105 protein-coding genes, 3 tRNA genes and 5 pseudogenes (1 of these 113 running past the window's edge) are annotated in these 115,343 nt (G+C 60.2%); 75 read left to right on the top strand and 38 right to left on the bottom strand.

The features are described from left to right. The 3 genes from pglX to E5K03_RS02410 form a co-directional block, all read right to left on the bottom strand. Positions 1 to 1,415 carry the 5' portion of a BREX-5 system adenine-specific DNA-methyltransferase PglX gene (gene pglX, locus E5K03_RS02420; RefSeq protein WP_240729918.1) on the bottom strand. It extends 2,773 nt beyond the left edge of the window, so 1,415 of the gene's 4,188 nt are visible here — the first part of the coding sequence; its start codon is at positions 1,413 to 1,415; the stop codon falls past the left edge of the window. 33 nt (positions 1,416 to 1,448) lie between these two features. After that, positions 1,449 to 2,510 carry a zinc-dependent alcohol dehydrogenase family protein gene (locus E5K03_RS02415; protein WP_138004777.1) on the bottom strand — a complete coding sequence of 354 codons (1,062 nt, stop codon included), beginning with the start codon at positions 2,508 to 2,510 and terminating at the stop codon, positions 1,449 to 1,451. Between the two features lie 79 nt (positions 2,511 to 2,589). Further along, the gene (locus E5K03_RS02410) at positions 2,590 to 3,189 is read right to left on the bottom strand and encodes a metal-dependent hydrolase (RefSeq protein WP_138004776.1); all 600 of its coding nucleotides are present in this window, start codon (positions 3,187 to 3,189) and stop codon (positions 2,590 to 2,592) included. 111 nt (positions 3,190 to 3,300) lie between these two features. Here E5K03_RS02410 and E5K03_RS02405 point away from each other — a divergent pair, with 111 nt between their 5' ends. The 3 genes from E5K03_RS02405 (at position 3,301) to E5K03_RS17065 (ending at position 4,837) form a co-directional block, all read left to right on the top strand. Then, positions 3,301 to 3,942, top strand: coding sequence for a hypothetical protein (locus tag E5K03_RS02405; protein ID WP_138004775.1), 642 nt, complete (start codon positions 3,301 to 3,303; stop codon positions 3,940 to 3,942). Next, positions 3,939 to 4,568, top strand: a complete 630-nt coding sequence (locus E5K03_RS02400; RefSeq protein ID WP_171006577.1) for a hypothetical protein — start codon at positions 3,939 to 3,941, stop codon at positions 4,566 to 4,568. Before E5K03_RS02405 ends, E5K03_RS02400 begins: the two co-directional genes overlap by 4 nt. Positions 4,569 to 4,672: 104 nt before the next feature. After that, positions 4,673 to 4,837 carry a hypothetical protein gene (locus tag E5K03_RS17065; RefSeq protein ID WP_171006576.1) on the top strand — a complete coding sequence of 55 codons (165 nt, stop codon included), beginning with the start codon at positions 4,673 to 4,675 and terminating at the stop codon, positions 4,835 to 4,837. Positions 4,838 to 4,906: 69 nt separating this feature from the next. Here E5K03_RS17065 and E5K03_RS02395 read toward each other — a convergent pair whose 3' ends face one another. Next, the gene (locus E5K03_RS02395) at positions 4,907 to 5,875 is read right to left on the bottom strand and encodes a nucleoside hydrolase (protein WP_138004774.1); all 969 of its coding nucleotides are present in this window, start codon (positions 5,873 to 5,875) and stop codon (positions 4,907 to 4,909) included. Positions 5,876 to 6,002: 127 nt separating this feature from the next. On the opposite strand from E5K03_RS02395, the gene E5K03_RS02390 reads away from it, so the two are divergent. Continuing rightward, entirely contained in the window at positions 6,003 to 6,401 is a 399-nt protein-coding gene (locus E5K03_RS02390; protein ID WP_138004773.1) for a hypothetical protein, read from the top strand. Between the two features lie 11 nt (positions 6,402 to 6,412). Here the strand turns inward: E5K03_RS02390 and E5K03_RS02385 are convergent, their stop codons facing one another. After that, positions 6,413 to 7,339: an NAD(P)H-binding protein gene (locus E5K03_RS02385; protein WP_138004772.1), complete on the bottom strand. Its 927-nt coding sequence runs from the start codon at positions 7,337 to 7,339 to the stop codon at positions 6,413 to 6,415. A gap of 176 nt (positions 7,340 to 7,515) precedes the next feature. Between E5K03_RS02385 and E5K03_RS02380 the strand changes: the two genes are divergently transcribed. From E5K03_RS02380 to E5K03_RS02370, 3 genes are all read left to right on the top strand, one after another. After that, positions 7,516 to 9,099, top strand: coding sequence for a succinic semialdehyde dehydrogenase (locus tag E5K03_RS02380; protein WP_138004771.1), 1,584 nt, complete (start codon positions 7,516 to 7,518; stop codon positions 9,097 to 9,099). Positions 9,100 to 9,188: 89 nt separating this feature from the next. After that, on the top strand, positions 9,189 to 9,806 hold the full coding sequence (locus tag E5K03_RS02375) for a GNAT family N-acetyltransferase (protein WP_138004770.1): 618 nt from the start codon (positions 9,189 to 9,191) through the stop codon (positions 9,804 to 9,806). Between the two features lie 69 nt (positions 9,807 to 9,875). After that, positions 9,876 to 11,153 carry an MFS transporter gene (locus E5K03_RS02370; protein WP_138004769.1) on the top strand — a complete coding sequence of 426 codons (1,278 nt, stop codon included), beginning with the start codon at positions 9,876 to 9,878 and terminating at the stop codon, positions 11,151 to 11,153. 46 nt (positions 11,154 to 11,199) lie between these two features. On the opposite strand, the gene E5K03_RS02365 is transcribed toward E5K03_RS02370, so the two are convergent. Further along, positions 11,200 to 11,667, bottom strand: a complete 468-nt coding sequence (locus E5K03_RS02365; RefSeq protein ID WP_138004768.1) for a DUF4112 domain-containing protein — start codon at positions 11,665 to 11,667, stop codon at positions 11,200 to 11,202. Between the two features lie 215 nt (positions 11,668 to 11,882). On the opposite strand from E5K03_RS02365, the gene E5K03_RS02360 reads away from it, so the two are divergent. The 5 genes from E5K03_RS02360 to E5K03_RS02345 all read left to right on the top strand — a co-directional run bounded on the left by E5K03_RS02360 (position 11,883) and on the right by E5K03_RS02345 (position 17,652). After that, positions 11,883 to 12,167 (top strand): hypothetical protein, encoded by a 285-nt coding sequence (locus E5K03_RS02360; protein ID WP_138004767.1) that lies wholly within the window; start codon positions 11,883 to 11,885, stop codon positions 12,165 to 12,167. A gap of 249 nt (positions 12,168 to 12,416) precedes the next feature. Further along, on the top strand, positions 12,417 to 13,664 hold the full coding sequence (locus tag E5K03_RS02355) for an RNA-guided endonuclease InsQ/TnpB family protein (RefSeq protein ID WP_138004766.1): 1,248 nt from the start codon (positions 12,417 to 12,419) through the stop codon (positions 13,662 to 13,664). 303 nt (positions 13,665 to 13,967) lie between these two features. Further along, positions 13,968 to 15,626: an APC family permease gene (locus tag E5K03_RS02350; protein WP_205742938.1), complete on the top strand. Its 1,659-nt coding sequence runs from the start codon at positions 13,968 to 13,970 to the stop codon at positions 15,624 to 15,626. Further along, positions 15,574 to 16,242: a universal stress protein gene (locus E5K03_RS17355; protein WP_205742937.1), complete on the top strand. Its 669-nt coding sequence runs from the start codon at positions 15,574 to 15,576 to the stop codon at positions 16,240 to 16,242. Before E5K03_RS02350 ends, E5K03_RS17355 begins: the two co-directional genes overlap by 53 nt. A gap of 465 nt (positions 16,243 to 16,707) precedes the next feature. Continuing rightward, complete coding sequence (locus E5K03_RS02345) at positions 16,708 to 17,652, top strand: hypothetical protein (protein WP_138004765.1); 945 nt, start codon at positions 16,708 to 16,710, stop codon at positions 17,650 to 17,652. A 36-nt stretch (positions 17,653 to 17,688) separates the two neighbouring features. On the opposite strand, the gene E5K03_RS17060 is transcribed toward E5K03_RS02345, so the two are convergent. Continuing rightward, the gene (locus E5K03_RS17060; protein WP_171006575.1) at positions 17,689 to 17,853 is read right to left on the bottom strand and encodes a DUF7838 family putative zinc beta-ribbon protein; all 165 of its coding nucleotides are present in this window, start codon (positions 17,851 to 17,853) and stop codon (positions 17,689 to 17,691) included. Between the two features lie 388 nt (positions 17,854 to 18,241). On the opposite strand from E5K03_RS17060, the gene E5K03_RS02340 reads away from it, so the two are divergent. The 4 genes from E5K03_RS02340 to fer all read left to right on the top strand — a co-directional run bounded on the left by E5K03_RS02340 (position 18,242) and on the right by fer (position 22,743). Beyond that, positions 18,242 to 19,123: a ZIP family metal transporter gene (locus E5K03_RS02340; RefSeq protein WP_240729917.1), complete on the top strand. Its 882-nt coding sequence runs from the start codon at positions 18,242 to 18,244 to the stop codon at positions 19,121 to 19,123. A gap of 226 nt (positions 19,124 to 19,349) precedes the next feature. Further along, positions 19,350 to 20,366 carry an arsenic resistance protein gene (locus E5K03_RS02335; RefSeq protein ID WP_138004764.1) on the top strand — a complete coding sequence of 339 codons (1,017 nt, stop codon included), beginning with the start codon at positions 19,350 to 19,352 and terminating at the stop codon, positions 20,364 to 20,366. A 238-nt stretch (positions 20,367 to 20,604) separates the two neighbouring features. Further along, the gene (locus E5K03_RS02330; RefSeq protein ID WP_138004763.1) at positions 20,605 to 21,969 is read left to right on the top strand and encodes an FAD-dependent oxidoreductase; all 1,365 of its coding nucleotides are present in this window, start codon (positions 20,605 to 20,607) and stop codon (positions 21,967 to 21,969) included. 123 nt (positions 21,970 to 22,092) lie between these two features. After that, complete coding sequence (gene fer / locus E5K03_RS02325; RefSeq protein WP_138004762.1) at positions 22,093 to 22,743, top strand: ferredoxin Fer; 651 nt, start codon at positions 22,093 to 22,095, stop codon at positions 22,741 to 22,743. 21 nt (positions 22,744 to 22,764) lie between these two features. Here fer and E5K03_RS02320 read toward each other — a convergent pair whose 3' ends face one another. Then, on the bottom strand, positions 22,765 to 23,388 hold the full coding sequence (locus E5K03_RS02320; protein WP_138004761.1) for a dienelactone hydrolase family protein: 624 nt from the start codon (positions 23,386 to 23,388) through the stop codon (positions 22,765 to 22,767). Between the two features lie 53 nt (positions 23,389 to 23,441). Here E5K03_RS02320 and E5K03_RS02315 point away from each other — a divergent pair, with 53 nt between their 5' ends. Further along, positions 23,442 to 24,305, top strand: coding sequence for a PspA/IM30 family protein (locus E5K03_RS02315; protein ID WP_138004760.1), 864 nt, complete (start codon positions 23,442 to 23,444; stop codon positions 24,303 to 24,305). A 4-nt stretch (positions 24,306 to 24,309) separates the two neighbouring features. Here the strand turns inward: E5K03_RS02315 and E5K03_RS02310 are convergent, their stop codons facing one another. The 3 genes from E5K03_RS02310 to E5K03_RS02300 form a co-directional block, all read right to left on the bottom strand. After that, entirely contained in the window at positions 24,310 to 25,350 is a 1,041-nt protein-coding gene (locus E5K03_RS02310) for a dipeptide epimerase (protein ID WP_138004759.1), read from the bottom strand. Next, complete coding sequence (locus E5K03_RS02305; protein ID WP_138004758.1) at positions 25,347 to 26,390, bottom strand: DUF1611 domain-containing protein; 1,044 nt, start codon at positions 26,388 to 26,390, stop codon at positions 25,347 to 25,349. Before E5K03_RS02305 ends, E5K03_RS02310 begins: the two co-directional genes overlap by 4 nt. A 98-nt stretch (positions 26,391 to 26,488) precedes the next feature. Further along, positions 26,489 to 26,740, bottom strand: coding sequence for a DUF7542 family protein (locus tag E5K03_RS02300; protein WP_138004757.1), 252 nt, complete (start codon positions 26,738 to 26,740; stop codon positions 26,489 to 26,491). Between the two features lie 117 nt (positions 26,741 to 26,857). Here E5K03_RS02300 and E5K03_RS02295 point away from each other — a divergent pair, with 117 nt between their 5' ends. After that, positions 26,858 to 27,271, top strand: coding sequence for a universal stress protein (locus E5K03_RS02295; protein WP_138004756.1), 414 nt, complete (start codon positions 26,858 to 26,860; stop codon positions 27,269 to 27,271). A 40-nt stretch (positions 27,272 to 27,311) separates the two neighbouring features. Here the strand turns inward: E5K03_RS02295 and E5K03_RS02290 are convergent, their stop codons facing one another. The 3 genes from E5K03_RS02290 to E5K03_RS02280 form a co-directional block, all read right to left on the bottom strand. Then, entirely contained in the window at positions 27,312 to 28,214 is a 903-nt protein-coding gene (locus tag E5K03_RS02290) for a Vms1/Ankzf1 family peptidyl-tRNA hydrolase (protein WP_138004755.1), read from the bottom strand. 57 nt (positions 28,215 to 28,271) lie between these two features. Further along, a complete protein-coding gene (locus E5K03_RS02285) occupies positions 28,272 to 28,616 on the bottom strand; it encodes a DUF5802 family protein (RefSeq protein ID WP_138004754.1) in 345 nt (114 codons plus the stop codon). A gap of 132 nt (positions 28,617 to 28,748) precedes the next feature. Further along, a complete protein-coding gene (locus tag E5K03_RS02280; protein ID WP_138004753.1) occupies positions 28,749 to 29,267 on the bottom strand; it encodes a peptidylprolyl isomerase in 519 nt (172 codons plus the stop codon). A gap of 142 nt (positions 29,268 to 29,409) precedes the next feature. Here E5K03_RS02280 and E5K03_RS02275 point away from each other — a divergent pair, with 142 nt between their 5' ends. From E5K03_RS02275 to E5K03_RS02260, 4 genes are all read left to right on the top strand, one after another. Next, a complete protein-coding gene (locus E5K03_RS02275) occupies positions 29,410 to 29,604 on the top strand; it encodes a XapX domain-containing protein (RefSeq protein WP_138004752.1) in 195 nt (64 codons plus the stop codon). 80 nt (positions 29,605 to 29,684) lie between these two features. Continuing rightward, complete coding sequence (locus E5K03_RS02270; RefSeq protein ID WP_138004751.1) at positions 29,685 to 30,998, top strand: 5'-deoxyadenosine deaminase; 1,314 nt, start codon at positions 29,685 to 29,687, stop codon at positions 30,996 to 30,998. A 51-nt stretch (positions 30,999 to 31,049) separates the two neighbouring features. Continuing rightward, positions 31,050 to 32,021 carry a succinylglutamate desuccinylase/aspartoacylase family protein gene (locus tag E5K03_RS02265; RefSeq protein WP_138004750.1) on the top strand — a complete coding sequence of 324 codons (972 nt, stop codon included), beginning with the start codon at positions 31,050 to 31,052 and terminating at the stop codon, positions 32,019 to 32,021. 76 nt (positions 32,022 to 32,097) lie between these two features. Next, entirely contained in the window at positions 32,098 to 32,403 is a 306-nt protein-coding gene (locus E5K03_RS02260; protein ID WP_138004749.1) for a UPF0175 family protein, read from the top strand. 69 nt (positions 32,404 to 32,472) lie between these two features. Here E5K03_RS02260 and E5K03_RS02255 read toward each other — a convergent pair whose 3' ends face one another. Beyond that, a complete protein-coding gene (locus E5K03_RS02255; protein WP_138004748.1) occupies positions 32,473 to 33,540 on the bottom strand; it encodes an anthranilate phosphoribosyltransferase in 1,068 nt (355 codons plus the stop codon). 145 nt (positions 33,541 to 33,685) lie between these two features. On the opposite strand from E5K03_RS02255, the gene ahbB reads away from it, so the two are divergent. The 8 genes from ahbB (at position 33,686) to sod (ending at position 39,634) form a co-directional block, all read left to right on the top strand. After that, the gene (gene ahbB, locus E5K03_RS02250) at positions 33,686 to 34,741 is read left to right on the top strand and encodes a siroheme decarboxylase subunit beta (RefSeq protein ID WP_138004747.1); all 1,056 of its coding nucleotides are present in this window, start codon (positions 33,686 to 33,688) and stop codon (positions 34,739 to 34,741) included. 2 nt (positions 34,742 to 34,743) lie between these two features. Beyond that, positions 34,744 to 35,232, top strand: a complete 489-nt coding sequence (locus tag E5K03_RS02245; RefSeq protein WP_138004746.1) for a GNAT family N-acetyltransferase — start codon at positions 34,744 to 34,746, stop codon at positions 35,230 to 35,232. Between the two features lie 82 nt (positions 35,233 to 35,314). Beyond that, the gene (locus tag E5K03_RS02240; protein WP_137196517.1) at positions 35,315 to 35,653 is read left to right on the top strand and encodes a ferredoxin; all 339 of its coding nucleotides are present in this window, start codon (positions 35,315 to 35,317) and stop codon (positions 35,651 to 35,653) included. A 74-nt stretch (positions 35,654 to 35,727) separates the two neighbouring features. After that, positions 35,728 to 35,812 (top strand) — tRNA-Leu (locus E5K03_RS02235). A gap of 227 nt (positions 35,813 to 36,039) precedes the next feature. After that, complete coding sequence (locus E5K03_RS02230; protein WP_138004745.1) at positions 36,040 to 36,597, top strand: DUF7344 domain-containing protein; 558 nt, start codon at positions 36,040 to 36,042, stop codon at positions 36,595 to 36,597. Between the two features lie 64 nt (positions 36,598 to 36,661). After that, positions 36,662 to 38,083 (top strand): cryptochrome/photolyase family protein, encoded by a 1,422-nt coding sequence (locus tag E5K03_RS02225; protein WP_138004744.1) that lies wholly within the window; start codon positions 36,662 to 36,664, stop codon positions 38,081 to 38,083. A gap of 145 nt (positions 38,084 to 38,228) precedes the next feature. Continuing rightward, positions 38,229 to 38,846, top strand: a complete 618-nt coding sequence (locus tag E5K03_RS02220) for a DJ-1/PfpI family protein (protein WP_138004743.1) — start codon at positions 38,229 to 38,231, stop codon at positions 38,844 to 38,846. 188 nt (positions 38,847 to 39,034) lie between these two features. Next, entirely contained in the window at positions 39,035 to 39,634 is a 600-nt protein-coding gene (gene sod, locus E5K03_RS02215) for a superoxide dismutase (RefSeq protein ID WP_138004742.1), read from the top strand. 75 nt (positions 39,635 to 39,709) lie between these two features. Here the strand turns inward: sod and E5K03_RS02210 are convergent, their stop codons facing one another. Beyond that, entirely contained in the window at positions 39,710 to 40,654 is a 945-nt protein-coding gene (locus E5K03_RS02210; protein ID WP_138004741.1) for a DUF7260 family protein, read from the bottom strand. Positions 40,655 to 40,744: 90 nt separating this feature from the next. Continuing rightward, entirely contained in the window at positions 40,745 to 41,545 is an 801-nt protein-coding gene (locus E5K03_RS02205; RefSeq protein WP_138004740.1) for an aldo/keto reductase, read from the bottom strand. Positions 41,546 to 41,668: 123 nt separating this feature from the next. Here E5K03_RS02205 and E5K03_RS02200 point away from each other — a divergent pair, with 123 nt between their 5' ends. From E5K03_RS02200 to E5K03_RS02165, 8 genes are all read left to right on the top strand, one after another. Further along, on the top strand, positions 41,669 to 42,133 hold the full coding sequence (locus E5K03_RS02200; protein ID WP_138004739.1) for a DUF6653 family protein: 465 nt from the start codon (positions 41,669 to 41,671) through the stop codon (positions 42,131 to 42,133). A 39-nt stretch (positions 42,134 to 42,172) separates the two neighbouring features. Further along, a complete protein-coding gene (locus tag E5K03_RS02195) occupies positions 42,173 to 43,036 on the top strand; it encodes an aldo/keto reductase (RefSeq protein WP_138004738.1) in 864 nt (287 codons plus the stop codon). Between the two features lie 55 nt (positions 43,037 to 43,091). Continuing rightward, a complete protein-coding gene (locus tag E5K03_RS02190; protein WP_138004737.1) occupies positions 43,092 to 44,144 on the top strand; it encodes a saccharopine dehydrogenase family protein in 1,053 nt (350 codons plus the stop codon). Between the two features lie 173 nt (positions 44,145 to 44,317). Beyond that, positions 44,318 to 45,988, top strand: a complete 1,671-nt coding sequence (locus E5K03_RS02185; RefSeq protein WP_138004736.1) for a CTP synthase — start codon at positions 44,318 to 44,320, stop codon at positions 45,986 to 45,988. Between the two features lie 21 nt (positions 45,989 to 46,009). Beyond that, positions 46,010 to 46,927 carry a glutamine-hydrolyzing GMP synthase gene (gene guaA / locus E5K03_RS02180; protein WP_138004735.1) on the top strand — a complete coding sequence of 306 codons (918 nt, stop codon included), beginning with the start codon at positions 46,010 to 46,012 and terminating at the stop codon, positions 46,925 to 46,927. Next, positions 46,924 to 47,256: a DUF7126 family protein gene (locus E5K03_RS02175; RefSeq protein WP_138004734.1), complete on the top strand. Its 333-nt coding sequence runs from the start codon at positions 46,924 to 46,926 to the stop codon at positions 47,254 to 47,256. Before guaA ends, E5K03_RS02175 begins: the two co-directional genes overlap by 4 nt. 217 nt (positions 47,257 to 47,473) lie before the next feature. Continuing rightward, positions 47,474 to 48,304 carry a cadherin-like beta sandwich domain-containing protein gene (locus E5K03_RS02170; RefSeq protein ID WP_138004733.1) on the top strand — a complete coding sequence of 277 codons (831 nt, stop codon included), beginning with the start codon at positions 47,474 to 47,476 and terminating at the stop codon, positions 48,302 to 48,304. Positions 48,305 to 48,470: 166 nt separating this feature from the next. Further along, positions 48,471 to 48,812 carry a cupin domain-containing protein gene (locus tag E5K03_RS02165; protein WP_138004732.1) on the top strand — a complete coding sequence of 114 codons (342 nt, stop codon included), beginning with the start codon at positions 48,471 to 48,473 and terminating at the stop codon, positions 48,810 to 48,812. Positions 48,813 to 48,876: 64 nt separating this feature from the next. Here E5K03_RS02165 and ppc read toward each other — a convergent pair whose 3' ends face one another. Further along, on the bottom strand, positions 48,877 to 51,570 hold the full coding sequence (gene ppc / locus E5K03_RS02160) for a phosphoenolpyruvate carboxylase (protein WP_138004731.1): 2,694 nt from the start codon (positions 51,568 to 51,570) through the stop codon (positions 48,877 to 48,879). Positions 51,571 to 51,708: 138 nt separating this feature from the next. Here ppc and E5K03_RS02155 point away from each other — a divergent pair, with 138 nt between their 5' ends. Then, positions 51,709 to 52,545, top strand: a complete 837-nt coding sequence (locus E5K03_RS02155) for a QcrA and Rieske domain-containing protein (RefSeq protein ID WP_138004730.1) — start codon at positions 51,709 to 51,711, stop codon at positions 52,543 to 52,545. Positions 52,546 to 52,624: 79 nt separating this feature from the next. Next, entirely contained in the window at positions 52,625 to 52,936 is a 312-nt protein-coding gene (locus E5K03_RS02150; protein WP_138004729.1) for a hypothetical protein, read from the top strand. 14 nt (positions 52,937 to 52,950) lie between these two features. Here the strand turns inward: E5K03_RS02150 and E5K03_RS02145 are convergent, their stop codons facing one another. Together E5K03_RS02145 and E5K03_RS02140 are read right to left on the bottom strand one after the other, a co-directional pair. After that, entirely contained in the window at positions 52,951 to 54,852 is a 1,902-nt protein-coding gene (locus tag E5K03_RS02145) for a molybdopterin biosynthesis protein (RefSeq protein WP_138004728.1), read from the bottom strand. After that, positions 54,849 to 56,069 (bottom strand): molybdopterin molybdotransferase MoeA, encoded by a 1,221-nt coding sequence (locus tag E5K03_RS02140; protein WP_138004727.1) that lies wholly within the window; start codon positions 56,067 to 56,069, stop codon positions 54,849 to 54,851. The genes E5K03_RS02145 and E5K03_RS02140 overlap by 4 nt, the downstream gene beginning before the upstream one ends. A gap of 163 nt (positions 56,070 to 56,232) precedes the next feature. Here E5K03_RS02140 and E5K03_RS02135 point away from each other — a divergent pair, with 163 nt between their 5' ends. Further along, the gene (locus E5K03_RS02135; protein WP_138004726.1) at positions 56,233 to 56,586 is read left to right on the top strand and encodes an Hsp20/alpha crystallin family protein; all 354 of its coding nucleotides are present in this window, start codon (positions 56,233 to 56,235) and stop codon (positions 56,584 to 56,586) included. Positions 56,587 to 56,604: 18 nt separating this feature from the next. Next, positions 56,605 to 58,278: an ABC1 kinase family protein gene (locus tag E5K03_RS02130; protein WP_138004725.1), complete on the top strand. Its 1,674-nt coding sequence runs from the start codon at positions 56,605 to 56,607 to the stop codon at positions 58,276 to 58,278. Between the two features lie 17 nt (positions 58,279 to 58,295). Here E5K03_RS02130 and E5K03_RS02125 read toward each other — a convergent pair whose 3' ends face one another. Both E5K03_RS02125 and E5K03_RS02120 read right to left on the bottom strand, forming a co-directional pair. Further along, positions 58,296 to 58,961: a helix-turn-helix domain-containing protein gene (locus tag E5K03_RS02125; protein WP_138004724.1), complete on the bottom strand. Its 666-nt coding sequence runs from the start codon at positions 58,959 to 58,961 to the stop codon at positions 58,296 to 58,298. After that, entirely contained in the window at positions 58,958 to 59,974 is a 1,017-nt protein-coding gene (locus E5K03_RS02120) for a DMT family transporter (RefSeq protein WP_138004723.1), read from the bottom strand. Before E5K03_RS02120 ends, E5K03_RS02125 begins: the two co-directional genes overlap by 4 nt. Before the next feature lie 98 nt (positions 59,975 to 60,072). On the opposite strand from E5K03_RS02120, the gene E5K03_RS02115 reads away from it, so the two are divergent. After that, the gene (locus E5K03_RS02115; RefSeq protein WP_171006574.1) at positions 60,073 to 60,507 is read left to right on the top strand and encodes a universal stress protein; all 435 of its coding nucleotides are present in this window, start codon (positions 60,073 to 60,075) and stop codon (positions 60,505 to 60,507) included. A 58-nt stretch (positions 60,508 to 60,565) separates the two neighbouring features. On the opposite strand, the gene E5K03_RS02110 is transcribed toward E5K03_RS02115, so the two are convergent. From E5K03_RS02110 to E5K03_RS02100, 3 genes are all read right to left on the bottom strand, one after another. Next, positions 60,566 to 61,000, bottom strand: a complete 435-nt coding sequence (locus E5K03_RS02110; protein WP_138004721.1) for a DCC1-like thiol-disulfide oxidoreductase family protein — start codon at positions 60,998 to 61,000, stop codon at positions 60,566 to 60,568. A 191-nt stretch (positions 61,001 to 61,191) separates the two neighbouring features. Next, the gene (locus E5K03_RS02105; protein WP_138004720.1) at positions 61,192 to 61,692 is read right to left on the bottom strand and encodes a DoxX family protein; all 501 of its coding nucleotides are present in this window, start codon (positions 61,690 to 61,692) and stop codon (positions 61,192 to 61,194) included. A gap of 82 nt (positions 61,693 to 61,774) precedes the next feature. Continuing rightward, complete coding sequence (locus E5K03_RS02100; RefSeq protein ID WP_138004719.1) at positions 61,775 to 62,071, bottom strand: hypothetical protein; 297 nt, start codon at positions 62,069 to 62,071, stop codon at positions 61,775 to 61,777. Between the two features lie 126 nt (positions 62,072 to 62,197). Here E5K03_RS02100 and E5K03_RS02095 point away from each other — a divergent pair, with 126 nt between their 5' ends. Together E5K03_RS02095 and speB are read left to right on the top strand one after the other, a co-directional pair. Next, positions 62,198 to 62,572: a translation initiation factor IF-5A gene (locus E5K03_RS02095; RefSeq protein WP_137196489.1), complete on the top strand. Its 375-nt coding sequence runs from the start codon at positions 62,198 to 62,200 to the stop codon at positions 62,570 to 62,572. Further along, positions 62,573 to 63,406: an agmatinase gene (gene speB / locus E5K03_RS02090; protein ID WP_138004718.1), complete on the top strand. Its 834-nt coding sequence runs from the start codon at positions 62,573 to 62,575 to the stop codon at positions 63,404 to 63,406. A gap of 12 nt (positions 63,407 to 63,418) precedes the next feature. On the opposite strand, the gene E5K03_RS02085 is transcribed toward speB, so the two are convergent. Next, on the bottom strand, positions 63,419 to 64,417 hold the full coding sequence (locus E5K03_RS02085; RefSeq protein WP_138004717.1) for a phosphate signaling complex PhoU family protein: 999 nt from the start codon (positions 64,415 to 64,417) through the stop codon (positions 63,419 to 63,421). 327 nt (positions 64,418 to 64,744) lie between these two features. Here E5K03_RS02085 and E5K03_RS02080 point away from each other — a divergent pair, with 327 nt between their 5' ends. The 10 genes and pseudogenes from E5K03_RS02080 to E5K03_RS02035 all read left to right on the top strand — a co-directional run bounded on the left by E5K03_RS02080 (position 64,745) and on the right by E5K03_RS02035 (position 75,923). After that, positions 64,745 to 65,842 (top strand): substrate-binding domain-containing protein, encoded by a 1,098-nt coding sequence (locus E5K03_RS02080; protein WP_138004716.1) that lies wholly within the window; start codon positions 64,745 to 64,747, stop codon positions 65,840 to 65,842. A gap of 63 nt (positions 65,843 to 65,905) precedes the next feature. After that, positions 65,906 to 66,874 carry a phosphate ABC transporter permease subunit PstC gene (gene pstC, locus E5K03_RS02075; RefSeq protein ID WP_138004715.1) on the top strand — a complete coding sequence of 323 codons (969 nt, stop codon included), beginning with the start codon at positions 65,906 to 65,908 and terminating at the stop codon, positions 66,872 to 66,874. Continuing rightward, positions 66,875 to 68,470 carry a phosphate ABC transporter permease PstA gene (gene pstA / locus E5K03_RS02070; RefSeq protein ID WP_138004714.1) on the top strand — a complete coding sequence of 532 codons (1,596 nt, stop codon included), beginning with the start codon at positions 66,875 to 66,877 and terminating at the stop codon, positions 68,468 to 68,470. 5 nt (positions 68,471 to 68,475) lie between these two features. After that, positions 68,476 to 69,360 carry a phosphate ABC transporter ATP-binding protein PstB gene (gene pstB, locus E5K03_RS02065; protein WP_138004828.1) on the top strand — a complete coding sequence of 295 codons (885 nt, stop codon included), beginning with the start codon at positions 68,476 to 68,478 and terminating at the stop codon, positions 69,358 to 69,360. An 892-nt stretch (positions 69,361 to 70,252) separates the two neighbouring features. Next, positions 70,253 to 70,924, top strand: coding sequence for a phosphate signaling complex protein PhoU (phoU, locus tag E5K03_RS02060; protein ID WP_138004713.1), 672 nt, complete (start codon positions 70,253 to 70,255; stop codon positions 70,922 to 70,924). Between the two features lie 187 nt (positions 70,925 to 71,111). Further along, positions 71,112 to 71,726, top strand: a pseudogene (locus E5K03_RS02055) (PstC family ABC transporter permease); the annotation flags it as partial. Positions 71,727 to 71,762: 36 nt separating this feature from the next. Further along, complete coding sequence (gene pstA, locus E5K03_RS02050) at positions 71,763 to 73,451, top strand: phosphate ABC transporter permease PstA (protein ID WP_138004711.1); 1,689 nt, start codon at positions 71,763 to 71,765, stop codon at positions 73,449 to 73,451. Between the two features lie 2 nt (positions 73,452 to 73,453). Next, positions 73,454 to 74,329 carry a phosphate ABC transporter ATP-binding protein PstB gene (gene pstB, locus E5K03_RS02045; protein ID WP_138004710.1) on the top strand — a complete coding sequence of 292 codons (876 nt, stop codon included), beginning with the start codon at positions 73,454 to 73,456 and terminating at the stop codon, positions 74,327 to 74,329. A 96-nt stretch (positions 74,330 to 74,425) separates the two neighbouring features. Beyond that, on the top strand, positions 74,426 to 75,097 hold the full coding sequence (gene phoU / locus E5K03_RS02040; protein WP_138004709.1) for a phosphate signaling complex protein PhoU: 672 nt from the start codon (positions 74,426 to 74,428) through the stop codon (positions 75,095 to 75,097). 82 nt (positions 75,098 to 75,179) lie between these two features. Further along, positions 75,180 to 75,923, top strand: a complete 744-nt coding sequence (locus tag E5K03_RS02035) for a competence/damage-inducible protein A (protein WP_138004708.1) — start codon at positions 75,180 to 75,182, stop codon at positions 75,921 to 75,923. A gap of 15 nt (positions 75,924 to 75,938) precedes the next feature. Here the strand turns inward: E5K03_RS02035 and E5K03_RS02030 are convergent, their stop codons facing one another. Together E5K03_RS02030 and E5K03_RS02025 are read right to left on the bottom strand one after the other, a co-directional pair. After that, entirely contained in the window at positions 75,939 to 78,164 is a 2,226-nt protein-coding gene (locus E5K03_RS02030; RefSeq protein WP_138004707.1) for a CDC48 family AAA ATPase, read from the bottom strand. A gap of 354 nt (positions 78,165 to 78,518) precedes the next feature. After that, complete coding sequence (locus E5K03_RS02025) at positions 78,519 to 79,292, bottom strand: helix-turn-helix transcriptional regulator (protein WP_171006573.1); 774 nt, start codon at positions 79,290 to 79,292, stop codon at positions 78,519 to 78,521. 151 nt (positions 79,293 to 79,443) lie between these two features. Here E5K03_RS02025 and larC point away from each other — a divergent pair, with 151 nt between their 5' ends. Next, entirely contained in the window at positions 79,444 to 80,697 is a 1,254-nt protein-coding gene (gene larC / locus E5K03_RS02020; RefSeq protein ID WP_138004705.1) for a nickel pincer cofactor biosynthesis protein LarC, read from the top strand. A gap of 17 nt (positions 80,698 to 80,714) precedes the next feature. Here the strand turns inward: larC and E5K03_RS02015 are convergent, their stop codons facing one another. Further along, entirely contained in the window at positions 80,715 to 81,578 is an 864-nt protein-coding gene (locus tag E5K03_RS02015) for a hypothetical protein (RefSeq protein ID WP_138004704.1), read from the bottom strand. A 140-nt stretch (positions 81,579 to 81,718) separates the two neighbouring features. On the opposite strand from E5K03_RS02015, the gene radB reads away from it, so the two are divergent. Further along, entirely contained in the window at positions 81,719 to 82,444 is a 726-nt protein-coding gene (gene radB / locus E5K03_RS02010; RefSeq protein WP_394343957.1) for a DNA repair and recombination protein RadB, read from the top strand. Positions 82,445 to 82,516: 72 nt separating this feature from the next. On the opposite strand, the gene E5K03_RS02005 is transcribed toward radB, so the two are convergent. The 3 genes from E5K03_RS02005 to E5K03_RS01995 all read right to left on the bottom strand — a co-directional run bounded on the left by E5K03_RS02005 (position 82,517) and on the right by E5K03_RS01995 (position 85,419). After that, positions 82,517 to 83,656, bottom strand: a complete 1,140-nt coding sequence (locus tag E5K03_RS02005) for a CBS domain-containing protein (protein WP_137196477.1) — start codon at positions 83,654 to 83,656, stop codon at positions 82,517 to 82,519. 230 nt (positions 83,657 to 83,886) lie between these two features. Then, a tRNA-Val gene (locus E5K03_RS02000) sits at positions 83,887 to 83,961 on the bottom strand. A gap of 147 nt (positions 83,962 to 84,108) precedes the next feature. Beyond that, on the bottom strand, positions 84,109 to 85,419 hold the full coding sequence (locus E5K03_RS01995; protein ID WP_138004702.1) for an amidase: 1,311 nt from the start codon (positions 85,417 to 85,419) through the stop codon (positions 84,109 to 84,111). Positions 85,420 to 85,610: 191 nt separating this feature from the next. On the opposite strand from E5K03_RS01995, the gene trpD reads away from it, so the two are divergent. The 4 genes from trpD to trpG are packed head-to-tail and all read left to right on the top strand — an operon-like array spanning position 85,611 to position 89,579. After that, positions 85,611 to 86,618, top strand: coding sequence for an anthranilate phosphoribosyltransferase (gene trpD / locus E5K03_RS01990; RefSeq protein WP_138004701.1), 1,008 nt, complete (start codon positions 85,611 to 85,613; stop codon positions 86,616 to 86,618). Then, entirely contained in the window at positions 86,619 to 87,272 is a 654-nt protein-coding gene (locus E5K03_RS01985; protein WP_138004700.1) for a phosphoribosylanthranilate isomerase, read from the top strand. Further along, positions 87,265 to 88,977, top strand: coding sequence for an anthranilate synthase component I (gene trpE / locus E5K03_RS01980; RefSeq protein WP_138004699.1), 1,713 nt, complete (start codon positions 87,265 to 87,267; stop codon positions 88,975 to 88,977). Before E5K03_RS01985 ends, trpE begins: the two co-directional genes overlap by 8 nt. Then, positions 88,974 to 89,579 (top strand): anthranilate synthase component II, encoded by a 606-nt coding sequence (gene trpG / locus E5K03_RS01975; RefSeq protein WP_138004698.1) that lies wholly within the window; start codon positions 88,974 to 88,976, stop codon positions 89,577 to 89,579. Before trpE ends, trpG begins: the two co-directional genes overlap by 4 nt. Before the next feature lie 42 nt (positions 89,580 to 89,621). Here trpG and E5K03_RS01970 read toward each other — a convergent pair whose 3' ends face one another. Beyond that, positions 89,622 to 89,816: a hypothetical protein gene (locus E5K03_RS01970; RefSeq protein WP_394343954.1), complete on the bottom strand. Its 195-nt coding sequence runs from the start codon at positions 89,814 to 89,816 to the stop codon at positions 89,622 to 89,624. A 489-nt stretch (positions 89,817 to 90,305) separates the two neighbouring features. On the opposite strand from E5K03_RS01970, the pseudogene E5K03_RS17985 reads away from it, so the two are divergent. The 4 pseudogenes from E5K03_RS17985 to E5K03_RS17970 form a co-directional block, all read left to right on the top strand. Beyond that, positions 90,306 to 90,908: pseudogene (locus E5K03_RS17985) on the top strand (ribonucleotide reductase N-terminal alpha domain-containing protein); the annotation flags it as partial. Then, positions 90,882 to 94,751: pseudogene (locus E5K03_RS17980) on the top strand (LAGLIDADG family homing endonuclease); the annotation flags it as partial. The pseudogenes E5K03_RS17985 and E5K03_RS17980, both read left to right, overlap by 27 nt. Positions 94,752 to 95,033: 282 nt before the next feature. Next, a pseudogene (locus tag E5K03_RS17975) lies at positions 95,034 to 95,651 on the top strand (LAGLIDADG family homing endonuclease); the annotation flags it as partial. Between the two features lie 285 nt (positions 95,652 to 95,936). Beyond that, positions 95,937 to 97,241: pseudogene (locus tag E5K03_RS17970) on the top strand (TSCPD domain-containing protein); the annotation flags it as partial. 63 nt (positions 97,242 to 97,304) lie between these two features. Here the strand turns inward: E5K03_RS17970 and E5K03_RS01960 are convergent. From E5K03_RS01960 to E5K03_RS01945, 5 genes are all read right to left on the bottom strand, one after another. Then, positions 97,305 to 98,258, bottom strand: a complete 954-nt coding sequence (locus E5K03_RS01960) for a phytoene/squalene synthase family protein (RefSeq protein WP_138004696.1) — start codon at positions 98,256 to 98,258, stop codon at positions 97,305 to 97,307. 141 nt (positions 98,259 to 98,399) lie between these two features. Then, on the bottom strand, positions 98,400 to 98,552 hold the full coding sequence (locus E5K03_RS17795) for an HVO_2523 family zinc finger protein (protein WP_303645960.1): 153 nt from the start codon (positions 98,550 to 98,552) through the stop codon (positions 98,400 to 98,402). Between the two features lie 49 nt (positions 98,553 to 98,601). Continuing rightward, positions 98,602 to 99,516, bottom strand: a complete 915-nt coding sequence (gene cruF, locus E5K03_RS01955; protein ID WP_240729916.1) for a bisanhydrobacterioruberin hydratase — start codon at positions 99,514 to 99,516, stop codon at positions 98,602 to 98,604. Between the two features lie 37 nt (positions 99,517 to 99,553). Then, the gene (locus E5K03_RS01950) at positions 99,554 to 100,444 is read right to left on the bottom strand and encodes a prenyltransferase (protein WP_138004695.1); all 891 of its coding nucleotides are present in this window, start codon (positions 100,442 to 100,444) and stop codon (positions 99,554 to 99,556) included. Positions 100,445 to 100,450: 6 nt separating this feature from the next. Beyond that, the gene (locus E5K03_RS01945) at positions 100,451 to 101,974 is read right to left on the bottom strand and encodes a phytoene desaturase family protein (RefSeq protein WP_138004694.1); all 1,524 of its coding nucleotides are present in this window, start codon (positions 101,972 to 101,974) and stop codon (positions 100,451 to 100,453) included. Between the two features lie 132 nt (positions 101,975 to 102,106). On the opposite strand from E5K03_RS01945, the gene E5K03_RS01940 reads away from it, so the two are divergent. The 10 genes from E5K03_RS01940 to E5K03_RS01895 all read left to right on the top strand — a co-directional run bounded on the left by E5K03_RS01940 (position 102,107) and on the right by E5K03_RS01895 (position 114,802). After that, entirely contained in the window at positions 102,107 to 102,793 is a 687-nt protein-coding gene (locus tag E5K03_RS01940) for an SDR family NAD(P)-dependent oxidoreductase (protein ID WP_138004693.1), read from the top strand. A 184-nt stretch (positions 102,794 to 102,977) separates the two neighbouring features. Next, the gene (locus tag E5K03_RS01935) at positions 102,978 to 103,526 is read left to right on the top strand and encodes a diadenylate cyclase (RefSeq protein ID WP_138004692.1); all 549 of its coding nucleotides are present in this window, start codon (positions 102,978 to 102,980) and stop codon (positions 103,524 to 103,526) included. 116 nt (positions 103,527 to 103,642) lie between these two features. Then, entirely contained in the window at positions 103,643 to 104,056 is a 414-nt protein-coding gene (locus E5K03_RS01930) for an acyl-CoA thioesterase (RefSeq protein WP_138004691.1), read from the top strand. 73 nt (positions 104,057 to 104,129) lie between these two features. Beyond that, positions 104,130 to 104,369: a glutaredoxin family protein gene (locus E5K03_RS01925; RefSeq protein ID WP_137196461.1), complete on the top strand. Its 240-nt coding sequence runs from the start codon at positions 104,130 to 104,132 to the stop codon at positions 104,367 to 104,369. 9 nt (positions 104,370 to 104,378) lie between these two features. Continuing rightward, the gene (locus tag E5K03_RS01920; protein WP_137196460.1) at positions 104,379 to 104,912 is read left to right on the top strand and encodes a cob(I)yrinic acid a,c-diamide adenosyltransferase; all 534 of its coding nucleotides are present in this window, start codon (positions 104,379 to 104,381) and stop codon (positions 104,910 to 104,912) included. Between the two features lie 104 nt (positions 104,913 to 105,016). Continuing rightward, complete coding sequence (locus tag E5K03_RS01915) at positions 105,017 to 105,298, top strand: DUF7553 family protein (protein WP_138004690.1); 282 nt, start codon at positions 105,017 to 105,019, stop codon at positions 105,296 to 105,298. A 330-nt stretch (positions 105,299 to 105,628) separates the two neighbouring features. Then, positions 105,629 to 110,953 (top strand): PAS domain S-box protein, encoded by a 5,325-nt coding sequence (locus E5K03_RS01910; protein WP_138004689.1) that lies wholly within the window; start codon positions 105,629 to 105,631, stop codon positions 110,951 to 110,953. Further along, a complete protein-coding gene (locus tag E5K03_RS01905) occupies positions 110,950 to 113,721 on the top strand; it encodes a bacterio-opsin activator domain-containing protein (RefSeq protein WP_138004688.1) in 2,772 nt (923 codons plus the stop codon). Before E5K03_RS01910 ends, E5K03_RS01905 begins: the two co-directional genes overlap by 4 nt. Positions 113,722 to 113,833: 112 nt before the next feature. Next, positions 113,834 to 114,529 carry a DUF7504 family protein gene (locus E5K03_RS01900; protein WP_449267294.1) on the top strand — a complete coding sequence of 232 codons (696 nt, stop codon included), beginning with the start codon at positions 113,834 to 113,836 and terminating at the stop codon, positions 114,527 to 114,529. A 198-nt stretch (positions 114,530 to 114,727) separates the two neighbouring features. Next, positions 114,728 to 114,802 (top strand) — tRNA-Val (locus tag E5K03_RS01895). The last annotated feature ends 541 nt before the right edge of the window (positions 114,803 to 115,343 follow it).

The following is a 115,343-nucleotide window of genomic DNA, read 5'->3' as shown; positions in this document are numbered from 1 at the left end:
TTGAAAAACGAGTTCAGTGACTGATGCGTCCCATCACTCCAATCTGAGAGTCCCGTTTGCCCGCTTTCGAATACCCCCTCAAGTGTCCCGCTCACGTCAAGTAGGCTCCCGAGTGCGTTCGTTTGCTGGAAGGTATCGATGATCTCTGCGAGCGCCTCACGAAGGTCACTACCCTCACCGGTAATGTCATCTAACACTTTTGTAGCCTCTTCTATCTCCGCCACGCGGGCGTCCGCACAGACGATGTCAACGGTGGGCATCTCGAAGTGGCCGTCTTCGTTTTCAGTACGCGTTCGGGCTTTGAGATACAAATTGAACGCCGAGAGCTGACACGAACGCAGGTCAATATCGACGCCATAGAGGTTGTGTTCAAGCACCTTCGCTGGGATCTCGGCTCGATCGAGATCGGTTTCAGCCCACCAGATGCGCTCTAGCACGTCGAACGCGTACAGAAGGAAATGACCGCTCCCGCAAGCGGGGTCGATGACCCGTAGTTCAGACGGATGATCGAACGCTGGAGCGTCGCCAGGTTCCTCGTCCGGAATAAGATACGTACAGAGTGCAGAAACGGTCGGACTGTCTGCTGGCGTGACCACGCGATTTTTGCGGTCCTCGGGGGTGAGCGCCGCTGGTTCAGGGACCGTCGACTCCTGTCCGGTCGCCTCGAGATAGAGCTTCCCGAGGCTGTTGTCCGTGAGCATTCGAACCACCCAGTGGGGCGTGTAGAACTGATTAGCAGGACCAACATCCCCGGGGTTGAGCGTATTTTTTGCATCGAGTGACTCGACGACAGGGCGGTTGTAGTACTCGTAAATCCATCCCAACACGTCGTCTGCCCGCCAAACCTCATTCGGAACCGAATCGAGCATCCCACAGAGTTCTTCGAAGGTGTCGTCGTCAGGATCGATCAGGCTGTACGCGGATGATCGATCGAACAGAATTTCGATCTCTTCGGCCAGCCGATCACACGCGTCGTGGTACGCCTGCAAAATTGCTTCATCCGCTAACAGAAACTCCTCGTAGACGAGTGTCTCCGCAGCCGGTGTCAAGCCGTTCGCTTTGAAGACGGTGACCTCCTCCGCAACAAACCCCCGCACCTCCATACATCGAAGCGCGGCTAACCGGTTGACGATCGTGTAGCCCACACCCGTAATGTACTGTGCAAACGCGTCCGCCCACGGTTCGTCGTCGACGGCTTCGAGTTCGATCGCCTCAGCGAGCGACGATGTGTCCTCGTCTAGGGCGTCCGTGTCAGCGGGCTCGGTGTCGAGGCCATGCTGTGTGAGCTGGAATCGGACGTTATCTTCGACGCGATCTCGCAGCTGGGTGACGACATGTTCGAGATGTTCGCGTTCGGCGCTGTCTAATTGAGCGTTCAGCTGGTCAGGAGTGCCGCCGGCCATGTGATACATCATAAAAACGACCGCTGCACTTGGCTGTTTCCTCTCTCAAAAGGAGTCAATAACTGGAATACCGACGGTCCCGAAGTCCGTCATCGCCTCGAGTTCGTCATTTACGTCACCGAGATCGACAGTCTTCGAGACGACTGCACTCGGATTGAGTTTGTCCGTCGCGACCATTCGGAAAATCTCGTCGTATCGCGTCGGTGGCATCCCAAGCGAACCGATGAATTCGATCTCCTGCATCACCATCGCATCTGTCGGCAATCCGACAACGCCCTCTTCGTCCTGTGTTGTAAGACCGATTTGAACGTGCTGGCCCCGAGTACCGAGACTCAAAACGGAGTTCCGGCAGGTCTCAGCGATACCAAGCGCGTCGACGCTGATGTCTGCACCGCCGCCGATCGTCTGTTGGACCGCTCCCGGGACATCGTCGTATTCGGCGGCGTTGACTGTCTCAACCGCACCGAGCTCCTCAGCCTTTCGCAGCTTCTCGTCGGTCAAGTCCACGGCGACCACGTTTGCACCAAGTGCATCGCCAATGTGGACCGCAGAGAGCCCGACACCGCCACAGCCGTGGACAACGAGCCAGTCGCCAGCTTCGACGTCTGCGCGGTGGGCCAGCGCGTGGAACGAGGTCATGAACCGACAGCCCAGCCCTGCCATGTCGACCGATGAGACGCCGTCGGGAAGTTCGACCAGGTTGTGGTCTGCGGCTGGCACGTGGAGTTCTTCGGCGAACGCCCCCTGCACCGGTTCGACGAACCCGAGTGGCATGACGTTCTCGCAGGTGTTCGAGTGCCCTCGACGACACTGCGGGCACGTGCCGTCTCCGAGATTGAACGGCACCGCGACGTGGTCGCCCTCATCAATATTTTCGACGTTTTCCCCGACCGCAATTACCCGGCCGGCTGGTTCGTGACCCAGAATCTGCCCCGGTTGCGGTTGGATACCGAGCCAGTCCCAGTCACCTTGCCACCCGTGCCAGTCCGATCGACAAATGCCACACGCATCGACTGCAACAACAGCCCCGTCAGGGGTGACATCGGGCGCGTCAACGTCGGTTATCTTGAGCGGTTCCCCGTGGCTTTCGAGTACTGCTGCTCGCATACACCGCTACTTTTCAATGAGAGTGCAAAATACTATCTATTACAATCATTATATAGCTTAAACAACATAACTAGGCATATTACCGATAGCGCTCGGGCACGTACTGTTCGAAGCGAGCGGGAACGTATCCAAACACGATCGGGGCAATGGCGGCCAGTTGGCGCCGAAGTATTACATAGCTCCCCCCAACCACGAGCAGCGCGAGCACGATCCACCGAAACGGCGGGGAGAGTACCACTACCAGTGGGAGCCCGAGAAACAACGCGAGTCCGAGATCCTCTGGAGCGCCATCGTACCGGATCACCCGTCTGGGCCGCCGCCACCGTCGCTTTACGTGATCATACACCGCGCGATCCGAGCCGCCTTCCCACGGTCGGAGTTCAAGCCCGCCACCAAATCGATCCATTTGACAGTGAACTGCTGCGCCAATCATTGCAAATGCGATCGCGACCGTCACCGGTGTCGGACGCACAACTGTCAAGATGAGCGCCGCCAGCGCGAGCAGTGGGTATATTGTCGGATAGTGAAGTGTTCGACGGTGGCCCGCGTACAGGTCTAGATCGGGGAATATGCCCCCAATGAGCCCGCCAGCTAATGCTGCCGCGGTGAACTCGGGGGCAACGAACGCGACTGGTGTCGCTATAGCCAACCCCACGATCGCGTGGGTTGGAAGCATCATACCGGTCTCTGGGCTTGAGACCCATATAAGCCCGACGACTCAGCCGACCGAACAGATTGGTTCTTGGGGGAAGTCACGTACTTATATTCGTATCTCTTTTGGTGAGTGTACATGGGCAAAAACGGCGGGCGTCGAACCGGGAAGAGCCCGGACAGAGGAGAAGACGATCTCCTCGCCCGACTCTTTCGAAGCGGGCGAACCAATGCACTCGTCTCGTGGGTCCTCGTTGGTATTCTCCTTACTGTACTGGGCGAAAGCGTCATTGACTTCGATCGCCAATGGATCGTGTTCGTTACCGCCACCGGGGCGATTGTGCTCCTGCCCCCGATCGCATACCGTGACTGGCGCGTGATGCTCCCGTGGGAAGTGCTCGTAATCGCGTTGTTTCCGATCCTCGTTCGCGGGCTTTTCGCCGGTGATGTCGGCACCTTCGCCACGTATTTCGCTGTTGCAGGACTCGCTCTTCTGGTCACTGTCGAACTCCACATGTTCACCACCGTCCGGCTGACCCACTGGTTTGCGGTCGCATTCGTCGTGATGGCGACGATGGCCGTCGTGGCGGTGTGGACAATACTGCGGTGGAACATGGACAACTTCCTCGGAACGAACTTTTTGACGACAAACGAGGCACTCATGATCGAGTGGATGTACGTGACCCTCGCTGGGCTCTCTGCAGGGGTGTTGTTCGACTCGTACTTCCGCCACCGCGGTAGACAGCTCCGTCGAGCGATTCGTCGGGTGGTCGGCGGATGACGCTGCTTCCACGGCCAAGGATCCACAATCAGCGTCGGCTGACCCGGTTGATGCAGGTGATCCTCCTTGCGATCGTCGCATACGGCGTGGTTTTCAGCCAGCCGAAGGCGATCACAAACGGTGGGATTGCGCTGTTGATTACATTTGTGCCGGCAATTTTGGAGCGGAACTACAACCTCCCACTTGACCCGTGGCTTGCGCTGTGGATCACAGTTGCCGTATTTCTCCACACTATGGGGTCTGCAGGGTTGTACGCCCGTATCGGCTGGTGGGATCACCTTACGCACGCGATGTCTGCCTCGCTTATTGCGGGGGCAGGGTACACGGTTGCCCGGGCGATCGATCTCCACAGCGACGACATCAATATCCCGAATCGGTTTGCATTCGTCTACATTCTCATTGTGGTTCTCGCCTTCGGCGTCATCTGGGAGTTGTTCGAGTTCGGGCTGGACATTGTTGCAAACGAAACTGGAATCACGATGCCGCTTGCCCAGCACGGACTCGATGACACGGTCCGTGATGTGATGTTCAATTCGGTTGGTGCGATCCTGGTTGCGATCTTCGGACAAGTCCACCTCCTCAGTTTGGCAGAGATTGTAAACATTAGTCTGTTCGCGAACGAGTAAGCACATCTAAATGGTCGGCTCATCTCACGAGCGACGCGTCGATCGTCGATCGCGAGACACGCAGCCGACCGCGGGTTTTTATTTGGCGATCGCCTCTTACTTTCATGCTCGGGTTGCAATTCTTCACCTGCGATCGCTGTGGGCTCGTCCACGCTGACGTCGACAACCCACCTCGCTGTGGCCGTTGTGACCACACCCGACTCACTGACATCACCGCTTCGACAGCCGCAGAACCATACTTTACCGATGCGATCGCCGATCGCCGGTAGATCGACTGCCAACCCCTAATCGTGGATCGATCGCGTCGCCGTTCAACGAACCATCTCACCGGGAAACAATCACAGCGAGGCTTCGGGAGACTTCTCGAACAGCATATCGCGGAACAGTTGGGTAAACAACGCGTTGTCGAATGACTCGACTACGGTCGTCCGTGGGCGACCGTCGGTCACGCTATCCTCGTCGACCATGCTGTATCCACGGGTCATCCCTTCACGCTCGTCGACGTCAACGTGGTAGTGGCCGGTCGACTCGATCAGCTCCGGCTCGACGAGGGCGGCTGCGAGTGCTGAATCTGGCTGGGTTGTCTGGTCCGCGCCGAGCGTCTCGCGGTTGAACTCTCGAACTGACTGTGCAATCTCAACAAAGAAGTCCCGGAGTTCGGTCTTGGGGCCTGTCTCGAAGGAGGCGAGCGTTTCCGCGTCGAATCCGGTGTCTCGAACCGTTAGCCCCCAATCGAAGAGGGTGACGTCGAGTTCGTTCATCACCACCTTGGCCGCGTCCGGATCGACCCAGAAATTGTACTCCGCGGCCGGAGTCACGTTTCCAAGGCAGTTGACATTACCACCCATGACCCAGACCTCGTCGAGAAGTTCGTTGAGCTCCGGCTCCTGTCGGAGCGCGAGTGCGACATTTGTCAGTGGAGCAATACACACGAGTGTGATTTCGCCTGGGTGTTCTCGGGCGGTCTCGACGATGTACTCGACGGCGTGTCGATCGCCGGAGGGGATTCCTGTCTCAGGAAACAACTCGCCGCCGAGTCCGCCCTCACCGTGGACGTAGTCCGCGAACGTGTGTTCTTTGAGCAAGGGCTGACGCGCGCCCTCGTAGACGGTCGCGTCGCAGTCGGTCAACGAAAGCGTGTGCTTCGCGTTCTCGACCTGATAGTCGAATTCGACGTTGCCCGCACAGATCGTCACACCCTCGATGTCGATCCGATCGGCGGTCGCGAGCATCAACAGTGCCTGGGTGTCGTCGCCGGCGGTGTCGGTGTCGACGATCACGCGCCGGGGAGATGACTCCGTTACCATGCTCTTTTAATTCACGCGGACGCTGATAACGGCTGTTGTTGGACCGATATCGTGGCCACCCGGGGCCGGAGGCGGTCGATGCCACGAGGTCGAAAGGATCACGTCTGTGAAACACGTACCAGTTGGCGTGAGCACTCCCGCATCAGTCCTCGTGTACGACGGCCGCAAAGATGCGTTTCGGACCGTCGTCGATCTATTGACTCGTGATATGGGGGACCTCGTTGCGGCCCCCTGGGAATCCGCACGCATCCAGCGATTTTTGGAGGCGCAGTTTGGCGATCGGCCCTTCGTCTTCTTGCTTGTCGAAGAAAACTCCGTTCACGCAGGAGAGACAGCCGTCCGACGCGCACTTGATGCCCGCGGACTAGATCCGACGATCGCACGCACCTTCGAACGGCTCTATCCAAAAATTGCGGATCCGTTCGGCCGGGTGGTCCACGGCGAAGCGCCAGCGGATATCCACGGGACGTTCGAACTCACCCCTGCCGCACGCGAACACATCGACCCAATCCGGCGGCGACAATAAGTCCCCCTCAATCACGGCCTATCGTGCTCATCGGTCTCATCGGAGATAGTGACACCGAGTTCCAAGAGTGCAGTGCGAACCGACGTTTCGATCGGCGTTTGTTCGATCGGGACGACCGACTGGAGATCGGCGTCGGGATCGACTGTGACTGGTGTCCGCATACTCTCAGCTAGCACACGGGCGATTGCAAACGGCACCTCAGTCGTGAGTCGCAGCCAGTACGACGAGAGCCGCGGCGTTAGTACGGGTACCGGAAAGATCCGGATGTTTCGGCCCTTGACCGTAGCAGTTAGCCGTAGCAGTGATTCGTAGGTCCACGTCGAGGGGCCGCCGATGTCGTACGTGTTTCCACGAGTTTCTGGCACATCGAGCACGCCGACGAGGTACGCGATCGTGTCGGCGATCGCGATCGGCTGACACGGGGTTCGGACCCACTGTGGGACCATCATTATTGGAAGGCGATCGGTCAGATCGTGGAGAATTCGGAAGCTCGCACTCTCGGCTCCGATGATGACCGCCGCTCGGAGGACAGTCAGATCGTAGCTCCCTGACGCGAGGATCGACTCAACCTCTCGACGCGACTCAAGATGCGGGGAAAGCCCGCCACCGTCGCCGCTGATACCACTCAGATAGATCACGCGATCGACGCCCGCCTCGTCGGCGAGTTCGCGGAACCGTTCGGCGTAGGTCCGATCGCGCTCCGCGAAGTTCGACGCAGTCAGCGAGTGAATCAGATAATACGCCACGTCGACATCCGCACAGAGTCCCGCAAGCGAAGCAGGGTCGCCTAGATCGCCGTCAAACGCCTCAACGCCCGCAGGGAACGACGCCTCGCTTGCGCTCCGGGAGAACGCGACGACGTCGTGGCCGGCTTCCGCAAAATGATCAACCAGCCGCCGACCAACAAAGCCCGTCGCACCGACGATAAGAACACGCATGTCCGTCTATACGCACGCTGAACTGAATACTATTCTCCCTGAAATCGGCTTCACATATCGGTCCGGTTGGTCGCCCCTGTGTTGTCCACGTCTGCTGCTGTTTTCTATCCGCGCGTGCCTATTCGGCGAGCCGTTGGTTGCGATCCCGTTTTCACGTTCGTTCGCGTACACGTGGTATGTCATCTCCTGCAGGCGCTAGACGACGCGCTGGCGAACGCTGTGTCACGCTCGCGGATCGCGTCGACGCCGCCGCTGCCGAATCGATCGCCGTCCGATCGCCCCCGACAGACGAGGTGATCGCGCAGGTTCCAGACTGTTCGCGCGACGATGTCGAGACGATAGTCGATCGCGCCCGCGCTGCCCAGACTACGTGGACCGAGTGGCCAGTGGAAAAACGGGTTGCCGTTCTCGATCGGTTCTGTGATAGCCTCCTCGAACATCGCCGCGATCTCCTCGATTTGATCCAGCTTGAGACGGGTAAACCGCGACACAATGCCGTCGAAGAGCTATTAGATGCGGTTGGGACCTGTACGTACTATGTCGACACTGCCCCGAAACTCGTCGAATCCGAACGCCGATCGGGAGCGTTTCCAGCGATTACTGACGCGCGGGTTCACTACGAACCCGTCGGCGTCGTCGGTGTCATCTCGCCGTGGAACTATCCGTTTAACCTCTCGTTGACCGATGCGATCCCGGCGCTTGCTGCGGGTAACGCGGTCGTTTGCAAGCCAGACGAACGAACGCCGTTTGCGACGCTCTTTGCGGCGTCGCTGTTGGAGGCCGCAGGTGCGCCCCCAGGGCTGTTTGCAGTCGCGACCGGTCGGGGTGAAACGACCGGACCGGCGCTCGTCGACGCCGTCGATCATATCTCCTTTACTGGCGGCACTGAGACCGGGCGGGCAGTCGCCGAGCGAGCCGGTCAGAATCTCATTGACTGTTCGCTCGAACTCGGCGGGAAGAACCCATTTATTGTTCTCGACGACGCCAATATCTCCGCGGCGGTCCGGGGCGCAGTCGCCGGCGCGTTTGCCAACGCCGGTCAGCTCTGTTTGGCTCCCGAACGGATCTACGTCCACGAGTCAGTGTACGAACCGTTCCTCGCAGAACTGTGCTCGGCGACCGAATCGCTCTCGATCGGTTTCGAGTTTGGATACGGGCCCGACGTTGGATCCATGATCGACGGCGATCACGTCGATCGGGTCGACGGCTACGTTCAAGAAGCGATCGACGACGGGGCATCGTGTCACGTTGGCGGCCGTCGACGCCCTGACGTTGGACCGCATTTCTACGAACCGACGATTCTCACGGGTGTCGATCCCGACTCCCGGATCGCCTGTGAAGAGACCTTTGGCCCGGTGGTTTCGGTGACACCCGTCAAAGACGCCGCCACAGCGATCGATATGGCCACGAACACAACATACGGGCTGAACGGCAGCGTCTGGACGACAGATCTCGGCCGTGGCCGGCACGTCGCTACGTCGCTCGACTGCGGAACCGTTTGTATCAATGACCCGTATCTGGTCGGGTGGGCAGCGCTGGACGCGCCGATGGGCGGCGTGGGTGACTCCGGGCTCGGCCGACGGCACGGGCCAGAAGGGCTTCGGCGGTACCTCGAGTCACGGACGATCGCAACCTCCCGGATCGGACCATTCGTCTCGCCGTCGATCGTTCCGATGGGACTGTACGCCCGGGCACTCGTCGGATCAGCCCGCCTCCAACGAAGACTGACACGGCTGAAACGGCGGCTCTCACCCCGCTGATCAACCCGAATGTCGATCGCTCGAATGTGCTGTGAAAGACAGTGTCAGACTATGATCACAATTTTTATCCCTCGCGCCGATCACTCGGTATGTTCCCCGAAACGATTGAGACGGATCGCCTCCGGCTTGCACAGTTCTGTCAGGATCGTGTCTCTCCAAGTGAGTTCTACGCGGTCGCTGGACGCGGCCAGACGGAGACGATCGACGAGGAGACCCAATACGTCTCCTGGAGCCCCCACGAACACCCAAAAGAATCTGCTGACGTGCTCGCCTCCTTCGAGGAGGCGTGGGACGAGGGCGAGTCGGCAACGTATGCGATCTATCTGCGAGAAGGAGAGCCCGGTTCGGGCGAACTCGCCGGCAATACCGGCCTCAATCTGCACTGGGAGACCCAGCGTGCGGAACTGGGGATCTGGCTCCGAAAGCCGTTCTGGGGGCGTGGCTACTCCGGCGAGCGTGCAGCCGCGTTGCTGGAGGTAGCGTTCGATCGCCTCGATCTCGAGGTCGTTTCGGTTGCACACGTCCCCGAAAACGACAACTCTCAGCGGGCGATCGAGCGATACGTCGATCGGTTCGGCGGTCGCAGGGAGGGCCGCCTGCGCAACGAACTCCGCGACAGCGACGGACGGGTTCACGACGTCGTCAGGTACTCGATCTCGTGTGATGAGTGGGCAAGCGCACGGTCCGATTCCGGGCCCAGTCGGTGAATCGCGGCATCAGTTCTAGCAGCCCATCTCGTAACTCATAAATACTGCAGCCTAAGTTTTCAGCACACGATGGACCGTAATTCCCGATCAATTGTCGTATTTACCAGCGTCTCCCATGCGATGGTCCACACGTATGAACTGTCGATACCGATTCTCGTCGCCATCTGGCTCGTCGAATTTCCTGTCTCCACGGCGGTCCTCGGGGCTGTCGTTTCGATCGGCTACGCACTGTTCGGGATTGGTGCGCTGCCGGGCGGTATTCTCACCGATCGGTTCGGCTCCCGGACGCTCATCGTGGGCTGTCTGATCGGCATGGGACTGTCGTTTCTATTCTTGAGCTTCGCTACTGGCATTCTCACAATTGCGTTTGCGCTCGCGGTCTGGGGCATGGCTGCCAGCGTCTACCATCCCGCAGGCCTCTCGCTCATTTCAAAGGGCGTTGACAACCGCGGTTCGGCGTTTGCCTATCACGGCATGGCTGGCAACATCGGGATTGCCTTCGGCCCGCTGGTTACGGCCCTCTTGTTGCTCACCTTAGACTGGCGAATGGCCACACGACTGCTCGCGGTGCCGACCGCTATAGTGATCGGCTACGCACTGACCGTCGAGTTCGATGAAACCGCCGCAGTAAGCGTCGACGGCGGGACCGATCGGTCCGAATCGACGACAGACTCTGATACGATGTCACTGTTCCGGTTCATCACCGACAGCCGGGCACTGTTCACGACAGGGTTCGCGTTGGCGATGGTGATCGTGATGATGAACGGACTGTTCTACCGTGGCATGCTCACGTTCCTCCCTGACGTGCTGGATCAGTTCCTTCCACCAATCCAGGACTACATCCAACTGTTCGATCCTGACAGTCCCATCGCCGAGGAGTTCACCCTCTCTTCGTACGTCTATGTTGGCCTTCTGACGATCGGCATTAGTGGTCAGTACGTTGGGGGGAAGTTGTCTGATCGAATTTCATCGACGACCGGGTTAGCGATCGTCTTCGGCGCACTTGTCGTGGTGGCTATTGCGTTCGTTCCAGCGGCTCGGGGTGGATTGTCGACGCTTTTGATTGTGAGCGCCTTGCTCGGTTTCTTTTTATTTGCGCTCCAGCCGCTATACCAAGCGACGATCGCCGACCACAGCCCGCCAGGCGATCGTGGTCTATCCTACGGGTACACCTATCTCATGTCCTTTGGAATCGGGGCCGCTGGTGCCGCGATCGCGGGGCTCCTGTTGTCTGTGACCACGACTGACGGGACATTCCTCGCACTTGCGGTGTTCCCCGCATTGGGGAGCCTCTTTGCAATTACGCTCAGCCGACGAGATCGAACACGCAAGTCGAAGAGCACATAAACAAACCAGCGTGCAAACTGTTATTCCGGTTGGCTCTGCTGGTTCCTCAAGACTCGAGAGGAATGGATTCGAATCGGGTTCGCTCGTTTGCAGACCGAGGTCGGCGGTCGTACTCTATCGTGAGATCGGTCAGTGCCAGTTCAAGATTGCGCTTGTTGGCCTTCCAGGCGGCATCAAAGAGATCGCCCACGACAGGGACAATTCCACCAACCACATCTACGGAAATGTTCGCGATCATTTTGAGCAGCGTTGTGTAGGACACCCCGAGACGGGCCGCCTCAACCACGATGTACAGCGAGAGGCCGCCGGTGAGTACGTCCCCTGCCCCTGGCAGAATACCGAGGATCGGATCGATACCGATACGATAGTCTGTCCCCGGAACGCGCAGTCCCTCATCAAGAACGTACGCTACGAGTTGCATACGCTTGACCGCTGCTTGGTCAACTGACTCCGGGAGGTCCCCTAGCCGTTTGTCGAACTCGGTCAGGATCTCGCTTTCTTGTGCACCCGCCATAGGTTTTGTACGCGACCCGGTCGGATAACCGTGGTGACCGATGAGCGATCGGCTACTGACCCTATCCGTGATATTGCGGTACTGTCGTATGTATCACCTGTTACAACAGTTGTGTATGAAGTGTCTCCAGCCAGCAAGTCACTCATTCGGAGGACAACTGCGTACTGGCAGGGGCAGGCTCTACGTATTTTTGTTCGCACACAAAACTACAATGTATGACGATCGATCCGGACGACACTGTTCGTGTGTGGCTTGTTGAGCGGACATACTCCGACGATGAACAGAACCTGATTATCCTTACATACGCCACTACCGACGGGGAGCGGTACTTCCGCAAGGAACGGGCACTCACCTCATTTAGTGACGTTCGAGACACGACTGCGGCTGTCGACGCTGATCCAGCCAACCTCGGTACGGTGGACACCGCTGCTCTCCAGGACCAGTATGCCACAGAAGCCCGACGTATGGAGGAAAAGCACGATCCCGATGATGTTATCTAATTATAATGTCTGACCAATGTGCTTGGACTATCTAGTTCAGGGTGTTTGCAAAGCGAGCAGATCGTCGTGCGTGGTGCTTGCGCCACTCGCAGACCTGCTCAGCATTTTCGAGGTGGAGCCCCCGACCTCAAGGAGCGAACGGAGTGAGCGAGTAGGTCGGGGAGGAAACAGACATGGGAAGACACAACCGCCACACTGCGCCCGACCGACTCCCAAGCGTATAAATACCGTGGGGTACCCTCTGAAACTATGGGCGTGCGTCGAACCGCCGTCGTGAAACTCGCTGTTTCCGACGAGCAACGCGACGCACTCCACCGAACCGCCGAACAATACCTGTACTGCGCGAACCGAACCGCCGACTACTGTTGGTCCGACACCTCCTACACTGAGTGTAAGACCAACAAGCGAGAGGTTCGTGACGCGCTCTACGCCGAACTTCGAGAGGAGACAGGCCTACAGGCCCAACTTGTCCAAGCCGCTATCAAACGCGCTGTCGAAGCCGTCAAAGCATGTGTCGAACGGTGGAAAAAGGGACAGCACGTCTCTCAACCGACTTTCACCGCCGAAACGATGGACTACGACACGCGGAGCGCGACCTTCTACCGGAACAAGGTGTCACTGGCAACTGTTGAGGGCCGAGTCGAACCGTCGTTTGTTCTCCCGGCAGACAGTCCGACACCCTACGAGCGGTACGTACTCTCCGAGAACTACGAGTTCCGCGAGAGTGCGCTTCGGTACGACGCGACCACTGATGAGTTCTACCTCAACATTTCGACGCGGCGGACACACAGTGACGATAGGGTTTCGGAAGATACCGGGCACTCCGACCAAACGGTCCTCGGTATCGACCTCGGCGTCAACAGCCTTGCTGTGTCCTCAACCGGCACGTTTTGGCAAGGGGACGACTACGACCACTGGTGTCGTGAGTTCGAGAAGCGACGTGGCGAGATGCAACGGCGCGGCACGCAGGCCGCACACAAGGCCCTGCTTCGCCTCGGCAAGCGTGAAGAAGCGTGGCGAAAACAGTACATCCACACGACCGCCAACGAGCTCGTCTCGGAAGCCGTCGAACACGACTGCGACGTAATCGCGTTCGAGGACTTGAGCGACATTCGAGAGCGGCTTCCACACGCGAAGTGGCACCACGTCTGGGCGTTCCGACGCCTGTTTGAGTACGTCTCCTACAAAGCCCCTGAACAGGGAGTCTCCGTGAAGCAGGTTGAGCCGAACCACACATCCCAACGCTGTTCTCGAACAGACTGTGGGTTCACGCACGACGGCAACCGCCACGGCGAACACTTCGAGTGCCAGAAGTGTGGGTATGAAGTGAACGCGGATTACAACGCCGCAAAGAATATTGGCGTGCGGTACGCCCGGAAGCGACAACACAAACTCCGCTCCTCGCACAAGTCGGGGAGCGGAGACGCACAAGTAGACGTGCGTGTGAATGGTGGGACGTTGAACGGTGAGAGTCACCAGCCTATTGCTGGCGACTGATTGCCGGGAGTCCACATCAAAGCCCTAACCTCAACGAGCGAACCCCGTATGGGGTGAGCGAAGTAGGGTAGGGTAGTTTACAAGCGGTAGATGTCGATCGTGATGCGGTTTGGAAGAACGAGCGATCGACCGAACCAAGCGATAGATGGACGAACTCCTGCTGAGGAGGTGCTGAACTACACAGTACCCTGATAAAAAATCGATAGCCTAAGTAACATGTAGCACATAGAAAACTTATCGAATTACTCGATGTGATATTACGTGCCAACAGGACTCAAACGTGACTTAGGGCTGTTTTCAACAATGGCGATCGCCATCGGTGCGATGGTCGGAGCGGGTATATTCATTTTGCCGGGCGTGGCGTTCATGACTGTCGATGGACCGGCGGTCGTTTTGGCCTTCCTCATCGCCGGCATACTGATTCTTCCCGCTGCGTTCAGCGCCTCCGAGATGGCGACAGCCATGCCGGAGGACGGTGGTTCGTACGTGTACGTCGAGCGGGGAATGGGGCCGCTTCTGGGCACTATTGCCGGAGTTGGCAACTGGTTCATGCTCTCGTTCAAGGGCGCGCTGGCGCTCGTCGGTGGCGTTCCGTATCTCGTATTCGTCGCGCCGGGAATCGCCGAGTACATCCTTCCGCTCGCGGTGATGCTGGCGATTTTCTTCACCGTGATAAACATCGTGAGTGCCAAAAGCGCCGGTAGTCTCCAGTTCGTGATCGTCGGCGTAATGATTGCGGTGCTCGGTTACTTCATTGTGGGGGGTGTTCCCAGTATCGTTCCCGAACAGACCGCAGGGGCGCTGAACCTCGGAAGCGGTGGACTCCTCGCGGCAATCGCGCTCGTGTTTATCTCGTATGCTGGAGTGATCAAGATCGCAGCCGTCGCCGAGGAGGTGAAAGATCCTGGAAAGACGATCCCGCGGGCGATGATCGGGTCGCTTGTGCTCACAACCCTCCTGTACGTTGCAGTTGTGTACGTCGCGATCGGCATCGTCGATATTCCGGCTGCGATCGAGGCGGGGCAGCTCCAGTCGGACGGCGAGGGTCCGATTATGGGGCTCGCCGCCGAACAGGCGCTTGGTCCGATCGGCACAGCTGCTGTCGTCGCCGCGGCACTGTTGGCGCTCGCTTCGACCGCCAATGCCGGCTTGTTGTCCGCTTCGCGATTTCCGTTCGCGATGGCACGTGATGGACTCGCGCCGTCGGCCTTCGAGCGAGTCAGCGACCGGTTCAATACGCCTGTCCTCGCCGTTTCGCTGTCGGGCGGGATCATCATCCTATTGATCATCTTTCTCCCGATCGACCAGGTGGCGAAGTTTGGGAGTGCGTTTCAGATTATCGTCTTCATTCTGGTGAACGTTGCACTCATCGGATTCCGCGAGGGTGCAGTCGAAGATTACGATCCCGTGTTCACTTCCCCGCTGTACCCGTGGATGCAGATATTCGGGATCGCAAGTGGGCTCATCGTCCTCACGCAAGTGGGATTCGTCCCATTCGCAGGCGCGGTCTTCATCACCGCGGTGTCGATTGTGTACTTCTACCTCTACGTTCGGCCGAAGACGGACCGTGAAGGTGCGGCCCGCACGGGCGTCCGCAAAAACGTTGGTGAGGCCGCACTCAAACAGACGAAAGACCTGTTCGCCGAACAACGGCAGTACGACACGCTGGTTGTGGTGACCGACGACACCCCAACGGAGACGAGCGCCCACATGCTCCGTCTCGCGGTCGAGCTCTCCGATTCCCTTCGGGGTGATATCACCGTCGGGATGTTTAAAGAGATCCCAAACCGGGCGTTCACCGCAGGCGACACCACCTCACCGCGCGTCGACCCGCCCGATTGGGCGGTGAATGCGACAGCGCTCCCTATCAGCGTGGACGTTGCCGAGCGTCCTGACGGCGGGCCAGCGTATGCCCGCCGACACGACGACCGCCGGGACGCTGGCGAACGTCAGCTTCCGTGAGATCAAAACCGAGGATATTGATCGCGCGGTCGTGGAGTACGCCTCTTTCCAGGAGAAGGACTTCATTATGCTTGAACGCCGAGTCGAAGAACTCTACGAGCTGTATGGCGGAGGGCTCAACAGACACGTACTGAAAAACGCGCCGTGTGGCGTGTTGCTCGTCGAAGACCGCGGGTTCGAGGGCGTCGACGAGATCGCAGTGGCGACGAACAGTGGGACGTACGACCCGGTGAAACTACTCGTCGCTAACGCGATCGCCGAAGAGACCGGTGCAACGCTGACGTTACTTCAGACCGTTCCGGTAGACGCCTCGGACGAACGTCGCGCCGTTATCCAGGAGTACCATGATAACCTCCGTCGGATACTTACCGTGGTTGCGGACTCGCGGGTCTTAGAGACCGACGATCGAGTCGAGGGACTCTCGCGGTTCGCGGAATCGGCAGACCTGCTCGTCACCACGACCCAGCGTCGCGGGATACAGGGGATGGTATTTGGCCGCCCCGGCGACCGGCTCGTCGACAGGGTTGACTGCACCGCCCTGATGGTGCAGCCACCAGACGCACGGAAATCCGGGCTTATCCAGCGCGTACTCATCGACCGACTGTTCAACAAATAGCCGGAGATTCGAGAGCAGGACTACCGACTTCGATACTTTCCGGCTGGCCATGAGCAAGGGCACGAGCATACTTTTCAAGAAACGCAATTTTATATCGCGACATATCATTTACTATTTATTCTCACGTGTTGATGAGCGGCACGAGGGGCCCAGACCGATCGAGCCGTCTTTGATTACCCGTGTTATCTCCATGTGACGGGGATTTCGCCGTACATAGTGACGCTGGAGACCCGTGTTCCTCATACTTTATCATGAACTATCGGCTATTACTCGGTATGCAAGTACACCGAGTAGCAAAGCGCACGCTCGCCAGCGCGATCGCCTTGATCGTCGCACCGTTGCTTGGTGGCGATCGTACTGGATACGCTCAAAACGCCAGATTGCCAGTGGCTACGGACAGATGAGCGCCATTCTCGCCCCCCTCAAGAGTGGTCGCAGACGAACGCGACGCTCGGATAGCTACCGATGACACGAACTAGCTGGATTCACACAGACGGGCCGTCCCGTCGACGCTTGCTAACAACGATCGGATCGTCGCTATCGATCGCGGCCACTACTGCACTCGCAGGCTGCCAGGGCCTTCCGTTCGGACCAGGTTCGAACGCAGCGTATTATCACGCATCTGGATCAGTCTCCGATGTAGACTACGATGCGGTCATGAACGCAGCGCAGGATTCGGGGTACACTATCGACGAACCGTACTATGTCGGAACCAAAGATCCCAGTAGCGGGTTCCATCCTGCCGGTATTGCTGATCTCGACGACCAACTTGGTCCAGCGTACCGGGTGTTGGCGGTCACGTTCTTTTATACCCAACTCGTCTTTCTCGAACTCTGGTTCACAGCTGAAGCCGAATCAGTGACCGGATCGGTCTTCGATGACCGCACCATGGCTGAAGAATTCGATATTACGAGCTTACCACCTGACGAATGGTTACTCCCGCGATTGACCCTTGCCTTCGATATGGAGGACGACCAGGCACACGAATACGTCGACACACTCAAAGACGCGATCAACGAAGGGACGGACGCTCCCTCGGTTGGGATTACCGAGGAACCAACGTTTCCCCGAACCTATGAATCGCTAACGAGCGAGGCGACCGAGAGTAGCGGATCGGAAACCCATGGAGATGGCTGGTACAAAGTAACCTTTACTCAGGAGAGCACTCGGCTGGCAACCGTTGACTTCGTCGTCCAGAGTATGAAGATCATTCACCGGCGTGGCGAGCACACCTATACAGTCAAACTTGATCGCCTGAACGGATTCAATCTCAGGATCGAACTCCCGCCGCAGGAGGAAATCCCCGAAGACGAGTATCGGGGCGTGTTCCGACAGCTGTTCTCCGATGTCGGACTGCCACCCGAGGCGATCGATTCCCTCACGTTCGAGTATACGCCAACTATCTGGTGACACCCACGGTTGCGGAAGCGATCGTCCTCTGGCGGTTCACGCCACTGAACTGTCGATTCCGTTGATTTTGATGAAGCCGTAGCCGCACTCGGTGCATCGCCATTTAGTCTTCTCACCGAGATGTAGTTCCGTGCTCGCCGATCGATAAAACGTGGCTTCCTCACCACACTCCGGGCAGTCGTGGTTAATCTCCAGCGCCATATTTGCAAATCCCGTGGCAAGGCTGTTTAACATATTGTTTTCCGCTGATCGCTCCTCACCGATCGTGTCCATCAATCAGCCCACGTTGTACAGTATAAACCGTATACCAATATATGAATTTGTTTGACCGCCCCGAACCCCGCCGAAAGCAAGCGTACGATGGCGGTTGTCCAGTAGTACCGACGATGCGGCCATTCGTACGGGTGAGGCGACCCTGGACGCTACGTCAGCCGTACTGTGACTGGTTGACATCGAGTTTAAGTGTGACTGGCTGACTTCGACCGTAAGATGACTGGCTGAGAACGATCGACCGCGCAGAACGGGTTGCCGTTGTGTGCAGCAGCGAATATTTTATTAATTTAGATAGAATAGTTACTATTGTACAATAATGACTGTCGATCACACCGATCAACCCGGAGCATCATACGCGGGTGGAACTGTCTTTGAGCAAGTAGTCGGGGTTGGTGGCGTAGCGATACTCGTCATTCTATCCGGGCTTGCGCTTGCAACTGGCGTGACGCTAAAACTAATCGCCATCTCGTGGGTGGCGTTCGCAGCAATGGCGCTTGGAGCGCCACTGGGTGCCCGCTCGGCGCACTCGGCGACCCCCGTAGAGACCGTCTGGGGGTACGGACTTGCGAGCGGAGCGATGGTGGCGAGCACAGCGCTATTTCTCGTCCCGCAAGCGCTCGGCCAACACGGACAGTTTGGTAGCCTCGGACTCGCAGCTGGGTTCCTTGCAGGGTATGCAGGCCACGCTGTCGGTCACAGGCTGTCCCATCTTGCGCTCCCCGTCGATCATACGGCCGCAGAGCTGACCGCACATGCGCTGGCGGCCGGTGCAATCATCGGCGCGATATACACTGCAATGCCGTCTTTGACATCAATTCTCGGCGTCGCGCTGGTTTCGCACAAGGCGCCGGCAGGATACGCTGCTGCTCGCCGGCTGGCCGAAGACGGTCGCAGCGCGATCACACTCTTGCTCCCCGCTGCAGCCGTTGGGCTGATCGCGCTTCCGGTCGGCATCGTCGGGTTTACCCCGGCACCGATGCTCAGAGGATTGCTCTTCGGGGTCGCTGCCGGAGTCTTCCTGCATGTCTCAGTTGACCTACTCCCCGAGTGCAGTGCTGGCAGCGATAGTTGCCCTGTAGAAGCTGCTGCCGGCAGTGACGCTCACCAGCGACATGATCGGCTGCGTACGCACGCCGCAGCAAGCGCGGTTACCGGCGGGGCTGCTGTCGCGCTCGCTTGGGCAATCGTTGTCGGCTGAGTCTGCCTGATCGGTAGCCAGAGACCGGCCTAAGGAATTAATTGGCTTCTCTTGTCAGGGCGAACTGGGGCTTGCATTCCCAAAGACTCATTTACGATCCAATCATTTAATGTTGCATGGCGTGTACAATATACACACGTAGTTTTCGCCCAGGTATCAACATATCTATGATAGACGCCATGGTGGGTCGATCGACAGAGCTGTCCGCAGCCCGGAGGCGAGCGCGATGATCGCCGACGCGCTCCGGAAGCTGAAGTCGAACTTGCTGTACGTGGTACTCATCTCGCTCGTCACCGGGCTGCTTTTCGGCCAGGTTGTTGGAACGGACACGAAGGGACTGTTGCAAGCAGCCGTTGTGCCCATTCTCTTTTTGATGATCTACCCGATGATGATCAATATTGACCTCCAGGAGGTCATTAACGTCCGAAAACACGCCAAGGCAGTCGGCCTCACCCTGTTTGTCAACTTCGGCCTTTCGCCGCTCTTAGCAGTTGGACTCGCACAGGTGTTTTTCGGCGGCGACGCGGAGTACGCAATCGGCCTCTACTTTATTGCGCTAATTCCGACTTCGGGGATGACCGCTGCTTGGACCGGACTCGCTGGTGGTGATCTAGAGACCGCACTGGTCGCGATGGCGGTCAACCTACTCGCAGCGGTTGCAATCCTGCCAGCATACCTCTCTGTGTTGATGCCCGCGAGCGTCGGGTTTGATCCGACTGCGCTGTATCAACAACTCGCGCAGGTTGTCATTGTGCCTATGATCGCGGGTAACCTAACCCGTCGTGGCCTGCTCCGGCGGTACGGCCCTGACGGGTTCAAACGGCTCAAGCCCACCTTCGGCGGGCTTTCGTCGCTCGGCGTGATGCTTATCGTCTTTGTCGCGATGGCGCTGCGATCGACGCAGATACTCGCTGATCCCTTTGCGTCGGCCCTCACAGTCGTTCCCCTCGTCGGCTTTTACGTTGGTATCCTACTCGCAGGGAGCGTGCTGGGAAGGGTGCTGTTGGACACCGAGCGGGCAATCGCACTCGTCTACGCCACGAGCATGCGCAATCTCTCTATTGCCCTGGCGATCGTCGTTGCCGCAGACACTGTTCCTGCCGCCGCTGTGCTGCCGATCGCGCTAGCGTACGTGATTCAGCCCCCTCTCGGTGCCGTGTATGTTCACTACCGACGTGACATCGTTGCAGAAGGGCTCTCGATCCGGGAGGCCGTCAGCCGGATCGTGAGCAATCGTGGGTAAGTCTTCGCTGCAGACGGCCTCGTGTCAATCAAGATGGTTGGGCTGAAGAACCAGCCGATGGCGTCGTACGGCGATTCCTAACTACTGATTTTAGTGGGTCGATACAGTAGGATAGACCAATTATCTGTTACAGCGTCTGCGCGTGAAATAGGCTGTCTGTGCGAATAGAAAGGAAATTAAGCATCTTAGCCGATTTACGTGGTAACGGCCATTCCAACTGCGGCCACGGCACATACCTATGCTCGGAGAATACGACTTAGTCATCGTCGGCGGCGGCATAAGCGGTGCATCGTTGCTATACACGGTCTCGCAGTTCACTGACATCGATCGCATCGCGTTGATCGAAAAAGAAGACGAGATCGCAGCGATCAATTCCCACCGAACCAACAACTCCCAGACGCTGCACTTCGGGGACATCGAGACGAACTACACTCTCGAAAAGGCAGAGGAAGTAAAAGAGGGCGCAGAGCTGTTGGCGGGGTATCTCGAAAACGTCGACCCCGATCGCGAGATGCACGCAAAGCGGAGCAAAATGGTGCTCGCGGTCGGCGACGAGGAGGTCGAGAAGCTCGAACGCCGCTACGACGACGAGGGCTTCGATGAGTTGTTCCCGAAGCTTCAGGCGATCGGTCGCGAAGAGATCGCCGAACTCGAACCCGCCGTCGTTGAGGGGCGCGACCCTGACACCAAACTGCTCGCGCTACAGACGCCCGACGGTTACGTCGTCGACTACGGGGCGACCGCCAAGTCGTTCATCGAGGAGGCCGAACGGAGCGATCGGGTCAGCGTCTTCACAGGCACAACGGTCGAAGCAATCGAGCGGACAGACGACGGCTACGTAATCGATACCGACGACGGCTGGGCAGATGCCAACGCTGCCGTCGTCGCTGCGGGCTCACACAGCCTCCAGATTGCCAAGCGGCTTGGCTACGGCGAGCACTTATCGTTGCTCCCAGTCGCGGGGAGTTTCTTCCTCGGGCGCGATATGCTCAACGGCAAAGTGTACACGCTGCAGATGAAGAAACTCCCATTCGCAGCGGTCCACGGCGACGCGGACGTCCACGACAGCGCGGTTACCCGCTTCGGGCCGACCGCGAAGCTCGTTCCCGCGCTCGAACGTGGTCGCCTCTCAACGGTCGGAGACTTCTTCGACGTGTTCGGACTCAACTCCGATTCAGTTCTCAGCTACGCGAACATCTTGGCCGATCGAATCTTGCTGCCATACGTGCTCAAGAACCTCGTCTACGACGTTCCCGAGGTTGGCAGGCGTGCGTTCCTCCCGCACGTACAGAAGGTGGTACCGAGCGCAGAGCTCGCAGATATCGAACGCGCGAAGGGCTACGGCGGTGTTCGCCCACAGATCGTCGACACTGCGGCGAAAAGCCTCGACATGGGTGAGGCGAAACTCACCGGCGATAACATCCTGTTCAATATCACGCCCTCGCCCGGCGCGTCGACGTGTCTGAAAAACGCGATGCGAGATACCCAGACGGTGATCGAGTTCCTTGACGAAGACTACGAATTCGACGAGGCGGGCTTCCGATCGGCAACCATTGATAACTTCCCGCGCGGCGAGCACGCGCCGATCGCTGCGGACGACTGACAGGCTGCGGGTGAGTGGTCGGTCCCAGACTAACCTGTCACAGCCGAGTTGATCAGTGCAGTAGTCGGTGCTTCTTCCAACTAGTAGCGAATCGCTTTTGGACGAAACTCTCCAACCGATCGTATGGACTCCCCCCACGAGATCCTCGGCGTTGACGACGACGCTTCCGCGGAGGAACTCAAACGGGCCTACAAACGCCGCGTCAAGGACGCCCATCCGGACCACGGGGGATCAATGGCAGAGTTTCAGCTGGTCAAAGCCGCCTACGAGGACGCGAAGGCTGGAACCCGCAAGCGGACGCGATCGATCGCCGACACGTCCGCGAACGCCGCGAGAGAAAAAAAGAACCGTGTCACCCACGAGATCGAGTATCTCGACTACGAGACGATCGTCGAACGAGGCTGGAGCCTCGACGATGCGAATCTGTTCGAGCGGGCGGCCGCAGCGGACCTAACCAAGGAGGCCTACGGAACGCTCACAGCCGAGTCTGACGAGTCGGTGCTTGAGGCCGCTGAGCGACACGGGTATACGTGGCCCTACGCCTGTCGCGGGGGGGCGTGTGCGAACTGTGCGGTTCTCCTCCGGGCCGGCGACATGGTCCAGCCGATCGATCACGTGCTCCCTGAGGAGATGACCGATCGTGGATTCCGGCTTTCGTGTCTCGGCCAGCCGATTTCACAGGATCTCCAGTTGGTGTTCAACGTCAAGCATCTCCCCGAACTCGATGACCTCCGCTTGCCGCCGGGGCCGTTCGGGAAGGTGCTCAACGACTGATCGCCCAACCGTACGCTGACCTTATTTTTCCTCGTGCACATGAGCAGCGAGAAAGCGTCCGATCGGCTCGGCGATGTCGTGTTCGCGGCCGACAAAAAAGTGATCTGATTCGACCTCGACGAGCTCAGTTTTTGCGCCAGACGACTTGCGCTCGCGGGCACGATCGACGACCGGCTCCCAGTCAGCAGTATCGTCGCGCGTCGCGTACACGATCTGGACTGGCCCGTTGATGTACCCGAGCGCTTCGACCGCGTCGGCATCCTGATTGAGCCGTGCAGTGGGTGCGAGCGCGCTCACAACACACAGCTCCGTTCGGCTTGCCGCGGTGACGAGTGCAGCGGTCCCGCCGAAGCTAAACCCGAAGATATCGACTCGATCGTATCGCGTCCGAGCCCACGAGACCGCGTTATCTGCGTCAGTACACTCTCCGTAGCCGTTGTCCCACGGCCCGTAGTCGAACCGGAGGCAGTCGACTCCCCGATCGGTCAGTGCCGCACTAACGGCCCGTAGCCGTGTATCGCCGCGGTGTCCGCGGTGTTGGGGATGTGGCGGACACGCGACGACCGCCGCGGTCGCCTCGCCGTCGGCTTGATCAAGTGTCGCCGTGACATTTCGATCGCCGCCAAGGCGTACCGTTCGACCCATATGACGCGAAACGGTGTATCAGGTTTTAAGCCTAACGTGGTCCATACACAACTATGGGAATCCTCTCTCGCGCCTCCTACGTCATCCGATCGAAGCTCAACTCGATCCTCAACCGTGCGGAGGACCCGACAGAGACGCTCGATTACTCTTATGAGCAGATGCGCGACGAGCTACAGGACGTCAAACAGGGAATTGCAGACCTCACGACGCAAAAAAAGCGCCTTGAGATTCAAAAACGACGCCTCGAAGAGAACGTCGAAAAACACAACGCTCAGGCCCGCGAGGCTGTCCAACAGGACCGAGACGACCTCGCCCGGCGCGCACTCGAAAAGAAGAAATCGAAGATGCGCCAGATCGAAGAGCTCGAAGGCCAGATCGCCAACCTGCAGTCGACGCAGGATAACCTCGTCGAGAAGAAAAACGAGCTCCAGGGCCAGATCGAAGAGTTCCGCACGAAAAAAGAGACGATGAAAGCTCGCTACGAGGCTGCCGAGGCGTCTTCGCGGGTGTCAGAAGCGATGACCGGCGTTGGCGACGAGATGGAAGACGTGGGTCGGGCGATCGAGCACGCCGAAGAGCGAACCGACGAGATGGAGGCTCGATCGGCCGCCATGGACGAACTCCAAGAGTCAGGCGCGTTTGAGAGCGCGCTGTCCGACAAGGATAGTCTCGATCGTGAGCTCGAATCAATCCGGACCGGCGGCGAGGTCGATTCAGAGCTAGAGACGCTCAAATCTGAGATGGGCAAATCTGACGCGCCTGCCGACACGGATACCGCTGTCGCAGAATCAGACGAAGACCTCGATGCCGAACTCGAGGATCTCGACGCCGATCTCGAAGATAGTGACATCGACGCTGAACTCGACGACGCCGAGATCGAAGCCGAACTCGAAGAGCTCCAAGACGACGATCGGTAACCGCTCACCGACCGATCGCGCCGGTTCCCGATCGATCGAGCCCTGCAAGATCGATTCGACCCTCTGGTAACGACACGCCCTCGTAGTCATCTTCTTTGAGCAACAGCGAGCCGTCGAGGTCTGCGTAGTCCAAAAGCGGTCCGAGGTGGCAGGCCGCGGCGATCGAGGCGTTCGACTCAATCATACACCCGAGCATTACCTCCAGTCCATGGGCTCTGGCGGCGTGAATCATCCGCTGGGCTTCGTAGAGGCCACCGCACTTCATGAGCTTCAGGTTTACAATGTCTGCTCGATCGGCGATTTGTGGGATGTCTTCGAGCGTGACACAGGACTCGTCGGCGGCGATTGGCAACGCAGAGCGTTGGTAGGCGAACCGCAGCCCATCGGGGTTCTCAGCGGGCACGGGCTGTTCGATGAACTCAACGCCGTACTCTTCGAGCATTCGGCTGTTGTCGATCGTCTCTCGTGGCGTCCACGCCTCGTTAGCGTCGACGCGGATCCTCGCCTCAGGTGCCTCCTCGCGGACTGCTTCGATGAGTTCCTCCTCACGATCGGTCCCGAGTTTGAGCTTGAGGATCTCATAGCCTGATTCAACCGCCGCCGCGGTCTTTTGACGGACGACGTCAGTCTCATCAAGTCCGATCGTGAACGACGTATTCGGCGTTTGGGACGGATCGAGCCCCCAGAGCCGATACAGCGGCACGCCGAGTCGCTTTGCAGCCAGATCGTGGATCGCAATTGAGACTGCACACCGCGCGGCGGGGTTGCCGGAGATCCTCGATCGCAGCCGCCGCTCGATCGCTTCGAAGGCGTGGGGGTCGTCGACCGCTTCGACGACGGCCAAAAGCTCCGGGAGGACCGCTTCGACAGTTGCGGCGGTCTCACCGTAGTGTGGGGAGGGGGCTGCCCCACCGAATCCGGTCATCCCGGCGTCGTCAACGACCCGGACGATCACGTTTTCCGCGTGGGTTTGGGTCCCGCGCGCGATCGTAAATGGGTTCTCAAGCGGCAGCGAGCGCCGCTCAAAGCTGGTTTCGAGCGTCATTCGGTGATCGCCTCCACAATCGCGTCTGCATTGAAGCGGACGGGATCGGTTGCGGGCACGCCAAGCTCCTCGGCGAAGGCGTCGACAGCCTCCACAGCTTCGGTGTCTGTCTCGATCGATCGCGTGTTGAGCGCGCCTGCGACCACACTGGTCTCGAACAGCGGTTCCGCGAGCGATTCGTACAGGTTGACGTAGGTGTCGATCGGCGGGAGCGTGACGTCCTCGTAGCCGTGGATCGCCTCTCGGCCAGCGACGTGACAGAGGATGAGCGAGTCGGCCATTGAGCCGTGGAGAATCCCACAGGTCACCGCCGAGTAGGCCGGGTGGATAATGGTTCCCTGTCCTTCGACGACAAGCAGGTCGTGGTCATCCCCAATTTCGAGGATCATCTCCTCGACCGCACCGGCGGTGAAATCTGAAATGACTCGGTCGATCGGGTTGCCCCAGCCTTCGATCATGATTCCGGTCTGTCCGGTCGGGATCAACGCGGCGTCGATACCCGCCGCCTGCGCCGCGTGGACGGTTTCGAGTGCGACAGTCATCTTGCCGACCGAACAGTCGGTCCCGACTGTGAGCGCGACGTGTGCATCAACCTCGTCAGCGACGCCCTTTGCGACGGTGAGGTCCTCTTTCGGCTTACGGACATCGACCAGGTCGACGCCGTGTTCAGCCGCGAGCGGCGCAAGTTCCTTGTCATCGTTGAGGAAGTAGTGGAGCCCGGCGATCACGTCACAGCCGGCCTCGATCGCCGCGCGGACGTCGGGCCGCCAGCGCTCCTCGAAGCCGCCGCCGATCGGTGCGATTCCGATCAACAGCGCGTCGACGGGTTCCTCGATCGCCTCGAAGCTGTCGACAATCGGCGCGTCGCGGACGTCGGGGACGTGATCGGTGACCCGCGTGCCAGCCTGAGTGTGATCGAGCACCGCGACGATCTCGTCGTCGGCGTATCGCATCACGCCGAGGGCCGTTTTGGCCCGCTCGGGGAACTTTTCGTGGGCAAGAATCGCGAGACGACGGCCGTCGTTGGTCGGTGAATGCATACCTGCCCGCAGAACGCCGATCGGGTTAAATGAGGCGGAGCGTCAACGTGAGGATATCGACTACATGACGGTCGAGCAAGACTATGGTACCGTGCCGATCAGGCTTCGTCGTCTGGTCGGTGCCAATCCAAAAGTGGCGAGTCAGTGTTTTCACAGCCGTTGATCCCGCAGATACCAGCGTCCGCGCCGGCCTGCTCAACGCCGGATGCGAGGCGATTGATCGTCCAGTCAACGTCATGGCCCGTCTCCGATGCGTGCGCAGCAAGTGCGACACGTGCGCGTCCGAGTGCTGCGTGTGACTCTTCGAACGCACAGTCCAGACAGGTGACCTCGACGTTCGTTTCGGCCATACCCAATCGTTTCGTCCCCGACGGCGAAAGCACTCCGATCGGGCCCTTGTTCTCGACCGCACCGCTGAGGGCTACCCAACGAACATTGTTTTGTGTCCGACCGTGGAAACAGCAGGTATGTCCACACGCGTGCTCGTTCCAGTCGATGGATCGCCACACTCGAAGGCAGCGGCCGAATACGCGATCGACCTGTATCCCGATGCGACGCTCATATTACTTCACGTGCTCGGCCCCACGAACGTGTCCCCACCCGACGGTTTGGGAACAACTCCTGGGGATGCAGAGACCGACGCAGACGCGCTTTTTGAGGAAGTTCGCGATCGACTCGGCGAGAGCCCTGTCGAAACCGCCACCACGACGGGGAATCCCGCTCGCGAGATCGTCGCCTACGCTGAAGCCGACGAGAACGATATCGACGCGATCGTCATGGGGAGCCACGGTCGAGACGGTGCTGCACGAATTCTCCTCGGCAGCGTCGCAGAGACAGTTGCCCGTCGGTCGCCGGTTCCGGTCACAGTCGATCGATCCTGAAGAGTGGCTCGATCGCCCTTGTTCGAAACAATATCCCCGCTCAAATCACGGAGAGCCGTGTCGTCCAAAAGTCCCTGAACGCCGACTCAAGGGCGTCTTGAGGCGAGCCCCTGGCGTCAACTGCTGCGGTGTGATCGGCTGCAGCTTCGAGGTCGTCCAACACGGTTCGCTCGCCGACGAGGATCGTCCGATCGACGCGCTCGACGTCGTCGAGTTCCTCCCGAACTGCATCGAGGTGATCGGCGATCTGTTCGTCACGGATCCGCTCGAAGCGCCCCTGTGAGAAGCCACCTTTCGAGTGATCTGACTTGACGTCGCTTTCGAAGCCGGTCACTGACTGCCGCTCGACTCCCTCGTAGACGCCGACCGCGAACACGTCGGATCTGACGACGCCAAACGCGAACCGCCCGGTCGGACGGAACCACTCCTCGGGCGCGAGGAAGCTGTCGTCCCATTGGTCGACCGGGTCGGGCTGTATCGGCGGCCGAACGACCACCGTCACAAGCCCCATGTCGTCGGCGTATGCAACTCCGGGTGCCGCTCGACGCAGCAGTGGGGTTCTCGGCTCAAAAGCGGTCGTCGCCGATTCTGGAAGCGATCGGCCCTCGTCGATCGTCACCGTTAGCGCACCTTCCGGCCCAGTTCGTATCGAGCGGAGCCGTGAGAGGAATTCGTCGAGCCGATCGCCGCGTAGAGAGGTCCGCCGGGCGAACTCCACGGTCGTCTCGGTGCCGCCGGATGCGAGCCGATCGAGCTTGTCTTCAAGCGCAGTGAGCCGATCCTCGAGGCGGTTTATCGTCTCCTCGGCGTCCTGTTTGTCGCTCACCGCGTCGGCCCGACGCTTTTGTTCGGCCTCGAGACGCCGCTCGAGGTGTCGGTTTTCCTCCGAGAGCGTCTCGATCTCTGCTTTCAGTTCGGCCCGGCCGAACAGCTCATCGAGCATAATTCAACGGAACGGCGAATCGACTTGAAGCGTTCGGTTGAGACTGTCACTACGGGGTCACGTCCCGCTGACCGAGCGCCATCCGGAATACCGCAGTAGCTCCATCGCCCGAGTTCCCTCCGCCAGCAACACCTCCCGACGGTTTGGGAGACTCTCGTCGCCGAACGTGTCCGGAACCGCGAGGGTGCCGGTTGGAACGTTGTCGTCGCCGTGAACGGGGAAGTGGGTACCGTCGAGTTTCATCACGAGTGGGGCATCGAGTCGCTCAATGCCAGATCCTGATGCATAGAGCTGTTCATTCATGTGTTCGTGGTCCGCGCGATGGATGACCGCCCGATCGCAATCGTGCGGTTCGACGTACAGTTCCCCGAGGTAGTAGCCGCTTGAGAAGCGTTCAAACATCGGTGCATGTGAGCGTATACCACACCGGCAGATAAGCGTTGTCGAAAACCCTTATATATGACCGCTATCAGTCCGCTCTCGTCTATCGATATTGAGAGTTAGCCAGCGGTCGGTACCGAATTGGCGTAAGGCTTACTCCCAGGTGACGTCGATCGACTCGATGACGACATCCTCTCGGGGCTTGTCGTTTCTGTCGGTTCGGACCGAGCCGATCTCCTCGACAACGTCCATGCCATCGATGACCTCCCCGAATACTGAGTGGCGTCCGTCAAGGTGTGGAGTCGCATCGAGGGTGATGAAAAACTGCGAGCCGTTCGTGTTCGGACCTGCGTTCGCCATCGAGAGGGTTCCTGCGGAGTCGTGGGTCAACTCGTCGTGGAACTCGTCGTCGAACTGGTAGCCGGGACCGCCGCGGCCCGTACCGGTCGGGTCGCCGCCCTGGATCATGAACCCCTCGATGATTCGGTGGAAAATAACGTCCTCGTACAGCGGTTCGCCGCTAACCGTCTCGCCAGTTTCTGGGTCCTCCCACTCTTTCGCGCCGGTCGCAAGGCCGATGAAGTTGTCGACGGTTCGGGGCGCGCGCTCTTCGAAGAGTTCGACGGTGATGTCGCCGTGGTTCGTGTGGATCGTCGCGGTTGGGTTGCTCATACACGAATCTCGCGGTCGATCCTGAAAACCCTGCTGGGATCGTCCAGCGGCGGGCTGGCACGCAGTGAAAACAGCGGATCCGATCGCAGTGGCGGCCGATCGAAACCGCTAGGGGTTTGTCGACAGCACTCACACTGGCAACATGGATCTCGCACTCACGATCGTCGCGCTGTGTACGGGCGCGCTTGCAGGCGGACTGTTCGCGTTTCTCAACGTGCCAATTCCAGCCCCGCCGGAGCTGCCGGGACTCATGGGCATTGTCGGCGTCTACGCCGGCTATAAGCTAGTCGCCGCAAGCGAGGTCGGCTACGACTTGCTCGCGGCGATCGGGCTGTGACCGACCGCGATCGTTAGCTGTCATCGGGTCCAAGAGGAACCCACAGGCTCTTACTTTCCCATCCCGTCGAACGGTGATGGATGCTTATCTTGGGAACAGTTCTCGCGGACGCTAAGACGGTGATTGACGACGGGGCCGTCGTGACGAGCGACAACACGATCGACGCGGTGGGCGATCGAGCTGATCTCTGCGAGCGGTATCCGGATCACGAGCGCGTCCACTACGACATCGTCGCCCCCGGCCTTGTTGGCGCACACATTCACTCCGTGCAGTCGCTCGGTCGTGGAATCGCCGACGACGCGGCGCTGTTGGAGTGGTTGTTCGACTACGTCCTCCCGATGGAGGCGTCTTTGTCTGCCGAAGAGATGCGAGTTGCCGCCGAGTTGGGCTATCTCGAACTCGTCGAATCCGGCACGACGACCGTCATCGACCACCTCTCTGTCAACCATGCTGAGGAAGCGTTTGAGGCGGCGATCGACGCCGGAATCCGCGGCCGACTGGGGAAGGTGCTCATGGATACCGATTCACCGGACGGCCTGCTCGAATCGACGGCAGAGGCACTGTCTGCATCTGAGACGCTGATCCAGCGGTACCACCAAGGAGGCCCTGATCGGATTCGCTACGCAGTGACGCCACGATTCGCTGTGACCTGCACCGAAGCGTGTCTCCGTGGCTCCCGGGAACTTGCCGAGCGCTACGACGGCGTCACAATCCACACGCACGCGAGCGAGAACCGCGAGGAGATCGAAACTGTCGAAGCCGCCACCGGCATGCGAAACATCGAATGGCTCCACGAGGTCGGATTGACTGGACCGGACGTCACCCTCGCACACTGCGTCCATACGAACGATCGCGAACGCGAACTCCTCGCCGAAACCGGCACAAACGTCACGTACTGTCCGTCCTCGAACATGAAGCTGGCCAGTGGGATCGCACCGATCGTTGACTACCTCGATCGGGGGATTACCGTCGCGCTGGGCAACGATGGCCCGCCGTGTAACAACACGCTCGATCCGTTCACCGAGATGCGCCAGGCCAGTCTGTTACAGAAGGTCGACACGCTCGATCCGACGACGGTTCCAGCTGAGATACTCATCCGGATGGCGACAGTCAACGGCGCTCGCGCGGCCGGGTTCGATCGTGTCGGCGAACTCAAACCAGGATGGAAGGCAGACGTGATCGGGCTGCGAGCCGATCATACACGGGCGACGCCGTTGCACGACGTGCGATCGCATCTCGTGTTCTCCGCGCACGGCGACGACGTGGCGTTCACCATGATCGACGGCGACGTGTGTTATCGTGACGGCGAACACACCCGCGTGGACGCTGGTCGGATCCGCGAGGACGCCCAGGCGATCGCCGACGGGTTTGACTTTGCTGAATCAGCTCGATGACGGCGACGCGGTCGGACGAAACCCCTAACAATCGCCACCCGAAGATGCCATATGCACACTGCCGAACGGGTGACGCTCGCACAGTTTCCGTCTGGGATCTCGATCAACACCACGGTTCACACCTACGGCGACCGTGCCGATGACGGGCCGACGATCTACGTGCAGGCCGCCCAACACGGCCGCGAGATCAACGGAACTGAAGTCCTTCGCCGGCTGCACAACCGCTTGACCGACGATGACACCCCCGAACTGCGCGGCACCCTCATTGCGGTCCCTGTTGCAGACCCCTTGACATTCGACACGGTCTCGTACACGACTCCCGAGATCGTCGACTCGGTCAACTCGAACATGAACCGCTGTTGGCCGGGCGATACCGCGGGGACGATCCACGAGCGGATGGCCGCGACGCTCTGGGAGTACGCGAGCGAGGCCGACGCGATCGTCGATCTCCACACCGGCGGCCCAGATATGCAGACGCACACGGTGTACATGCGGGGAAACACTGAGTCACGGGCGCTGGCGGAGGCGTTCGGCACCGAGCTGTTGCTCGCAGAATCAGCCGGAGACGAGGCGTCGACGGAGTGGAGCGAACGCGGCTTCGGCGGCAAACTTCGTGTCGCCGCGACGCGTGAGGGCATTCCGTCGATCACTCCCGAACTCGCACACAACAAACAGCTTGTCGAGCCGGCGATCGAAACCGGCCTCGACGGGATGGTGAACGTCCTGCGATCGTCCGACATGCTCCCTGGATCGGTGCCTGCGTGGGACGGGATTCGCGCGCGAAACCACCTCGGACGCGTCCGGGCTGCAGCCTCGGGGCTGTACGTCCGCGACCAATCAGCATCGCTCGGCGATCGGGTCGCAGAAGGCGACACGTTTGGGACGGTGTACGATCCGACGACGTACGAGGCGTTACAAACAGTCGAAGCCGATCGAGACGGGATTCTCTACTCGATCGAAACCGAAGCGACGGTCACCGCGGGTGAAACGCTCCTCGGAGTCGCCGAGCGGATCGACCAATAACTCGCTCCAATAAACCGTATCGGAGCCGCGTTGGCGCACCGAAGCGTTTGCGTACATTGCGTGCTTTGTGAGTTGTATGGGGACGATCTCCGTACAGGTTCCCGACGAACTCGAAGCAGAACTTGACGCGTATCTTGAGGACAAGAATCTCGATCGGAGCACAGCCATCCGGAAACTGCTCTCTGAGGGACTCGAAACGTGGCGTCGCGAGAGTGCGCTTGAAGAGCTCGAATCGGGGAGAATCACGTTCAGCGCCGCGGCCGATCGAGCGGGAATGTCCGTCTGGGATTTTGCCCAACTCGCCGCAGAACGTGGTACCACCTGGGTCGCAGCCGATCATCTCGATTCGGACTTTGAAGTGCTGTCAGCCACTGATGAATAAAATTGAGGACTTCTGCCGTGTGTCTCTGTGATGTTCCACGGGCGAACGACACTAGAGATTATAACCCACTCAAAACGCCTGTAGATCGTCCAGCACTGCCGCCGCGCTCCCGTCGTCGATCGCCGCCCGAGCCATCTCGAGGCCCTCATCAAGTTCGTCAGCGTCACCGCCGGCGTAGATCCGGAACGCAGCGTTGAGCGCGATCGCGTCGGCGAACCGATCGGTTCGCTCGCCGGCGAGCACCTCGCGGGTGATCGCTGCGGACTCACCCTCAACGTCGTCGCGGTCTACACCGAGATCTTCGGTCTCGAAGTCCATGCCGTAGTTGGCGGTCTCGATCTCGTAGTCGGTGAACTCACCGTCGGTCCACTCTGCGACCTTGGTGTAGCCGGGACGGATGTCGTCGTAGCCTTCCATCCCCTGGAACATGATGATTCGGTCGAGGTCGTGGTGCTCGCTCTGTTCGAACGTGCCGATCATCTTCTTCGCGAACGCGAGGTGATAAAACGAGCCGAGATGCACGGAGGCGTTCGCCGGATTGGCGATCGTTTCGATCGTGTTGAAGAAGGTTCGCACGCCCATCTGATCGCGGCGCTCGTTCATGCTGTCGACGATGGGGTTGAACGCCGGCTGATAGTAGAAGCCAAAGCCAGTCTCGTCGACCATGTCTGCGGACTCTGCGGGTTCGATCTCCGTGCGGACGCCGAGTTCGTCGAGAACGTGTTTGTACGCCGCGCCCTTCTGGGTCGGTACACGATCGCCCGAGTGCGCTACGACTGGCGTTCCGGCACCGGCGGCGACGAGGCCCGCGGCGACGCCCAGAACCGCCGATCGGAGCTTTCCGTCGTAGTTCGCGCCGCAGTCGACCGGATCGACGTTTGGTTCGGCGTACTCGACGTGTTCGCACATCACGTCAGTGTAGGCCGCCAGCTCTTCGGCATTGTTGTGCTTCCAGCGGTTCGCTAACCAGAACGCGCCCAGCGTTGTGTGGTCAGGCTCGCCGGCGAAGATGCGCCGGATCGCCTCCTGGGCCTGCTCGCGGGTGAGGTCCTCGGCGGATTTGATCCCCGAGCCACAGACCTCAGTCATCAGTCGTTTCAGCGGCCACTCCCCGAACTTTTGGGTCGCCTGCGCCATACGACGCGATAGGGGATAGCCCTGCAAAAGCCTCCCGCTTGTTCGCACGCTGTGAGACTCCGATGAAGAGGTTGGACACATAGAGTATCGTCTGACCATCCGCGGAAGCGAAACCGGTAGATATCCGGCGACCGTAACGGTGACAATGAGTTCGCTTTCGGGGGACTGGCGCGAGTCGATCGACGACGTCGATGCAGAGCTGATCGACAGCTATCAGAGCGGCTTTCCGATCGAGCGCCATCCGTTCGCGCGGGTTGGCGCGGAGCTGGGCGTCAGCGAGGATGAAGCGCTTGCGCGCGTCGAACAGTTACGTGAGGCCGGCGTCTTCCGGCGCTTTGGGGCGGTGTTGAACCCGCCAGTGATCGGCAGTTCAACGCTCGCGGCGGTCCGAGCGCCCGATGAGCGTTTCGAGGAGATTGCCGAGGTGATAAACGGCTACCGGCAGGTCAACCACAACTACCGGCGCGATCACGAGTGGAACATGTGGTTCGTCGTCACCGCTGGCTCGCGGGAGACGCGCGATGAGATCCTTTCAGAGATCGAATCGCGGACGGGCTGTTCGGTGTTGGCGCTGCCAATGTTGACCGACTACTACATCGATCTCGAGTTTCCGGTCGTCAATGACGATCGGTTCGCCCGCGAGAGCATCGAGTCGACGACGGTTGACGCGACGCGGATCTCTGAAGACGCGACTGGCGACCTGACTCCAACGGAAGCAGACGTCCTCTTGGCGATCCAGGACGGCTTTCCGCTGTCGCTGACCCCCTACGACGATATCGCTGACACGATCGACGTGCCGGTCGAAGCCGTCCTTGCGGCGATCGAACGCCTCCAGGACGACGGGTGTATCAAGCGAATCGGCTGTATCGTCAACCACATTGTGACCGGGTTTCAGAACAACTGCATGGTTGTCTGGGACGTGCCTGACGACGAGCTCGACGACTACGGCGAGGCCGTCGGAAGCCTGCCGTACGTGACGCTGTGTTATCACCGCCCTCGACGGCCCGAACAGGACTGGCCGTACAATCTCTTTACTATGATCCACGGCCGGGAAGCCGAGGCAGTCGATGAGAAGATCGACGAACTGGCCGCCGAGTACCTCCCGTTCGATCACGAGCGGCTCTACTCGACAGACACGCTGAAACAGACGGGCGCGCGCTACGATTCGCTGGTTGCTCAGGCGGCCGCCGACGAGCAGTGAGTATGGCTACGGACGAGTCGACCGGCGATCGCCACGGCGTGTTCATTGTCGAGACGGTTGTAGACAAGCAGGCGGCGTTTGCGATCCGTCAGGAGGTGTTCGTCGACGAACAAGGTGTCCCAGCAGCGGACGAGTACGATCGCTATGACGAACGCGCGGGAACGACACACCTGCTCGCGGTTGATGAGGGCCAGCCAGTCGGGACAATGCGGTTGCGCGAAATCAACAGAGAGGCGGACCGCGGGGGCAAAATCGAGCGGGTGGCAGTCCGACAAGCTGCACGAGAGCGCGGCTGGGGGGTGGCGCTGATGGATCGCGCGGAATCGCTGGCAACCGATCGCGACTACGATTTCCTCCTGTTGCACTCACAGGTCCATGCCGAGGCGTTTTACGCCAAACTCGGGTACGAAACTGAAAGCGACGTGTTCGTCGAGGATGGGATCGATCACGTGCGGATGCGAAAGCGTCTCGACGGTTTGTCGTCTCGATAGCGCTCTCTCCCCGGACAGCCGATCGCGATCGCGATCGCAAGCAACCGACAGACGAAAAAGCCACAGCAACGTACGCCTCGGTATGAGCGAGGATCGCCAGCAACGCCCGAGCGACATCGGATCCGCCGACGCGCCGCCGATCGAGGACAAGCCCTACAAGATCATATTCGAGGCGAACAAGTGCTTCGGCGCGGGGCGGTGTGCAGAGGCGGCCGACAACTGGGAGATGGACATCGAAACGGGGCTGGCAAAGCCGCGATCGTTCTTCATCGGCGAAGACGAACTCGACGCAAACATCAAGGCCGCGACGCTGTGTCCGGCGAAAAAGGGGGACGGAATCATCCACATCGTCGATCGCCGGACAGACCAGGAGATCGCGCCTGATCCCCACGGCGACGGGACGTTGAGTGTCGATTGGTGACGAGCTGACACGGCTCCGACGGCGACGCCGGAAAGCGAAATTGGTTTGTGGACCGATCGGGTTGACACATATGCGCGAGGGTGGCTGAGCTAGGCCAAAAGCGGCGGGCTTAAGACCCGCTCCCGTAGGGGTCCATGGGTTCGAATCCCATCCCTCGCATCGCGTGTGCGAACGCCAGTGAGCACCGCGAATCGATCAGGATAGGTTCGAATCAGGGAGCGAGCGTAGCGAGCGATCGTGGTCCGAATCCCATCCCTCGAATCCTTCATTCGTGTCAACAGACGTACTATTCAAACATCGATACGCATAGAACCGACGTGTAATCGCGTAGCAATGCCTAATACATGAGAGAGTAATTATTAGATGATATTCAGGTGAATCGATAAATGACGAAAGCCGTTGTCCAAAAAGCAGTACAACCACCCGAAGAAAAACCGACTGGGGAGATCTCTAGGAATACCATTTTCCAGATGCTGGGCAACGAGCGTCGCCGGCTAACGATCAACTATCTCAAACAACTCGAGGGACAAGGAACAGTCCGTGACATTGCCGAACACGTAGCCGCCTGGGAGAATGGAATCGAAACGGTTGAGGTCACGTACAAGCAGCGAAAGCGCGTGTATACGTCTCTGTACCAGTCACACCTCCCGAAACTAGCCAGTGCCGGACTCATCAACTACGACAAGAACCGTGGAACGGTATCGCTCACTGATAAGATCAGTGAGGTCGACATCTACCTCGAGACGGTCTCAAAAAACGAAATATCGTGGAGCGAGTTCTATCTCGGCCTCGGCGGCGTATTTATGGCATTGGCGATCGCAGTGTTCACCGACACGTACCCGTTTTCGCTCATCGACTCGCGATCGTACATCTTTGCGATGGCTGCGGTGCTGTTGGCCTCGGCGGGGTATCATACGCTCTGCACCCGCCGCAGCCGAATCTGAGCACCCGGGAAGCGGAGAGGCCGGCAACTCGAACCATCTTATGTGCGCAGTCCTAACGGGCTCTATGCAGCTGTTTTGGCACCGGCGGGACCTTCGGACGGCCGACAATCGCGGGCTGGCCGCGGCGACCCGATCGGGCGAGGTCGCACCGGTATTCGTGTTTGACACAGGTGTGCTCGAGCACGGCAGTTCACCGCGCGTCGCGTTCATGCTCGACGCGCTCGCGTCGCTTCGGGATCGCTACCGTAGGGCCGGAAGCGATCTGCTCATCCGCCACGGCGATCCGGCGACCGTACTCCCGACACTCGCCTCGGAACTTGACGCCGATAGTGTCGTCTGGAATCAAGAGTACAGCGGTCTGGGCCGCGATCGCGACGAGCGCGTCAGGACAGCCTGTGAAGCGGCTAGTCTGTCTGTCGAGACCTCCCACGACGCGATCCACCACGAGCCGGGGTCGATTACAACCAACGCCGGAGACATCTACTCGGTGTTTACGTATTTCGGCCGCAAATGGCACGATCGCGAAAAGGCCGACCCATACCCTGAGCCTGCGCCGGACGCGCTCGCCTCCGCGGAAGCTGAGCCGCTGGCCGCTGTCGAGACAGAGCCGGTTCCGACACTATCGGCGCTTGGCTTTTCCGAGCCCGAGGCAACGATTCAGCCTGCCGGAACCGACGCCGCCCGCGAACGCGCCGCAACGTTCTGTGGGGACGGAATTTTTCGCTACGGAGAGGATCGTGACTACCCTGATCGAGGCGCAACCTCTCGGCTGTCAGCAGACCTCAAATTTGGGACGATCGGCATCCGCGAGCTGTACGCCGCGACTGAACGCGCCGCGGCGAAAGCAACCGGCGATGAGGCCGAGTCGGTCGAGGAGTTTCAGTCCCAACTCGCGTGGCGGGAGTTTTACACCCACGTCCTCTGGGACAATCCCGAGGTCGTCAGCCAAAATTACAAATCCTACGAGCAGCCGATCGAGTGGCGCGAGGACCCTGAGGCGCTGCAGGCGTGGAAGGACGGCAAGACCGGCTATCCGATCGTCGACGCCGGAATGCGACAGCTCCGCGAGGAGGCGTACATGCACAATCGCGTCCGGATGATCGTCGCCTCGTTTCTCACGAAAGATCTCCTCGTCGACTGGCGAGCGGGGTACGCGTGGTTCCGCGAGAAACTTGTTGACCATGACACCGCCAACGACAACGGCGGCTGGCAGTGGGCGGCCTCAACTGGCACGGACGCCCAGCCGTACTTTCGGATTTTCAACCCGATGACCCAGGGTGAACGGTACGATCCCGACGCCGCGTACATCAAACGATACGTCCCCGAACTCGCCGATACGGATCCGGTGATTATCCACTCGTGGCACGACGCATCGCCGACCCAGCGGTACAACGCCGCTCCAGAGTATCCCGAGCCGATCGTCGACCACAGCGAGCGGCGGGAGGCCGCGATCGCGATGTTTGAGGCAGCTCGCGGCGACGACTGACCGCTGTCTGACCGGAGACGACTGCGTTCGACGGCGATGGCTGACCGCTGTCTGACCGGAGACGACTGCGTTCGACGGCGACAGCTGGGCTCGGCGTACTCCCGGGGACGACTAATTTTTGCCCACAGCCTGCGTTACCGATCGCATGGATATCGGAATCGTGCTCTATGAGGGCTTCGACGAGATCGACGCGATCGGCCCCTTCGAGGTGTTCGAAAACGCGATCGGCGCGGGCGCAGACGCGACGGTGACGCTGTATACGCTGGACGATCGCGAGATGGTGACCGCGAGCCACGGACTTCGGGTCGGCGTCGACGGTGTGCTTCCAGCGGCGGATGCACCCGATCGGCCCGACCTGCTCGTCGTCCCCGGCGGCGGTTGGGCCGCAAAGCGTCCCGACGCGAGCGCGTGGGCGGAGGCACAAAAGGGTGATATCCCCAATGCGGTGGCTGCATACCACGACGCCGGCGTGACGATCGCCGCGGTCTGCACCGGCGGAATGTTGCTCGCAACCGCGGGCGTAACCGACGGACGACGAGCAGTCACCCACGGCAGTGCAATCGAGGAACTCGAAGCGACGGACGCAGAGGTCGTCTACCAGCGCGTCGTTGACGATGGAGACGTACTTACCGCCGGCGGCGTCACATCTGGCATTGACCTCGCGTTACACATCGTCGAACGGGAGTTCGGAGCGTCGATCGCTGACTCAGTCGCGACGACCATGGAGTACGAGCGCCGAACCGAGCCGTACCACGGGAACTAACGCTATTTTGACATATGTTGCCAAAATTGGTTACGCGAGATCGAACTAGGCGTTCCTCCCCCGTCTCGATATTCTCGTGATACGACCTGTCTTGACCCGATCTCCGCCTATTTTGTGGGACGTGCTACCATATGGCTCCTCAACCTTTAACAGGTTCCCAGCCATGTAATAGAATGGAGGAATTACTCATGAGCTACGAACTTGATCCCCTACCGTACGACTACGACGCACTCGAGCCGCACATCTCCGAACAGGTCCTGACGTGGCACCACGACACCCACCATCAGGGCTATGTGAACGGGTGGAATACGGCCGAAGAGACCCTTGCAGAGAATCGCGAAAACGGCGAGTTCGACTCGTCTGCCGGCGCAATTCGGAGCGTTACGCACAACTCCTCGGGACACATCCTGCACGATCTGTTCTGGCAGAATATGTCCCCGGAGGGTGGCGACGAGCCGAGCGGCGCACTCGCGGATCGAATCGCTGAGGACTTCGGCTCCTACGAGGCGTGGAAGGGCGAGTTTGAGGCTGCAGGCGGAAACGCATCCGGCTGGGCGCTGCTCGTCTACGACACGTTCTCGAACCAGCTTCGCAACGTGGTCGTCGACAAGCACGACCAGGGTGCGATCTGGGGCGGTCACCCGATCCTCGCGCTCGACGTCTGGGAGCACTCGTACTACTACGACTACGGCCCAGCCCGCGGCGACTTCATCGAGGCGTTCTTCAACGTCGTCGACTGGGAAGAACCGTCCGCGCGCTACGAGCAGGCCGTCGAACTCTTCGAGTAGCCACGAGGCTCCAGGTCCGTTATTTTTTTGACGCCGATCGACGAGCGGCTGCGCGAGTAGTGATTGGAAGTGTGGTTACCGGCGCGTGATCGCACGAATGACTGCTCGTCGACGATCGCGGATCGTCTCGTAGCGATCCAACAACGTATCCAACACCGGAAACGTGGGTTCGAGCCCCCGGTAGAGATAGCGGTGGAACGTCGATCGGTCGACCGCAGGCGAGCGCCGTTCGACCTGCTGGATATCGGCCTGTCGATCCTGAATCGTTTCGTCGACAGCGTTCATCGTCTGTGAGAGCTCCTGTTCGGCCGCCATGAGTTCCGAAAACGATCGCTCTCTGAGTGATTCGTCCTCGGTTTCGTCGAGAACCGAATCGGACGACTGAAGCGACGAGATGACCGATCGAACCGACTGCCGCTCGGCGTCGATCGTCTCCAAAAGCTCTTGGCGACTATGTGCGGCGAGCCGTGCCTGGATAATGAGAACCTCTTTGAGGTGTGCAGAGAGTCCTGCGCCGTCAACGACAGCGATCGCCGCTTCGGGCGACAGCTCTTCGCTCATGTGTTCGAAGAGATTTTCGCCGTACTCCTCGTCGTAGTGAGAAACCGACATAACGGTCTCTCTGTATCGATCGCGGACCTGTTTGAGCCGCTTTTTGCCGGCGTTCTCACCCGACCGAAGTGCTGAGCCGGCCGGTATCGGCTGTCCAGCCACGGGGATTGATGTGACGCCATCTGCAAACGCCTCGAAGGCATCCCGCTCGACAGCCAGCGTTTGTCTTTCATTCTCTATCGCTGTGCGAACCTCCCGAAGATACCCCAGAAACGCGAGCACGGCTGCAACGCCTTCTCGACGTATCGACTCGCCGATCGCGTGGTTAATGCTGACTACCCCGGGAAGCATGTGAAACACCCAGCTAGGGGCGACCTTTGGGAACAGCACGCTCAGTACGACTGCCCAGCCGAGGAACAGCAAGGGGCGTTTTATCGCGGCAGCGGCCGATCGGAGCGTTCGATTCATGCGAGAGGGACGCTTCTATGTGGGTCGTGATAACTATTAACTATGACGCCGAATGCTGACCGGCTTCGAATCGAGGAGCCAATGCCTGTTTTAGCCATGGTTCCATGGGGCGGCCTCAAAGTCGACAATCCGTTCGGTTCTGTCGATCGCGTCGATCTGCGCAACCTCCGCGTCGGTCAGTTCGAGCTGACGGCTTTCGAGGTTTTCGCGAATGTGGGCCTCGCCAGTTGCTTTGGGAATCGGTGCGACCTGCGCTTTTTCGAGTAGCCACGCGAGGCTGATCTGGGCTGGCGAGGCGTCGTGTGCATCAGCAATTTCGACAATCGCTGGGACGTCAGCCACTCGGTTGCGCGCGATCGGACAGTACGCGACGAGCCAGTGGTCGTCCTCGTGGGCGTATTCCAGAAGTTCAGTCTGTGGGAGTAGTGGATGCATCTCAACCTGATGCGCAAAGAGCGGAACTTCGAGGCGATCGATCGCAGCATCGAGCTGATCAGGTCGGAAATTCGAGAGGCCGACGTGTTCGACGAGGCCACGATCGACGAGTTCGTTGAGTGCAGGAATCGTCTCGTCGGGATCGTAGGTGTTGATCGGCCAGTGGACGTACAGCAGGTCGATCGTGTCGAGGCCGAGACGCTCAGCGCTCTGTGCTGTCGTCTCGATCACGTCGTCGTACGCGAGGTTTTCGGTGGCGAGTTTCGTCGCGACGAAGAGCTCCTCGCGATCGACGTCCGTTCGGGCGATCCCCTCGCCAACGGCCGCCTCGTTGTCGTATCCCTGGGCGGTATCGATGTGACGATAGCCGACTTCGATCGCGGTCTCGACGCTTTTGACACACTGGTCGTGGTCGTCGTTGCGATACGTCCCCAGTCCGAATCGATCGAAGGCCATATCCTCATGTTCTATGACATCGTGTGTGAAACCTCCGGTTCCGGGGATCCGTGTGGGCGATCGGGTCGACTACTGCGGATGGGTCCGCGGTATCGTTATGGCCTGAGCGAAACTACCTTAGATATGAACTCCACTGCTCGATCGATCGAAGAAACGCTCTGGTCCCGACACGCGAATCCCAAAAGCGGGTGGACGCGTGTGCCGACCGGTCCGCTGATCGTCTACGCAGTTTACCGGCGAGACTTCCGTCTGCTCACTGCAGCACTTATCTGGACGATTGTCAGCCCTGTGATCTTTTCGCCGCCAGAATCCCACGAGGCGTGGATGACCCGCGCAGTGCTCGCCGAACGCTGGTGGGTCCGCGAGCAGCGAAACGGGACGATCGGTCTTGACTATCCAAATGTCTACAACGCGGGCGGCGCGATCGCGTTCGCGTACGCGCTCGTGGCCGCTTGGGTGTGTCGACCGATCGGGGCCGCAGTCGGGTGGATTGTCGCCTCAGCACTGAAGCTGTGGTGGATCGCCGTGATCGTCCGTCGCTACGATGCGGCATACGAGAAGGACCCATCCCAATTGCCATCGCAGTAACCCTCCCGATTTTGCCCGGTACTCGCGTACCTGCTGGTGATGGCCGAACACACGATCAACGCAAGCGAGACGTTCGATATCGGCGGCGAACTGACCGTCCACCGGCTGGGGTTCGGCGCGATGCGGCTCACCGGCGCAGACATCATCGGCCGACCCGCCGACGAGACTGCCGCCAGGCAGGTGATCCGTCGGGCGATCGACCTCGGCGTGGATTTCATTGATACCGCCGATTCCTACGGCCCGGGCGTGAGCGAACGCCTCCTCGGGGAGGAATTAGCCGATGGAGAGGCGGTCGTTGCCTCGAAAGCCGGACTCTGCAGACATCGAAACGGTGACTGGCTCCCTCACGGCGATCCCGAGTTCCTCCACAACCAGGTCCTGTGTAGTCTCGATCGCCTCGGCGTTGAGACGATCGATTTGTACCAGTTCCACCGCCCCGATCCAGACGTCGACTTTGAGGCGTCGGTCCACGCGTTCGCGGAGATGAAAGACGCCGGCCAGATCGATCACGTTGGACTCTCGAACGTCACCGTCGAACAGCTCGAAACCGCGATGGAGATCGTCGACATCGCGACCGTCCAGAATCGCTACAACGTGGGCTATCGCGAGGACGAAGACGTGCTGGCGGCGTGTGAATCACACGACGTCGGGTTCATTCCGTGGGGACCAATGTACACCGTCGATGACGAGGGCGTCGCCGGGCCGCTCGATTCGATCGCCGATCGCCACGACGCCTCCCGCCGGCAGGTCGCACTCGCGTGGCTGCTCGAACACTCGGATGTGATCCTCCCGATTCCGGGAACCTCAAGTGTCGATCACCTCGAATCGAATGTTTCGGCCTCGCAGCTGACGCTTGACGAAGAGGACATCGTGACACTCAAATCGATCGATCCGCAGGCCTGACGTTCTCTCCAGAGAATCACCGTCGTTTATTTTGCCGGCCGCCGAACCCTCGTGTATGGATTCCCTCCTCATTTATGGCGCGTACGGCTACACCGGTGCGCTGATCGCCCGGGAAGCGATCGACCGTGGCGGCGAGCCGATCCTCGCCGGCCGGGATGCAACGAAGGTCCACCAACTCGGCGAGGAACTTGGGCTGCAGAGCCGATCGTTCACCCTCGAGGATCCCGATCGGATCGACAGCCACCTCGAGGATGCAGATGTGGTTCTCAACTGTGCTGGACCGTTCGTCGACACCGCTGAGCCGCTGGCAGACGCCTGCATCCGGACCGAGACCGACTACCTCGACATCACCGGCGAGCTCGAGGTGTTCGAGCGACTCGCGCGGCGGACCGAGCGCGCGGCGGCGGCAGACGTAACACTTCTGCCTGGTTGCGGTTTCGACGTCGTTCCCACGGACTGTCTAGCTGCCCACGTCGCCGATCGGCTCCCCGAGGCGACCCACCTTTCGCTTGCAATTGCGGCCGGCGGCTCGATCTCGCCGGGAACGACTAAGACGGCGCTTCGCGGGCTGGGCGACGGCGGGGCGATCCGTGAAGACGGTGCCCTGCGGGCGGTGCCGGCGGCCGATCGCACCCGCATTGTCGATTTCGGATGGGATACACAGACGGTCACCGCGTTCCCGTGGGGTGATGTCTCGACAGCCTTCCGGACGACGGACATCCCAAACGTCCGCGTCTACATGGCATTGCCGGACGCCGCACGGACCGCCATGCGGGTCGCCGATCGACTGGGGCCAATCGTTCGCACTGACGCCGTACAGTCGGTCCTCGATTCGCTCGTCGATCGGTTCGTCGAGGGCCCAACGGCGACCGAACGGGCCGACTCGCAGGTCACGATCTGGGCGGAAGCCTGGAGCGCCGAGACGCACGAGACCGTCGAATCCCTGCTGTCGACGCCCGATCCCTACGACGTGACGGTTGACGCAGCGCTCGAGATTGCCGACAGGACACGCTCTGCAGACGCGCCAGCCGGCTACCAGACGCCAGCGGGGGCGTTTGGCCCCAATCTCGTTTTGGCCCTCGACGGCGTCGAGCGAACCGATCGGTAGCGTGCTCATCGAGCCTGCGGCGATCGATCGCTCAGAGAGCAGTCTCATACACCGCGATTCGATCGGTTCGGAGAAAGAACCAGGCCGTCGACACAGAGACAACTCCAAACGATTCGTTCGTTATATTCTGTCTCGTTCGAAACGGTTTTGCCCTATCCTTGCGCACAGTCAGTATGCCGACGGAACCCGACACGGGGTACGACCCGACACTGGGTCGCAAGTTCGTTTTTGTAACGGGAGGTGTGATGTCCGGACTCGGCAAGGGAATCACAGCCGCGAGCACTGGCCGATTGCTCGCGAACGCTGGATTCGACGTCACCGCGGTGAAGGTCGATCCGTACCTCAACGTTGACGCAGGGACGATGAATCCCTACGAGCACGGCGAGGTGTACGTCTTGAAAGACGGCGGTGAGGTCGATCTCGATCTGGGGAACTACGAGCGCTTCCTCGGGATCGACATGACCTCCGATCACAACGTCACCACCGGGAAAACATACCAGAGCGTGATCGAAGCCGAGCGCGCCGGCGACTACCTCGGCAAGACCGTCCAGATCATCCCACACGTCACCGACGACATCAAACGGCGCATCCGCGAGGCCGCCGAGGGGACCGATGTCTGCATCGTCGAGATCGGCGGCACCGTGGGAGACATCGAGTCGATGCCGTTCTTGGAGGCGCTCAGACAGTTCGCAAGCGAGGAGGATCCCGAGGACATCCTCTTTACGCACGTGACGCTCGTTCCGTACTCGAAAAACGGCGAGCAGAAAACAAAACCGACCCAACACTCCGTCAAAGAGCTGCGATCGATCGGCCTCCAGCCAGACATCCTCGTCGGTCGCTGTGCGGATAAACTCGACGCAGCGACAAAGACCAAGATCGCGCGCTTTTGTGACGTGCCGACCGAGGCGGTGTTTTCGAACCCCGACGTTCCAGACATCTATCACGTTCCGCTCATGGTCGAAGAAGAGGGACTCGACGAGTACGTGATGGACCGACTCGAGATCGCCGACGAAGCGCTGCCAGCGGCCGATCGCTCACAGCGGTGGCGCGAACTCGTCACGCGCGATCGGACCAAATCCGTCGACGTGGCGCTCGTCGGCAAGTACGCCCTCGAGGATGCGTATATGTCGATTCACGAGGCACTGAAACACGCTGGAATCGAGTGTCGATCTGAGGTGAACGTGCTGTGGGTCGACTCCGACGAGATGCGCGATCACCACACAGAACGACTCCAGGAGGCCGACGGTGTCGTCGTTCCCGGCGGGTTCGGCTCTCGTGGCACGGAGGGCAAGATCGAAGCGATCCGCTACGCCCGTGAAAACGATATCCCATTCCTCGGCCTGTGCCTCGGGTTCCAGATGGCGGTGATCGAACACGCGCGAAATGTCCTCGGATGGACGGACGCCCACTCCGCGGAGATCGACGCTGACACCCCGTATCCCGTGATCGACCTGCTTCCCGAGCAACACGAACTGGACGATATGGGCGGGACGATGCGCCTTGGCGCGCACGAGACGACGATCGAGCCAGGCACGCTCGCCGCGTCGGTGTACGACGCCGATCACTGTGTCGAGCGACACCGCCACCGCTACGAGGTCAATCCGCAATACATCGACGAACTGGCTGCCGACGGGCTGACCTTCTCGGGGACCGCCGGCCGACGGATGGAAATTCTCGAACGAGATGGTCACCCGTTCTTTTTCGGAACCCAGTTCCACCCGGAGTTCCGCTCCCGGCCCGATCGGGCGAGTCCGCCGTTCGTCGGGTTCATTGAGGCGGTACTCGAACAGGCCGAGCAGCCAGCCACCGCGGCGGACGATGCGAGCACAGGGATTCAGCTGTAACATCGACGATCAGATCATATCATGGTAGACGTAGACGAATTCATCGACGAGGCAACCGCAGAGATCGAAGCACAGATCGGCGACGAACGAGCGATCATCGCCCTGTCGGGCGGGGTCGACTCCTCAGTCGCCGCAACGCTCGCCTACGAGGCGATCGGCGACAAGCTCACCCCGATTTACATCGACACGGGGCTCATGCGAAAAGGCGAGACCGAACAGATCGCAGCGACGTTCTCGTTCATGGAGAGCCTCCAGATCATCGACGCCCGCGATCGGTTCTTTGAGGCGCTTGAAGGCGTGACCGATCCCGAGGAGAAGCGATCGGTCATCGGTGAAGGGTTCATCCGCGAGTTCGAACGCGAAGCCAAGGAACTCGATGCGACGTATCTCGTCCAGGGGACGATCTATCCCGATCGGATCGAAAGCGAGGGCGGCATTAAATCACACCACAACGTCGGCGGGCTCCCCGAGATCGTCGACTTCGAGGGAATTGTCGAACCCGTTCGTGACCTCTACAAGGACGAGGTCCGCGAGGTCGCCCGCAAACTCGGATTGGAGGAGATCATCTCCGAGCGGATGCCGTTCCCCGGGCCGGGACTCGCAGTTCGGGTGCTTGGGGAGGTGACACCCGAGAAGGTCGCGGTCGCCCGCGAGGCGTGTCACGTCGTCGAAGACGAGCTTGCGGACCACGACCCGTGGCAGGCGTTCGCTGCAGTTATCGGGAAGGGAACCGGCGTCAAAGGCGACAACCGGGTTCACGGCTGGATCGTCTCGGTGCGATCGGTGGAGTCCCGTGACGGGATGACCGCCCGCGCCCAGGAGTTGCCGTGGGACGTCCTCCAGCGTATTCAGAGTCGGATTACGGGAACGAACGACAACGTCGCCCGGGTCGTCTACGACGTGACGCACAAACCACCGGCGACAATCGAGTACGAATGACCGTGAACGCGATCATCGCCGGCCCCGACGTCAACGGCATCGGCGACGCGCTGGCGGCCGAAGGCGCGTCGATCACCCGAATCGCAGACGTTGTCTCCACTGCTACCCTCGAATCGGCCGGGATCGATGACGCGTCGATTCTCGTGTTCACCGACGTCTCGGAGGCGACAGGGATCCCGGTCGCAAAGGAGCTGAACCCCGAGGTTCGGATTGTTGTGTACGCCGACGAGAGTCTCCCGGAGTTCGCACGGGGACAGGCCGATTTGGCTGTCGATCCCGAGCTGTTGGAGCCGGCGATCGTCGCCGAGGAGTTGCTCGGGACTGCGTAGCCGCGCTGGGTTGTCGCGCTGGTCGGTACGGGGCGATCAGTTAACGCACGCGACACTCCGCGGGTGACCGAACGCCGGGCCAACGCCGCACCACCGCTGTTTGGATCCACAATCCGGATTAATTCGGGTTAATCGGCCGAAATACGGCCTAACATTGATGAATCCGACGCGACGGCTAATCTGATTAAAGGGGTGTGACCGACAGGGTCCGACTGCAATGAAACGAACACAACTGCTTGCGATCGGCTTGGCCGCACTGTTGCTCGTCGCCGCATCGGCGGCCGGCGCGGCACAGACCGCTGCGGCAGACGACGACACAGAACAGCTGTCGATCGACGCGAGCTACGAGAACGGCACCGTGACCGCGACGATAACGGCGAATGACAGCGCAGTTGAAGGCGCGAACGTGAGCGTGAACGGTGAGCAGGTCGGCACGACCGACGAGAACGGGACGATCGCGTTCGACGTGCCTGCCAGCGTGATCGATGACGAATCGGTGACGGTCTCGATCACGGCTGACGGGGAGACGACCGATCTAACGTACGCGATCGAAGACGGCGAGCTCGTCGAGGTCGACGACGAAAGCGACGAGGCTGACGAGAGCGACGAAAGCGACGAGAACGAAACTGACGAGGACAACGAAACCGCGTCCGATCGACCCGACCACGCTGGACCACCGAGCGACATGCCCGACCAGGTTCCCGATCACGTGAGCCAGATTCACCAACTCATCAATTCGTTCCTGGATGGTGACCTCGATCAACTCGGTCCGGCTGTGAGTGATGTCGCGTCTGACAGCGACGATGCGGAAGACGACGACGCCGAAGCGGACGAAGAAGCTGAAGACGAAGCGGACGCCGAGGAGGGCGAAGAGGACGCTGAGGAGGGCGAAGAAGCCGAAGCTGAAGACGAAGCGGACGCCGAGGAAGAAGACGACGCAGAAGACGAAGCGGACGAAGCGGACGACGATGACGCAGAAGACGAAGACGATGAAGCCGACGATCGTCACGGTAACGCCCCCGAAGACTCGAATGCTGGCGGCCGGTAAGTAGCTACGATCGCTGACTACGCTGTTGGACATCCCGCTGACACGGCCCTCGGATTCTCGATACGCTTTTTGTCAAATCGCGCTCGTACTGACCAGTGAGCGTACGTGCTGATTGCATTTCGATCGACCCGTCGATCTTTTGTAGCCGTCGATCGGATCTGTGGGTATGACGCTCGATCGACTCGAGAACGCGCTGGCTGAACTGAACCCCGACGACGGCGACATCGAAACCGCCGAACTGGTGGTTCGTGAGGACGTGCTCGTCAAGCTGTTTGCGTTGGGTCCGGGTGCGGAACTGGACACACACGAACACGCAGACAGCACGAACGTCTTTCACATCGTCTCTGGGACAGTCACTGTGATCCAAGATGACGGTGACGGCGAAACCGAAGCAGCGATCGATGCTCCGGGCGTGATTCTGCACGATCGCGGTGTCGCCCACGGCGCGAGAAATGAGACCGACGAGGTCGTTGCGTTCACCGCAAGCCTCTGTCCGCTGCCGTCCTGATCGACCGCACAAACGGTGATCGTAACTCCCCTGCGGGCCGTATGCCGTTTCGGCCCCAAGCCGACTATCCGGTGTTTTTCATCCCCGCCGCGATCCCGTTGACCGTGAGCCGAAGGGTTCGTTCCTCGGCCTCGGTGCGGTGGGTCTGATCGAGCAGGTGCGTCTGGAGGATGTTGAGCGGATCGACGTACGGATTCCGTCGATCGAGACTCTCCTGGAGCCACTCGCGCTGCAACAGCCGATCACGGTCGGCGATCTCCAAGACGATATCGACCGTTTCTTCGTATTCGGATTTCAGCTCCGGGAAGAACTCTTCGCGGAGATCCTCGTCGGCGAGCTCGGCGTACTCGGCGGCGATCTCCATCTCAGTCCGTGCAAGCGCCTGGGTCGCGTTATCGAGCGTCGTCCGGAAGAACGCCCACTCTCCGTACATGTTTTGGAGCGTCTCGATGTCGCCGCCGTCTTCGAGGTAGGCGTTGATGCCACTGGCGATCGAGTACCATCCAGGGAGGATGCACCGCGACTGCGTCCACGAGAACACCCACGGGATCGCGCGTAGATCCTCCACGGTTCGCTCGCCGGATCGAGAGGCCGGCCGGGAACCGAGGTTGAGATCCTCGATGACGGTGATTGGCGTCGCTTGCTCGAAGTACCGGACGAATCCCGGCCGCTGCAGGAGGTTCCGGTAGGTCTGTCTGGCGGCGGCGGCCATCGTGTCCATCGCGTCCATCCACTCGTCTGGAACCTGCTCGATCGGCTCTTCGAGGGCGTTCTGGCGTGCACGAACCTGCGCGTCGAGCATCTGTTCGAGTTCTCGTTCTGCGATCCGCGGGCTGCCGTACTTTTCGGCGATCGCTTCGCCCTGCTCGGTGAACTTGATCTGGCCGGTGACCGTCTCGTTTGGCAACGCGAGCATTGCCTCGTTCATCGGCCCGCCGCCGCGAGAGATCGAGCCACCGCGGCCGTGGAACAGCCGCATCGTCACGTCGTGCTCGTTGGTGATCGACGCGAGCCGCTTTTGATTCTTGTAGAGATCCCAGTTGGCCGCCAGGAAGCCGTTTTCCTTGTTCGAATCGGAATACCCGAGCATGATTTCCTGAGTGTTTCCACGGGCGTCGACGGCCATCGAATACGCCTCGTTCTCAAAGAGCGTTCCCATGATCCGTTCGGCCCCGTTGAGCGCGTACTCCGTCTCGAGCAGCGGAGCCACGTCGATCCCACAGTGATCTGGCAGCGAGACGACCCCAACCTGGTCGGCGAGGAACAACACCTCGAGGACGTGGCTCGGTTCGTCTGTCATCGAGATGCAGTAGGTGTCGATCGCGGGCACGCCGTACTCCTTTTGCCACTCGCCGAGCGCGACGAAGCGGTCGAGCACGCGTTCGGCGATATCGCCCAGTTCGCCTGGCTCTTCGAGATCGATGATCGGATCGTTCTGGAGGATCGCCTCAGTCAGGAGGTCGACACGCTCGTCCTCCTCGAGGGAGCGGTAGTCGATACCTTCATTTTCGAGCACGTCGGCGATCGCTTCGGTGTGGTTCTTTCGATGATCCCGCAGGTCGAGATTCGCAAGCGAGAAGCCAAACGTGCTAACCTGCCGGCGGAGCGGCTCGATGAACGCCTCTGAGACCTCTCGGCCGCCGTACGTACGGAGGCTCTCGTTCATGATACGGAGGTCTTCCATGAGGTCCTCGGCCGTCTCGTAGCCGTGCGGCCGAACGTCGCCGACGCGATCGAGGCGTTCGCGCATGAGCCGCAGTTTCTGACGATACGGCTCCTCCGGGTACCGCTCGCGAGCCTCCGTGACGATGCGTGGAAACCGCTCTTTGTCAGCCTCCAGTGAGGCGACGAACGCGTCAGTCGTCGGATAGCGATCGCCGTCCTGGCTCACGACAGCTGAGAGCCGTTTGAGTGCCGTCCGGTACTTTTCGATGACGACCTCGCGCTGTCTCGAAAGTGTATCGTCGGTCACTTCAACGGTGACGAAGGGGTTGCCGTCGCGGTCCGACCCCGCCCACGATCGGAACTCGAAGAGCTTCGGGAGATCGATCGATTCGTACTCCTCGGCGATTGTCGACTCGAACTCGCTGTACACTTCGCCGACGACGTCGAACAGGGTGTTCTCAAGGTACCACTGGACGTTTCGCGCCTCGTCTTGGGGTTCTGGCGGTCGGTTGCGAACCTGTCTGGTCCCCCAGAGGCTCGTCACCTCCGCGTCGATTTGCTCCCAGACGCGGTCTTTTTCTCGATCGGTCAGGTTCCGCTCGTCGAGGGTTTCGAGGTGGCCTGCGATCGATCGGAGTTTCGCTTTGACCGTTCCGCGGCGTGCTTCTGTCGGGTGGGCAGTGAACGTTGGCTCGATGAGGACGTCTTCGAGGATTGATTGAACGGTTTCCTCGCTTGCGCCTTCCTCGGCAAGCGTCTCGACGGTCCGATCGAGACTGTCGACGAGTGACTTGTCTTGCGTCGACTCTCTCACTGCGCGAACCCGTTCGCGCTCCTCTGCGAGGTTGATGAGCTCGAAGTAGGTTGCAAACGCCCGGGCAACCACGCTTTCTTCTTCAGGCGGGATCCGCTCGAACGTCGAGTGGAGCCGCTTTCGAGAGTCCAATTCACCGTTTCGGTAGTCGATCGCGGCCTCCCTGAGCGCCTCGACAGTTTCAAACGACTCCGTCGACGCTTGATCGGCCAACACCTCCCCCACGAGCGCACCGAGTTCGCGTACATCCTGGCGTACGCTTCGATTGTGCAGTGGCATATCATGGTATACTATCACCCGATCGTAAAAGGCCGCTCATTCGTCCACATAATTGCCTCGCATGAGAGTAAATTCCCGAGGCTGTGCGTCAGTTCCGCACTTCGTCACGCTTTTGAGCAGTCGGGACAAGATTCTCGTATGAGCGCAGAGGACAAGTATCCCGCAGAATCAGGACGGCGGCGGTTCGTCAAAGGTGTCGTCGGCGGTGCGACGCTAGCCGGGCTCGGCGTTACCGGCACGCTCAGCGTCCAGTCGCTCACGACGCCGGCTGGTGCCGGTGGTGGCCCGGTCACGGCCAAAGTGATCGAACTGCTCGATGGGCCTGCCCCGCGCGGGATGCCCCAGATCCCGATCGAGATCGACGACGAGGGATATATTAAGGGTGTCTGGCCAGAAGTCCAGACCGAGACGGTCGAAGGTGTTGAGGTCGAAGTCGCACGAGAGGAAATCGGCGGCGTGGCCTACTCTCAAGAGTGGTTTCAGTACTGTGGGCAACAGTCCTACGAGGGCCTGGATCCGAACTTCGATTCGGACAACTACTTCAAGGCTGATTCCGGCTCAGCCTACGAGTGGCAGAGCCAGATGAAAGACGAGGGCGATCGATTCAACGTCAGCGATTTCGACGACTACGAAGAGTGGGGCAACGGCATCGGCTCAGACGGCGTCGGCAAGCCGGCGACCGGGACTTGGCGTTCGGAGGGCGCAGAGAGCGTCATCCCGATCGCGATCCTTCGATCGCCGCTGATCGAAGAGGCCGCCCAAGACAATGAGTGGCTTGAGGCGAGCACTGACCAGGGCGTGATGGCATACATCAACAAGTGTACGCACTTCTGTTGTGTTCCAGGCTACAAACAGACCGAGGAGTCGCTTCGGTACGACGCTGAAGACGGTGTCTACTGCCAGTGTCACCAGTCGGTCTACGACCCCTTCAGCATCGTCGACGCGCTGTACATTTCGCTGCCACGACCGGACTAACACCTGCGCGCCCTCCGTCAATCGGCGGTGACGGTTTCGTCGCCGGGGCTTTTTCACGCTTCCACCCCGTACTAATCGTATGACTAACACCGACGATTCGTTTGCGGCCGATCGCGCCGCCGCTCGCGAGGCACTGGCTGACGACGATGTCTCCGCGTTCTACCTTGGCATTGTTCGTGACGGTGAGTCGATCGACACCACGTTCGCACAGACGGCTGATGATCCCGAAGACGAAGGACTCCAGGCGCTGTCGCTGTTGGCCGCCCACGTCCGAATCGTCGCGAATCAGGCTGGTGTCGAACCCTCGACGGTCGCCGGCGACGCGGCGACACTGGCCGCCCGGCTCGAAGACCTCTCTCCGGGGGGGATGGACGCAATCGACGAGGAGTGACCTCGGACTGGACACTACTTCTCGTATCCGGCGAGCGAATCAAACAGCTCCCCAGCGTTTGCGATCGCCGTTTCGAACGACTCCACGCCGGGTTTCGACAGCCGATCGGGGTTCGCGAGCACCACAACCGGCTGTGTGCCGAGGCTGACGAATCCAAGTCCAAGTCGTTCAGCGGTTTCACGCAGCCCAACACCCACGTCGGCGGTTCCAGCCAGCACCCGGCGAGCAGGGCTTTCGAACGCCTTGACCCCGAAGTCGAAGCCGTCGATCGACTCGACGACAGTGTGGCGTTCGGTTTCATTCTCATCGGCGTACTCGGCGATCGCATTCGCGAGACTCGTGCGGAGCCCGGAGTTCTGTTCGCGGTTGACAAACCGGAGCTCGTTTTTGACGAGCGAGTCGATCCCAGTCACGTCGTCAGGGTTGCCCTCGGGGACGAGGAGGCCCCACTCGCGGGACCACTCGCCGATCGGCTCCGCAGCAAGATCGTGTTGGGTGGGACCTGCAACGACCGCCACGTCTGGGACACCGTTTCTGAGCCGTCGGGATCCTTCGCGGCTCCCAACCGGCAGATATCGGGGATGGTCGAGGCGATCGAGCAAACGGTTGAGCGCTGGATCGTCCTCGCCGACACCGAACAGCGAGGGCGGGCGCACCGCTGCGGAGAACAGCTCGACGGTGACGCGCTCGCCGCTGTCGAGGTAGCTCGTTGAGGCGTCGACCGTGACGATTCCATCGGCCTCCACGAGGCTCGTTGTCGCGCCCGATCCCTTGTCGACGGGGTACGCAAGGAGCGCTCCAGTAGCGTCCTCGACAAGTCCAACTGGCAACAGGCGGGTTCGCCCTTCGGTGTAGCGTTCGACGGTCGCCATCGTCGCGGTCGTTGTCGGGGCAGCTGCGGCCGCCAACCCGGCAGCCTCGCGGATTGCCGGCGCGACGAACGTCCGAAAGATCGATAGCGCCGACACCGGGTAGCCTGGCAGCCCGATGTACGCGGCGGTGCCGCCGTCGCTTCGATCCATGCGGCCGATGAGCATCGGCTTCCCCGGCTTGACCGACACGCCGTGAACGAGCAGCTCGCCGCGATCTTCGATCACTTGGTAGATCACATCCACCGCGCTGGCGGACGTTGAGCCGGACGACAGCACTAAATCGCACTCGTCGGCAGCTTGCCTGAGCAGCCGCTCCATCTCCGCGTAGTCATCTCCGGCGTGGGGATACAACACAGGCTTGCCGCCGGCCTCTTCGACCCCCGCAGCGATCGTGTCGCTGTTGACGTCGTATATTTGTCCGCGACCGCTGTCGAGTTCCTCTCCTGGTCGAACGAGTTCATCGCCCGTGGAGACGATTCCGACGTGCGGGCGCTCCTGAACGGGGATCGACTCACAGCCGACCGCCGCGAGTAGGCCAATCTCACGCGGCGTGATGGTGGTTCCGGGGCCGATCGCCCGCGCCCCGGCCGCGATATCCGCGCCGGCGGCCATGACGCTGTCGCCCGGTGCGACCGAGGTTCCGACCTCGATATCCTCGTCGTCGGTCATTTCGGTCCGTTCGACAATCACGACTGCGTCCGCGCCGGGCGGCATGACTGCGCCGGTCGAAATCTCCGCGCACGTACCGGACTCGACAGTTACTGACGGCGATTCGCCGGCGTGGACCGCACCCGCAAGCGAGAGTGTGACCGGGTCGGCCTCATCTGCGCCGAAGGTATCACGCGCTCGGACCGCATAGCCGTCCATCGAGGCCCGATCGAAGCCGGGCACGTCGAGCGTCGCGTCGATCCGTTCGGCAAGCACGCGGCCACGGGCCGCCCGCAGTGGCACTGTCTCTGTTCCCGGATCGATATCGAGCGAGGCGATCGTCTCGTGGGCACGCTCGGGCGAGATGAGATTTTTGAACTCACGACGCTCTGTCATGGTAATTCCTCCCAATCTTCGACCGCAACAGTCTCGCCTGCGCCGTATCCCTCCCTGTCCTCGGGAACGACGACCCAGCCGTCTGCGAGCGCGACGCTGGAAAGGACACCCGAGCCGCTGGCGCGCGTTGGCGTTGCAACTATTCCGTCAGCGGTCGATTCGGTTCGAACCCGCGCGAAGGTTCGCGTCCCCGGCTCGCTCGGGATCTTTTTATTGAGGGTCGCCTCGCGCGTCGGCAGCGGCTCGATCGGCAGCGATCCTGCCCGCTTGAGCGCCGGCCGAAGGAACTGCACGGCGTTGACGATACACGCGACCGGATACCCCGGCAGCATGATCACGGGTGTCTCCTCGACGACGCCGAGTGCGACCGGGTGGCCGGGTTTCAATGCCACACCGTGGACGAGGACCTCACCGAGATCGTCGACGACATCCGGAATGAGGTCTCGTTCGCCGACTGAGGAGCCGCCGGTCGTGACAATCACGTCTTTGGTGAGATCGCGCTGAATCGCCGCTCGGAGCGCTGCGCGATCGTCGGTGACGATATTTCGATAGGTCGCGGTTGCACCCCAGCGATCGGCGAACCGCGAGATTGTCAAGCCATTCGTTTCGATCACCTCGCCGGGCGCGGGATCGGTCTGGACGAGCTCCTCACCGGTCGGAACCACGCCGACGCTCGGTGGCTCGTAGACCTCGACTTCGAAGATCCCGACGGATTTGAGCAACCCGAGATCCGACGGCCGGAGCCGGTGACCGGGTTGATACAGCGTCTGGCCTGCCTCGACGTCTTCGCCGGCATCACCGACGTTTTCGCCGCGGGCAACCCCGTCGAAGACCTCCACGTCGGCTCCAATAGATTCGGTCTCTTCGATCATCACAACCGCGTCTGCGCCGTCTGGGACCGCGCTGCCGGTGTGGACCCGACGGGCCTCTCGGGGACCAACTGAGCCTTCGGTCTCGGTGAGGACAGTCGGCGATCGATCGGACGCCCCGAAGGTATCCTCGGCGCGGACGGCGTAGCCGTCCATTGCGGCGCGGTCGTAGCCTGGCACTGGGTTTGGGGCCGTCACCGATTCGGCGAGCACGCGGCCGTCAGCCGCTTGGAGGCGAACCGTTTCGGACCGTTCGTGGGGGGTGACGGCCTCAAGCAGCCGCTCACGCGCGATCGCGACTGGCGTTCGGGATTTGAATCCCGACTCGCGTCGATCTGATGTGGTCATGTATACTCTTTGGCCACTGCGGATATAAGTCTCCGGCGGCGTCGCGTGAGACACGACTTGGGATATGAGCCGTCTGTGCGTTGAGGTGAGCCGTCCGTGCGTTGATGTGTGGGGTCATCACACGATCGCGGCCTTTTTCGACCCAGCAGCCGTATATTGCTGTATGTCTGTACTGCGCGACGCGCTTCGCGACCTTCCCGATGCGGTGTTCGCGGATCTGTTGGAGTCCGACGAGTCGTACCTAGTTGTCCTTGACCTCCCCGGAGTAACTGCCGAAACTGCCGATCTGATCGCCGAAAGCGGCCGAATCAGGATCGACGCACGCCGAGAGAAAGCCGTGCCGATGGAGTTTCAGTACGTCGAAGAGAACCGGCCGCTGTTCGTCGACGCCGAGTTACCCTTGCCACACGACGCCGACGGCGAAGCTGCCACGGCCTCGATGGAGCGTGGCGTCCTTGAGATCCGCATTCCAAAGCGGCTCGATGAGGATGGGCAACCGATCCCGATCGACGACTAACGCCGGAGGGTTGCTCTGGTGAATCTACGTGCCTACTGGCGCTTTATCGTCGTCTTCTACGGGTTCTTCCCGCTCATCTTCGCGTACATCCGCGATCGCAACCGGTTCCTCGTCGTGGGGCAGAGCCGGCGGGTTACCGCCGAGATGCAGCAACACCGCGCAGAGGTCCTCCTAGACACGCTCTTGACGCTCGGGCCAACGTTCATAAAGCTCGGCCAGTTGCTTTCGACGCGCCCAGACATCCTCCCAAAACAGTACATCGAGGTGCTGTCGAGCCTCCAAGACGACGTGCCGCCCGCCCCGTGGGCGGAGTCGAAACAGGTACTCGAGGAAGATCTCGGCCCCGTCGAAGAGACTTTTGACGAGTTTGATACCGAACCGATAAGTGGTGCGAGCCTCGGGCAGGTGTACCTCGGAACATACGAGGACGAGCAAGTCGCGATCAAGGTCCGCCGTCCGGGTATCGAGGATCTCGTCGAGGCAGATCTGAAGGTACTACGCTGGTCAATTCCGATTCTCGTGCGGTTCATGGGCCAGGGGCAGGCGTTCTCGTTGGACAGCCTCGCCGACGAGTTCGCAAAGACGATCCGCGAGGAGATGGACTACGGCCGTGAGCGCCGCATTCTCGTCGAGATCCAGGGGAACTTTGCTGACAACAATCGCATGCGGATCCCCTCACCGATCGACGACGCTTCAAGCGCCCGCGTACTCACGATGGAGTACCTTCCGGGAACCAAAATCAACGATCTCGATACGCTCGACGAGAAAGGGATCGATCGAACTGTACTCGCAACGGAACTGCAGCGAGTCTACCTGCAGATGATGATCGAAGACGGCGTGTTTCACGCCGATCCCCACCCGGGGAATCTCGCAGTCGACGACGAGGGGCGGATCATCTTCTATGACTTCGGGATGAGCGGCACGGTCACCCCGTTTATTCAGGACAAAATTATCGAGTTCTACATCGCGGTCGCCAACCAGGACATTGAAGCGATCCTGGATACCCTCATCGAGATGGGCACACTCAGCCCCGAAGCCGATCGCCAGGTCATGGCCAACGTGATGGAGCTGGCGATCGCCGATGCCCGCGGCGAGGACATCGAACAGTACCGCGTGAACCAGATTATCGATCAGGTGGAGTCGACCATTTACGAGTTCCCGCTGCGGCTGCCGCGCAATCTCGCGCTCGTCTTGCGGGTGGCAACAGTCGTCGAAGGGGTGTGCGTCACACTCGATCCAGAGTTCGATTTCATCTCGGTTGCGACGGACTACCTCACCGAACAGGGCTACCGCGAGGACACTGCAAAGCGGCTAGCCAAAGAGGCCGGCCAGCAGGTCCAAAAGACGACGCAGGCGCTGTTTACTGTGCCGCCGAAACTCGACGACGTGCTCGACACGGTCCAACGTGAGAACCTCACGGTCAACGTCCAGCTGGACGATGAAAACCACGTCCTTGACAAGCTTGCCAAACGGATCTCGTACTCGATTCTCGTCGCAGTTGGGCTGTTGTCGGCGTCGATCATCTACGCGTTCACCAACGAGTGGCGGATCTCGATCGCCATCCTCGGACTCACGGTGCCAATGGTGTTCTTCCTCTGGCAGTCGTTCCGCGAGCCCCGTGGGCTCCGAGCGCGTCCACAGTTTACCAGACAGGGCATGCGACAGCGCCGCGAAGAGGACAGTAACCGGTAGCTGCTCTGCACGCAGGCTCAGGCTGATTCTTCTGTAAGATCGTCGCCGATCGTCGATGTGAGAATCCGTTTGACTCCGCGCCGGAGCCGCCCGCCGGCTGCTGGCTGTGAAATCCCCAGTTCGTCGGCAACCTCGGTGAGCGAGGCCGCTCGCGGCTCCTCGAAGTATCCCATTGCCAGCGCAGTCGTGAGTGCCTCACGCTGGGCGTCTGTCAGTCCCAGCGCGGGTCCTGACGGCTCGGTCCGGTCTGTCACCCGCCGAATCGTACACTCGATCCCCTGCGCTCGGGCGTACTCCCAGAGGGCCGACAGCGCCGCCCGATCGGGCAGCCAGAGCCGCACCACCCAGGCGGTCCCGTCGTTTCTCCACTCGATTGAGATCCCGTCGACCGCCGAGATGATCGGGGAGACGATCGTCGCCGACGGCTCGTATGTGAACCGGTACACGGCCCCGTCGTCGGTGGCGGTCACACGTTCGAACGCCTCAATCGTCGGGTCGCGCTCAAGTCCGGCCTCGAAGCGATCGAAATCCGCCGACTCCACCGCAAACAGGTATCCCTCACGCGCTGGGACCGTCCCCGAGCCCGTCAGCGGGCGAACCGTTGCGCTCCGGTCGTGTGCGACGGTCTCTGTGAGCGCGAGGGTCGGTGATTCGAGCCGGAGGGTGGCGGTGATATCGCTCATCGGTCCTGCTCTGTCGGTTCGCCTCCGTCGGGTATCGGTGCTTCGGTCCAGCCCATCCGACGGCGGACGAACTGGCCGGCACGATCGAATCGCCAACGGACCGCGGCTTCGACCGGCGGTGCAGTCACCGCGACCGCCACACAAATGAGGATTGCTCCCAGGGCAATCTGGCCGGTCACGCGTTCGCCGAGTACGGCGATCCCGAGAAGCACCGTCGTTAGCGGCTCGCTCGTACTCGCGATGCTGGCCGATCCTGCGTCAATTCGGACGAGCCCTTCGGTGAACAACACGATCGGAACGACGGTCCCGATCGCCGTGATCCCCAGGATTACTGCCCACGAATCGACGGTGGTAGGAACGTCGATCGATCCCGTCGCAGTCGCGTACGCGAACAGTGTCCCCGTGACCCCGACGAATACGTACCCGCTGTGCACCAGTGGGTCGACTGTTGCGACCATGGCGCGGGTTCCCATCGTATACGCGGTATAACAAATCGAAGCGGCGGCGACGAGCACGAGGCCGATCGTGGCGACCGCGATGGGTCCGTCGGTGACGACGAGCCAGACCCCAACCAGCGAACAGCAGAGACCAACCGCCTTGGCCGCGGTGAACGGTTCTGTCCGGGCGATCGCCGCTGCGACCGTCACCTGTACCGGGTACGTGAACAGGACGATCGCGGCGATCCCGGCCGACAGCCACGCGAGACTCTCGAAGTACGTGACCGACATCCCGGCGTAGACGACGCCAAGCCCGATTTCGATCGCCGCGGTTCGCCTCGGTAGCCGTATTGACCGGCGACCAGCCCAGAGCAGCGCCCACAGGCACGCCGTCGCAAACGCGAAGCGCCACACAAGCAGCGTTCCCGTCGACAGCCCAACGCCGATCGCGAGCTTGCCAAAGATACCGAGCGTGCCAAAACACGCCGCTGCGGCGACCACAAGCACGAGGCCGATCGTTCGATCGTGCACACACGTGCTTTGGGCGCGATCGGTTTCGCCGCGGGGCTTATACATATAATAGATATATGTGTCTCCACAGGCGTCGGTGGACGATCGCTCACAAAATCATGACAGCCGTCAGACGTTTATGCCCTGAGGAGCTACCGAGCGGTATGCACGTGCTGGTCTCATTCGACATCGTCCCTGTCGAGAGTCTCGTTCCGCAAGCGGCGTTTGGGTTTTCGCCGGCGAGCGAGCGGGTCGTCAGGTACGCGCTTGAGACGTTCGGGGGTGACGAGAACCTGCAGGTGACGGCGATCCACCTCTCAGCGGATACGATCAACATCGAAGAGAACATGGGGGCAGTAGAGATCCGAAGCCTTGCGGACGAGCTTGGGGTGTCTGTCGAGGTCTCGATCGAGTCTGTAACCGACATCACGTCGATGAGCCAAGTGAAAGAGCGGATCCGCGAAACGGTTCAGGCCGAAGGTATCGATACTGTCGTGATGGGATACGCCGAGAACACGTTCGCAGACGCCTCTTTTGCCGACAGCACGGCCCGAAAGCTGCTGGAGGAAGAATCGGTCCCTGTCGTTCTCGTTCCGTAGCGATCGACCGATCGGCACGTCTGGATTGAGCGTTACTGTACCGTGACTGCTGGCTGTTTCACGTCTCCACTGGTGGGGCCGTTCGATCTTCGGCAGCTGCGGCAAGCCGATCGAACACCGCCTTGCCGTCCTCGCTCAGGCGGTACTCCTCGTGGAGGTCGTCTGGGTCGCGCCCGCGGTTGCTGGCGACACCGACGACGTGAGCGATCGTGTCGTAGTTGTCTCTCACTAACGAGCCGACGAGCGATGGCATGCCGGCTCGCTCGGCCAGTTCTTTTGCGGCTGCGCGGCCGCCGTACACCCGTCGTTTGGTCACGTCGACGAGCACCATCGCGAAGGGCGTCGCACCGAACTGTGCCTCGAGGAACGCCTGGGCAGCGTCGTCGTACCACGAGATCGCACCAATGTCGTCAATCTGGTTGAGCGCCCGGGCCGCAACAGAGCAGTAGGGGCACTCGCCGTCAAAGATAAGCACAGAGTCGTATACAGTCATGGAATTACTACGGGCTGAACAGACATATATCGTCTGCTATCGCACGGCGATCGCCGGGAACAGGTGCGATCGACCAGAATCAACGATCGTAGCAGCGATCTCCCCGGATCCACGATCGTAGCAGCGATCTCCCCGGATCCACGATCGTAGCAGCGATCTCCCCGGATCCACGATCGTAGCAGCGATCGACACTACTCTTCGTCAGCCCGAACGGTTCCACCAACCACCAGCGCCGCGCCGATAATAACGAGGTTCTTGATGATGTACTGGCCCTCGACGGTGAGTTCGTGTGGAAACGTCACGAAGACGACCTCGGGCAGCAACACGATCGGGAGGAACGTCCCTGGCATCTGCAGGAACAACAACAAAATCCCGACGCGAATCAACGGCCGGTACAACAGACAAAGCCCGATTGCTACCTCCCAGACGCCGAGTATCGGGACGAACAGCTCCGGGGGGACGACGTAGACGGTGGCCGCAACGAGATCTGCCGCCGGGCTGCCGCCGATGACCTTCAGTCCGCCGAACCAGATGAATACGATCCCGAGCGCGACACGCAGCGTTGGAATCCCGAGCCGATCCATGGTGTCGGCGATCTGGCGATCGATCTGATCGAACTGTTCTTTCGCTGATTCCAGCCGATCGGTGCCGCCAGCGGGGCCGTCCCGCTCGGTCGTTTTTGAGAGGCTCATTACTCATCTATTGATACGGGCTGAAAAGTCAAAAACCCTCGCTAGAGCCCTCAAATCACCCAAAAACGGGGCAATTAGAATATTAGTTCGTGATGGTTGTCGCCGCCGTCGATCCGGCAACGACCGTCGATTGTCCGCCCTCATTGTCGCGGAGCGGCTCGCCCCACGCGACCGGCGGGATCTCGTTGTCGCCGTTGTCGCCGTTGTCGGCCGGTTCGACCGCCGCCTGGAGTGCCGCGGCGTCGAACGACGCCGACAGCGCCTCGTTTGCGTCCGCCGTCTGCTCGCACGCATCATCCATCGCCTGTACGAGCAGCCAGAACATGGCCGCCGTGAACACGATCGCGAGCCCGATGAATCCGCCCAGTACGATCGTCATGTCGTCGTGTTGAACGATAGTCTACATTGTTGTTTCGGCGAATCTCCGTGGTGGATACGTTCCTGCGGTACGAGAGAACCGGACGGTATCAATCCATTTATACCACCTGCAGCGGAATCTGTGGATATGCCACGAGAACAAAAGCAGGTTCGCGAACTGCAGGAGGGAAGCTACGTGATGATGGACGACTCGCCGTGTAAAATCAACCACTACAGCACCGCAAAGCCGGGCAAACACGGCAGCGCGAAGGCTCGTGTCGAAGGCAAGGGAGTCTTCGACGACAAAAAACGCAGCCTGAGCCAGCCGGTCGACGCGAAGGTATGGGTCCCGATCATCGAGCGGAAGGGCGGGCAGGTCGTCTCCGTCACCGGTGACGACGCGCAGGTTATGGACCTCGACACCTACGAGACGTTCACGATGCGGATCCCCGAGGGCGAGGACTTCTCGAACGGCGATGAGATCGAATACCTCGAGTACGAGGGCCAGCGCAAGGTTGTGTAGATGTTCCCCGGTGCGACCGCCGATCGGGACGTGGCCATCTACGTAATCGTCGGCGCACCGTTGGACATCTCGACAACGTTCCAACCCGGGACGCGGTTTGGACCCGATCGGGTCCGCCGCTTCGCGGCAACGTACGACGATTACGACCGATTCACCGACTCGTTTTTTTCGGACCTCGCCGTCCACGACGCCGGCGACGTCCACGCGTGGGACGACGCTCGCGAGTACCTCGATCACCTCGCCAGTGAGCTCCGTGCTGCGGTGTGGGACGACGCGATTCCGCTGACGATCGGCGGCGAACACACCGTCACTGCTGCTGGCGTCGAGGCGGTCGAGCCGGATGTCTTTGTCTGTCTCGACGCCCACCTCGACCTCCGAACCGAGTACGACGGCAACGAGTGGAGTCACGCGTGCGTGACACGACACGTGCTCGACACTGCCGACGAAGCGATCATCCTTGGCGCACGAACCGGCACTCCCGATGAGTGGGATCGCGCCGCCGAAGACGACGTGACAGTTGTTGCTCCCGAGGACGTGCGATCGTGGCTCGAGAATCCCCCACGCTTCGAGGGGCAATCTGTCTACCTCTCGGTCGATATTGACGGCGCAGATCCAGCAGTTGCGCCCGGGACGGGCACGATGGAGCCGTTCGGGCTGTCCGCACGAGAGATGCGTGATGTCGTTCGTGTCGTCGCACCTGCCTGTGACGGATTCGACGTCGTGGAGGTCAACGATCGCGACGACGGCCAGGCCGCGGCGCTCGGCGGCAAGCTGTTGCGGGAGTTCGTCTATCGACACGCGGCTGGTCGAGCAGCCGAGGAAGATGCGGTGTGAGATCGCGGGCGATCAGGGCGTTGGCGCGGCCTTTTGGAGCGCGGTTTCGGCGATGTTGCCGCCGTAGTCGGCGCTCCGAGAGACTGAGTCGACGATGAGTCCGAGCAACTGCGCGCGAGCCGGATCGAGATCACGGAGTAGCTCGTCGATCGTGCGGGCGTGGGCGTCGATCGCTCGGACGGCCTCGCGGGCTTCGTTTGCGAGCTGGGTTGCCTCGCTGCTCTCATCGGTAAAGAGGGCGTCCATCCCCTTGTCGATCACGTCGACGGTGTCGGCGTGCAGTTCTTCGAGGGCGTCGATAACTTCTTCGGGGACCGGTTGCTCGATGTTTTTTGTGAGGTGGGCGATCTTGGTCGCGTGATCGCCGATCCGTTCGAGCTGGCGGGCGCTCGAGTGGTAGTCGAAACAGATCTCTCGTGGGAGTCCAAGCTCTTCGGCCGCTTTCGGCGTTCGGAGGGTCGATCGGAAGATGCGCGAGACGACCATCCAGAGCCGATCAACGTCCTCGTCACGCTGGATTACGTCGTCGGCGAGTTCGGTGTCGAGGTCTGCGAGCGCGGTCAGTGAGTCGTCAAGCATCGACAGTGAGATGAGCCGCATCCGGGTGACGGCGTTGTGAATCGACAGCTCCGAGGAGTCGAGCAGATCGCGGATGACGATACGATCGGCGGTCTCCTCTAAGACCTCGAGACCGACGAGGCTCTGTGTCGCCTGCCGAATTGTTCGCCGCTGATCGGTCGTGATCTCGGTGCTCTCGAGCGCGATGATATCGAAGCCGCTGACGTACATCGTCATTACCGCGCGCATGAGCTCTTGTTCGTGGAGGTCAGTAATATCGAGTGTGCCTTCGGTCCGATCCTCCTCGGTCTTTGGTGTCATAAATAGCGAGTCGCTTTCTGGATAGAACTCGACCACGCTGCCCGCGTTGACCCCATTTTCTGTCGCCCAGCTCTTTGGAATCGAGACCGTATACGTCGATCCGCCGGTGACTTGCACCTTCCGGGTCTCCATATCTATATATTTGGCTCAAGATATTTATAACGTTGTCCTTTGGAACAATATCCTCATGATCAAAACAATCTACCAGCATGCGTGATAATTACTGATAATTATTCTTTGGATAGCTAGATATGAAAATGGCATACGTTGGATTGATTAAAAATATATGCGAATGAGTTTGTTCGGGCAGTAGGTATGTGTCTATTGCCCTGGAAAAGATAGAGTTGCGCATGTATCTACAGACAACTGGTTTCTGTTCGAGAAAATTACGGAGCAAAACGTAGATCTATATAGAAGTAATAGCATCGTATTTATCCCTCAGGATTCCACCAAACGGTGATGGCAAACCAGAACGATCGGTCCATCGTCTCGCGTCGTAATTTTATTGCAACCACAGGGGCAGCGACCGCGATCGGGATCGCCGGGTGTACGGCGAACGATGGTGGTAACGGCAACGGTGGAAACGGCGGGGACGGCGGCAATGGTGGAGACGGCGGCAATGGTGGAGACGGCGGCAATGGTGGAGACGGCGGCGACGTCTCCGGCTCGATCCGCATCTCCGGGAGCAGTACCGTCTTCCCGGTCTCGGAAGCGGCAGGCGAAGAGTTCGCGAACATGCACGACGGGTTCGACTTCAACCTCTCGAGCGACGGCAGCACGGGCGGGATGGAGAACTACTTCATCCCCGGCGAGAGCGGTATCAGCGGTGCGAGCCGCCCGATCCTCGAGGAGGAGATCGAGGCCTGTCAGGAGACCGGCTTCCAGCCGGTCGAGTTCCAGTGTGCCGGCGACGCGCTGACGGTGATCGTCAACCCGGAGAACGACTGGATTCCCGACGACTGCGCCGATAACGAACTGATGCAGGCCATCTGGCTCCCCGACGACGCACCCGAGACGTGGGCCGACATCGACTCCAACTGGCCCGACGAGGAGATCGAACTCTTCGGCCCGGCGACGACATCGGGGACGTACGATTACTGGACGGGCGAGGTGCTCGATGACTTCCGAAGCATTCGATCCGACTTCGACGGCACCGAAGAGGACGACCTCATCGCGGAGGGCGTCCGCGGGAACGAATACGCACACGGCTACATCCCGTTCGCCTATTACGACAACAACCCAGATGGCATCAAGGCCCTCGACTTCGATGGCGGCAACGGGTGTACGGAACCGAGCCTCGAGGCCGCGAGCGCGGGCGACTACCCGCTCGCGCGACCGATCTTCTGGTACGTGAATCAGGAGAAGCTCCAGGAGGACGAGGCCATTCAGGCGTTTATGGAGTTCGCCATCGAGATGTCGGGCGATCAAGGGATCATCTCCGACGACATCGGCTACGTCGCTATGAATGACGAAGAGGTGGAGGGGAATCTCGAACGCCTCCAAGCTGCCATCGACGGTGATCTCAGCGAGGAAGACGCGATTCCGTCGGCGAACTAATCCCTGCGAATTTTCTATTAACGCATCAATAAAAATGACACAGAATCGATGGAGGGAATCCCGATGAGCGGGGACGTTTCGCAACGCGAGTGGCAACGCCCGGAAGCGAAGGTTCGCAAGGAGCGCATCTACGAGTACGTGCTCCTCGGCTGTGCGACGCTGACCGTCGCGATTACGATCGGGATCATCTTTACCCTCTTTTCGGACGCGGTGTACTTCTTCCAGGAGTACGCAGGGTTGCTCGAGGGGTCGACCGCGGACGCCGTCAGGGAGTTCGTCGCCGGGAAGGAATGGGTGCCAACGATCGAGCCGTACTCATACGGGCTGTTGCCGCTGCTGAGCGGCACGATCGTCATCACGGTGGCCGCCGCGGCGGTCGCGCTGCCGTGTGGACTCGGCGCGGCGATCTACCTGAGTGAGTACGCCCGCCCGACGACGAGGGCGTACCTGAAACCGGCACTCGAGGTGCTGGCGGGCGTGCCGACGATCGTCTACGGCTACTTTGCACTGGCGTACGTCACGCCGTTTCTGGACCGGTTTCTCGACCTGTCGACGTTCAACGCGCTGTCGGCGTCGATTATGATGGGGATCATGATCATCCCGATGGTGTCTTCGATCAGCGAGGACGCGATGAGCGCCGTTCCCGACTCACTGCGCGCCGCCGGCTACGGTCTGGGCGCGACGAAGTTCGACGTCTCGACGCGAGTCGTCGTTCCCGCCGCGTTCTCGGGCATCGTCTCGTCGTTCATCCTCGCGTTCTCGCGGGCGATCGGCGAGACCATGATCGTCACCGTCGCCGCCGGACAGAACCCCAAGATGTTGATCCTCGATCCGACCAGGCTCGACGAGAACCTGTACGACTCCGTTCAGACGATTACCTCGGCGATGGTTCAGGCCGCGGGGTCCGACACGGCCGGCGGAACGCCGGTCTTCTGGTCGATGTTCGCGCTCGGCCTGGCGTTGTTCGTCGTGACGTTCGTGATGAACGTGATCGCGGACGTCATCCAGCGGCGCTACAGGGAGGCGTACTGAATGGGGACGAAAACGCAAGAACACGAGTGGGTCGGTCGTTCGAACGCCCTGACGAAGCTTCGCGGCGGCGCGTTCAAATACGCCTGCCTCGGTACGGCGCTGTTCGGCATCGTCACACTCCTGGTCTTACTCGCGTACGTGACGCTCGACGCGATCGAACTGCAAGAGGCTGAACCGATTTGGTTCGCGATCCTCGGAGTGACGTTCGTCCTCCCGGTTGCGCTGTTCGGCTGGTACGTATGGGGCACGCCGGCAGCCGACGTCGCGAAGACGAGCGTCGGCGGGGTGTTGCTCGCAGCCGGACTCGGGGGCTTCTTCATCGTCGCGTTCACGATCATCACACCCCACGTGTGGGCGGCGTACGTCGTGTTCGCAGTCTTCCCTGCGATTGCGGCGGTGCGCTACGGCGACCGACTGCCAGCGATCGACGGCTCGGGCCCGGCCGTGATGGCCACGGTCACGCTCGGAGCGATCGTCGCGACCGTCTTCCTGGAGCCGATCACCGCCATCTTCGCCATGGCCAAGCCGTGGCTTCTCTACCTGCTCACGCTGGCGATTCCGACCGCCACCGCGCTAATCTGGTGGTCGCGGACGCGCGAGGATCGCGCGGCGACCATCGCGGCAGCCGCTACGGTCGGCGGTACGATCGCGCTCGGACTGCTCGTCGAGGTCGGCGTCCTCGAAACCGGGGGAGCACCGATCGTCTTCCTAATCGGGTTCGTCCTTCCGGCGACTATCGTGCTCGCCCACGGCTATCGGCGAGGACCGGAAGCCCGAGCCGGACTGCTCGCGCTCCCGACCCTCGTCGGCGGTGTGGTCGCGCTCGTCGCCGTCGCCTGGGCGCAGGGCGTTCCGATGCCGAACTCCTGGATCCGCCCGGAGTTCTACCTGGAGGGACCGTCCAGAACCCCGGAAAACGCCGGGCTGTACCCGCCGATCGTCGGCTCGGTCTTCATGCTGATCGTGATGGTCGTCGCCGTGTTCCCGCTCGGCGTCGGGGCCGCGATCTACCTGGAGGAGTACGCACCGAACAACAGGCTCACTCGACTCATCCGGATCAACCTCACCAATCTGGCTGGCGTTCCCTCCGTGGTCTACGGCCTGCTCGGCCTGGCGATCATCGCACGCCACTTCGGCCTGGGACGAGGAACCGTCATTACGGCGGGACTGACCGTCGGTTTACTCGTCCTGCCGATCGTCATCATCGCTTCGCAGGAAGCGATTCGATCGGTTCCAGACTCGGTCCGAGAGGCTTCCTACGGAATGGGCGCGAGTCGGTGGCAGACGACCCGGGAGGTCGTTCTTCCGGAGGCGTTCCCCGGCATCTTGACCGGGACGATCCTCGCGCTCGGGCGAGCGATCGGTGAGACCGCACCGCTGATCATGATCGGGGCCTCGACGTCGGTTTCGAGCGCGCCGACAGAGCTGTTCGGAAACGCCACGGCGATGCCGCTGCAGATCTTCTCCTGGCAAAGTAGGGTCCAGCCGGACTTCCGGTACGGGGTCGTCGCTGCCGGAGTCATCACCCTTCTCGTGATCTTGCTGGGAATGAACGCGGCCGCGATCATCCTGCGTAACCGGCTCGAAAAACGGTGAGTACGATGTCCGACAACCACCAGACCACGACCGACGCACAGACACCGACCGGGGACGACTCGGACCCGATCGTGAACGTTTCGCGGAGCCTCGAGGACCTCTCGAAGGAGGCGACGACGAGGACGACCTCGAGGTCGGATCGAACGCTCATCGAGACGAGAGATCTCGACGTCTACTACGGCGACGAACGGGCCATTAGCAGCGTCGACGTCGAGATCCCCGAACGGCAGGTGACGGCGCTGATCGGCCCCTCGGGCTGTGGCAAGTCGACGTTCCTGCGCTGTATCAACCGGATGAACGACCGCATCGACGTCTGCCGCGTCGAGGGGCAGGTCGAATTCGACGGCAAGAACGTCTACGACGAGGACGTCGATCCCGTCGCCCTGCGGCGGGAGATCGGGATAGTGTTCCAGCAGCCCAACCCGTTCCCGAAGTCGATCTACGACAACGTCGCCTTCGGCCTCCGGGTTCAGGGGCTCGACGACGAGGTCGACGAGCGGGTCCACCGCGCCCTCGAGCGCGCGGCCTTGCTCGAGGAGATCGAGGGACGCCTCGACGAGTCGGGGCTGGAGCTCTCGGGCGGCCAGCAACAGCGACTGTGCATCGCGCGGGCGATCGCGACCGATCCCGACGTCATCCTGATGGACGAGCCGGCGAGCGCGCTCGACCCGATCGCCACCTCGCGGATCGAGGACCTCATCGACGAGCTCTCCGAGGAGTACACGGTCGTGATCGTCACGCACAACATGCAACAGGCCGCGCGCATCTCCGACAAGACGGCCGTCTTCCTCACCGGGGGCGAACTCGTCGAGTTCGACGACACCGACAAGATCTTCGAGAACCCCGAACACCAGCGCGTCGAGGACTACATCACCGGCAAGTTCGGCTGAAACCGGCCGGTCACGTCGACCGTTCAAGGGGCACCGAACCCCCACCGACGCGACACGCCGACCGGACACACGCACTTTTCTCGACTCCATCCACACGCGCCGACCGGACACACGCGCTTTTCTCGACTCCATCCACACGCGCCGACCGGCGGACTCGACACGAGCCGTTTCGCCAGCCTCGTTCCCGCAACCAGGAGTCGATCACGTCGACGGTCGAGCACCGACCGTTCCGGACGCGACGCCGTGGCAGGCCTCCGTGCTCGGAAACGGCCGACGGTCCCACCCGACCCCCCGGGCGAGTCCTCGAGGAGGCGGGTTCTCGACGGTGATCCAGTGACGATCGTCGTCGATCCGCCGGCGGTAACCGGGGGGTATACCGTCGCATCGGTTAGAATCTGCGGTCTCCGCTTCTCGTCTCGCTATCGCACGCGCTGGAGTTCGCTCCAGTTCGTCTCCGCGTCGGACCGGTGCTGGCCAGTCGACCGACGTGGAGCGCCGTCACCGTGATTCGCCGACGTGGACGGTGGCTGTCGGGCATGGGCGGCGCGGATCGGAGTCGGACGTGCCGTACCGTCGCTGGACGATTTCGTATTGTGTCATGTGGTTTATCCGGGCGTAGAGCCGTCACCTCCGATCGGAACGAACCGGCGAGAACCGGCGACGATGGCTCGTAGGCGACGATTCGTGCCACCGTCCGCTACTCGCACCCCCGCGGCTTCGAACGGAGTTACCCGCTCCAGGCGGACCGGCGCTGTGTGGCGAGCCCGACCTCGACTGCCGGTGGTGATCTCGCGAGACGGCTCACCGACCCTCGAACCCTGTCGACTGGCCGCGCGCGCGAGAGACGAGAACGAGCGCAAGGTACATCACGCCCGAGGGAGCTTTCCCATTCATGGCAAGGAAATCGTATCAGGAACAGCTCGCGGAACTCCGCGAGGACGTCTGCTACATGGGCGAAGTCGTGATGGAGCGCCTCCGGATGGGGCTGGACGCCCTCGACCGAAAGGACGAAACCCTCGCCCAGGAGGTGATCGAGGGCGACGCCGAGGTAAACCGGATGTACCTCGACCTGGAACAGGAGTGTATCGACCTGCTGGCCCTCCAGCAGCCGGTCGCGAGCGACCTGCGCTTTATCGCCTCGTCGTTCAAGATCATCACCGACCTGGAACGGATCGGCGACCTCGCGGTGAACCTCGGCGACTACACCAAAGACGCCGAACGCGAGCTCTTCCCCGACGTCGACGTCCAGGCGATGGGCGAACTCACGGTCGAGATGGTCGACGACGCGATCCAGGCCTACGACACCGAGGACGTCGACGCCTGTCGCGGACTCGCAACGCGTGACGACGAGCTCGACCACTTCGCCGAGCGCGCGAGCGAAATCGTCGTCCGGGACCTCATCGAGCGCGAACTCGATTCGACCGACGAGGTCGAGATGCTCCTCCAGGACGTCTCCCGGCTGTTGCTCACGATCCGCGACCTCGAGCGCGTGGGCGACCACGCGGTCAACATCGCCGCTCGGACCCTGTACATGGTCGAGAACGACGACGAACTCATCTACTGATCCTCGGCAGTCGCCGAGTCGCGTCTCGACGCCTCGTTTTGCTCGGTATCGAGGTCGAGCGGAGCTTCCACCGTCGAGAGCCGACGGATCCCGACCGTCCTCACGTGTAGCCTGTTGCATCTTCAAAATCAGTTCGCACGACGTGGCAGGGTAGCCGCTGTTCAAGCGACCGAGGACAAGATCGGGTAGATCGATCCTCAAACCGGCCCTCGAGGTTCTTGCGGGGATCCCAACGGTCGTGTACGGCTACTTCGCGCTCGTGTACATCACGCCCGCAGTCGAGTTTATCGGGATCGAACTCAGCACGTTCAACGTCCTCAGCGCGTCGCTCATGGTCGGTATCATGATTATCCCGATGGTATCGAGCCTTTCAGAAGACGCGATGAGCGCGGTTCCCGATTCGCTGCGGCAGGCCGGCTACGGGATGGGCGCCACCAAGTTCGAGGTGTCGACCGGCGTCGTCATTCCCGCGGCGGTGTCTGGAATCTTCGCCTCGTTCATCCTCGCACTCTCGCGGGCGATCGGCGAGACGATGATCGTCACGGTCGCAATGGGGATGCGCGCACGAATGTTTGCTCCAGAGAGTATTGCCGACGTTCCCGCCGAACTTGCGTACATCGCGACAAACTCCGGGTCAACAATGACCGCAGCGATCATCAATCTCGGACTGAGCGACCTCGCCGGCGGGACGACCGCCTTTTACTCGCTGTTTGCGATCGGATTGCTCCTGTTTACAATGACCTTTTTAATGAACCTCGCAAGCGACATCGTCGCCAACCGATTCCGGGAGGAGTACCAATGAGCAGGCTCGTCCGTGTTCCTTCGGAGGTGATCTAACATGGCGACAGAAACCCCTGACGTACCGGCCGATTCTGAGGAACAAGCCTGGTGGGGTGGCGAATCAAGCGTCAGCCGGATCCGCGGCGTCGCCTTCGAGTACACGACGCTGTTTGCGACGCTGTTCGGTATCTTGATGGTCGCGATACTGCTGATCTACGTGTCGGTCGACGCGATCGAGCCGTTTACCGCCGACCCAGTCTGGCATCTGACGTTCTTCGGGCTGTTCGTTGTGCCCTCGGTCACAACGTGGGTGGTACTCGGACGGGTGAACCCGACCGCTCGGACGGTTGGCAGTAACACATTCGGGATGATCCTCGGTGGACTCTTTGTTGCGGCCGGACTCGTTATCGTGATCGTCAAAACATACGGATCGATCGCTTGGTTTGCGGTGTCGATTTCGGTGGCGATCGGGGCGGCCGCGTTCTATGGCTATTTGCAAAAACGGCCGCGAATGAACATCATCGAGCAGGCAGCGGTGTTTGTCGCGCTGGCAATCCTCACTGTGACCGGGATCCCGGCGATCGAGCCGCTTGGGACGCCGGAACTGCTCTCGCCGATCTGGGCGTTCATTCTCGTCGCGCCGTTTATCCCACTCGAGTGGACCGCACTTGCGGTAACGCTCGGTCCCTTGGCCGGCGCGATCGCTGCCAGACGAGTTGGCAGTGATCGCGAAATTGAGACGCCCTGGACAGTGGTGCTCGGGGCGGTGGTCGCGGGGTCGCTCGCTGCCGGCGCGATCGCGGCGACGCTTGGCTGGAACGCCGAGGCCGCAGTTGTGATATTCGTGACCATCGCGGTGCCGATCGGCATCTATCTCGACGGTGTGCGCACGCACGATCCGTCGGCGATCGTCGGGCTCGTCTTTCCGGCGGTCGTCATCGGTGGACTCGTCGCTGCGATCGTGACGACCGAGACGCTCGGATTCGCTCGCCCCGACGCGTGGCTCGATTGGGGCTTTCTCACGTCGGTCCACTCGCGAACCGCCGAGGATGCGGGGATCTACCCGGCGCTCGTTGGCTCGGTGTTGATGATTCTCGTGATCGCCGCCTCGGCGTTCCCCGTGGGGGTCGGTGCGGCGATCTATCTCGAGGAGTACGCGCCGAACTCCGGCTGGCTCGGCCAGCTTGTTCGGCTCATCAAGATCAACATCGGGAACCTCGCGGGCGTGCCGTCTGTCGTCTACGGCATGCTCGGACTGGCCCTTATTATTCGGTTTATCGGGCTGCCGTTGGGGACGGTGATCGTCGGCGGCTTCACGATCGGGTTGTTGATCCTCCCGATCGTCATCATCTCCGCACAGGAGGCGATCCGCGCGGTGCCGGACTCGATGCGGCAAGCGTCCTACGGGATGGGTGCGACGCGGTGGCAGACGACGCGAAACGTGGTGTTGCCCCAGGCGATGCCCGGTATCCTCACCGGAACGATCTTGGCGTTGGGTCGGGCGATTGGCGAGACCGCGCCGCTCATTCTGATCGGCGCGGCGACGACGATCTACCGGCCGCCTGGTGGGATCTTCTCGAAGTTCAGCGCGATGCCGAAGCAGATCCACTCGTGGGTCGTCAACTACCCGCAAGCAGACTTCAGATACGGCGTAATGGCCGCAGGCGTGGTGACGCTGTTGGTCGTGCTCTTGGGCATGAACGCCGCAGCGATCATCATTCGAAATAAATATCAGCGGAACCAGTAATCATGGCACACGAACCAATGGAGCCATCCGAATCCGACACGGACAGCGCGACAGAGACGCTTATCTCACCGAGCCCCGGCAGCGAGGCGCTCGACGCCGGCCGGCTCGCGACAGACGCCGGAACGACCGAACCGGTCATCCAGGCGCGAGACGTCAGCGTTTACTACAACGACGATCGCGCGCTCAACAGCGTCACAATGGACATCCCAAAAAACCGGGTGACGGCCATGGTTGGCCCGTCCGGCTGTGGGAAGTCCACATTCTTGCGGTGTATCAACCGCATGAACGACCTCATCGACGCAGCCCGCGTCGAAGGAGAGCTGCTCTTTGAGGGTAAGAACGTCTACGACGATGATGTCGATCCGGTCGTCCTCCGGCGTCGAATCGGGATGGTGTTTCAGGCTCCAAATCCATTCCCGAAGTCGATCTACGACAACGTCGCCTACGGACCGAAAATCCAGGGTGATACCCGAAACCTCGACGAGCGCGTCGAGCGGGCGCTCAAGGGCGCAGCGCTGTGGGACGAGGTCAAAGACCAACTCGACAGCTCGGGATTGGACCTCTCGGGCGGTCAACAACAGCGGCTATGTATCGCCCGAGCGATCGCAGTTGACCCGGACGTCATTTTGATGGACGAGCCGGCCTCCGCGCTCGATCCGGTCGCAACCTCGAAGATCGAGGATCTGATCGCCGATCTCGCAGAAGAGTACACCGTCGTTATTGTCACCCACAACATGCAGCAGGCCGCACGGATTTCCGACAAGACTGCGGTATTCCTCACCGGCGGGAACCTCGCAGAGTTCGACGATACGGCGAAGATCTTCGAAAACCCCGAGAATCAGGAAGTCGAAGACTATATTACTGGGAAGTTTGGCTGATCGGCCGGGTTATTGGTCTGAACAGACGTCTATATCTCTCACAGTTCGACTCTGAGGACAACGCTTTTGCGTCGGCTCGATCGACGTAGGATAAGTATGCCACGAAACGAGTATCAGGCTGATCTAGAGGCTCTCCGTGACGACGTATTATATATGAGTGAGGTGGTCGCCGAGCGCCTGCGAGACGGCCTCGATGCGCTCGAGCGGAAAGACGAGGCGCTCGCCCGACAGGTTATCGAAGGCGACACCGAGGTGAACGATATGTACCTCGAACTCGAACAGGACTGTACGAATCTCATTGCGCTCCAGCAGCCAGTTGCGAGCGATCTTCGGTTCATCGCAGCCTCGTTCAACATCATCACCGATCTCGAACGAATCGGCGATCTGGCGACAAATCTTGGCGAGTACGCAACGGAAGCCGAGCAGGATGTGTTCCCCGATGTTGACATCCAGCTGATCGGCGAGAAGACCCTCGACATGCTCGATCGCGCGATGACTGCCTACGCGGGCGATCGCCCACAGATCTGCTATGAGGTCGCAAAGACAGACGATGAACTCGACGAACTGTGTGAGGCTGCAAGCGAAATCGTCGTTCGTGACCTGATCGACACCGAGCGCGCCGAGAGCGAGGACATCACCACACTGATGGCGGATGTCTCGCGGCTGTCGTTGACGATTCGGGATCTCGAACGGGTCGGCGATCACACAGTCAATATCGCTGCCCGAACGCTGTATATGATCGAAAACAACGACGAGTTGATCTACTGAGATACAGGGTTTTTGTCTCCTCGGCAGTCGAACAATTGACTGATTGGCAAACGTTCTTTTTGACGCTCTTCGTGTGTCGAGTATGAAGGTTGGGCTGCTCACGATCGGCGATGAACTCCTGTCGGGCGATACCGAGAACACGAATGCGAGTTGGCTCGCCAGACAACTCTCAGGACGTGGGGCGTCCGTTGAGCGAATCCTCGTGGTTCCCGACGATCGATCGCTCATCGCTGAGACGGTCCGAGAGTGGACGCAGCTGTTCGATGCGGTCATCACCACTGGTGGACTTGGCGGCACCCACGACGATGTGACAATGGACGCGGTCGCGGCGGCGTTCGATCGGACAGTCGAAGTTAACGACGCTGCCCGCGAGGACGTCCTCGAAACGATGGCCGCCTACCGCGAGGAACATCCCGAGTTGGTCGAACGCTACGACCTGCGAGTTGATCCAGACGCACAGGCATCGATTCCTGCGGGTGCGCGGCCACTGCTCAACGAGGTTGGCCTCTCGCCGGGGTGTGTACTCGAAAATAGCTACGTACTGCCAGGAATTCCAGACGAGATGCGGGCGATGTTCGGCCAGGTTGCAGAAACGTTTGGGGGCGATCGAGTGACGCGGACGCTGTATACCCCGGTTCCGGAGGGTGCAATGGGCGAAACATTCACCGAGTTACACGAGCGCTTCGACGTAATCGCGGGCAGCTATCCCGCTCGCCGACCCAAGCCGAATCGGATAAAAATAAGCGGCACGGATCAAACAGCCGTCAACGCCGCGACTGAGTGGCTCGACGATCGAATTGAGACTGTCGATCCCACAGAAGACTGAGGAGGCAAACGGGCGTTACTGGAACCCAATTCGGCCGCTGCGCGGCTCGCCAAAGGCGTCGCGGCCGCCGCCTTTGAACTGCTGTTCGATCTCCTCGTAGTAGGACATGATCTCCTCGTTGATCGTCGGCCGCACGGACTCTAAGGCCTTGCGGAAGTGCCGCATTTCGACTTCCTCGGCGTCGTCTTGTTCGCGCAGTGCCTCAATCGCGGCCTCTCTGGCGATCGATTCGAGATCTGAGCCGACGTAGCCGTCGGTAATCTCGGCGATCTCTCTGAGACTCACGTCCGCCGCCAGCGGCACGTTGGCGGTGTGGATCTTCAGGATTTGCTCTCTACCTTCCTCGTCGGGCTGGCCGATCATCACGAGCCGATCGAACCGTCCCGAGCGGATGAGCGCCGGATCGATCATGTCTGGGCGGTTCGTCGCCCCAATAACCATCACGTCGCCCATATCTTCGAGGCCGTCCAACTCAGTGAGCAGCTGGTTGACAACCCGCTCGGAGACGTTGTTGCCCATCTCTTGGCCCCGCGAGGGTGCGAGGCTGTCGAGCTCGTCGAAGAAGATGATCGTCGGGCTGACCTGTCTGGCCTTCCGGAAGGTCTGTCTGATCGCCTTCTCGGACTCACCGACCCACTTCGAGAGTAGCTGCGGGCCACGCACCGAAATGAAATTGGCGTTCGTCTCGCTGGCGACTGCCTTCGCCATGAGCGTCTTGCCAGTCCCCGGCGGGCCGTACAAGAGCACGCCTTTCGGCGCTTCGATGCCCATTCGATCGAACTTCTCGGGGTTCGTCAGCGGCCACTCGACGCTCTCTTTGACCTGCTGTTTCGGCTCCGAGAGCCCACCGACATCGTCCCACGTGATTTTCGGGAGTTCGACGAGCACCTCGCGCATCGCGGAAGGTTCGACTTCCGAGAGCGCGCCGTGGAAGTCTTGACGTTTGACGATCATCCGATCGATCAGGCTCGGTGGGATGTCTTCCTCGTCAAGGTCGATCTCTGGGAGGTACCGCCGCAGCGCCTTCATGGCAGCCTCTTTCGTGAGACTCTCGATGTCCGCACCCACGAAGCCGTGGGTCTCGTCGGCAAGATGATCCAAGGAGACGTCGTCCGACAGCGGCATGCCGCGGGTGTGAATCTGGAGGATCTCTTTGCGACCGACCTCGTCTGGCACACCGATATCGATCTCGCGATCGAACCGGCCGGGCCGACGGAGGGCTGGGTCAACCGAATCGACTCGGTTGGTCGCAGCAATGACAATGACCTGCCCACGGGCTTCGAGGCCGTCCATCATCGTCAGCAACTGAGCGACGACGCGACGTTCGACCTCGCCGGTCACGTCCTCGCGTTTGGGCGCGATCGAGTCGAGCTCGTCGATGAAGATGATTGAGGGCGAATCGTCCTTTGCGTCCTCGAAGATCTCTCTGAGCTGTTGTTCGCTCTCGCCGTAGTACTTTGAGATGATCTCGGGACCCGCGATCGAGAAGAAACTCGCGGAGGTCTCGTTGGCGACGGCCTTCGCGAGGAGCGTCTTTCCGGTGCCGGGTGGACCGTGCAACAGGACACCCTGTGGCGGTTCGATCCCCAGTTTCTGGAAAATCTGGGGGTGTTTCATCGGCAGCTCGACCATCTCACGAACCCGCTGGATTTCGCTTTGCAGCCCACCGATGTCCTCGTAGGTGATCCCACCGCCAGTCTTTTCGAAGCCGCTGATCGGCTCCTCCCGCAGTTCCACCTCGGTGTCCTCGGTCACGAGACAGACGCCCTCTGGCTCGGTTTCGACGGCAATGAGCGGAATCGCTTGGCCGGGCGATCGCATGAACGGATGGTTCGTACTCGACATTACAGGGACGATGTCGCGTTCGACGACCGGCCGCTTGAGAATCTGGCGTTTGACCATGCCGGCGGCGTCAGAGCCGAACTGGACGCTCGCCTCTTCAGGCGGAGCCAACACGAGCGTTTCAGCCTTTTCGGCGTCGGCTTTCCGAATCGTCACCCGCTCGCCGATGCCCACATCGGCGTTTTGGCGGGTGAACCCGTCGATTCGAACCGTGTCAGTGTTCCAGTCTTGTCTGTCTGCACGCCACACCTTCGCGGCCGTCAGCTCTGCACCGTCGATTTCGATAATGTCGCCCGGCGAGAGCTTCAGGTGCAACAGCGTGTCCGGATCCAGGCGGGCGATACCCCGCCCCGAGTCGTTCGGGTACGCTTTCGCCACCTCAAGTTGTACTTCGTTCATTGGGACCTCCTCGTTCGTAGCCGAGGTTCCGGCCGGTCTGGCGATAAGTCCTTTGTTCGCAGGGATCGCCAACGAAAGCGATCAGCACGGGTTGTCATCATATACCATACTGTGAGAGGCGGCGATACTAATGGTTGGCGAAAGCGCACCTGTGGTTTGCAACACGACGGCAGATCACGGGGGCGGCGTGGCGTGATCGAAGGGAGGAAACGCCAGTGGGGATCTGGTCGCCGTGATCGCCGTTCGCGGCGTTCACAACCAGAACACGTTAGCTATTAAAGTCATTTTCCGTCGTTGTGACAGCGCCTGTCGTTTCGACACACTCTGTCACCGTTGTCCACGCACCGGGTTCGATTAGGTCGCCTCGATTTCGGTCGCTGCCTTGCGGTACTGTTCGAACGTTTCGATCGCCCATTGTCTGACGGTCTCGTCCGTAGACTCAACGAGCGCCTGCATGGTCCCGTCGTCGCCGTAGGCACCGATCGCAACGACCGTGTCGGTGATGAGCAGCCCGAACGATATCGGGTCGGGATACACGTAGAGCTCCACGCGACCAGTCTGGATGACATCTTCGAGCGCGTCGCCGTCGCGTTGGAGCATCGACAGCACGTCCTTGGACAACACCGTCACCGCGGAGGCGCTTTGCTCCATGATCGCCTTGTAGTACGTCTCGTTGTAGAACGGGGCGTTGATCGGTGCGATCGTTCGGATCGTATCCGTCCCAGAGACTCGATTCAGTGCCCGATCTTCCGGCTCGTACGGCGAGTGTGGCTTCCGAATCGTAACGGTTGCGTCCTCGAACGCCTCTGGGGACAGCGAGCAGACGTCTCTGGGGAACCACCGAAAGAACGGTTGGAGCTTCAACAGCGTCGCTGTCTTCGACAGCGTCTCTGCGAATTCTTCGGCAAACACGGCTCCGGTCGGCGTCAACCTAAACCCCGCTGTGGTCTGTTCGACCCAACCGGCTTCAATGAGCCCGTCGGTGACGCGGCGGATTGTCCGGCTGGACGCATCAATTGAGGCTTCAAGCTCTCCTCGCGTCCGTTCGCCACTTCGGAGGTGCTCCAGTACGCGGACTCGATGGATCGATCGCGTGACGTACTCGATCGCCGATACTGCCTCTTTCATGTCAATGTATTCGGGATCGTGGAGGGATACATATAATTGTATATACTCCATCGACTCAGTGTCCAGTCACTCGATCTCACGTCACCACTGATTGGCTGCGATAGGATCCCCGATGGGGACCGTTTTGCCGTCGGATAGCAAACCCCTGTTCATGCACACGCTTGCGTTTGACGGCCGAAGTGGGGCCAGCGGGGATATGCTGCTCGGTGCGCTGGTTTCGATCGGTGCGGATCGGTCCGCGCTCGATCCGATCGAAGCGGCGCTTGACGTCGAGTTTCGCATTGATTCAACAGTGAAAAACGGCATCGACTCGACAGCGGTTTCGGTGGTCCTCACAGACGATCACGGAACACACGCTGCTGATGAGCGCGACTCAGCGACCGCAGAAGGCCACGGGCCACACCGCCACTACGAGGAGGTGATCGAGATTGTCGAATCGATCGACCTGCCGGCGGCCGTGACCGACTCGGCGATTGGGGCGTTCCGCCGGCTCGGCGAAGCCGAGGCGACCATCCACGGCGAGTCGCTCTCGGCGATCCACTTTCACGAGGTCGGTGCGGACGACGCGATCGCCGACGTGACCGGAGTCATGGCGCTCTTAGCAGATCTCGATCCCGATCGAGTCGTCACCACACCGATCGCCGTCGGTGGCGGGAGCGTCGAGATGAGCCACGGGACGTATCCGATCCCGGCTCCTGCGGTCGTCGAGATCGCCGCCGACGCCGACTGGTCGATCGTCGGCGGGCCGGTCGACGCAGAGCTTCTGACCCCAACCGGGGCGGCAATCCTCGCAGAGATCGCCGATGGCGTCGACGCGCTCCCGGCGATCGACGTCGACACGAGCGGCTACGGGGCCGGAGCACGGACGTTCGATCGCCATCCAAACGTCCTCAGAGCCATCTCCGGGCACGCTGATGGCGGGCTTTCGACGGAGCCGATCACGGTTCTCGAAACGAATCTCGACGACGCAACGCCGGAGACGCTCGGATCGCTCCAAGAGACGCTGACAGATGCTGGCGCACGAGACGTGTCGATCGTCCCGACGACGATGAAAAAATCTCGGCCGGGGCATCTGGTAAAGGTGATCGTCCACCCGGCGGACGCCGAACGCGTCGCCCACCGACTCGCCGTCGAGACTGGCACACTCGGGATTCGAGAACACGGCGCAGGCCACCGCTGGACGGCCGATCGCTCCTTCGAGACTGCGCGAATCGAGATCGACGGCGAGGCGTTCGATGTGTCGGTCAAGGTCGCGTCGACAACGGACGGCGCGGTGTACGACGTCAGTGCCGAACACGATGACGTAGCTGCGGTCGCCGCCGAAACTGGCCTCGCCGTTCGCGAGGTCGCCCGCCGGGCTGAGGCGATCGTTCACGATCGGCTCGCAGACGCCGTCGAAGACTGATCGACACCGATCAATGGTTACTGGGTTTCGTCTGCGTTTCTATCCGAGCCACGATCGGCTCGGTCGTCGCGGTCACCCTCCGCTCCCGCGGATACGTCTCTTGACTCACCCTCGTGGCTTTCAGAGTCACTCTCACTTTCGTGCGCAGAGAGCGCTTCGTCGACAGTCAACTCCCCGTGAGCCACCCGTCTGGCGAGCGGCTCTGAGATGGTTCGCCCGCCGGCCGATCGTCGTCTGGATTCGTTTTTGATCCGCTGGAGTTCGCCGTCTGTGGGATCGATCTCGATCGAATCGATCCGCTCGCCCTCGAGCCGCGCGATATTCGTCGCTGCAAGCACATCGCCCATTCCCCGCGCTCCTGCGCCGAGATACGGCGTCGTTCCGGTTTCGTCGACGAGTTCGACCGCTACGTCGGGCAGGTCGTTGACGATTTGCGCACCCTGGAGTCGCGCACCGTCGCCGATCCGAACGAGGGGATCCGCGGCGTCTTCGACCTCCTCGCGGATGCGATCGACCGCTGCGGCCAGCGGTACCTGAAACGCGGCGGTCACGGTTCCGCCGAGCGTGACGACGATACCCGGTCGCGTCCCCGGGTCGACGCCAATAATGAGTCGGTCGTCCCCGCCACGGAGGATCGACAGCGCCTCTTCGATCGCGGGACGGATTCGCTCAGCATCGCCGTAGACGAGTTCGATGTCGTGATGGCCACCCAGATCGATCCGGTCCTCACGGGTCGTGAGCACGACGGTCGTCCGTTCGGGCAGCTCGTCTCCTGTATCAATCTTGGCCGGGGCGACTGTCGTGAAGGCCACACCCCGCTCGCGGAGGGCGGTCACCGCCTCGTGATAGAGCTTGAAATCCGACGTTGCGACGACGATCACGCTCTTCGGTTGGATCGGGAAGTGAAAACCACACCGATCGAGCCGCCCAATTGATTGCGACGCTGGACCGATCGTACGGGTCGATCACAGGTGTGTCGATCGCATGTGGACCAATCACGGGCGGTTGGATCGCGGTGTTTTTGCGCGGGCCGATCGAACGATCGATCGTGACTTCCGACTCGTCAGTGTCGACCGGGTGTGCAGCGCTCAATGAGCTGTTAGGTGGCGGCTTCGAGCGCGGCACCGTCTCGCAAATATACGGTCCGCCCGCGGCCGGGAAAACCAACGTCGCGCTCTCGGCAGCCGTCACTGTCGCTTTGGCTGGTGGCCGCGCGCTCTACATTGATACCGAAGGGCTGTCGATCGATCGCTTCAGCCAGCTCATCACAGCTCAAACCGACGAACCAGTCGAAGACGTCGCCTCGCGGCTCGTGATTACTGAAGCCATGGACTTCGACGAGCAGGCCGAAGCCGTCCAAGATGCCTCGGAGTTCGCTGAGTCGATCGAACTCATCGTCCTCGATAGCGCGACCGGTTTTTATCGACTCAAACGGACCGAAGAGACCACCGGCGGCGAGGCACTCCGCGCGGTTGCCAGACAAATCACTCACCTACTGTCGATCGCCCGTAAACACAATATCGCGGTCGTCATCACAAATCAGGTCTTTTCTGATCCCGACACTGACAGAACCCGCGGCCTCGGCGGACACACGCTCGAACACTGGACTGGTGTCGTCCTCCGGCTCGATCGGTTCCGCGGGGGCAATCGTCGAGCGACGCTCGAAAAACACCGATCGAAGGCGGTTGGTGACTCTGTGACGTTCGAAATTACTGATGCAGGACTGTCTGCGACTGAGCCGTTCTGATCCGGACGAGTGAGAGTGTGCTGCTCCAGACGAGTGGGGTGTGCTGCTCCAGACGAGTGAGAATGGCCGCAGCTACAACTCGCCGAGCTTTCGCAGCAGCTGGCCGCGGTACTTTTCATCGGCGTTGACGCCTTTCATTTCGAGGACATTCCGCTCGAGTTTATCCAGCGCGACGTGGAAGGCGTGATCTGCGCCATAGCCCTCTCCGGAGCCGGCAACCTGGCCGTGGCTGGTCCGCAGGCGGATCTGCGACTGGATCAACGGTGTGCCGCGGAGCTTCTCTTTGTGTTCGTGGAAGCGAACGTGCGCGTGGTGGACATCCATCTGCTGGTACTTGTCGACGACGCGGGCGATCGAGTCGGTGATCTCCCCGCGATCGATCGTGTCCAACAGGTCCACGTTCGTAATCTGAACATCCATCTGGGACTCTTCGGTGAACGTGAGCGCCCGAAGGACGTCGGTTTTCGTAATCACGCCGTCGACGACGTCCTCGCCTTCGGGGGTGACAACGAGCCCCGAGATGTCGTTGTCGAGCATCTTCTCGACCGCTGTTTTGACGCTCGTCTCTGGCGTTACAGTGAGCACAGGTGAGGTCGAGAGGTTGTACACAGGCAGATCAAGCATCCGATCGGCGTCGCCGCTGCGATCGCCTTTCTCCTGGCGCTCGTTGTCACGAACGACAAACTCAACGATGTCGTGGGTGGTGAGGATGCCGGTCAGCTTGCCGGCGTCGTTGGTCACAGGCAGCCGAGAGACGCCATTCTCACGGAGGCGGTTGATCGCCTGGCCGATATGGGACTGATCCGTCACCGTGAGCGGATCGCGGGTGTAGACCTGCTCGACGGTGAGTACATCCAGGTTATCGAGCACTGCTTTGAGGATCGTATCCGTGGTGACGATCCCGATGAGCTTCTCGCCGGCGTAGACGGGGGCGATGCGAACGTCCCCTTCGATCAACAGCCGTGCTGTCTCGCGAACGTCTTCGTGTTCTTCGATCCGCGGTGCGGGCTTCATCAGCACGCTTGCTTTGGTATCGTGTTCGATTCTCGATTTGACCAGCTCGCTCTCGCCGATCACGCCCGCGTACTCGCCGTCGTCGGTCACGATGACGCCCCGGGGGTTCTCCGATTCGAAGATCGACCGGACCTTGCCGATCCGCTCGTCGACATCAACCTCAATAAATTCCTCGACGACGATATCAGTGATATCCATAATCCAAGTTGATGCTACTCCGCGTAGTGTCTTGAACTTTGTTTCTATTCTCGCGGATCAACGCGATTGGGCAGATTTGAACCACGGTCGCTCACTGTGTTCGCTCCCTGGTTCAAATCTGCCAGCACCCATCTCGATTTCACGGACTCCTCGCTTCGCTCGCGGCTTTGCCGATCGCTTTCAAGGTTGCAAGCAACCTCGCATCACTCGTCGTTGGAGAATTCAGAGAGTGGGTTTGGGCAGATTTGAACTGCCGGCCTCCTCCATGTCAAGGAGGTGTCATAACCAGACTAGACCACAAACCCGTCCGGTTTCGCGTTCTGTCGCGTTTTCTCGTATCCGGGGGAGGTAATTGAAGCTTTCGATCGTGCTGCCGCATGTGGATTTTTCGCCCGCCAAGACCGATCGAGCCGCCCACGTCGATCGCTCTCGAAACTGCCCGGAGCGGCCGATCAGACGCCGTCGAGCGCCGCCGCGATCGGCTCACACCACCGCAACAATCGCTCGTCGTCTCCAAACCGCGCCGAGCACGCGAGCCCGATCGGCAGTCCCTCGTCGGTCCGGGAGGCCGGAATCGATACCGTTGGCAGGCCGCTGTGGGTCCACGGGAGGCTCATGATCGGATCGCCGGTCGTCTCGATCCCGTCTGGGGCCGGTCCGGGCGCAGCAGGCGACACAATTACGTCGATGTCTGCCTCGGCCATCTGATCGCACACCCGCTCGCGGAGCTCAACTCGACTCACGCGGGCTTGTGCCAGTTCGCCGGCGTCGATCGACCGGCCCTTCTCGATCACGGCAGCGGTTTTTTCGGCGTACCGATCGCCGTACGTGCGGTACCAGCGCTCGTGGCCCATCGCCATCTCCGCGGCGACCAGGCGTTCGTGCCGCCGATTGACGGCCTCGATATCTGGAAAGACCTCGAGTCGGGTCACGTCAAAGCCCGCCGCCTCGAGCCGATCGACGTGCTCCGTGAACGCCGTTTGTCCGACAGCTTCGGCCTGTTCGACGTACGGGCCCGCCGGAACCCCAATCGTCGGCCGTTCGCGCCGCGGGACAGATTCCGATCGCCACCCCGAACAGAGCACCGCAGCCGCGGCCCGCGCGCCAGCAATATCCTGCGTGAACGTCCCAACGTGGTCGACCGACGGTGCCGCTGGGATCACCCCATCTGTGGGAATTCGACCATAGGAGGGTTTGAACCCGACAACGCCGCAAAACGCTGCCGGGCGGTTCACCGAGCCGATCGTCTGCGTCCCGAGTGCGAGCGGCACGACTCCTGCGGCGACCGCTGCAGCCGATCCGCTGGAGGAGCCACCGGGCGTCCGATCGAGATCGTGAGGGTTCCGCGTCGGCCCGGGCGAGAAGTGGGCGAACTCGGCCGTGACGGTTTTGCCAAAGACGATCGCGCCTGCGTCGACCAGTGCGTCGATCGCGCACCCCTGTGGCCCTGCTAGTACCTCGGGTGGAAGTGACGAACCGGCGTGTGTCTCCAGTCCGTCGACGTGAAAAATATCCTTTACGCCAACCGGCACACCGTACAACGCCGGTCGATCGTCCCACGGCCGACCATCACTTCCGCTGGATTCGATCGCCCGAAGCTGTCGTTTGAGCCACCCGGTTCGGTCGGCTTCGGAGACGAACGCGTGGACGTCTGACTCGATATCCGAAAATCGATCAAAACAGCGGTCTGTGTACTGCTCGGGCGTCGTTTCGCCATCTCGGAGATTGGCGATCGCCGCGGCGAGCGGCGCGTCTGTGCGCATACGTGATCGTCACCGTCGAGGGATTTGACGGTTCCCCACGCGGCGAGTTCGGTTCCCGGGTGTGATCGAGCTGCTCAAATCGTTTTTTGTTTGCGATCGAGCTGATCGAGCCCGTATGCGCAGCCCGACAGGCTTTTACTGATGAACATATTTGTACATCACAAGACGAACTCATACATTGGTAACCGACAATGCAAACATACATCGAACTCGTGACCGACGGACAGGATCTGACACTTGAGCAGGCTCGCGACGCGGCGACCGCCGTATTCGAAGACGCCACGGAGGCCCAGATCGGCGCGCTGTTAGCGGCGCTTCGATCGAAGGGAGAGACCGAAGACGAGATCGCCGGCTTCGCACAGGGGATGCGCGCGGCGGCACGGACGATCACTCCCGACAGAGCACCGCTCGTCGACACCTGTGGGACGGGTGGGGACGACTACGATACGATCAACGTCTCGACGACGAGTGCGATCGTCGCCGCGGGCGCAGGCGTGACGGTTGCCAAACACGGCAACTACTCTGTGTCGTCGTCGTCTGGCAGCGCAGACGTCCTCGAAACTGCGGGCGTCACCGTCGACGCCGAACCCGGAGATGTCGAGGCGGCGATCGAAGCGGATGGAATCGGCTTCATGCTTGCACCGGTGTTTCACCCTGCAATGAAGGCGGTGATCGGCCCCCGAAAGGAACTTGGAATGCGGACGATCTTCAACGTCCTCGGTCCGCTCACAAACCCTGCAGGCGCACAGGCACAGGTACTCGGTGTCTACGACGCCGATCTCGTTCCGCTCATCGCGGATGCGCTTGCCCGCATGCCGGTCGAACACGCGCTCGTCGTCCACGGCGACGGTACGGACGAGATCGCTATTCACGGACCAACAACCGTTGCGGAAGTCAAGGGAGAGACGGTGTCGACATTCACGCTCACGCCCGAGGATCTTGGCCTGTCAACCGCACCGATCGCGGCGATTCAGGGCGGCAGCCCCGATGAGAACGCTGCTGATCTTACCGGAATCGTCTCGGGGGAGGTGACCGGACCGAAGCGCGACGTTATCCTCGCGAACGCGGGTGCGGCGATCTACGTTGCGGGGCTTGCCGATTCGATCGAAGCCGGTGTCGAGCAGGCCGCGGCGGCGATCGACTCCGGTGCGGCCGCCGAAAAGCTCGACGCACTTCGCGGTGCGACGGCGGAGGCGTAGATGGCGCGCGTGAAGATCTGTGGGCTCACGAATGCCGCAGACCTACAGGCCGCGATCGAGGCCGGTTCCGATGCGATCGGCATCATCAGCGAGGTATCTGTCGCCACGCCCCGCGAGGTCGACCGCGGAACCGCCGCAGAACTCGTCGCAGCCGTCCCGCCGTTCGTCACCGCGACGCTCGTAACGATGCCGGAAGATCTTGAGTCGGCGGTCGATCTCGTTCGAACTGTCCAACCGGACGCGCTGCAGGTACACGGCTCATTCGACGCCGACGAACTGGGATTCATTCGCGCAGAAACCGGCGTCAAGTTGATCCAGGCGATCGATCACACCGAGGTCGATCGGGCCCACGAACTCGATGGCGTCGTCGACGCGCTGTTGATCGATTCGACAGATGAAAGCGGTGCGGGTGGCACCGGCGAGACACACGACTGGGAGGCGACAGGCGAACTCGCCGAAACGCTCACCACACCGGTCGTCCTCGCGGGCGGCCTCACCCCCGAGAACGTTGCAGAGGCCGTCGGCGTCGCCGCGCCGTTCGGGGTTGACGTTGCCTCCGGGGTCGAATCCTCGGGTGGAGAAAAAGACCACACGGCGGTCGCGACGTTCGTCCGAAACGCGGGCCGCGAGCTTGAGGTGCCGATTCATGAGTAACGCTGTTCCGTCCGTGCGGCTTGATCGCGATCGCGCGGCGTTTCGGTCGCTACTGGCAGACCGCGCTGAGCCGATCGTGGCTCGAGTCGCCGCGACGATCGACTCCGACGTTTCGCCGCTTGCGGCGTACGCAGCGCTCTCAGAGAATCAGCCCTACAGTTTCCTGCTCGAAAGCGCCGAGAAGGTCGCCTCCAGCGATCCAGACGGCGCGTTCGGCTCCGGAAGCGATCCGGGCAAACACGCCCGATACTCGTTCGTTGGGTACGATCCGGATGCGATCGTGTCTGTCCGGCCCGAGGAGACCTCGTTTGAGCCACTGGGGCCGGCTGGCGAATTTGTAGCTGAGCGACTCTCCGGGGCCGATCGAAGTGAGACCAGCAACGATAGCGACACCAGCGACACTAGCGACACCAGCGACACAAGCAACAGCAGCGACGATCCTGACATACTCGATCGGCTCCGCAAGACGCTTCCAGCACTCGAACGCCGTGGCTTCCCAGCCACCGACCGCCAACAGCTTTCGGGGGGACTCGTCGGCTATCTCGCGTACGAAGCAGTGTACGACCTCTATCTCGAGGAGGTTGGTCGATCGCGCCCTGACAGCCCGCTTCCGGATGCGGAGTTCGCACTCACCACCAAAACGCTCGTTTTCGACGACGTCGCCGACACCGTTGAACTCGTCTTTACCCCGATTGTCCGTCCCGACGACGACCCGGACGCGGTGTACGACTCGATCGAGGCGGAACTGGACCGCGTCGCTGAGCGCCTCGCAGCTGCGCGCGAACCTGTGCCAGGTGGCTTCACCCGGACGGACGAGGTAGCAGGCGAGCAGTCAGTCTACGAGGATGCCGTTCGAACAGCCAAAGCACACGTTCGTGATGGGGATATCTATCAGGGTGTTATTTCGCGGACCCGCGAGCTCACCGGCGAGATCGATCCGATCGGACTCTACGACGCGTTGCGAGAGATCAACCCCTCTCCGTATATGTATCTGATTGCGCACGACGACCTCTCGATCGTTGGTGCGAGCCCCGAGACACTCGTCTCTGTGCAGGGCGATCGGATCGTTTCGAATCCGATCGCAGGGACGTGCCCCCGAGGGGGAAGCCCCGTCGAGGATCGGCGGCTCGCCGGCGAAATGCTTGCAGATGACAAAGAGCGCGCCGAACACACGATGCTCGTCGACCTGGCCAGAAACGACGTCCGACGGGTCTCGAAACCCGGTTCCGTCGAGGTCGAGGAGTTCATGAACGTCTTAAAATACAGCCACGTCCAACACATCGAATCAACAGTAACGGGGACGCTCGCTGGCGATGTCGACGCGTTCGATGCGGCCCGGGTGACGTTCCCCGCGGGAACACTCACGGGGGCACCCAAAATCAGGGCGATGGAGATCATCGACGATCTCGAAGCGCGTCAACGCGGCGTCTACGGTGGCGGTGTCGGCTACTTCTCGTGGAGCGGCGATGCGGATTTCGCGATCGTCATCCGGACTGCAACGATCGATCACGGCCGAGACGCTGAGGACACGGCCGCCGCCGATCGAATAACCGTTCAAGCCGGCGCGGGGATCGTCGCCGACAGCGATCCGACCAGCGAGTACGAAGAAACCGAACAAAAAATGAACGGCGTTCTCGCGGCGATAGAGGCGATCGACGCTGACAGCGAACCCGAAGCCACCAAATCTGTGGAGGCTGACCGATGAGAATCCAGTTCGTTGATAACTTCGATTCGTTCACGTACAACCTCGTTGAGTACGTCTCCGAACAGGTTCTTCCGGACGACGAGCCGATCGAGACGTCAGTCCTGAAAAACACCGCCTCGATCGAGGAGATTCAGACGTTCGACCCTGACGCGATCGTCATCAGCCCGGGACCGGGGCATCCAAAGAACGACCGCGACGTGGGCGTCACCGCCGACGTGCTCACGGAGTTGAGTCCAACGGTGCCGACACTCGGTGTCTGTTTAGGGCTCGAAGCCGCCGTGTACGAGTACGGCGGAGCGATCGGCCACGCGCCCGAGCCGATCCACGGCAAAGCGTTTCCGATGGATCACGACGGTCGGGGCGTCTTCGATGGGCTTGAATTGGGGTTCCACGCCGGGCGGTATCACTCACTAATTGCGACTGAGGTTCCCGAGTGCTTCGAGATCTCAGCGACGACTGACCACGAGGGCGAAACGCTGGTAATGGGAATCAGACACCGCGAATACCCCATCGAGTGCGTGCAGTTTCACCCAGAAAGCGTGTTGACCGGCGCGGGCCACGACCTCATCGGGAATTTCCTTTCGATGGTCGCCGCTCAGTGAGCCAGTGCAACCACAACAGATCAATTACTTGATTTGACTTGACTATAACAATCCGAGCGTCGTCACGAGCAACAACACCGCGACGACGACGACCGCGATCGTCACCAGCCGCCAGGCGATCTTCAGAACGAGTCGGCCGATCAGGATGACGAGCAACACGCCGACGAGCACGATAAGTAGTTGTGCGGGATCGCCCGGGACGATCGGCTGTAGCGGAACGAGAGATGTTGGGATCATATACAAAGGTTTCACCCACCAGAGACATAAATCTATGACACATCCACGGACGAAACAGTCACCATTGAACGTCGATTTGATCGCCCACACACTAGCGGACTGGTCAGTTGAAACCACGTTTGTCACCAACAGCGCCGATAACTATCACCAGCAAATATTGCAGTTATCGTCTGGAATCCGTTGACGTGAATCGATCGTTTCACGCCAGCGGCACGACCACTTTCACTCCGCACTGAGTACGTTTATGAGGGTACACAACTAGATGTCGTAGTGCTACGCGATCGCCATCGATGGGGGGACGATCGCACCGTTCGCAGGAAACACACGAGAGCCATCCTCATCAATTCCAATTGGACTACTCCAAGCAAAGCTGAACACTTATGAGGCTGCCACCGATACACTACTTCCGTTCAATATGACATCACAGATGACCACCCGATATGGACGAATTTCGCCACAGATCCGCCGTACTGGCGAGGGGGCCGACGCGTGAGTAACGCCGACCTTGCCGCGGACGAGTTGGAACTACCAATCAAACGAACAACCGGTGATACGCTGGAGGACCGCCTGACCGGCAACGCGTATCACAACATCCTCCCCGCCCGGTACCTCCGAAAGGATGCCGACGGGGAACTCATCGAGACCCAAGAAGAACTCTTCGAGCGGGTTGCAAAGAACGTCGCCCTCGCGGAGGCGGTATTCGAGGCCGAAAAGCACGATCTCGAGATCACCGTCACGCCCGACCAGCTCAAACCCGACCACCCACGGCGTGACGAACTCGCCGAGGAGGTCTTCGGCAAAGGCGTCGCTGTCGGCGACGATGCCGAAACGACACTGTCTGTATACAACGTCAACAAGTTCGCCTACGAGACGATCGTCCCGGAACTGCCCGAGGCGGTCGCCGAGCACGTCGAATCGGTCGCCGATCGGTTCGAAGAGCAGATGACGATGCTGTCGTTCATGCCGAACTCGCCGACGCTCATGAACGCTGGCGACGAACTCCAGCAGCTTTCGGCCTGTTTCGTCGATTCCCCGGAAGACGACATCACCGACATCCACGAGACGATGACTGAGGCTGCGGAGGTCTTCCAGTGTCTCACCGACGATGCCACCGTCGCCGTCGAGGGCAAGGGACTCGTCTCGATTGCGGATGTCAAGCCCGGAGATTCAATCCTCCAGCGAGATGGTGATGGCTATCGAACGAAGCAGGTCGAGGAGGTCCACGCCTACGGCGACGCGCCGACGATGACAATCCGGACCGAGGCAGGAGTCGAGATTACCGGCACGCCGAACCACCGCCTCGCGATCAACGGCGAGTGGACCCGTCTCGACGAGGCTTCGGTCGACGACACCGTTTCCGTGCGGCTTGGCTGGCTTTCAGCCGATCGCCCGGCCGTCTCGCTCGAAACTGTCGAGGCCGGCCCACAGTGGCACCAGACACGAACCGTCTCGAACGAGGCGATCGAGACGCTTCATGCGGCCGGACTTTCCGACTACGAGATCGCCGCGGAGCTCGATTCTTCGCCATCAACCGTCCAGCGACGACGCGCAGACGAACTCGGGCTGTCCGCGAACGGATCTGGCGGGCGACCGCGCGGTCGGAGCTTCGACGAGGACCAGTTCCTGTCGCTGTACCAGGCGGGCCACACTGACGCTGAAATTGCAGCTGAACTCGGCGTTCACAACCAGACTGTCCGCGGGTACCGGCACGCACAGTCGCTTGCGGCCAATGGTGACGCAGTCAAAACGGTCTCTCAACCATCGACGCTGTCTGCAGAGCTCGCAGAGCTTGTCGGGCTATGGATCGGCGATGGCTCGGTCCATGAGGACGGCATTCGGTTCCACGTCTCCCGAGAGGAGACGCTTGAGCGAGTCGATCGGCTCGCCCGATCGCTGTTCGACACAGGCGCGGACTGGACGTGGAAAGACGGCTGCTACGAGGTGGTCATCCACAGCCACGAGGTCAAACGCTTCTGGCTCGCGAACTTCGGCGACGCGAAGCCGTCGTCGGCAGATGCACGGGTTCCCGATGCCGTCACGCAGGCCGATCGAACCGTCGTCGCGGCGTTCCTCAAAGGGCTGTTTTCAGCAGACGGGACGCTTACGAAAGACCTGTACCCACGGCTGTACAGCGCCTCTGAAGCACTTGTCGATTCGGTCCAACAGCTGCTTCTCGGCAGCGGGATCCCCGCGACCAAGTGGGATTGGGAACATGACGAGCGAGACTACTACTCGGTCGCGGTCACCGACGAACTCGGCCTTTCGCGGTACGCTGAGTCGATCGGCTTCGTCGACAGCCGATCTGAGACAATGCGTTCACAGCTTGAGGCTGTCGACGTTGGCGAGACGACTTGTGGGACAGTTCGCGGCGACACCGTCTGGGAGCAGGCGATCGAGTCGATCGAGACGGCTGGCCCCGACACGGTGTACGACGTGACCGTCGCGGACAACCACGAGTACGTCGCGAACTCGATCGTCTCGCACAACAGCGGCGGCGGAATGGGGTATGCCTTCTGGAAGCTCCGCCCCTACGGCGACGCGGTCGGATCGACGGGCGGGATCGCCTCGGGGCCGATCACGTTCATGCGAACGTATGACCGTATGTGCGAAACGATCGCACAGGGCGGCGCCCGGCGCGGCGCACAGATGGGTGTCATGCGTGTTTCGCACCCAGACGTCATCCAGTTCATCCACGCGAAGAACAAAGACGTTTCACTGGCACACAGCCTTCGGCTGAACGATCCTGACGACTACACGCACACCTCCTTTGCTGACGCGCTCGAAGAGGCGCGTGAACTGATCGACGAGGACGGAAAAGTGCCCAAACACCTCCGCAACGCCGTCGAAGGCCACCTCTCGAACTTTAACATCTCCGTCGGCGTCACAGACGACTTCATGGAGGCGTTGTACAACGACGAGGAATTCACCTTCACAAACCCACGGACAGAGGAGCCCCACATTGCGACGCCGGAGACGAAGGAGATCTACGACATGTTCGACCTCGGCGAGTACGTCGAGGTCGGCGAGGAGTTGTCGATCCCCGCCAGCGAACTCTGGGAACATATCATCCAAGGCGCATACGAAAACGGTGAGCCTGGTGTCATCTACCTCGAACGGGTAAACAAAGAGCACTCGTTCGACGTTGAAGCGCATCCGGATCACGAGATTCTTGCGACGAACCCGTGTGTCACGGGCGACACACTCATCAGCACCGAAACCGGACTCGTTCCGGCGGAAAAACTGTACGAACAGGGTGTTGCCCGCGATATTGTTGTCGATGGACGGCTGAGTGACGATCGAATAAAAGAGGCAAGTAGCGTCTACAAAACCGGCGAGAAGGACGTCTACAAACTCACAACGCGGGAAGGATACGAACTTCGACTGACGGCCGATCACCGCGTCATGACTGACGACGGATGGGTCGAAGCACAGCACCTCGATGCAGGCGACACGGTATACATCCAGAATCGAAAAGGCGAATTCGGCCAACACGGCACCGCAGCAGAAGGGCGTGTCCTCGGGTGGCTCGTCGGTGACGGACACCTCAAACACGGCGAAGAGCGGGCGGTGCTCAACTTCTACGACGAGGACAGCGAGATATCCCGTGAATTTGCCACAGACGTAAATAGCGTTGTCCGTGACGCGGTGAACGATCGGACCTATGAAGTCGGCGTCAACGACATTGCCCGTAGCGATGACTATCGAGGCCCACAAGCGATCGAACAGCGGATTAGATCGACGCGTCTCTACGAGTACGCCGCACAGGCGGGACTTACCGAAACAAAACACCAGGTACCCGATGCGGTTCTTCGCGGTAGCGAAACGATGGCACGTGGGTTCCTCCGTGCGCTGTTTACTGCTGACGGTGGCGTCCAAGGAACGACTGAAAAGGGCAATTCAGTCCGGTTGACGAGTACGAGCGTCGATCTTCTCAAAGGCGTTCAGCGGCTGCTTCTCAACTTCGGTATCGCGAGTAAGATCTACAAGGATCGCCACGAAGAAGGACTCCAAGAGATGCCCGACGGCAACGGCGGGACTGCAATGTACGAGCGGGCGGCCGATCACGATCTCGTTATCGCAAAGGACAACCTCTGTCGGTTCCGCGACGAGATCGGGTTCCTGCTCGATTCGAAGAACGAGGCACTCGCAGCGCGGCTGGACAGCTACGATCGCGGCCCATACAGCGAACCGTTCGAGGCGACCGTCGACTCGGTCGAAGCCGACGGGCACGAACCGGTCTACGATCTCACCGAACCTGAGACACACTCGTTCGTCGCCAACGGGCTTGTCGTTCACAACTGTGGCGAACAGCCGTTAGAGGAGTACGAGGCCTGTAATCTCGGGCACATCAACCTCTCAACGGTCGCCGACTTCGACGCGCCCGACTGGCGGGTGTGGTACGACGAACACGGCGACGCGTACGACGGACTTGAGGACGCGATGGCCGCGTTCTTGGATGAAGCGATCGACTACGAGGAGTTCGACGAGCGGATCGCCCTCGGCACTCGATTCCTCGAGAACGTGGTGACGATGAGCGACTTCCCGGTGTCGGAGATCGAACAGAAGGTCCGGGACATGCGAAAGATCGGCCTCGGCGTCATGGGGCTGGCACAGCTGTACCTCCAGCTCGGGGTTCGCTACGGCTCCGAGGAGGGCAACGAAGTCGCCCGCCAGCTCATGACTCACATCAACCACGAGTCGAAGTGGACCTCGCACAACCTCGCTGAGGAGCGTGGCGTATTCACCGACTGGGCGGACTCGAAGTACGCCGATCCGGTGCAGTACCGTGAGTGGTTCGAACACCACACCGGCCTCGATGCCGACGAGTGGGCAGACGGCTTCCCGATCCGCAACCACAACACGACGACGATCGCGCCGACTGGCTGTGTCGATGAAAACTCTCTAGTGTCGACTGACGAGGGGCTTCGGCCGATCAAAGATCTCGACAACACAAATGCGGAGTTCGAACAGTGGGACGAAATCGAAGTCGGTGTTTCGACCGATGGCGGAACAAAAACTGCCACCGCGGTGTATGACAACGGCTTCGCTGCGGTTCGTCAGATCGAGACTGCCGAAGGATTCAGTGTCGCGTCTACGCCGAATCACCGCTTCCGAACGATCGACGATGATGGTGGATACGTCTGGAAGGAGGCCGGTGAATTCGAAGCCGACGACACGATACTGTTACAGCGCGGGACGTTTGACGGCGGACGGCGGATGGTTCTCGACACGAGCGAGCGGAACAACTTCTATCACAACACGAACGAAGCACTCTCGCTCCCCGAAAAGATGACTCCGGAACTTGCGGAGTTCCTCGGGTACTACATGGGTGATGGATACGTCCATGACGGCGTCGGAGTCAAACTCGTCGTCGATTCGAGCGCGGATGCGCTCGATGAATATCTCCGTGAACTCGGTGAATCTGTGTTTGGCGTCGAACCCGTCGTTGAAGATCGCGACACGCGCCACGTGCTGACATTCGGTGGTCGACATCTCCCGCGATACTTCGAGGACAACGGCTGGACAAAAGATCGCGGCAACAAGGGTGAAGGAGCAGCGAGTGCGTTCGTACCGACAGAGGTTCTCGGCGGTGACGAGCCGATCGCGAAGGCATTCCTTCGTGGGCTTTTCGAAGCTGATGGCACGGCTTCCAGAAAGGTCGAACTCTCGACGGTGTCGTCGACGCTTGCTGAGCAAGTCCAGACACTGCTGTTAGCGCTCGGATGCGTGTTCGTCTCAGATGTGTTAGAGATGGCAGATCGAGACGACCACTACGGAGATCGGCCGCGGTACAGACTTCGTGGAGCAAACAAACGCGAAGACAAGCGATTCCTCGAAGAGATTGGATTTATTACGAAATCGACCTCTATCAACCTCACCGCACAGTCGTACAAAAACGACTCGTATCCGCCGGCGATCGTCGATGAGCTCAGAAGTGTTGCCGGGTACGAATCGGTTTCACGCGCTGTAAAACACCGAGTGAACCAATCGCCAATCAACGGCTCGATCAGTCGGCAACTCGTCCGTGATATCGAACAAGAGACTGGATCGACGGTAACGCTTGAGGGGCGTCGGCTAACCGATTTCTACGCCGCAACCGTCGAATCTGTCAGCGAAGGCAAAGCCTATACGAAAGATATCAGTGTCCCGTCGAACAACACGTACGTTGCAAACGGCTTTGTGACGCACAACACCACCTCGATGGTCGGAAATACCACGGGTGGCTGTGAGCCGATCTTCAACGTCGCCTACTACAAGAACGTCTCCGACGACGTGCAGGGCGACGAGATGCTCGTCGAGTTCGACGACTACTTCCTGCGGGTGCTGGAGGCCAACGACATCGACGTCGAGACGGTCAAACGCGAGGCCCAAGACCAGATGGCGAACAACGAGTTCGACGGCGTTGAGGGACTTGAGACCGTCCCGGACGCGATCGGTGAGCTGTTCGTCGTCACCTCCGACCTCAGCGGGATCGACCACGCGGGTGTGCAGTGTGCCGCCCAGGAAGGCGTCGATTCGGCAATCTCGAAGACCTGTAACTTCCCGAACTCCGCGTCGATCGAAGACATGGACGAGGTGTACCGCTACATCTACGACAACGGCGGCAAGGGCGTGACCGTCTACCGCGACGGGACGCGATCGAAGCAGGTGCTTACGACCCGGGCGAAGAACACCGAGTTCGCTGACGACGCTGAGGCGGCCGAACAGATCGTCGCCCAGATCGAGGCAGTCTTCGGCGGCATCGAGGGCTTCCTCGACAGCGAGGAGGTTCGTGCGGAGCTCTCCGTGGAGCTTGACAGCCTCTTTGATGGATCTGAAGAGCGCCTTGGAACAAAACAGCCGCGTCCAGACGTGCTCTATGGGGTGACTCAGCGCATCGACACCGGCTACGGGAAGCTCTACGTCAACATCAACGAGGACGCCGAGGGACGGCCATTCGAACTGTTCGCGAACATTGGCAACTCGGGCGGCTTCACTGCCTCGTTCACCGAGGCGCTCGCGAAGACAATCTCGACAGCGCTGCGATCGGGCGTCGATCCAGCAGAGATTGCAAGCGAACTCAAGGGCATCCGGAGTCCGAAGGTCGCCTGGGACAAAGGCGAACAGATCAACTCCATTCCAGATGCGATCGGAACCGCAATGCAACGGTATCTCGACGGTGAGATCGACAAGCCGTACCCGAAACAGCAGAATCTCACCGAACTCGAAGACACTGAGGCGGTGCCACCGGAGACGGACGGCGGTGCGTCGGTGTCAGAGTCGACTACAACGGAAGCGTCAAACACAGCTGAACCATCGGCTGATGCAACCGAGGACCTGCTCGCTGCAGGCGAAAGCCCCGAGTGTCCAGAGTGCGGCAATATGACGCTGTACTTCTCGGAAGGCTGTAAGACGTGTGAGTCCTGCGGCTGGTCTGAGTGTTAATCGGCCAGTAACGATCGGATCTTTTGCGGTTCGATTTCTCTGCGCTGAATCGTCGTCCGTTAGTCAGCGCGTCGGGAGTCGTTCGACCGGCTCTGCGCCGTGGTGGCGACCGCCGGATTGGCCGATCGAGCTGACCTCACTGAAGACGGCTTCGGGGTCTTTGTTCCAGGCCCATCGCCAGCGCGTCTTCGCCGCCAAGTAGAGCTTCCGCGCGGTGCTCAGCTGTGGTGTCGTCGACAGCACGTCGTACTCGAGCGTCCTGATCGCGCGGTGGTGATCGGCGTACAGCACGGCTGCGAGCAACACTGCCAGCTGGCAGTCTTTTGGAAGGTATTTGATCCCTGCAACACCCTCCTCGTAGAGCCGCTCGGTCCGGCGAAGTTCGTCTTTCATGACTGCCGCAAATTGCGGGCTCATCTCGAAGTTGAACAGCTCTTTTTCGGAGACGTCGTGTCTCTCAAGCGTCGCCTGTGGCAGGTAGATCCGATCGCGTTCGACAATATCTTCGCGGACGTCCCGCAGAAAGTTCGTCATCTGAAAGGCTTCTCCCAGCGCAGTTGCGTGTGGGAGTGCAGTTTCGGGCTGTTCGGGCTCCATCACTGCGGTCATCATCCGCCCGACTGCCGACGCGGAGCCGTCCATGTACGCCTCGAGTTCGTCGTAGGTTTCATACCGGGATGTCTCGATGTCAGCCAACATCGCGTCGATGAAGATTTCGACATCGGCGTCGGCGATCCCGTGTCGCGCTCGCATTTCGGAAAAAGCGGCGATGACCGGATCCTCGGCTTCAATCTCACCGAGCGCGGCCCGTTTGAGCGTGATGAGTTCGGCTCGCTGTTCTTCGGGCGTTCGATCACCGGGATCGTCGACGACCTCGTCGGCGACGCGGAAAAAGGCGTACATAACGTACGTCGGTTCTCTGACGCGCTCGGGGAGGAGCCGCGTCGCTACGTGGAACGTCTTACCGGTTCGTTGCTGTATCGCTTTGCTTCGAGCGATGTCGTCGTCGTCAACCATGGATGGAGGTGTGGGGTTCCCTCGTCAGTCGCCTCTCGCGTTTCAGGCGGCAACACATACGTACCCGTTTGTACGTTCGCCAGCGTCATAACAGTTCTTCCGTTGGCGATATCAGCGGCGATGAAATTCCGGTCGAGAATCCTAGTAGAATGTATCTGAACAGTCGTACACGACGCCGTGTTGTGGACAAACATACTTACAGTGTCGGTGTATCATTGCTGATCCACACAGCGGACAGGGCCGCCCGGATCGATCGACTGTCTCAGTCTCGTTCGCGTGCCCGTCCTCGCTCATTCGATCGATACTCAGTCGTCAGTCCGTATAGGTCTACCGCGCCAGAACATTACTCTCTCGCGGCCGGTCGCTCTCGAAACTCGGCGGCGTTGGGCAGATAGATGCCGGTGTTCGGGCGCAACAGGCCGGCATCGAACCGATCGGCCCGGATCAACCCCGCGGCGAAGACCCCTGCGACGACGACGGGCACGGCGTTGCCGAACCACGCGTTGATCGCCCCCCAGAGGATGACGAAGCTGACCATGTCGTCGAGCATGAAATCACAGCGATCAATACGATCGCGGAGCGCGCGCTGTTCGAACGCGTAGTCCATCACCCCGACGGCGACAGCCGCACTCAGCATCCACCCGGCGTAGTTCGACAGCGGAACATCGTAGAAGAGGCCACCGCCTTCATAGGCCCAGAATCCAAGCGACACTGCCGCGGGATCGAGCACGACGTCCATCGTGACGACGGCCGGGATCACGACCGCAAGCCGGACGAGCCACGACCGGGCGCGATCGCCCAGCAACAACAGACACAACAGGTAGGCGTTCATGACGATCGGAAGGAAAAAAAGCGGCAGCGCTGCCGGAATGCCGTCGAGCATTGGGCCAAGCGTCACGCCGTAGCTGAACTCGCCGTAGGGCCATCCCGTCTCGACGCCGAGATACTCAATCCCGTAGGTGTATGCCAACAGGGCTGCGATCCCCACGGCTGCTCGTCGATCGATCGTCGGGAGCACACCAACAATGAGCGGGGCTGCCATGACGGCAGTTCCAAAGAGGATGAGCGGGGCGTTGAACCGAAGCGGACCGGGCACCCACCCCTCCGCAGAGCCGAGAAGCATGACCGCGCCGATGAACGGAAAGAACACCGAGATGGTGAACCGGTTGCCGTTGACAAACGCGTCGAGCCAGGGTTCGGCCTCCGATCGGCTCCGGGGCAGCCACGCGATTGCGCCCTCACGGGTCTCGGCGCTCACACCAGCACCTCCGGGGTGCTCGCTGATCGATCGGCGATCACGGCAGCACCACCCAGATCGGCACGATCTGCCACAGTGCACCTAGCGTTACGAGCGTACCGACGACCGTGTTCAACGCCGGGAACCACCAGTACGCTCGGCTGACCGAGATGTTGCTTTTGACAACGCCGGCGACGAACACCGGATACACCGCCATGAGGGCGCCAAGGCGTGAATCGACGACAAAGAAGGCGGTCGCCGCTGTGATCCAGCAGGCGGCGACGTAGGCGTACGTCCGACGTTCGCCAAGCCACGTCGCTGTCGTCTGGATCCCGGCACGCCGATCGGGTTCGATATCCGGGATCGCCGAAAACGTGTGCATTCCCATCGTCCACAGCCACGCACCCGCGACCGCAAGCACGGGCGGCTGTGTCCCGGCCACGATCGCGTAGGCGGCAGCGCCGGGCAAAATGTACAGCCCGTTGGAGACCGAGTCCGCGATCGGGATCGTCTTGAACCGTGGCGGCGCGCTGTAACCGATTGCAAGCAAAAAGAAGCCCACAAGCCACGGCCACGCGAGTGGAGGAATGACGGCGAACAACAAAACGCCCGCAAGTCCGCTTGCGATCACGGTCACGAGGACGAGCCGGTCGCCTTGCCATCGCGCCTCTTTGTCGTCTTTTTTCGGGTTCTCTTCGTCAATTTCGCGATCGTACAGGTCGTTGACGCCGTACAACAGCACGTTCGCCGGAAACAGAAAGTACCCAAAGAGCAAGACTGCGTCGGGCAGAAACAGCTCTTCGGGGGTGCTCGCGGCTGCGGCAACCGCGACGACGATCGGGCCGGCGAGGTAGAGCCAAAAGCGCGGCCGTGAGAGTGTCAAGAGATACCAGAGCCGATCACGCATCGATCTGTCAGTCCGTCCGGCGCCCGTTTCAACGTTTTCCATGGCTGCTCAATCGGCCATCTGTTCGGCGGTAAGTTGGCCGCTAATCAGACACATCGGCACGCCGATCCCAGGAGTCGTGTACGATCCTGTAAAGTAGAGCCCGTCAACGGCCTTCGAGTGGTGCGGCGGGCGGAACAGCGCCGTCTGTCTGAGTGTGTGGGCCATCCCAAGTGCCGTTCCCTTCATGCTGTTGTAGCGATCGGCGAAATCGTTGACCGAGAACATCCGCTCGAAGACGATCCGATCGCGGAGGTCGACGCCGGTGTTTGCCGCGATATCCTCGAGGACCTGATCGCGATATTCCGCCCGAAGTGACTCAGTGTCGTCGAGTCCAGGGGCGATCGGAACGAGCGCAAAGAGGTTGCTGTGTCCCTCCGGAGCGACGGTGTCGTCGGTCTTCGAGGGGACACAGAGGTAGTAGGCAGGGTCGTCGGGCCACGCCGGGCGATCGAAAATCTGCTCGAAGTGTCCGTCCCACTCTGTCGGCAACACAAGCGTGTGGTGTGCGAGCGGCTCGACGTCGCCTTCGACGCCGAGGTACAACAGGAATGCCGAGGGCGCGTACGTCCGAGATTCCCAGTAGTCCGCGTCGTACTGGCGTTTCTCTGGCGGGAGTAACTCCTGTTCTGTGTGGGCGTAGTCAGCATCCGAAACGACGAGATCAGCGAGGTACTCATCGCCGGTCGCCGTCCGGACTGCAAAGCCGCCGCGTCGACCGGCGATCTCGGTCACCGGCTGGTCGGTTACATATTCGACGCCGAGCTCTGCTCCGAGTTCGACGATCCCGTCGACGACCGCGCCAATTCCTCCGTCGGGGTAGTACACGCCCATGTTGAAATCGACGTGGCTCATCAGGTTGTACAGCGCCGGCGTGTTGTACGGGGAGCCCCCGAGGAACACGAGCGTGTACTGCATGATCTGCTGGAGCTTCGGGTGATCGAAGTAGTCCTCGACGTGGCCTTGCATCGAACCGATAAGCGACAGCCCCCACGAGTACCGAAGCACGTCGAGGTCCATGTAGTCGCGAAAGCGCGGCCGATCGGTGTAGACGAAGTGTTCCATCCCGATCTCGTAGTTTTGTTTCGACTCCTTGAGGTACGCCTCAAGCGCCTCGCCGGCGCCCGGCTCGTAGGACTCGAAGAGCTCTTTGTTCTGCTCGACGTCCGGAACGAGATCGACCTGATCGCCGTCTTTGAAGAAGATCCGGTAGTGCGGGTCGAGCCGCGAGAGCGTGTAGTAGTCCTCAACGTCGCGATCGAAGTGTGCGAAAAATCGCTCGAAGACGTCCGGCATCAGGTACCAGGAGGGACCCATGTCGAAGCGGAATCCGTCCGTTTCAAGACGGCTCGCGCGTCCACCGAGCTGTTTATTCTTCTCGATGAGCGTCACGTTCGCGTCGGCGTCGGCAAGGTAGCAGGCAGTCGAGAGCCCGCCGAAGCCGCCGCCAATGACGACAACGTCCTGGCCGGCGACCGACGAGAGGGATTTGTGATCGACGTTGATCTGGCTCCGTTCGGCGGCAAAATCCATACAGACGGTACGTTGTGTGTGGGTATAAAATACCGGACTTTGGGTGTCGGTTTGGGCCGACAATTCGGCTGCAGGGGTGGACATGCCGCGGTTCGAGCGCACATTTAGGACGCCGGAGCCCGTAGCCCACTTATGAGTGATCGGACGGTTGTTGTCACTGGCGGAACGCGCGGGATTGGACGGGCGATCGTTGCAGCTTTTGTCGACGACGGCGCACAGGTGATCTTTTGCGGCCGCGACGCCGAGGCGGTTGCGGCGATCGCCGGCGACGACGAACAGCTCACCGGCGTTCGCGCCGACGTTCGCGACGAGTTCGATGCCGAGCGGCTGATGGAAACCGCGGCGAAAGCCGGCGGTGGGACGATCGATGTCGTGATTGCGAACGCTGGGGTCAACCACGGGACACCCGGGGAGATGCCGCTACCCGAGGAGCCGTACGCCCGCTTTGACGACACGATGCGAACGAACGTCCGCGGCGTCTTTGCGACGATCGCCGAGGCGATTCCACACCTGAGCGACGAGGGTCGGGTGCTCGTTCCCTCCGGAAAGATCGCCCGCGAGCCGAAGCCGAATATGGGTACATACGCGATCTCGAAAGCCGGCGCGGAGGCAGTCGCACGGGCATTTTCGACCGACATTGACCAGCCGGTTGCGGTTGTCGATCCGGGACTTGTTGCGACCGATCTCACCGGCGTCGACTCGGCCCGATCGCCCGAGGATGTCGCGCCAATGTTTTTGTGGGCGGCGACGGACGCCGATCCGGCGACGATCGACGGCGAGGTGGTCGATCTCAGAACATGGAAGAAAGCCACCCGGTGACGCCATCGTTGGTCAGGTGGACGAGCCGCTAGCGTGATGTTTCCGGCTGGTAGACAAGCCGCTAGCGTGCCGTTACAGGCCGTCTTCACTGCATTGATCGGGCGATTCTTCACACAGCCGATCGTGTATCGCGCATGGTCCACGCTGGTGTCTCAATTTGTCCGTCCATTCGCGGTGATCTGCGGTGACTCGACTTTCGATCGACTATCGATCCCACCCGCCAGTCCGCGAGTTGATTGCCCGGGTTCGCTTCGCTGCCGAGTGCGTGAGCCTCGGGTTCGACGGCTGGGAGGAACCGGCGCTCGCCGGCCCCGGCCTCTACGTTGGGATCGTCGCCGATCGGGAGTACGGCATGTACGCCGACTCCATGGGTGATACCCGCTGGCCTGTCAAGCAGTGTGCGTCCGCCTACACCGAGGATGCGTTCGTTGACACTTGCCGACAGGTCGCTCGCGAGTGTGACGGGGCTGTGATCATCGCCGTTGACGGCCAGATTGAGTCATCGATGGTTCGGTTTCGGGATTACTCCGGCGAGGATAGCGATCCAGATGAGATCGGCTACGAGCCGTGGATGGGTGCTAGACACATGAGCGCGATCGAAACCTCGCTGCGGCCGGCGGTCGTCGCGACGGTGACACTCAGCGAGGAGACGGGGCGGGTGTCGACGTTTGAGGACGGGACGATGCACACGGCCACGCGTGATCGAATTGCCGAGCGCTGGCGCTCGGCTTAGTGACTGAGCGGGTTCAACACGCGATCGGCGCCTGACCGCGGTCGGCGAACCGACGAGGTGCCAGCCGAGGCCGCCGGTATCGGTGGCTACATTTGTCCGCTCGAAAAATCACGTCCATGGACTTGCCGTTCACGACGACGATGCCGGTTCGGTTTCGTGATATCGATGCGATGGGCCACGTCAACAACGCGGTGTACGTCACGTACCTCGAACAGGCGCGAGTGGTGTTTTTCGAGGAGGCGCTGGGCCTCAGCGTTCGCGATGCTGGATCGGTGATCGCCTCGCTGTCGATCGACTACGAGCGGCCGATCGAACTCGGCGACGAGGTGTCGATCGGCATCGGCGTCGGCGACATCGGCCGATCGAGTATTCCGATGACGTACGAGATTCGATCGAACGGTGACCGTGCGGCAACTGCGGAGACCGTGTTGGTGTTGATCGACGCTGAAACCGGGTCGTCTCGTCGGATTCCAGAGCCGTGGCGCGAGGCGATCGCTGAGTACAGTGTCCCTGACACGATCGAGGAGTGAATCGCGGTCGTCGCCGTGTGTGATTCTCGTCACGAGCCGAAGGTACTTGCCCTCGAAGCACCAACCGCTGTGTATGTCGCTAACGCTGTACGCGCTCGATGGCTGCCCATTCTGTGTGAAGGTACACGATGCCCTCTCGGAGCACGGAATCGAGTATGAAACCGTCTGGACAGACGCGATGCACTCGGATCGAAACGAGGTCAAACGCGTCAGCGGCCAGCGCGGCGTGCCCGTTCTCGTCGACGACGATCGCGGCGTGACGATGTGTGAAAGCGACAACATCCTCGAATACATTGAGCAGACGCTCGCATAAGGACAAATCATGAAAATATACACCGGCCGCGGCGACGAGGGACTGACAGATCTGCGGGACATGTCGCGGGTCTCGAAGACGAGCCCACGGATCGAAGCCTACGGCACCGTCGACGAAGCTAATGCCCTTATCGGGTCGATCCGCCCGAGTGGCTACGACGATGTCGACGAGTGGCTGGAGACGATCCAGAACCACCTCCACATCATCCAGGCCGATTTTGCGAATCCCGACCCGGATCCTGACGATCCCCAGATCAAAGAAGCCCACATCGACGCGCTCGAAACGATGATCGACACCGCAGACGAGGCACTCGACCCGCTGCAGTCGTTTATTCTTCCCGGCGGGAGCGAGGCCGGCGCGCGCTTGCACCACGCTCGGGCGGTTGTCCGGCGGGCCGAACGCCGATCGGTCTCGCTGGCGGGGACCGATCCGGTCAACGAGGAGGCGATCGTCTACCTCAACCGCCTCTCTGACGCGCTTTTCACCCTCGCCCGATTGGTCAACAAACGCGACGGCGTCCCCGAAGAGTCGCCGTCGTACTGACCCGATCGCTCACTTCGACTCCGGTTTGACGATCGACCAGCGACGTATTTCGTGTTCTGTGATCCAACACAAAGAATATATCTGTTGGCTGCGTAAGGACGAATATGAACCGACACTTCAAAGACGCATGGTATTACCTCGGTCGAACAGTGTTCCACGTGCGAGCGGGGCTCTCAGAGCAGCTTTCGCCGATCGAAACGCGCGTGCGAAAGGCGCTGGGCCGGGAGGTTGAGCAGCCACAGGTCTCCCGTGTGGAGACGGTCAAAGCTGAACTCCGTGAGTTGCCGTCCCGCGTTGCGGGGGAAGCCCGTGAGGTGACTGCTGAGGCCCGCCACCGGGTCCGCGGCGAGCAATCCGACGACATCGAACAGCCACCTACGGCGTAACCGAGCCGCGGGCGACGATCGGCCCATTCTTTCGAGAAGTATCGGTCAGCGTCAACGATGGAACTACCTCGGAGAGAAACCCCACAATCCTGCCATGACTACAGTCCCTGTCAGTCGTCGAGGGACTGAGATCGTATTTTGATATGTATCGGTATGCAAATAATAGGATCCAATACATATCGTATTATAAAACATATATTTTTATATTATTAATAACTAGCATAACATGAATTTCATGAAAAGCGACGCACGCACGGTGACACCGGCGACCCGTATGGTGTTTTATAACAGGGGGCAATAAGTCAGCGCTCTCGATCGAGAGTACCATTCATGCAGGTAGCTAATAGTCAAAACGACCCGTGTGCGTTTCGATTTGATCTCAGACATACCGAAGCGGTATGGGGACCAATTGAGGACTACAATGAGACAGTAGTCGAGTGGTTGGGATACGATTCTACCGAGCTAGTCGGCGAGCCGCTGGAGTCGGTCGTTGCGCCTGTTGAGGCGATGGATGCTGACAACCTCTACTCGATACAGACGGCCGGTGGCGATCGCGTGTGGGCGTGCGAAGTAACACCGCCTGCAGCGGATCAACCCGTAGAGGGAACCGAAACAAGAGTTTACCTCTTGTTGGCAGGCGGGTCCGACCAGGAGTCAACAGTCACAACTCCTCACGCGTCAACATCAATAGAGAGCACTACCCAGGCGGCCACAGTACACTCAAATAGAACGCCGAATACTGCCGTTCTTGAGATGACAGCGGCAATGAACGAGGCGGACAGTGTTGAGCAAGCAGCGGAGGTGGCTCTTGGGACAGTAGACGAACTGTGTAATCGGCCGGGGGCCGCACTTTGGCGCCACGATCCAGCAACTGAGCGCTTCGAAAGATATCCAAAATCAGACGCAACCGTTGACCGCACAGCGGGACCAACCGATCGCTCGCCTGACTCTGTCGTCGGGGATGTCTACGAGGCAGGTGACCCGAAACTGATCGACTACACCGCTGATTCGGATCGAACCCCTGATTCCGAAGCAACTGTACAGCGCGAGTTGCTCGTGCCCATCGATGAATTCGGGGTTATGAGCGTCGATGCGCCCGGACAAGAGTCGTTAACAGACAACAGCCGCGAAACGATCGTACGTGTCGCAGCGGCATTCGAAACGGCGGTCACTCGGATCGCTAACAACGCGCGCCTCAAGACAAAAAGCGACGTATCTCAACGGCTTTACGAAATCGTTACCAGCGATATGGGGTTCGATGAGACTCTCGAAGCGTTGCTCTCGCTGGGGTGTGAGCATCTGTCACTGGATACGGGTGTCGTCTCCCGGATCAAAGGAGATGGAGACACTCACCGCGTCGAAACAGTTGTCACCGAAACTGATCGGATAACTGACGAAGCCGTACACCAGTTCGCGGAGACGCTGTGTCCGATGGTGACCGAAGCGAACGCTGCGGGACCGGTCGCGATCGCTGATCTCGAGGATATCGACTGTCTCGATCGAGCAGCGCTAGCGGAGGGCGCTAACACGTACGTTGGGTATCCGCTCATTGTCGAGGAGGAGATCTACGGGGCCGTCTGCTTTTGTGGCGCAGCGACTTTCGAGACAGAAAACGATCTGATCAACACAGAGTTTGTCAGCGCTATCGGAGGATGGATTGGAAACGAGATCGAACAACAAACCCGATACAGAGAGCTTCGCCGGTACGAGACAATTTTGGAAGCTGTTGGTGATCCAGTGTACGCACTCGATACTGACGGCCGATTTACATATGTAAACCAAGCGGCAAAAGAGGACTTCGGCTACGGTCAAGAGATTATCGGACAACACGTCTCCGTGGGAATGGATCTGGAGGATGTCGCACAGATCTCCGATGAGATACATAAACTAGCAAGCGACGATCGCCGGACCCTGTCGACCGAGTTCACTCTCAGAGACGCTGACGGTGAGGAGCGCATCGTGGAAAACAGCCTCGCGCTCATTAGAGATGACGGAGTAACCGGCTCGGCGGGCATACTCCGGGACGTGACCGAACAACGTAGACAGAACCGTCGACTAAAATCGTTTAAACAGGCCATCGAAACCGCTAGTGAGGGTATTGCAATACTGGACGGCGACACGTACGTGTATGTCGACCAAACCCACGCGGATATATACGGGTTCGAAGACCGGTCTGATCTTCTCGGCGACACGTGGCAGAAGCTCTACCGATCGAACGAACAGATCGCGTGGTTCGAATCAGAGGTATTCCCGGTCCTCGCCGCGGAAGGACGATGGAGCGGGCGCATTACCTCCGAACGGCCCGACGGAGCTGAACTGACGGTGTGGCTCTCGCTCACTGTGTTGAGAGACAATCGACTGCTGTGCATCGTTCGAGATGAGACCGAGCGTGTGGCGCGCGAACGCGAACGCCAACGTAACGAGCGCCGATTCGAGTCGGTATTTAATGATCCACAGAGTCTCATGGCGTCTGTCGAGACAGACGGGTCGATTATTCAATTGAACAAAGCTGCACGTGAGTATCTCTGCCAAGACGGTGATGTTGCTGGTGTCGCATTGTGGGATCTTGAGTGGTTCGCAGACAAACCCGAATTCCAAAAAGATGCACAGGCACGTATCCGTCGATCGGCCGCTGGTGAGTACATCGACTGGGAACAATCGTTTGAGGACGAAAACGGACAAACAATACATCTCTCTGGGACAATTCGACCGGTAACAGATGACAATGGCACTGTCGAATCACTGATAATCTCCGGGAGAGATGTGACAGGTCGCGAGCGCAGGCGACGGGAACTCGAATCGTTCCAACAAGCGATCGAATCCGCAGAAGACGGCGTTGCAGTGCTTGAAGAGGATGAATATGTTTTCATCGACCAGACCCACGTTGACATGTACGGCTTTGAGAGTACCGAGCAACTGCTTGGAAAGACGTGGAAGAAGCTCTACGACAAAGCCGAGGTCGAACGCCTAGAGGCGGAAGCCTTCCCCGCGCTTAGCTCAGAGGGATACTGGCGAGGTGACGTGACTGGTACCCGGCCAGATGGGTCGACATTCCCCGCAGAGTTATCTCTGACAATTGTTGAGGACGGCCGGCTCGTCTGTACTGTCCGTGATGAGTCCGAAAAGAAAGAGCGCGAACGCGAGTTACAGCTCAAAGAACAGGCGATGGATGCCGCAAGTGTTGGGATTCAGATTACAGACCCAACAAAGCCGAACAACCCGCTTGTGTACGTCAACGACGGGTTTGAACGGATTACTGGGTATGAAAAGGCTGAAGTGCTCGGAAAGAACCCGCGGTTCCTCCAAGGAACAGACACGAAAGACGCATCCTTGGATGCCATTCGAAAAGCGATCGAAGCGCAGCGGTCCGTGACGCTTGAGCTACAAAACAAGCGCAAAGACGGGACTGCATACTGGAACCGCCTCTCGATCACACCGGTGTTCGACAATGGTACGCTGGTGAATTATATCGGGATCCAACAGGATGTGACCGAGCGCTACCGGCGTATTGAGACACTCGAAGACAGACAACGCCGATTAGACCTCACATTGAGTGGCACCGGAACTGGCATTATCGAGATAGAGATGAAAACGGGCGCAGTGACTACAGATGACTCGCTTGAGGATGTGTTCAATACGGAACTACAAAGCTTCAACGACGTACTGAAGTCGTTACATCCGGCCGATCGGTCGAAATTAGCAACCGCATTTGACTCACTCAAGAACGATATCGACACCTGGTCAGGGGAAGCCCGTATTACGGCTACAGAGACGACTCGGTGGGTCGCAATTCGAGCCATTGCTGTTGAGGGGGTCGACGACTCCGACCGCATACTTGCGACAGTCACCGATATCAGCGAACGAAAGCAACGCGAGGCACAGTTGTACGAAGAGCGAGAGCGGTTTCGGATGCTCGTTGACGCGGTCGACGAGTACGCGTTTGTCGTCTTCGATACCGACGGAGCGATCGCGGCGTGGAACGATAGCGCAGAACGGCTGTTCGGCTACGATCGCGAGACTGCGATCGGAATGCCGATGGAGGTACTTCATCCTGCGGACGAGCAAGCCAACGATGTACCAAACCGACTGCTTGAGCAAGCACGCATCAGTGGTGAAAGCGCTGACAGCGGAAAACGGGTACGGGCCGACGGCACGACCTTCCCCGCAGACGTCCGCTACGCTCCGATCGAAAACGATAGTGGTGCGTTCCGCGGATACGCGATGATCTGTCGGGATCTGACTGACCAGCGCGAACGAGAACGGCGGACCCAGCGGTTCGTCGAAGAATCCATCGACGTTGTAAGTGTACTCGAAAAAGATGGTTCCATAGAGTACGTCAGCCCCGTCATTGAGCGCGTATTGGCGTACAGAAGCGACGAACTGCTGGGAGAGAATTTGTTCGATCTCATCCATACTGAAGACAGAACAGCGGCGATGGACGCGTTTTTCTCGACCGTCTCAGATCCAGAGGCACATTCGCAGATCGAGTGTCGGGCACGAGCCAGCGATGGGACGTGGCGGACCCTCGATGTGCGGATGTTCAACTACGAGGATGATAGTGCGATCGGGGGCATGCTGTTATACCTTCGTGATGTCACCGAACAGAAACGTCAAGAGCGTCGATTTGAGGGCATATTCCAGCAAGCGTCTCAGTTTATCGGTCTGTTGGACGCGAACGGTCGGTTTCTCGAGGTAAACGAGTCACTCACAGAGCACACCGCAGAGTCGATCGACGAGGTAATCGAGCAGACATTCAGTACTCTCTCGTGGTGGGACCACGATCAAGAGGCAAAACAGTGGGCCACAAAAGCAGTGCGAACCGCCGCTGGCGGAGAGTTCGTTCGCTACGAGACTGCAATTCTTACACCTTCGGGGCTGATTACGGTCGACATGGCTATCAGTCCGGTCGCCGATGAGACTGGAAATGTCGATCTATTGATACTTGAGGTGCGAGATATCACTCAAAAACATCGGCGACGGCAGTACCTCCAGGCGCTTCAGCGAATTATGCGCCACAACATCCGAAACGACTTGACAAAAGCTCGTGGGTACGCAGAGATGATCGCCGATCGGGTGGACGACGAGCAGACGGCCACCGCGGTCGATGTGTTAACAGATGTATTCGACACGTGGGATTCGATGACCGAAAAGACGAGAGAGATTCAACGGCTACTCTCTGATGACGATGCGTTCAGCCGCTCAGCGGTTACCCCGTTGATGGCGTCGACACTCGAAGAGGTAGCGCGATTGCATCCAGAAGCGACCGTTGCACTAACAGAAACCCAAAGTGAAGCGGTTGTCTCAAGTACGGTCCGCGCAGCGTTGATCGAACTCATCGACAACGCCATAGCAGCCTCACCAACAAACGAGGTATCGTTGACCGTCTCAAGTGACGATGACTGGGTAGACTTTGAAGTTGCAGACAACGGCCCCGGTCTTCCAGAGATGGAGGCCAGTGTCCTCGAAGAGGGCGAGGAGACGCCGCTGAATCATGGCCAGGGCGTCGGTCTTTGGCTTGTAAGGATGGTCGTGACTGGCTCAGGAGGAGAGGTGAACGTCCGCGAGAACGATCGTGGAACGGTCATCGAGTTGCGACTTCCAAACTGCTATGCACAATCACCACAGTTAGCTCGGAGTAGTCAAGGAGAGCTATGACGGAAGTATCACACAACTCTGATAGTACGTCGAGCGTGGAATCCGAAAACGAGTCGGATGAGTCGGACGGGTCGACCGAGGTGGAGGTACTAATTGTCGAAGATGATATAAATTTAGCAGAACTCTACGCAGCGTGGCTCGGTGATATATGTAATACTCGGGTTGCACATGACGGATATGACGGCTGGGAGCAGTTCGATGAAGCAGTTGATGTCGTGCTTTTAGATCGCGTGATGCCACGGATGTCGGGCGACGAACTCCTCAGGCGTATCAGAGACGCTGACGTAGACTGCCAAGTCGTGATGGTATCGGCGGTGCAACCCGGGGTAGATATTGTTCGCATGGGCTTCGACGCGTACGTACAAAAGCCGACCACGGAAACAGAGCTCAAACAGACGATCGACCGGATGCAGACCCGCGCGACGTACGATGAGCAGCTTCGAGAGTTGTTTTCGCTGATGGAGCGGCAGTCAACGCTTGAAGCATCGACCGATCCGAAGGTGCTTGAAGAAAGCAGTGAGTACGCGGCGCTCACGGAGCAGTTGGCTCAGGTACAAGAGTCCGTAGAAATGCTCTTGACGAGCCTACCAGACGAGGATTTCAGGGCCGCTGTTGAGCGAATGCAGCGGACAAAAACCGAACGCGAAGAACGCCGACGCAACGAATCATTGACAAACGACGTGATGGACACCTCCCGGGAAGGGACCGTCGTCGTTGATGCGGATGGAGAAATCGTGTGGGCAAACAGTGCCGTTGAGACGCTTCTCGGGGTGCCTCCTGCTTCGCTCGTAGGGCACATGTATGCAGAAGCCGCACCTGACGTTTACCGTGGAATCACCGCAACAGAAGGTCCGCTCGGCGACCTAGTTCAGCAGGTACTCGCATCTGACATGGAACACACAACAGCTGTGACTGTGCCGTCCGACGGAAACAGCACCCTACGTCAGTTGGAGTACTGGAGCGCCCCGATCAAGACAGGGTTGTACGCAGGCGGCCGGATTGAACACTTCCACGACATTACGCGCCAGCACGAACGGGAACAAACATTGCACACCCTCCAGCGAGCGACCCACTGGTTGGTAACCGCCACGACTGCTGCGGCAATAACGAGAGAAATCGTCGACACGGCTACTGAGGATCTTGAGTTTTCGACGGCGGCGTTATTTCGGTGGGATGAGACAACCGGAGAACTCTCGCCGGTCGCCGCCGCGGGAGCGATCGACGACCCAACACAACTCCCAACAGTCACTGATGGAACGGGACCACTTTGGTCGACATTTACCGAACAACAGACGACACACTCACAACAATATTCTACGGGTGATACTCCCCAGCCGGAGTGGCTTGCGTCACTCGGGACCTGGATGTTGTGTCCGCTGGAACGTCGAGGGGTGTTGCTTGTTGGATTTGACGAACAGCCTTCGAGCTATGAGTTCGATGTTGACCTTGCGGAGATGTGGGCTGCAAACGCCGAACGATCGCTCACTCGGCTCCAGCAGGACAACGCGCTCAGACAGCGAGACCGACGGCTCGAGTGGCAAAACAGCCGACTGGAGCGGCTCGATCGGATCAACAGGCTCATTCGGTCGATAAGCAAGGTTGTTGTCGGCGCTGAGACCCGCGAAGGAATCGAGCGGGACGTGTGTCGCCAGATTGCGGGGATCGATCGCTTCCCGTTTGTCTGGATTGCTGATTGGCCGGTCGAACGCACTTCTCTTGAGACGAAGGCTGTCGCCGGAGACGGCGGTGGGTATCTTGATGGACTCACTGGACAGCCAGACCCAGCTGAAACGGGTGAGATCAACACCAATACGCGGCTCCCCGCAGCGCAATCGATTCAGAAAACAGCGCCGGTCGTTATTGAGGACGTTCTGTCAGTCTCGACAGAGACGTGGTGGCGAGGTGAGGCGCTGTCACTTGGTCACCACGCAATCCTCGCGGTCCCACTAGTCCACGGAGAAACGATCCACGGTGCGCTTGAAATCCACAGCGCAAGTCCACAGGGATTTGATGACGACGAGGTCAACGCATTCGCCGAACTCGGCCAGACGATCGGTCACGGCATTAGCTCTGTTCACCAACGAGAGTCGCTGCTTGCTGGCGGCGGCGTCGAATTAGAGTTTGAAGTGACGACCAAGTCGTCTACTATCACCGACATCGCCAGTACACTTGGTGACAACATTACCATTCAAAACGTTACACCAATCCGGGGCGGCGGATATGCTGCTTTCATTTCTGTGCCAACAGAGTCTGATGACCACGATACCGGAATTCTCGGTGATGCACTTGCCGATCGGACAGACGTGTCGGTTGTTCAAACAAACCCAGCATCAACAGTGCTGAGAGTATCTATTGACGCAGAATCAGTGTTGACCCCGTTTATCGAGTATGGTGGCGCACTCGAACGACTCGAGTACCGATCTGGGGGCGATCAGCGGGTGATTGTTACGGTTGATCGAGGCGTCGACATCAGACGCTATGTCGAGGCGATCAACGATAGCAGCCCGACGACTAGATTTGTCGCGCGCCGCGAGCGTGGAGATACGACAAGTGGATTCATCGATACTGTCCAAGCGGTCGACAAAACGCTTACTAAGCGCCAGCGTGAGGTAGCACAAACCGCGTTCTATGCGGGATATTTTGAGTGGCCACGCGAGGCCGACTCATCGACAGTTGCGGACACCATCGGTATTGCTCAGTCTACTTTTCAACAGCACCTCAGAAGCGCTGAAAAGAAGATACTCACCGTCTTGTTTGGCGGGAAATAACACCGCTGCAGCTAACGGCTGCAGGAAAACCCGATATATATCGGTGTCAGAGATCACACTTCGACATGTATCGTGAAAAGGAATTCACGTATTCCCGTGCAGCAAATTAACAATGAGTGGTTTGCACGCTCTAGGTCGGCACGTTCCGACAGCGGATGGCGGCCCATCGCGTAAGCAGGACGGCCGGGCTCAACTACTGGACTCATTCACAGCGAAGCAGCGTCCACAGATTGATTCGATACTGGTTGTTGGGCCGCCACAATCTGGTAAATCCGAGTTGGCGATCGATATACTCGGTCACTACGCTGATGATGCTGTGTTCGCCACGACAAACACCAGTGCCGAGCGGATCGAAACAGCCTTTAGCAACCGAGCGGCGACCACTCTAGAGCACCTCCACATTGTTGAATCCACGACCTACCAACAGACTGGAGCGCAATCACTGGATAGTGCTCGTGTGACAAAAACCGGGCGAAACACCACTGCTGTCGGCGTGAGCATCACCAATGCGATTGAGGCGATAGAACAGACCACCGATAGTCGGCTGGGGATTGGGATCGACTCGCTCTCGCATTTCTTATTGAGCGGAGAGGGAACGAACGTGTATCGCTTCACGAAGGCGTATGTTGATCTGGCAAAGGCACCCCACTCGATTGGAGTCGCAACGGTCGATACGGGCATTGGGTATGATAATCAGACAACTGCACTTCAGCATTACTTTGATGTCGTCGTTGAAACCCGCACAGACCCAGTTCGGGGATATCGGACACGGACGAATGCGAAAGACAGCGACTGGATCGAGTTTTGAGGAACTAAACAAGTCAAAAGAGAGTCTCTTAGTGTCAAAACCGATCGCTCCTACTAAATTGATATTTTGATGATATCACTGACCACAGTTTAGGACCGACCAGTTAGACAAGTATGTGCCGATCGATCGATTTTTGCGCTCGTTTCACCCGACAAGGTAACTGTTAAGTCGATCGTCGGGCAACGGTTGAGTGCGATCGGGTTGGTGGTCTAGCCAGGTTATGACGGCTCCTTCACACGGAGCAGGTCGGCAGTTCGAATCTGCCCCAACCCACTAGTTCTCTTAGTACTGCTGAATGAGCAGGTCGGTATTCCCGCCGAGCGTAGTGAGGTGGGAAGCAGCAGACGATCGTAGGGAGTCCGCCAGCGTTCGAATCTGCCCCAACCCATTTCTACTTCCTCACCGACGAGCGTGGCGAGGTTGCTTGCAACCACAAGTGGTGTTCAAACTCTTGTGGCACACTATGTGCCGACGCGGATCAATCCGTACACTCGGTCTCGGGGACTACAACCCTACAAACCAGTAGCTGGAAATAAATCATCGTCCAGAGGCGGGAACCCCAATCAAAAACCAGGCCCGGGGAGGACGTTACATTGCACTTTCCGGCGACATGTGCACTCTACTGGATGACTGGATTGAGACAAGTGAAGTACCACGGGTCGGGTGACCCGTAGCGTCCGTGTCTAGTCCGCCGTAGACGCAACAGTCTTTAATTCCACTCGCACTCCCTTCTCAGGTCGTGCCGACTCCGTGTCGGTAACACCCGAAGCGAAAACCGCTCCGTGAGCGTCGGCCTCTTCACACAGGCCCGATA

This window comes from Halalkalirubrum salinum (assembly GCF_005543295.1).
GTDB lineage: Archaea > Halobacteriota > Halobacteria > Halobacteriales > Haloferacaceae > Halalkalirubrum > Halalkalirubrum salinum.
The sequence above is the reverse complement of the archived record's forward strand: the minus strand, read 5'-3'. Positions and strand labels throughout refer to the sequence as shown.

Bases quoted from the DNA above. Each gene is read 5' to 3' on its own strand.
- E5K03_RS02415 (WP_138004777.1), bottom strand. From the start codon at position 2,510: ATGCGAGCAGCAGTACTCGAAAGCCACGGGGAACCGCTCAAGATAACC.
- E5K03_RS02410 (WP_138004776.1), bottom strand. From the start codon at position 3,189: ATGATGCTTCCAACCCACGCGATCGTGGGGTTGGCTATAGCGACACCA.
- E5K03_RS02405 (WP_138004775.1), top strand. From the start codon at position 3,301: ATGGGCAAAAACGGCGGGCGTCGAACCGGGAAGAGCCCGGACAGAGGA.
- E5K03_RS02400 (WP_171006577.1), top strand. From the start codon at position 3,939: ATGACGCTGCTTCCACGGCCAAGGATCCACAATCAGCGTCGGCTGACC.
- E5K03_RS17065 (WP_171006576.1), top strand. From the start codon at position 4,673: ATGCTCGGGTTGCAATTCTTCACCTGCGATCGCTGTGGGCTCGTCCAC.
- E5K03_RS02395 (WP_138004774.1), bottom strand. From the start codon at position 5,875: ATGGTAACGGAGTCATCTCCCCGGCGCGTGATCGTCGACACCGACACC.
- E5K03_RS02385 (WP_138004772.1), bottom strand. From the start codon at position 7,339: ATGCGTGTTCTTATCGTCGGTGCGACGGGCTTTGTTGGTCGGCGGCTG.
- E5K03_RS02380 (WP_138004771.1), top strand. From the start codon at position 7,516: ATGTCATCTCCTGCAGGCGCTAGACGACGCGCTGGCGAACGCTGTGTC.
- E5K03_RS02375 (WP_138004770.1), top strand. From the start codon at position 9,189: ATGTTCCCCGAAACGATTGAGACGGATCGCCTCCGGCTTGCACAGTTC.
- E5K03_RS02370 (WP_138004769.1), top strand. From the start codon at position 9,876: ATGGACCGTAATTCCCGATCAATTGTCGTATTTACCAGCGTCTCCCAT.
- E5K03_RS02365 (WP_138004768.1), bottom strand. From the start codon at position 11,667: ATGGCGGGTGCACAAGAAAGCGAGATCCTGACCGAGTTCGACAAACGG.
- E5K03_RS02360 (WP_138004767.1), top strand. From the start codon at position 11,883: ATGACGATCGATCCGGACGACACTGTTCGTGTGTGGCTTGTTGAGCGG.
- E5K03_RS02355 (WP_138004766.1), top strand. From the start codon at position 12,417: ATGGGCGTGCGTCGAACCGCCGTCGTGAAACTCGCTGTTTCCGACGAG.
- E5K03_RS02350 (WP_205742938.1), top strand. From the start codon at position 13,968: ATGGCGATCGCCATCGGTGCGATGGTCGGAGCGGGTATATTCATTTTG.
- E5K03_RS17355 (WP_205742937.1), top strand. From the start codon at position 15,574: ATGCCCGCCGACACGACGACCGCCGGGACGCTGGCGAACGTCAGCTTC.
- E5K03_RS02345 (WP_138004765.1), top strand. From the start codon at position 16,708: ATGACACGAACTAGCTGGATTCACACAGACGGGCCGTCCCGTCGACGC.
- E5K03_RS17060 (WP_171006575.1), bottom strand. From the start codon at position 17,853: ATGGCGCTGGAGATTAACCACGACTGCCCGGAGTGTGGTGAGGAAGCC.
- E5K03_RS02340 (WP_240729917.1), top strand. From the start codon at position 18,242: ATGACTGTCGATCACACCGATCAACCCGGAGCATCATACGCGGGTGGA.
- E5K03_RS02335 (WP_138004764.1), top strand. From the start codon at position 19,350: ATGATCGCCGACGCGCTCCGGAAGCTGAAGTCGAACTTGCTGTACGTG.
- E5K03_RS02330 (WP_138004763.1), top strand. From the start codon at position 20,605: ATGCTCGGAGAATACGACTTAGTCATCGTCGGCGGCGGCATAAGCGGT.
- fer (WP_138004762.1), top strand. From the start codon at position 22,093: ATGGACTCCCCCCACGAGATCCTCGGCGTTGACGACGACGCTTCCGCG.
- E5K03_RS02320 (WP_138004761.1), bottom strand. From the start codon at position 23,388: ATGGGTCGAACGGTACGCCTTGGCGGCGATCGAAATGTCACGGCGACA.
- E5K03_RS02315 (WP_138004760.1), top strand. From the start codon at position 23,442: ATGGGAATCCTCTCTCGCGCCTCCTACGTCATCCGATCGAAGCTCAAC.
- E5K03_RS02310 (WP_138004759.1), bottom strand. From the start codon at position 25,350: ATGACGCTCGAAACCAGCTTTGAGCGGCGCTCGCTGCCGCTTGAGAAC.
- E5K03_RS02305 (WP_138004758.1), bottom strand. From the start codon at position 26,390: ATGCATTCACCGACCAACGACGGCCGTCGTCTCGCGATTCTTGCCCAC.
- E5K03_RS02300 (WP_138004757.1), bottom strand. From the start codon at position 26,740: ATGGCCGAAACGAACGTCGAGGTCACCTGTCTGGACTGTGCGTTCGAA.
- E5K03_RS02295 (WP_138004756.1), top strand. From the start codon at position 26,858: ATGTCCACACGCGTGCTCGTTCCAGTCGATGGATCGCCACACTCGAAG.
- E5K03_RS02290 (WP_138004755.1), bottom strand. From the start codon at position 28,214: ATGCTCGATGAGCTGTTCGGCCGGGCCGAACTGAAAGCAGAGATCGAG.
- E5K03_RS02285 (WP_138004754.1), bottom strand. From the start codon at position 28,616: ATGTTTGAACGCTTCTCAAGCGGCTACTACCTCGGGGAACTGTACGTC.
- E5K03_RS02280 (WP_138004753.1), bottom strand. From the start codon at position 29,267: ATGAGCAACCCAACCGCGACGATCCACACGAACCACGGCGACATCACC.
- E5K03_RS02275 (WP_138004752.1), top strand. From the start codon at position 29,410: ATGGATCTCGCACTCACGATCGTCGCGCTGTGTACGGGCGCGCTTGCA.
- E5K03_RS02270 (WP_138004751.1), top strand. From the start codon at position 29,685: ATGCTTATCTTGGGAACAGTTCTCGCGGACGCTAAGACGGTGATTGAC.
- E5K03_RS02265 (WP_138004750.1), top strand. From the start codon at position 31,050: ATGCACACTGCCGAACGGGTGACGCTCGCACAGTTTCCGTCTGGGATC.
- E5K03_RS02260 (WP_138004749.1), top strand. From the start codon at position 32,098: ATGGGGACGATCTCCGTACAGGTTCCCGACGAACTCGAAGCAGAACTT.
- E5K03_RS02255 (WP_138004748.1), bottom strand. From the start codon at position 33,540: ATGGCGCAGGCGACCCAAAAGTTCGGGGAGTGGCCGCTGAAACGACTG.
- ahbB (WP_138004747.1), top strand. From the start codon at position 33,686: ATGAGTTCGCTTTCGGGGGACTGGCGCGAGTCGATCGACGACGTCGAT.
- E5K03_RS02245 (WP_138004746.1), top strand. From the start codon at position 34,744: ATGGCTACGGACGAGTCGACCGGCGATCGCCACGGCGTGTTCATTGTC.
- E5K03_RS02240 (WP_137196517.1), top strand. From the start codon at position 35,315: ATGAGCGAGGATCGCCAGCAACGCCCGAGCGACATCGGATCCGCCGAC.
- E5K03_RS02230 (WP_138004745.1), top strand. From the start codon at position 36,040: ATGACGAAAGCCGTTGTCCAAAAAGCAGTACAACCACCCGAAGAAAAA.
- E5K03_RS02225 (WP_138004744.1), top strand. From the start codon at position 36,662: ATGCAGCTGTTTTGGCACCGGCGGGACCTTCGGACGGCCGACAATCGC.
- E5K03_RS02220 (WP_138004743.1), top strand. From the start codon at position 38,229: ATGGATATCGGAATCGTGCTCTATGAGGGCTTCGACGAGATCGACGCG.
- sod (WP_138004742.1), top strand. From the start codon at position 39,035: ATGAGCTACGAACTTGATCCCCTACCGTACGACTACGACGCACTCGAG.
- E5K03_RS02210 (WP_138004741.1), bottom strand. From the start codon at position 40,654: ATGAATCGAACGCTCCGATCGGCCGCTGCCGCGATAAAACGCCCCTTG.
- E5K03_RS02205 (WP_138004740.1), bottom strand. From the start codon at position 41,545: ATGGCCTTCGATCGATTCGGACTGGGGACGTATCGCAACGACGACCAC.
- E5K03_RS02200 (WP_138004739.1), top strand. From the start codon at position 41,669: ATGAACTCCACTGCTCGATCGATCGAAGAAACGCTCTGGTCCCGACAC.
- E5K03_RS02195 (WP_138004738.1), top strand. From the start codon at position 42,173: ATGGCCGAACACACGATCAACGCAAGCGAGACGTTCGATATCGGCGGC.
- E5K03_RS02190 (WP_138004737.1), top strand. From the start codon at position 43,092: ATGGATTCCCTCCTCATTTATGGCGCGTACGGCTACACCGGTGCGCTG.
- E5K03_RS02185 (WP_138004736.1), top strand. From the start codon at position 44,318: ATGCCGACGGAACCCGACACGGGGTACGACCCGACACTGGGTCGCAAG.
- guaA (WP_138004735.1), top strand. From the start codon at position 46,010: ATGGTAGACGTAGACGAATTCATCGACGAGGCAACCGCAGAGATCGAA.
- E5K03_RS02175 (WP_138004734.1), top strand. From the start codon at position 46,924: ATGACCGTGAACGCGATCATCGCCGGCCCCGACGTCAACGGCATCGGC.
- E5K03_RS02170 (WP_138004733.1), top strand. From the start codon at position 47,474: ATGAAACGAACACAACTGCTTGCGATCGGCTTGGCCGCACTGTTGCTC.
- E5K03_RS02165 (WP_138004732.1), top strand. From the start codon at position 48,471: ATGACGCTCGATCGACTCGAGAACGCGCTGGCTGAACTGAACCCCGAC.
- ppc (WP_138004731.1), bottom strand. From the start codon at position 51,570: ATGCCACTGCACAATCGAAGCGTACGCCAGGATGTACGCGAACTCGGT.
- E5K03_RS02155 (WP_138004730.1), top strand. From the start codon at position 51,709: ATGAGCGCAGAGGACAAGTATCCCGCAGAATCAGGACGGCGGCGGTTC.
- E5K03_RS02150 (WP_138004729.1), top strand. From the start codon at position 52,625: ATGACTAACACCGACGATTCGTTTGCGGCCGATCGCGCCGCCGCTCGC.
- E5K03_RS02145 (WP_138004728.1), bottom strand. From the start codon at position 54,852: ATGACAGAGCGTCGTGAGTTCAAAAATCTCATCTCGCCCGAGCGTGCC.
- E5K03_RS02140 (WP_138004727.1), bottom strand. From the start codon at position 56,069: ATGACCACATCAGATCGACGCGAGTCGGGATTCAAATCCCGAACGCCA.
- E5K03_RS02135 (WP_138004726.1), top strand. From the start codon at position 56,233: ATGTCTGTACTGCGCGACGCGCTTCGCGACCTTCCCGATGCGGTGTTC.
- E5K03_RS02125 (WP_138004724.1), bottom strand. From the start codon at position 58,961: ATGAGCGATATCACCGCCACCCTCCGGCTCGAATCACCGACCCTCGCG.
- E5K03_RS02120 (WP_138004723.1), bottom strand. From the start codon at position 59,974: ATGTATAAGCCCCGCGGCGAAACCGATCGCGCCCAAAGCACGTGTGTG.
- E5K03_RS02115 (WP_171006574.1), top strand. From the start codon at position 60,073: ATGCACGTGCTGGTCTCATTCGACATCGTCCCTGTCGAGAGTCTCGTT.
- E5K03_RS02110 (WP_138004721.1), bottom strand. From the start codon at position 61,000: ATGACTGTATACGACTCTGTGCTTATCTTTGACGGCGAGTGCCCCTAC.
- E5K03_RS02105 (WP_138004720.1), bottom strand. From the start codon at position 61,692: ATGAGCCTCTCAAAAACGACCGAGCGGGACGGCCCCGCTGGCGGCACC.
- E5K03_RS02100 (WP_138004719.1), bottom strand. From the start codon at position 62,071: ATGACGATCGTACTGGGCGGATTCATCGGGCTCGCGATCGTGTTCACG.
- E5K03_RS02095 (WP_137196489.1), top strand. From the start codon at position 62,198: ATGCCACGAGAACAAAAGCAGGTTCGCGAACTGCAGGAGGGAAGCTAC.
- speB (WP_138004718.1), top strand. From the start codon at position 62,573: ATGTTCCCCGGTGCGACCGCCGATCGGGACGTGGCCATCTACGTAATC.
- E5K03_RS02085 (WP_138004717.1), bottom strand. From the start codon at position 64,417: ATGGAGACCCGGAAGGTGCAAGTCACCGGCGGATCGACGTATACGGTC.
- E5K03_RS02080 (WP_138004716.1), top strand. From the start codon at position 64,745: ATGGCAAACCAGAACGATCGGTCCATCGTCTCGCGTCGTAATTTTATT.
- pstC (WP_138004715.1), top strand. From the start codon at position 65,906: ATGAGCGGGGACGTTTCGCAACGCGAGTGGCAACGCCCGGAAGCGAAG.
- pstA (WP_138004714.1), top strand. From the start codon at position 66,875: ATGGGGACGAAAACGCAAGAACACGAGTGGGTCGGTCGTTCGAACGCC.
- pstB (WP_138004828.1), top strand. From the start codon at position 68,476: ATGTCCGACAACCACCAGACCACGACCGACGCACAGACACCGACCGGG.
- phoU (WP_138004713.1), top strand. From the start codon at position 70,253: ATGGCAAGGAAATCGTATCAGGAACAGCTCGCGGAACTCCGCGAGGAC.
- pstA (WP_138004711.1), top strand. From the start codon at position 71,763: ATGGCGACAGAAACCCCTGACGTACCGGCCGATTCTGAGGAACAAGCC.
- pstB (WP_138004710.1), top strand. From the start codon at position 73,454: ATGGCACACGAACCAATGGAGCCATCCGAATCCGACACGGACAGCGCG.
- phoU (WP_138004709.1), top strand. From the start codon at position 74,426: ATGCCACGAAACGAGTATCAGGCTGATCTAGAGGCTCTCCGTGACGAC.
- E5K03_RS02035 (WP_138004708.1), top strand. From the start codon at position 75,180: ATGAAGGTTGGGCTGCTCACGATCGGCGATGAACTCCTGTCGGGCGAT.
- E5K03_RS02030 (WP_138004707.1), bottom strand. From the start codon at position 78,164: ATGAACGAAGTACAACTTGAGGTGGCGAAAGCGTACCCGAACGACTCG.
- E5K03_RS02025 (WP_171006573.1), bottom strand. From the start codon at position 79,292: ATGAAAGAGGCAGTATCGGCGATCGAGTACGTCACGCGATCGATCCAT.
- larC (WP_138004705.1), top strand. From the start codon at position 79,444: ATGCACACGCTTGCGTTTGACGGCCGAAGTGGGGCCAGCGGGGATATG.
- E5K03_RS02005 (WP_137196477.1), bottom strand. From the start codon at position 83,656: ATGGATATCACTGATATCGTCGTCGAGGAATTTATTGAGGTTGATGTC.
- E5K03_RS01995 (WP_138004702.1), bottom strand. From the start codon at position 85,419: ATGCGCACAGACGCGCCGCTCGCCGCGGCGATCGCCAATCTCCGAGAT.
- trpD (WP_138004701.1), top strand. From the start codon at position 85,611: ATGCAAACATACATCGAACTCGTGACCGACGGACAGGATCTGACACTT.
- E5K03_RS01985 (WP_138004700.1), top strand. From the start codon at position 86,619: ATGGCGCGCGTGAAGATCTGTGGGCTCACGAATGCCGCAGACCTACAG.
- trpE (WP_138004699.1), top strand. From the start codon at position 87,265: ATGAGTAACGCTGTTCCGTCCGTGCGGCTTGATCGCGATCGCGCGGCG.
- trpG (WP_138004698.1), top strand. From the start codon at position 88,974: ATGAGAATCCAGTTCGTTGATAACTTCGATTCGTTCACGTACAACCTC.
- E5K03_RS01970 (WP_394343954.1), bottom strand. From the start codon at position 89,816: ATGATCCCAACATCTCTCGTTCCGCTACAGCCGATCGTCCCGGGCGAT.
- E5K03_RS01960 (WP_138004696.1), bottom strand. From the start codon at position 98,258: ATGGTTGACGACGACGACATCGCTCGAAGCAAAGCGATACAGCAACGA.
- E5K03_RS17795 (WP_303645960.1), bottom strand. From the start codon at position 98,552: ATGAGCGAGGACGGGCACGCGAACGAGACTGAGACAGTCGATCGATCC.
- E5K03_RS01950 (WP_138004695.1), bottom strand. From the start codon at position 100,444: ATGGAAAACGTTGAAACGGGCGCCGGACGGACTGACAGATCGATGCGT.
- E5K03_RS01945 (WP_138004694.1), bottom strand. From the start codon at position 101,974: ATGGATTTTGCCGCCGAACGGAGCCAGATCAACGTCGATCACAAATCC.
- E5K03_RS01940 (WP_138004693.1), top strand. From the start codon at position 102,107: ATGAGTGATCGGACGGTTGTTGTCACTGGCGGAACGCGCGGGATTGGA.
- E5K03_RS01930 (WP_138004691.1), top strand. From the start codon at position 103,643: ATGGACTTGCCGTTCACGACGACGATGCCGGTTCGGTTTCGTGATATC.
- E5K03_RS01925 (WP_137196461.1), top strand. From the start codon at position 104,130: ATGTCGCTAACGCTGTACGCGCTCGATGGCTGCCCATTCTGTGTGAAG.
- E5K03_RS01920 (WP_137196460.1), top strand. From the start codon at position 104,379: ATGAAAATATACACCGGCCGCGGCGACGAGGGACTGACAGATCTGCGG.
- E5K03_RS01915 (WP_138004690.1), top strand. From the start codon at position 105,017: ATGAACCGACACTTCAAAGACGCATGGTATTACCTCGGTCGAACAGTG.
- E5K03_RS01910 (WP_138004689.1), top strand. From the start codon at position 105,629: ATGCAGGTAGCTAATAGTCAAAACGACCCGTGTGCGTTTCGATTTGAT.
- E5K03_RS01905 (WP_138004688.1), top strand. From the start codon at position 110,950: ATGACGGAAGTATCACACAACTCTGATAGTACGTCGAGCGTGGAATCC.
- E5K03_RS01900 (WP_449267294.1), top strand. From the start codon at position 113,834: ATGAGTGGTTTGCACGCTCTAGGTCGGCACGTTCCGACAGCGGATGGC.